The following is a 113,191-nucleotide window of genomic DNA, read 5'->3' as shown; positions in this document are numbered from 1 at the left end:
GACAGCAGTACATCGACGTTCGTCAAGGGCGAGCCATTCGGCCGGCGGGCTCCGCTCGCCAGCCGATGGGGGGGGGATCAGACCCTGACGAGCACGCCCAGGCCGACGAGCGCCTCCACAGACGCGCCGACGATCTCTCTCGCGTCGCCCTCCGGCTCCCCCATCGCATCGACCAGCCTCGACGTCAGCTCGTCGATTCCGATCCAGTCGTCCGCAAGATCCCACATCATCGGTGCTGTACCTCCGACGGCCGAGATCGCGTACTGAGTCGTGCAGAAGGCCATGTACTGTCCGTCGGTGATCACATCGATCATCGCGGCTCGACGGACATCGCCGATCGCCGGCGTACGAGCAGACTCCACGGCACGAGTGTTCGCAGCCTGGGCCCAGGTTCGCTCCACCGGGTGCGCCAGCACCTCGGCGATGAGCTCCGCGATGTCTTCCGGCTTGCGGTAGCGAACCACAACCGCCCCGGGAGCCATCTGAAAGATGCCATCCAGCGCGACGAGTGGCCGCTTGACCGCAGACAGTGAAGGCACAGCGGCCGCCGCCATGGCAATGGCCTCAGGCGTGCTGACCGGATGCCAGGAGGAAGTCTCGTTCACGGCGTGCTCCAGGAAGACCACGGCACGTAACTGCTCCGGTTCATGCTGCGTTCGCAGACCGGCTTGCCCAGGTGCGACCCACCGGGCGGTCTCGACACTGGCGCCACCCATGTTGACGACCCCGGGAATCCCTGTCACCGAGCGGTCGCGGCGATCGATGAGTACGGTGTCGGAGCCGATCAGCGCCGCGGACTCGCTCAGCGCCTGCAGTGCCACCTGACGCGACGGACCGCCGAGCAGCACCACGGCGCCCTCATCCGTGGAAACCGCGCTCGCACGCAACCCGACGACTGCTGGCAACTCGTCAGCCCGCCCCGCGGTGGTGTCGGGTACCTGAGCGGCCATCACCAGGCCATCGACGGCATCCGCGACGCTTCGGACCAGCTGCACCGCCGAGATGCCTCGGGCGAAACCCCCGGCTTCCGGGATCTCGGAGTCGAAGGACATCGACGCCAGGATGCGCTGGTGCGGCTCCCCACCGCTGATGAGATGAGAGAACGCGCTCGTGAGCGCCCTCCTTCCGGCGGCGTCGACCGACTCGTCGCATTCGATCTGGATCAAGTGGCCGGCGGCGTCGATAGTCAAGGGTTCCACGGCAATCACCCTAGTCGGCATCATCAGCGCGCTCCTCTCCGAAGCCGCCATCGACATCGAATGCGCCAACCCGCGTCAGAAAACGCGTCGTAGTTCGTCTCTCCTTCAGAGCCGCAGTTAGACAAGGGGGCGTTGTCGTATGACAAACGAAAGGGACAACATGGGGAAAGAAATTCAGGGTGCGACGGGCGTGAGCCGCCGGACCGTCGTCAAGGGCGCTGCCTGGTCGGTACCGGTGATCGCGCTGAGCACCGCCGCTCCGGCGTTCGCGGCGTCGACACAGAACAACAACCTCAAGGTCGAGACGGTCGACTGCGAGCTCATCACGCTGGGAATCGCGGGGAGCAACTTCCCGGGCTTCCGCTACACCGTGACCGACGGTGTCATCAAGGCAGGGACGCAGATACAGATCACCTTCGGCGGCTTGGCAGCCATCAACGCCGGCAACTTCGAACTCGGCGGAGCCAACGGCATCAGCCTGCTCAACATCGGCGGCAACACCGCCACGTTCGAGCTGACTCAGGATTACGCCGCCAACGACCCGAACCTGCCGAGCGAGTTCACGATCGGCCTCAAGGGCTTCACCGTGAATATCGTGGGCGTGTACACCTCCAGGATCATCACGCCGGACGCTGTGCAGGACGACAACATCGCGATCATGACCGCGGGGGGGGCGTCGGCATCGGCGATCTGCTCGGAGCGTTCATCTGTTTCGACTCCGGCGACGACAACGTCCCGAACGTGACCAAGGTCGACTACGACATCCAGGTCAAGCTGCAGAAGTGCGACTGGCTGACGCTCGGTTCGATTCCCACCTTCCGCATCGGCGTCGTCGGGGGCACCATTCCGCGCGGCACGACGTTCCTGATGTACGGCTCGAGCGTTGCGACGCTCGCACCCGGGTCGTGGAACGTGGACGGCTCCGTCGGGTCCGCACTGGACCTTCTGGGCACGGGATCGAACGCCTGGACCTTCCGCACCACCCGCGACATCACGCCCACAACTCCGCTGGACGTGAAGTTCACCGGCGTCGGCATCTTCGCCGCACAGACCTGGTATCTCGCCTACCTCGGTGAGGACGCAGACTCGGCCAACAACGCCGCGGGCATGCAGATCACCGGTGTCACCCTGGGAATCGCCACGGTGGCGACCTGCCAGCGTCAGACCAGCTGAGAGATCAGCTGACATCGAGGGCGACGGGACCGCTCGCCGCCCTCAGCGCACTGGTCTTCCCGAGTCGGGGGACGAGGGAAGACCAGTGGCGTCCTGGGGAAGACGCCTTGGGGGCTTCGTGGGGAAGCCCCGGGCTTAGATCGTCATTCGGGGGAGTCGACGATGAGCGATTCACTGTACGCTCTGGCACTGACGTGCCTGATCGGGGTGCTTGCGGCGAGCGGGATGCTCAAACTCACCTCACCGGCTGCCACTCGCACCGGCTTCAATGTGGTGGGCATGCCTGCGTCGATGCAACGACCGCTGTTCGTTCTCGGGGTGCCAGTCGCAGAACTGGTGCTGGCCACGGCGCTTGTACTCGCACCCGCACCGGGATCGATCATGGTCTCCGCACTATGCACCACGCTATTCATCGCCTTTCTTGCGGTGGTCCTGCGCGCGCTGCTCCGCGGCGCTGTCGGCGCATGCGGATGCTTCGGAAGGCTCGACCGCTCATCCATCGGACCCGCAACGGTCGTGCGGAACGCGGGCTTGATCGCGCTCTCCGTGCTCGTGCTGACCGAGAGCTCTCGTGGGTCGCTGTTCCAGGCGCTCGGCGCGTTGGGCACACAGGCTCCGATATATCAAACGGGACTGCTGGTCCTCGGCGTCGTTGCCGTGCTCACGACGATGGGGACACTGCAGTCTTCAGCTCTCCCATCCAATGCCTGCGAGCAGCAGGCCGACCGCGACTCCACCACCGGTGCGGAATTGGGCGTTCACATCCTTCACGACCTGTTCGGCGTCGGCCACGATGTGCGCAACTGGTTCGGCGCCGAACGCTCGCTGCTCGTCTTCGTGAGCGCTGGCTGCGCTGCATGCCATGCGCTGGCCGATGACATCGTCGACGCGATCCCTGACCTCGAGTCCAAGGGGATCCGCCTGCGCGTCATTACAGACGTGGAAGCACGCAACGCGATCAGCTCGTTCCCAGCACTCGGGGCGCACATCTATCACGATCGCGAAGGTGCGCTCGGCGCCGAGGCGCTGGTGCGCACCTTTCCGTCCGCCATCTTGGTGGACGGCGGGGAGTCGGCGCGATTCGAGAGCGGACCGGCTGTCGGTGCTGAAGCGATCCACCGCCTGATGCGGCAGGCCCAAGCCAGGTTGACGGCATGACCAGGCGCACGACCGGCCATCTCGCTCCCGACGTCCGCGGAATCAACGACGTCGTACCCAGAATCGCGAAGCTGATCATCGACCAGGGGCCATACGACCTGCGACACTTCTCGGGCGTCGGCCTCGGCGACATAGACATCCTGCGGTGTGACTTCGGCCCCCGAACGCTCGGGCTGCGTCCAGGGGGCCGCCACGACCCGTGGGTCCTGCTCGCGAGGGCCACCGCGGCGGACCTCGACATCTCTACCGCCGACGGCAGCGCCGTGCGCGTGCCGGCGGGTGAGACCTTTCTGCTCCAGCTCTCTCAGGCGTACCGGATCCGCGCGATGGGATCAGGCCAGCTCACAGCCGTGACGGTACCCGCATCCTCACTGTGCGAGCTGCCCGGCTTCGTACAATCCGTGTCGAAGCGGGTGCTCGTGGGCGGCATTCTCAGCGTCCCGACCTGGTCGTTTCTGAACAGTCTCGTCGATCAGCCGCTCCCGTGGGCGCCGATGGCCGCGTACTTCGCCGAGACCCTCATCACCGAGATGCTGTCGTCGGTCGTGCTCACCATCGAAGCGTCGCGAAGCAGATCCACGTCTGAGCGCTCCGTGCTTCGTCGGGCCCGCGCCCATATCGCCGCCTTCGCACGCGATCGCCGGCTCTCGACACAGACCATCGCAGACAGCCTCGGCACATCGGTGCGCAGCCTGCAGCGCGTCTTCGCCGATGCAGGTCAGAGCCTCAGCACAGAGATGCGCCGAGCACGAGTGCAGGCAGCGATCGCACTCCTCAGGTCCGCCGAGGCGAGCTTCATGTCGCTCGACGAGATCGCCCGGAGCGCCGGATATCTGGATGCCGTCGCCATGCGGCGTGCCTTCCATTCGGCCGGTGCCCGGCAGCCTCGGAGGTACCGCCCACGGTCGGCTCAGGCCAGAGAAATACGCGACGAACTTCTGAAAGTCGCGTCACAGAATCCGAGGATCGGAGTCTCATAGATATGACCATCCTCGATGAGCGCCGTGCCGCGCCCTCGCGACCGGTGCAGGCGGAACGAACGGCCCGCCGGAATGCTCTCGATGCGAGCATCGAGCGGGAGCTCCGCAAAGGCGAAGGCACCGGGCACACGCTGCACGCGCGGCACTGGGATCTCCTGAACACCCTCATCGAATACGAACTGCAGCAACCTGCACCCGCGACCGAGGCGACGCTGTTTGCCGCAACGCCGATCTTCGGACCTTTCCGCGGGATGCGCTTTCAACAGCGGCTGACCTGGCTCCTCCGGCTCGGACTCGTGCGGCGCGAACGTTCGTCGCTGCGGCCCACGCTCGCCGGCTTCGGCGCAGCACGGCCCTTCTCCACGCTCCCCGGCTCACTCCGCCCGCCGCAGGCGCTGCTACGCGAGCTGCGCCGCGGTGAGATCGGCTCCCTCTGAAGTTCCCTGCTCGAAGCGGCGCAGCGGCACGATGTGCGCCTGCACCACGCCTCCACCGTTGAGGCGTGCGGCGACCTTCACCCGATGACCCGCAGCGGTTCAGCGGCGGCACCCCCTACGACCCGTCGTCGCCGTACGACGCCGGCAAAGGTCGATGAGGATCCGGTAGAGGCTCGATAGGCTGGCCAGGCTGGGGCGAGATGGAGAGTCGAATGTCGTCAGATGACGGGCACGCCAAACGCCTGATCGTTCCCGATGTTCTGCGCGGAGTCGCGATCCTGGCGATGCTCATCGCGCACGCCGCGCCGTTCCTGCCCGACCTGCCGTGGGCCGCACGTTTCCTCAGCGGAAACATCAACGACCTGGCATCGCCGCTCTTCGCCTTGGTGATGGGGATGTCGGCGCAACTGCTCTGGAATCGCAGCCGAAGCACCCCGGTGACCCTGATGCAGCAGATCGTCCGTGGGATCATCCTGGTCCTGCTCGGACTGTGGATGGCGAGCTGGGGATCCTGGGTCGCGATCGTGCTGCAGCCGCTGGGCGTGCTGCTCGTCGTCGGCGTGCCGCTTCTGCTGCTCGGAACGAGAATGCTGTGGGCGGTCGCCCTTTTCGTCCTGGTGATCAGCCAGCCGGTCGTCTCCGCCGCACGCGAAGGCGCCTGGTGGTTCTTCGCTCAGGGTCAGGCCGCCTCCTCGCTCGCCGATTGGACGCTCAACGGCAACCACTATCGCGTGATGAACCTTCTGCCGTTCTTCCTGCTGGGCGCGCTGCTCATCAGGCGAGGGCTGAAGCGCGACGGCTTCCTGTGGACGATGGCGGTGTTGGCGCCGGTCATGTACCTGCCGGCGACGGCTATCAAGGCCCTCGATCTCGTACCCGTCACGACCGGCGACTACTTCGACACGTTGCACGACGCCGGGCTGGTCTTCGCGGTGTACGTGCTGATCGTGCTCATCGTCACCGCGAAGGCGAGCCCGCGTAACCTGCGTGTTCGCGACGCGGTAGTCACGCCCGTGCGCGCCTGGGGGCAGCTGGCGCTCAGCCTCTATCTGCTTCATGTCGCGGTGATCGCCGCGTGGAACAACGGGCTGGGGCGGCCGGATCACAACATACCCGTGGGTTGGCTGCTCATCGTGCCGGGGATGGGCCTGATCGCCTGGCTCTGGTGGAGGTATGTGGGCACCGGGCCCGTGGAATGGCTGATGGGATTCGTGACGCGGCGACCGAAGCCGTTGCGGCAGCCCCGGCCCCACCGTCGCGATGAGGCCGAGCGCCGAGCCTGACGCGTTCGCGACGCGGTCTCTGCGCAGCCTCCGAACCGTCGGCGCCCTGGCCTATTGGTTCGTCGGAGCATCCACGGGTCGGCGGCCTGACGGCCGCCTGGCGAATCCCGCCCCGACCACCAGCGCGAGGGCCACCAGTACCGACAGTGCGAGCACCAGCGCCCACCAGGCGAACCCGGGGATCTCGGGCGAGTTCCCCGCGTTCTGCAGGTCCGTGATCGGCGTGGGAGTCACGCGTTCGCCCGTGACCAGGTACCGGTGCGTGTTGATGCCGAGTGGCGTACAGGTGACCAAGGTCATCAGATCTTCACCGGCAACGGCGCGCAGTGTGTCGGTGTCCTCCGGCTCAACCGTCTTGGTGTCGATCACTTGATAGGTGAGGACCTCACCGAACACCTCCACCACGAACCGGTCACCGACCTCCAGCCTGTTGAGGTCGTTGAACAGAGTCGCCTCGGGCAGACCACGGTGTGCCGTGAGAACCGAGTGCTGCGATCTGCCGCCCACCGGCAGCGAGGTTCCCTCCAGGTGGCCGACGCCCTTTGCGAGCGTTGCATCGGAGGTGCCGTGATAGATCGGCAGATCCACATCGATCGCCGGAATGCGCAACCTGCCCATCACCCCCGTCGATGTCGCGCGCAGCAGTGAGTCGTACTCGAATGCGCCCACTCCTCCGGCATCGGAGGTCGGCTTGTTAGCATTCGGCTCGAGCAGAGCACCGCTCTCCAGAAGATCGTTGTACTCATGCGCGCTCTGGAGCTGATCGTCCAGCTCGGGCGACGGCTCTTGCTGCAGTTCGGACGACACGTCGACGATCAGCTGCGACTGGTGATACTGCGATATCCAGCCGGCCGCGATCGGATACTCCAGCAGCCCCACGCCGACGAGCATCACGATCGCAACAGCCAGCATGCCCCAGGGCATCCGCCACTTCCGCCGCGACGGCACCGGGGCCTCCGGCGGCGTCTGCGACTCCTCGATCGTCATCACCATCGCGTCTCCTCCCGGCCCACGTATCCGTGGTCATGCCCGGGGCGGGAAGGATGCTCCTTCCCGCCCCGGGTTCATGCGATCAGCACCACGTGATCATCCGTGGCTGCGTGACCGCCGCATCATCAGCAGGCCGCCGGCGGCGATGACGATCAGCGCGATTCCGCCGACCGTGAACCACAGGGTGCCGTTGCTTCCCGTCAGCGGCAGCATCGGTCCGTTCACCGGGGTGTTCAGCACCGCGTCGGCGCTGTACTCGCCCTGAGCGACGGCGCCCGGGTGCACCGTCACCAGGAACGCCGCGGTAGCCGCCGTGTAACCGGCGGGCGCCTTGGTCTCCTTCACGCAGTAGTCGTGCGAGTTCGCGCCCGCCTGACCGACGTACAGGCCAGCGACCTCGACGACGCCATTCGCGTCCGAGACGAACGTCGACGCCGTGGTCGTGCCGTCGTCGACGCTGATCGCCGCGCCGAGGTCACCCACGCAGGTGCCCTGGCCGTTCACGTCGAACACCTGGAACTCCGCGCCGGCAAGGCCGGTGGTCTGAGCGGTGGCATCGACCTTCAGCAGTCGCATCGCGCCCCAGACCGTCGTCGCACTGCCGACCTCCTGGTTTCCGGTACCGGGGTTCTCGAACGCCTTGTTCTCCAGAGCGCCGATGCCGGTCACCTCGGTGGTCAGCTGCCACCTGAAGTAGGTACCGGTCGGGAGGCTGTTGACATAGGCGGGGTCGAACGTCACCGTGACGGTGCCACCCGCTGCTGCCGACGCCGTCGGGATCGTCGCCATGCCGGACGGAACAGGTGTCTCCACGCCGCCGGGAGCGACGCTCACCAGCGAGGTCGTCTCCTCGTATCGCAGGTGGTCGTTGAGGTCATCGACCAGCGCGTACGCCGTCAGCGCCTGACCGTTGTTGAGCGAGCCGAGCGGGTTGCTCTTGATCGTCCACGGGACGAGAGAGCCGAGACCGTGGGTGCCCGGGTCCGCGACCGTCTTGCTGCTCGTCGGCGTGATCGTGTTCTTCGGGTAGGTGTGCACCGTCCACAACCAGTTGCTGGTGGCGGGCGTGACTGTCGTGTCCTTCGACGGGAACGGCAGAGCCACCAGGAAGTCCAGTGAACCCGTCGCGCCGGCGGGAACCGTCGTCTCCACGACCTTGTACAGACCGATCGGCAGGTGCTCGAAGGTCGCACTGCCGTCAGCGATCGTCGTCATCGTCGCACTGCCTGCGGTGGCTTGCGTGCAGGTGTAGTCATCGACCTCGAGTGCGGCGACGGCTTCCCAATCTGCCGACGTGCTCAGCTCGCCCACCTTGCAGACGGTGAAGCCGGCGCCGGCGAGCGGCAGGCGATCGACCGTCTGCTGGGTGCCGTTGTTGGGGTTGGTGGTGGTCGTGCCCACGTGCTTGTGCACGACGAGCGTGCCCACCGAACCCGCGGGTGCGTTGCCCGGCGCGGTGCCGTCGACCGGCACTTCCGTCGCGCTGGCCATACCGGCCCCGCCGATCGCTCCTGCCAGGACCAGCGCAAGCACTCCCCCAGTGCTGGCCAGCCGCCGAAGCGTGCTCTTCTTGGTTTCCATGTGTCCTTCTTCTTTCGGTTTCTCTCCGTCGCCCCAGTCGACGAGGGAGTGGGAATGGATGAATGAGTTGTCGATACGTGAGTCGGCTGCCGTGTGTCAGTCCGTCATCGCGCCCCCGAGAGCGGATGCTGCGCGCCTGCGCAGCCACACCCGGCGCACCATCAGCAGCGCGAAAGCGAGCAGCAGCACGCCGAGGCCGAGCAGGGAGTAGAAGTCGCTGCTGAGCCCGCCGGTCAGCGGCAGAGTCGGCGGCGTGCCTGCGGCGTTCGTGATCGGCGCGAGCTCCGCAGTGAGCGCGGCGCCGCTGATCGTGAACAGGTGCGGTGCGGCGTCGAGTACGTATCCCAGCGGCGCGGAGGTCTCGGTGAGCGTGTAGTCACCCCAGAGCAGACCCTCGATGCGGAAGCCGCCCGCGGCGGGATCCTTGTCCAGGCCGGTGCAGTCCGCAGAATTCGTCTCGAGGCAGTCCTCGACCGTCGCACCGCCGGGTGCCAGCCCCGGGCCGGCGAGCTTCCAGACCGAGCCGGCGAGCAAGGTCGTCGATGCGTCCTGATCGACCTTGACCCAGGTCACGGCACCTGGCTTCGGCGTGTTCGTGTACGTGCACGTCACGTCAAGTCCGGCCGCCAGCGTGACGGATGCCGCGGTGACGACGCCATCCTGCACCGTGCCGCGAGCGACCTCGTTCTGGTTCCCGTCAAGGCAGACCACACTCGTCCAGCGGTATCCGTCGCCGGACGACGGTGTCCCCGAGAACTGCTCCGTGAGCGCGTAGGTTCCCGCGGGGACGGTCTGCGACGTGACCGCCGGAGTACTCGAGGTGCCTGTCACGACGGTGCCCTGCGCCTTGCCCGAACCGGTCGCGGTCAGGGTCCAGACCTCGGGCCCTGCGTAACCCGTTCCCGCGGCGGGGCTGTCGACGACCTTCACCAGGGTGAGAGTCGGACGCGTCTGCTTGTTGACGATCTCGCAGTTCACCGAAGAGCCAGCCGGAACGTCCTCGAGCTTGCTGCCGGCTTCGTCAGCCAGAGCGACCACGGTCGTGGACCCATCGCTGCGGGTCACCGCGCAGGTGCCCTCGACGAACTGGTAACCGCTCTGCTGGGTCTCGGAGATCACGATGTCGGCGGTGGTGTTCGCCTTGCTGTACTGCAGTTTCCAAGCCGCGGAACCGTTCTGGCCCGTCGACTTCGTCAGCGTGCCGCTGGGTGTGACGGTGCCGTTCTGGGCTCCGCTGACGGCAGCGCCGACGGTCCAGCCGACCCCGGGCTGCGGGTTACCGCTCTCGCTGTCCTGCACCCGCTTGCTGACGGTGACATCCGTCACCAGCGGCGCATTCGTGAACGTGCAGACGATGCTGTCGCCGGATGCCGGGATGGTGACAGTGCCCGTCGTACCGGAGCCAGAGGTGCCCAGCGGCTCGCCGTCGACGGTGCAGACGTAGCTGGTCGCGTACTTGCTGAGGTCCGTGGTGCCCGCCGCAGCCTCCGTGAAGGAGAGCGTCACGTTGCGCACAGTCGCCTGCGGGCCCACCTGCTGAGGCTGGATGCCGTTGACTGTGCCCGTCGTCGTGGCCGTGCCGAGCTCGGTGGCCCCCTGCTTGAGCGTGAGCTTGAACTGATCACTCGCGGCATTGCGCCCCTGCACATTCTTGCGCAGCGTGATGGTCGCCGGCGAGCCGCACGAAGCAAGGTCCTTGCTGTCGCTCATGCTGCTCGTCGGCGCGCTCTCGTACGCCCAGTTCGGCATGGCGTATCGGCGCATCTCGCTGCCGGCACCGAGGAACGCTTTGCCGTTGGCGTCGAAGGCGACACCGTTGACGCTCGTCATCGTGGTCTTGTCGGCCGACGGCGAAGACGTGATCCTGCCGTTGGGCGCGGGGGACGCGAGATCTTCGGGCTGGACGCTGTACACGGTCGTCGACGTGCCACTGCCACGAACGATGAACAGGTTGCCGCTGTTGTCGAACGCGATATCGCCGTTCTGGCCGCTCGAACTGGAGTTGGTCTCGATGTATCCGAGGTACTGGAAGGTGCTGGACGAGCCGGGGTTGTACTGCCAGAGCTTGAACCGAGAGCCGTCGTCAGTGAATCCGCCGAACACGTACTTGCCGGTGGAGAGGTTCACGGCGCCGGCGACCAGCGAGTTGCCCAGATCGGTGTCGTAGAAGTCGCCTGTGTACTCCCACCTGCCTTGCGCGTTCACCTTGTAGATCGATGCTGTCTCTGAAGTGGAACGGTCGTAGGCGTACACCGGTGAGCCACCGTAGCCGATACCCAGGCCGTTGAAGTCCGGGTTGCTCACTCCGGCGGCAGCGGGGATGACATTCGTGATCGCCCCGGACGGAGCGATCTGTCCGACCGATCCGTTTCCGGAGATCTGATAGATGTATCCGGGCGTGCACTGGATCAGACTGCTGGCCTTGGTCACCTTGAACGGGCTGAAGGTGTAGACCTGATTCGACCAGCCCGACGGCGTGTCGCGCGTGCCCGGAATCTCGGCCCACGCGTTGCCAGGGGCGGTGAAGAAGTACCCCGTCGGCGCTGTCTGCTGGCGGACGCGATAGCGATTGCTGTCGGATACTCGATGAGAGCCGATCTCGATGACCAGGAACTCACCGGGATCCGGATCCTGATCCACCAGGCCGGTGCAGGGAGCGGAGGTGCAGTCGGTCACCGTGGCGGCGCCGTTCCACGACACGTCGTACTCGCCCCAGAGCCAGAAGTACGAAGACGTACGCGGGCCCTGAACCTGGAATGTCGCACCGCCGCGCAGGGCATTGCTCTGGTCGCGCACTTCCCAGTAGAGGTACGGCTTCGTCGCGCCGGCCTCGGGGCCCGCGGCCAGTGGCGAGATGACCGCATCCGGCAGCGCGGCGGCAGCTTTGCTCTGCGCGGCCAGCGGGATCAGCTCGACGTCCGTCGTCTCGTGCGTCGTCTCCGTCGACGCCGCCAGAACGGTCCACTCGGTGGCGTCGCCCACCGTGTACCCCGTCGCCTGGGCGGTGCGGACGCGGTAGTCGGCGTCCGGCTGAACAGCGGTTGCGACGGCCTTCGGGTCGTCCTCGTCGGCGAACTGCTCCACCTGGAACGCACCGGGCGTCGGGTCGAGATCGACGCCGGAGTAATCGCTCTGGCCGGTGTTGTCCTCGACGGCGGTCTCTGCGGCGTCCGCCCACTGCTCGTCGTCGCCCTGATCGGCGATCGTCTCGTCGCGAGCACCCTGCAGCGTGACGATCGCCCCGGCGACGAGATCTCCATCGCGATCGACCATCTCCCACCGAAGAGCTGCTGCCGCGGCCGGCGACGGGGCGCTCGACGGCGTCTTCTGCTGAGGATCCGAATCCGGCATCTGCTCGGGCTGAGCCGCCTTCTGCTGCTGATGCTGCGATGTCTGCTCGTTCCGGCCCGGCTTCTGCGGCGTCTGCTGCGGCTTGCCCTCCGACTCCCCAAGCTGGCCCTGCGCCGGCTGCTGCGGCTCAGACGACGGCGGCGTCTGCTCAGGCTGCTCAGTCGCGTCGAGCTGCTTCACCGGTTCGGGCTGAGCCGGCGAGTCCGCGCCCGCATCAGGCGTGCCGTCGGTCTGCTGGTCGCTGACCGCCGGCTGATCCGCCGGCGGCGAATCCTCGCCGAGCGCGACACTCGCCCCCGCGAACATCAGCGCACCGCTGATCAGACCGACAACGACTGTCTGGCCGGCGCGCACGGCAAACCGACCCGATGACTTCCCCATTTTGAGTCCCCAGACCCTCTGTGCCGGATGTCTCCCATGACGCTTGCCCCAGTTGCTTGCGTCGACTCCGGATCACTCTGCGACCGCCGATCGGAACGGCAGAAGCAGGCGACGGCCACACTATCCCCGAACATCGCAGGCAGCAAGCGCCGCGCGGAACCAATCGTCCCCGTTACCCAGTCGTTACCGAAGAGGTTCGCGTGCGAGGAGGCCGGACATCAGTCCTGCGCGACCACCCGTCGCCGGATGAGCACCTCGACGAGCACGGTCGCGATGAGGCCGAGCGCGGCGCCTGAGACGTTCGCGATGATGTCGTACACGCTGGGGGTGCGGGCGGCCAGCAGCACCGCCTGCATCGACTCGATGGTCAGTGAGGCGAGCAGTGCCGCGGGCAGCACCAGATAGCGCAGAGTGGGCAGCAGCATCGCGAGCCCGATCCCGAACGGCACGAACAGCACGATGTTCGCCCCGAACTCGATCCGGTCGTACGTGAGCAGCGGGAAGTGCGCGGTGATCCAGCCCAGCACCCGGCCGGCCCCGGAATCGACCGGTTGAGGCCAGAAGGCGATCAGTGCGAGCACCACGCCGTAGACGATGACCCAGGTCGACACGCGACCCCACAAGGGCGCCGGCGGCCTCGACGCTTCGCGAGGCGGAATGCGAAGCGGCGGCGGCGCGCCGAGAGGATCGAACCGTGGTCCGTCCATCTGTCCCCCCTGCATCGTCACCCCTACGACGACGAGCGTATGCGGCGGCCCTGAGAGCCGCCGCACAGCGTCACAACGCCAGGTGCGTGCGCACGACCGCCGCGAGCGACTCGGCATGCGCGTTGGCGGACTCGGCATCCGCCGCCTCGACCATGACCCGCACGAGCGGCTCCGTGCCCGACTTGCGCAGCAGCACGCGACCCGAAGAGCCCAGTTCGGCCTCGACGGCCTTCACCGCCTCCTGCACGCCGGTGTGAGCCGAGACGGCGTCCTTGTCGACGTCCTTCACGTTGATCATCACCTGCGGGTACACGGTCATCACCGACGCCAGCTCGGCGAGCGACTTCCTCGTGCGCGCCATCTCGGCGACCAGGTGCAGACCGGTGAGCAGGCCATCACCGGTGGTCGCGAAAGCGCTCATGATCACGTGGCCCGACTGCTCTCCGCCCAGCGAGTAGCCGCCGGCGTTCATGTCCTCGAGCACGTAGCGGTCTCCGACGGCCGTCTGCCGCACCGTGATGCCTTGCTCGCGCATGGCCACGTGCAGCCCGAGGTTGCTCATGACCGTGGCCACCAGGGTGTCGTCGGCGAGCTTTCCGCGGCTCTTCATCGCCACGGCGAGGATCGCCATGATCTGGTCGCCGTCGACGACATTGCCGTCGGCGTCGACCGCGAGGCAGCGGTCCGCGTCGCCGTCGTGGGCGATGCCCACATCGGCGCCGACGCGCACGACCTCCGCGGCCAGCTTGTCGAGGTGCGTCGAGCCCACGCCGTCGTTGATGTTGAGCCCGTCGGGGTCGGCCCCGATGACCGTCACCTTGGCGCCGGCGTTGCGGAACACCTCGGGGGATGCGCCGGATGCCGCGCCGTTGGCGCAGTCGAGCACCACGTGGATGCCGTCGAGCCGGTGCGGCAGCGAGGCCAGCAGGTGCATGATGTAGCGGTCCTCAGCATCCGAGAACCGCTGCACGCGACCCACGTCCGCGCCGGTGGGCTGCAGCTTGGTGCCGGCCGCCATCGTCGACTCGATGCGCTGCTCCACCAGGTCGGGCAGCTTCACGCCGCCGCGGGCGAAGATCTTGATGCCGTTGTCCGGCGCAGGGTTGTGCGACGCCGAGATCATCACGCCGAAGTCGGCGTCGATGTCGGAGATCAGGAAGGCCGCGGCAGGTGTCGGCAGCGTGCCGGCATCCAGCACGTCCACACCCGACGAGGCCAGCCCGGCCTCGACCGCGGCGCTGAGGAACTGACCCGAGATCCGCGGGTCACGGGCGACCACGGCCGTGAGTCGCTTGCCGACTGCGCGACGCGCGTCGGCGATACGCCCCTGGCCCAGAACGACGGCAGTCGCCTGGGCCAGGGAGAGCGCAAGTTCGGCGGTGAGGGGGCCGTTGGCCAGCCCCCGCACGCCGTCGGTACCGAACAGTGCCATCGAAGGAGCTGAGCGGATCAGCGCTTCGAGTACTGAGGAGCCTTGCGGGCCTTCTTGAGACCGGCCTTCTTGCGCTCGATGACGCGAGCGTCGCGCGAGAGGAAGCCGGCCTTCTTGAGGGTCGGACGGTTGTTCTCGGCGTCGATGTTGTTCAGCGCGCGGGCGATGCCCAGGCGCAGAGCACCGGCCTGACCCGAGTCGCCGCCACCCGAGATGCGGGCGATGACGTCGTACGCACCGGCGAGGTTCAGCGCCGTGAACGGGTCGTTGATCAGCTGCTGGTGCAGCTTGTTCGGGAAGTAGTCCTCGAGGGTACGACCGTTGATCGTGATGGTGCCCGAGCCGGGGATCAGGCGCACGCGGGCGATGGCCTGCTTGCGACGGCCCACGGCAGCGCCGGGAACCGAGAGGACCGGACGGGGAGCCGACTCCACCACCTCGGCCTCAGGGCTCGAGGTGGAGAAGTTCTGCGGGAATTCGTTGGTGTCCTGGATTTCAGCCACGAGTATGTCCTTTGAAATCTGAGAGGCGCTTACTGGGCGACCTGGTCGAGGGTGTACGGCGTGGGCTGCTGAGCGGCGTGCGGGTGCTCGGCACCGGCGTACACCTTCAGCTTCGAGAGCTGCTGACGGCCCAGGGTGTTCTTCGGGAGCATGCCGCGGACGGCCTTCTCCACGGCGCGAACCGGGTGCTTCTCGAGGAGCTCGGCGTACGAGGTGGCCGTCAGGCCGCCCGGGTAGCCCGAGTGGCGGTAGGCCATCTTCTTCTGGAGCTTCTGACCCGTGAGGGCGACCTTCTCGGCGTTGACGATGATGACGAAGTCACCGGTGTCGACGTGGGGAGCGAAGGTCGGCTTGTGCTTGCCGCGCAGGATTGCTGCTGCGTGCGAAGCCAGGCGGCCGAGAACGACGTCGGTGGCGTCGATGACGATCCAGTCACGCTGGACCTGCCCGGCCTTCGGGGTGTAAGTGCGCGTCACGATAGTGCTGCTTTCTTGATTCGAACGGAGAGGTTCGTGAATCCCACTCCGGGGTGGTTTTGTTCTCGCGACCTCACCCGTTGTTGAGCGAGCGAAGCGAGACGAAACACGCCAGTGGAGGGCTCACGTTCGTCGTACCCGCTTCTGCAGCAAGCCGCAGGGCAGGCACCAAAGAGTCAGCTTACAGCATCCGTCGCCACTGACCCAACTCAGGCGGCGGACCCGACTCAGGGCGCGGGGAACATCGACGAGCACGAGTCGTCGATCGTCACCGGAGTCTGCGTGACCGTCGGCGAGTAGCGCACCTCCAGCGGCGCGGTCGCGTCCTTCGGCACCGTGGACGTGAACGAAACCTTCTTCGTCTCGTCCTTCGCGAGGGTGACGAACAGGCTCTTCGCCTGCCGGCCGTTGTACGTTCCGGTGCGATCCCACCCGTCGCGCTCCCCCGCCTTCGGGGCGGTGCCGGCCAGCTCGCCACCGGGCAGGGCCATGCCGATCACGTCGAGGAACATCGTCGTCCGCGGATAGCCCCAGCTGCTGTTGCGCTGGCCGAGCGTGTACGAGCTGAGATCGGCACCGGGGATCGAGTTGTGCATCTCGATCGTCGTCGTCATCGTGCGCTTCTCGGCCGAACAGGTCACCGACAGCTTCGTGGTGAGGTAGTACTCGAGCTTGGAGTGCGAGGCGTCGTTCAGGAAGATGCCGGTCTGCGTCACCCCCTTGTTGTCGGCGGTGACTTCTCCGTCGATGCCCAGCTCGGCCGCCATCGCCGCCTGACCCTCATCGGCGAACCAGGCGTAGACGCGCTGCTCGTCGGCCGCCTTCTGCATCTGTTCGAGCATCTTCACCGGGTCCCACCCACCGCTCATGATCTTCGAGAACACCGCGGCGGAGACCTTCGCGAAGTAGGCATCCGCGAGCCTGCCGTCGCTGCCGAAGCGCTCGTACGTGTCGCTGAGCAGCAGCTTGACCGCGTTGTCGGCCGTGACGGGTGTGCTCTCGCCGGCGACGCTGACCGAACCGGCGACCTCGAGCATGTACGACAGCGCGACGGGATCGACCGAGATGATCCCGTCGAGGCGCCCGCCCGCGGTGCGGGACCACAGCCCGCTCATCATGTGTGCCGTGTCGGCGAAGTCGGGCGTGCGCGTGTAGTTCTGCGAGTACTTCCACGTGTCGGTCTCGAAGATGGTCATCTTCGAGGCATCCGGAAGCGACTGCGGATGCCAGCCCCGCGGCCCCTCGGTGACGAACCTCAGCGCCGCCGCGTCGGTGCGCATCCGCACCTTCCCGTTCTCGACGTGCAGCACGGCACCGGCGCCGGGGTTGCCGCCGGTCGCCCGGATCTCGGCGTTGTTCTGGAACAGGAGCGCGTAGTTGCGCGGCCCGTCATCGCCGAGCACGGCCAAGAGCATCGGGAGGTTCTTCTCGGCGAACGCGATCGCCGGCGTCGCCTGGTCGACGACGTCGACCAACTGACCGATGTTCTCCTTGACGAAGGGATGGATCGCGTCGAGGTCGATGCGGTCGATGTGCGATTTCGCCTCGTCGAACACGCCCCGCAGCGCCGGCAGCTGAGGCTGGGCGACGCGGAACGGCTCGAGGTTGATGCCCCCGCCCTCGACCTTGAAGTTGTCGGGGTCGGCGAGAGGGATGAGCTCGAGCGCGAGCGGGAGCGCATCGCGCACGAGCACGTGGGTGGCCTGGGTCGTCTCGCTGACCGCCGTGACGTTCGCCCCGACCCACGGGATGGCACTCGCGAACTGCCAGAGCGGGCTGCCGACCGTCTCATCCGCCGACGAGGTGTACTTCAGCACGTCTTTCGAGAGAGCCTCGACGGCGTCGGCGTCGCCCTCTTTCATGAGCGGGACGACCTTCGAGATCCTGCTCTTGGCCGCCTGAAGGTCGTCCTTCACCTGCAGCGCCTGGATGAGGAAGATCCCCGCGAAGACCGCCGCGGCCACCAGCAGCAGGAAGATCGCCAGCACCACCCAGGGCCAGCGGCGTCGACGGCGCGGCTCATCCGCGTCGTCGTCGGAGGGCGCGAGATCGGGGTCGAGGTCGGCCAGTGTGCCGTCGTAGCGCCGTTCCCGGCGCGTGCGCGGTGCATTCGAGTCGGTGATGGCCAGCCCCTTCGATCCCCGAGACATATGCCGCCCGGTCCGATACGTGCCCTCAGGATACCGAGCGACCCTGAGGCTCGCCCGCGCGCGGTCCCTTCGCGCCCCTCCCCTCCTGTCCCATATGTCCCTCCTCCCCTATGTGCCCTCTACCCCTCGCTGTCACCATCCCCCGCCGATGTGGCGCAACACGCGGCATCCCACATTCCGAAAGCACCATCTGCGCCACATCCACGCTGCCCGAGCATCCGCCCCGCGCGCGCCGGCCAGCCCCCGGCCGCCGATGTGGCGCAACACGCGGCATCCCACGCGCCGAGGCGACCACTTGCGCCACATCCACGCTGCCGAGCATCCGCCCCCGCCCGCGCCGGCCAGCCCCCGCTCGCCCCCGCCCCCGGATGTGGCGCAACACGCGGCGTCCCACGCGCCGAGGAGACCACCTGCGCCACATCCACGTTGGCCGAGCATCCGCCCCGGCCCGCGCCTGCCAGCGCCCGCCCACCGATGTGGCGCAACACGCGGCATCCCACACTCCGAAAGCGCCATCTGCGCCACATCCGGGCGCCTTGACACTCCCCCTGCACAGACAGAGACTCCCTCGAGTTGTGCACACATCGTGGGTATCGCGCGGTCGTGGGTCCAGCTGACCGCACAGAGTGAGGGGATGCCGAAGAAACCCGCACCACTGCCTGCGAGCCTCGGCGCGTGCTTCAGCACCACCACGGCTCTGCGCTCGGGCCTGACCCATGGTCGCCTGCGGGCGAAGGATCTCACTTCTCCCTTTCACGGCGCCCGGCGCACACGCAGGGACATCGAGCAGGAGGAGAGTGCGGTCCGACAGGACACGGAACCTCTCGCCGCCAGCCGGTCGATCGCGCGTCGGGTCCGCGCGAAGGCGCTGGCCTACCTGCCGGTCATGCCCGAAGGTGCATTCGTGTGCGGCAGGAGCGCCGCGGCCCTGCGCGGGTACCCCATCACGCCGGATGAGCAGCTCGACATCGGCACGACCGCGCCTCGGCGAGCGCCGCGCGGTCGCGGTGTGCGGGGTCGGAAGACACAGTCGCATCTCGTCACCGTGGAGGTGATCGATGGCATCCCCGTGTCATCTCCGGCGACGACGTGGGCGATGCTCGCGAGAGAACTCAGCGTGCGCCGGCTGGTGATCCTCGCCGATGCCATCCTGCAGATCCCTCGCGATTCCCACGGCAGACCGCGGCCGGAGTGGGCCGGCGCGACGCGCGATGAGCTTCAGGCGGCGATCGACGCCGGAAACCGAGCCGGCGTGAGCAAGCTCCGAGAAGCGCTGTCACGTGCACGGGCCGGGAGTGCGTCGCCCCTGGAGACCGAGTACCGGCTGGACGCGGAGATCGACGGACTGCCCGAACCGGAGCTCGACGTCGAGATCCGGGATGCGCGAGGACGTCTGCTCGGGATCTCGGAGATCGTCTATCGAGGGTTCAAGACCATCGTCGAGATCGAGGGCGATCACCACCGCACATCACGACGCCAGTGGAATCGCGACCTGCAGAAGTATCGCGACTATGCCGCCGAGGGCTGGGAGGTCGTACGCCTCACCTCCGAAGACATCCGCGTGCGACGCACGGCCACGCGGATCGTCCGGGCGGTGCTGGCTCGTCGCCGTCCCGTGTGACGCGCCCTGCTCAGTTTCCCCTCACGCGAGAATGTGGCGCAACACGCCGCATCCCCCAGCGCGAAGCGACCACGCGCGCCACATCCACGCAACCCGAGCATCCCCCGGCTCGAGAAAGTGGCGCAACACGCCGCATCCTCCAGCGCGAAGCGACCACATGCGCCACATCCACGCAACCCGAGCATCCCCCGGCTCGAGAAAGTGGCGCAACACGCCGCATCCTCCAGCGCGAAGCGACCACGCGCGCCACATCCACGCAACCCGAGCACCCTCCCCCCGACCCGGATGTGGCGCAACACGCGGCATCCCCCCGCCCGAAGCCACCACATGCGCCACATCGGCCGCCCGGGAAAGGCCGGGACAAGAAGAAACCGACCCCGCAGGTTACGTCGCCTCGGCGGTGACGAGGATCGGGCGGTGATCGCTCGTGCCCTGGGGCAGGGTGGTGATGCGTGAGATGTCGAAGCCGGACGACGTGGCGAAGTCGTAGTGCCCGCGAAACACCCGGTACCGCGTGTACGTGCGGTCGTCGCTGAGCGTCAAGCGGTAACCGTGGTCGCGCACGGTCTGGCCGAGGTTCTCCTTGAAGACCGGGTAGTTGTAGTCGCCGACCATCAGCACCGGCAACTCGGGGCCGAGCTCGTGCAGGGCGTCGAGCGCAGCGCGGATCTGATTGCGGCGCAGCGAGTTCAGCGCGGTGAGCGGAGCGGCATGGAAGGATGCCACGATCAGCCCTCGCCCGCTGTCGATGTCGAGCAGTCGCGCCCCGAGCACGCGCTCGTGCGCCGGCTTGAGCAGGCGGTCGTGCAGCGACTTCTTCAGGCCGATGGTGCGCACCTGCTCGACGCGGAACTGGTTGCTCCGCAGGTACATCGCCAGGCCCAGCCGGTTGCCGCTTGTCGCTCTCACCAGCGAGAGCCCTCCGATCGTGTCCGGAAGGTCGGCCGTGTCGCATTCCTGCAGGCACAGGATGTCGGGATCGTGCTCGGCCACCAGCTTCACCAGCTCCGTCGCGGCCCGGTGCTTGCGCAGGTTGTACGAGATCACTCTCATGACGGCCACGCTACCGCCGCCGCCTGTGCGCTCGCGAAGGGTTGCGCCGCGGGCCGCTCTGTGGTCAGTCGCCGTCGCGGCGGGCGCGCGTCTGCTGCGCCCGGGATGCCAGCAGCTCATCAGCCGGATAGCCGACCTCCGCGAGCGTCAACCCGCGCGCCGGCAGCACTTTGAACGCGCTCGTGCGGGTGAGCTCATCGCGCAGCCGCACGACATCCGCCACGGCGAGCTTGCCCTCGCCGACCGCGGCGCATGCCCCGACGAGCGCCCGCACCATGCTGTGGCAGAAGGCGTCGGCCTTCACCTCGGCCACGAGCACACCTTCGTCATCCCGCGCCCACCGGTAGTCGAGCAGGGTGCGGATCGTCGTCGCCTCCTCGCGCGGCTTGCAGTAGGCGGCGAAGTCATGCAGACCGATGAGCGTGCGCGCCGCGGCATCCATCGCCTCACCGTCGAGTCGGGCACGGAGGGTGGTGGTGTCGTTGCGGCGCATGGGGTCGTAGCCCACGCTCGCGTCGGCGAGCCGGTAGCGGTAGCGGCGCCACACGGCCGAGAACCGGGCGTCGAATCCGTCCGGAGCAAGGCTCGTGCGGGTGACGGTCACGTCGGGGTAGTTTCCCAGCACACCCCGGATGCGACGGGCGAGCGAACCGGCGGGGTCCGCCGCGGCCCGACCGTGTCGCGCCTCGACCCGCGCCCACTGCGCCGCATCCAGGTCGACGTGGGCCACCTGGTCGGCGGCGTGCACCCCGGCATCCGTCCGCCCGGCGACGACGAGCTGCGCCTCGGATCCGACGATCCGCGCCAGCGCTCCCTCGAGCACGCCCTGCACCGTGCGCAGACCGGGCTGCTTCGCCCAGCCGCGGAAGTGTGTGCCGTCGTAGGCGATGTCCAAGCGAATTCGCACCTGGCAAGCCTATGCTGGAGGGCCTCTCCCCTCCCGTTCTCGGATCCTGAAACGCGCCTTCTTCGTCTTGATGTCTCCGTCTTCTCCTCACATCCCGCGGTACGCGGGGCTCGACGGACTCCGGGCGATCGCGGTCGGGCTGGTGCTGATCTACCACCTCTTCCCCGAGGCGGGTCTGACGAGCGGGTTCGTCGGCGTGGACGTGTTCTTCGTGGTGAGCGGCTTTCTCATCACCTCGCTGATGCTGCGTCCCACGCGGCACACGCTGCGCCATCGGCTGGTGGACTTCTGGCGTCGCCGGGCTCGTCGCCTGCTGCCCGCGCTGGCCGTGATGCTCACGGTCTGCTCGACGGCTGCCTGGGCCATCGGCGGCGACGTGCTGGTCGGCGTCGGACGACAGCTGGTGGGGGCGGCGACGTTCAGCTACAACTGGGTCGCCCTGGCCGGAGGGTCGGACTACTTCACGGCGGCGGAGCCCGAACTGTTCCGGAACGTGTGGTCGCTGGCCGTCGAGGAGCAGTTCTACCTGCTCTGGCCGCTGCTGCTTCCCGTGCTCCTGATGCTGCTGCGCGCCCGCTGGGTGCTCGTGGCGTTCGCTGTGGTGGCGGCCGGCGCATCGGCGTGGTGGATGTCGGCGCTGGTCGGCGCGGATGCCGTGACGCGCGCGTACTTCGGCACGGATTCTCACGCGTTCGGCCTGCTGCTCGGTATCGCGCTGGCGTTCGCCGTGCGGAATATGCCGGATCGGGAATGGATGCATCGGCCGGGCGTGCGGATGGCGGGTGTCGGCGTCGGGATGCTCGGACTCGCCCTGATCGTCGTCGCGGCCGTGCTGCCGGACCGGCCCGCCGGCTCCGGCTTCCCGTGGACGTTGCTGGCAGCATCCGCCGGCGCACTCCTGGCCGTGTTCGCGGGTCTTCTGCCGGGGTCGTGGTTCGGCCGGACGATCGACGTGCGTCCGCTGCGGTGGATCGGCGATCGGTCCTATGGGATCTACCTGTGGCACTGGCCTTTGCTCGTGTTGGTGCTCGCGGCGAGCGGGCAGGGCGCCGGCACAGCGGGCGTGCCGGTGGCGGCCGGCGCGCTCACGCTGGTGCTGTCGATCGCGGTCGCCGCCACGTCGTATTCCCTTGTGGAGACGCCGCTGCGCCGCCTCGGCTTCCGCCGCGCGCTGCGCGCTGTGCGCGCGCGGCTGGCCCGAGGTCCGGTCAACCGGATGGCGATGATCGGTGGCCTTCTCGCCGGCCTGCTCGCGCTGGGCGGCACCACGGCCGCCGTCGCCAGCGCACCCGCGATGACGACGTCCGAGATGACCATCCGCGCCGGCGAGCAGGCGCTGAAGGATGCGGCGCGGCAGAAGCCCCGCCCGGCGCCGACCCCGGAGGCCGTCGTCGGCGACGAGATCACGGCCGTCGGCGACTCGGTGATGCTGGCATCCGCCCCTGCACTGTACGAGAAGTTCCCGGGCATCTATGTCGATGCCGCCGTGTCTCGATCGATCTGGGCCGGACCCGATATCGTCGATGCGCTCGAGGCTGCCGGGCGTCTGCGGCCCCACGTCGTGGTGGCACTGGGAACGAACGGGTCCGTCGATCGGAGCATGCTGCAGAAGATCTCCGACACCGTCGGCCGCGACCGTGACCTGGTGCTCGTGAACGCCTACGCGCCGCGCGACTGGATCTCCGGTGTGAACCGCGACCTGCGGCAGTTCGCCGATGCGCGCAGCGGCGTGGTCGTCGCCGACTGGTCGGGCGCGATCGCCCCGCATGAGGATCTGCTCGCCGGGGACCGCATCCATCCGGGCATGGCCGGCGGACGGGTGTTCGCCGACGTGGTCGAGACTGGCATCCGCGCCGCCCAGGCCGAGCGCCTCGCCCGCCGTGTTCCGGACGACCGCACCCCGCAGCCCGCCGGCTGAACCTCATCAGACGGCCCGCGCCTGTCGCACTGTCGGGCGGGGCGTCCAGATGCCTCGTTCAGCGGCTGAGTACACGGCGAAGCTCGATCAGGACGTCGCCGAGCGGGATCCGTTCCTGCTCGACTCGTCGCACTTCAGCATCGCCCTGCGAGGCCAGCACCGCATAGCAGTCCGCCTCAGCGGTCGTCAGATGATCCAGAACAGTGGCGCACGGCTTGATCGCATTCCCATCCTTATCGTGGTTCACCCCGAGACGCGCGTATCTCGACCACGCCAGCGAATCCATCAGAAGTGAATCCACGGCCTGCCCGCGCTCTTCCAGTTGTCCCCTCAGACGGCTCAGAATCGCGAATCCGTCGCTATCGATGTCCCCCCAATAGATGATTCGCTCGGCCTTCCGTATCCAGCCGACTTTCACGAGCGTCCCCGCAGCCTTGCCTTCTCCTTCGACGACGATCGTGTCCTCGATCTCAGGGAAGTGCAGCCGACAGTCGCGGTTCTCGACGATCACGACGTTCCTGGGCGTATACACCGGGCTGTGTGTATCGCCCTCGGTCCAGGCGTCGTGGCGTCGTCCACCCGCAGCGCGGCTTGCGGGGTCGACGTACGTGAAGTGCACGACCGCGAGCCGGGGCTTCAGCTCTGCCGCCACATCGCGACCGACGAAACTCCGAACCAGACCTTCGTTGTCGTCGAGCCACTTGCTGTCCACGTCGGGGACTGGCAGCTGCCGCGCCGTCCACTGACCGATATCCGGATGGTCACGCAACCACGCCAACGTCGAGAGAAGCTTCACGACGTTGACCTCCTTCAGCTTGCTGACGCGGTTGAGCCGGACCGCATCGACGTGCACCGAGGCGTCCTGCAACCGCTTCGCAAGAGTTCGAAGGCGAGTGATCGCCTCTAGCACACTCTGGTGTCCGTGCTCAGAGAGCAACGAGATGAGGCCGGGCCATGTCTGCACTGACATCGCTACGGGAACTGTTCTCGGCACTCCGCGGACGGTGACAGAACGGGCCGAGACTGTCGCGCCCGTTCGTGCAGCGGTATCGAAGTGACGCCACGACCGGAGCCAGTCGTCCCATCGCTCAGGGCCCAATCGGATCACGTCGGCCGAGCTCAGCGACTTAGGCCGTAGAGGGACCTCAATCTCGTCGAACTGTCGCCCTCTCACTTCGTCGACGATGCGCTTCGTGAGCGAATTCTGGACCGACTTCCGCACAACCTCGACCGCATCGCCCGGGTCGAGCAGCCGCACACCGCGTACGACCATGATCAGCCCGTCGTGTCGGCCACGGCGACCTTGGGCTTCGCCCAGGACCGCCCGCGGGTGTCCTTGAGGATCGTGTACTCCACATCGACGTGCGGCTCGATCGCGCTGTACTTGTCGTTCGGCGCCCCGATCACGAGCTGGAACCCCAGCCCTCGCCAGGCGCCGATCGCGCGCTTGGTGAAGTGGGCGTCGGCCTTGATGAGCGCCTCGTCCATGAACACGGGCGCGTACCTCGGTCGCTCGGCGCCGGCATCACCCAGCTGGTAGCGCAGCGCCGCCCCGACGATGAACGCGACGAGTTCCTGCGACTCGCCGCCGGACTTCTCGCCGATGTGGTCGTAGACGGCGACATGCTCGCCTGTCGCCGCGTGCACACGCTCGGCGGACACGCGCACGTGGTTGCGCACATCGATCAGCTCGGCGAAGTCCGGAGCGGATCGCCGCATCTTGCCGATCAACCGGCTCATCCGTCGGTAGGCGTTGTCGCGCTCCTCGTCGGTGGACGCGGCCTCGATGGCTGCGCGCACACCGCGCAGTTCACGCCGGAAGCGCTTGCGCGCCTCGGACTGGTTCTCGCGCGGGGAGATCTGCAGGCGGTGCTCGTCGTCGTAGAACGGCAGTTCGCGCATGATCGCATTGATCGGTTCGATGCGGTCGCGGATCTCCCGCACCGAACGGCTGAGCGTCGAGTCCAGGCTGGTCAGGTCGTTGCCGGAGAGCCCGAGCAGGCTGTCGCGCCATTCGCTCTCGAGCTCGTGCAGGCCGTTGGTCCGCAGCGCCTCGAGGATGCCCTCGAACTCGTCGACGGACGCGTCGGGATCGGGCAGCAGGTTCAGATTCGGCCAGCGCTCCAGGAACGAGGTCATCAGCTGGCGCATCCGCTCGCGCTGATCGCCATGCGACTCGGATGCCGCCCGACGGTCGCCCGACAGTCTCGACGCCGCCGTCTTCAGCGCGACGTCGAGACGCGCGAGCCGGTCGGTCGCCGTGTCGCCGTCCGTGTCGGAATCCAGGATGAAGCGCTCGTCGAGGAACGCCGCGTGCCCGGCATCCAGCATCATCCCGTCAGCGGCGTCGAGCACGCGCTGGCAGTCGTCGACATCGTCGGTGACCGCACCCCAGCGCTCGGCCGCCTGCTCGCGCTGCGCGGTGAGGGCGCCGATCTCGTCGCGCAGCGCCGACGCTTTCAGCTTGAGGTTCTCGGCCTGATCCTTCAGCTGAGCGATCTCGGGGCTCGCCGCGGTCACCTCCGCCTCGACGGACGCCCAGCGCTCGACCTCCTGCGAGATCGCCTCGACGTCGATCTGCTCCCACGTGACGTCCTGGATCAGCGCGAACGCGGTGAGACGCTTCTCGATGGCGTCCATGGATCGCTCAGCGGCGTCAGCGGTCTCCGTCGCGACCGCGATCTGCGCATCCAGCTGCGCCCGTTCCTTCTCGAGCTCATGCACCCGCCGCTCGTTCGAGAAGCCGAGCACGTTCTGGCGCCCGTGCCCGCCGTGCGCACCGCGGTTGCCCTGCGCCATCTGGCCGGTGATCGTCAGCGCCATGGTGTGCGAGGCCAGCTGCGCCGAGGAATCGACGCACACGAAACCGAAGCGCTCGTCGAGACGCTGCTGCAGCCAGCCCGTGAACGGCGTCGGGCGGTAGTCCAGGCGCCCGGGCAGCGTGCGTCCGTCGGCGTGCCCGGACGAGGCGAGCCCGGTGTGCACGCCCTCGTACCGCAGTCGCACGGGTGTGCGCACCTGGTCGATCGCCGCGCGGAACCGTGACACGTCGGCAGCATCGATGAGCAGCGTCGTCGCGAAGCCGCCGAGCGCGAGGTTGAACGCTTCGCGCCACGGTTCGAACTCCGTGCGCACCTCGACCAGCTCGCCGACGAACGGCAGGTCATCCGCGTCGAGCCCGGCGGCCTGCGCCAGCAGCATCCGCGCCTCATGCAGCGACGAAGGGATGCTGCTGTGCACCCGATCGGCCTGCTCGCGCTCCGCATCGAGCTCGCCGCGTCGGCGCATCAGCGTCCGACGCTCGGTCTCCGCGTCTGCGAATGCCGCGCGTGCGGCCCGGCGCGCCGTCGCCTCCTGTGCGTCGCGGGCCTGAGCGAGGACGGCCGTGAACTGCTCGGCGGTGCCGACCGAAAGACCCAGCTCGCCCAGCGCGGCATCCACCCGGCCGCGCTCGCGCTGCACCTCGGCCAGACGCCGCTCGGCCGACCGCAGCTCCCGCTGCGCGGTCTCGAGGCGGTCACCGCCCGAGTGGCGCAGCACGTCGAGCAGCCCGTCGCGCTCCACGTCCGCCGCGTCGACGAGAGCCTTCTTCTCGCGGATGCCGGCATCGAGCATCCGGGTGCGCGCACCCAGCTCGGTCTCGACCTCCCGCAGCAGATCGAGCCGGCGCTGTGCGCTCCACAGCGCCGCGCGGGACGACGGATCGGTGAACTCGCCGATCTCGTCGATCAGCCGCATCTGCTGCGCGGCGGATGCGACCCGCTCGCGGATGCCCCCGATCGGCTCCAGCGCGTTCACCTGCTGACGCGCGGTGATCATGCTCGTGCGCGTGCTCTCCAGCTCGTCGAAATGCGCGACCACGGCATCCGCCGTCGCCATCGTCTCGGGCTCCTCGAGCACCAGCCGCTTGTACAGGTCGTCGACGGTGGTGATCTGCTGACCGGCCTGGATGCGGGCGAGGAGGCTCATCGCCTTCGCCCCCGAGCCCGCCGCGCCGATGCCGAGGACCGTGTGCAAGCGGGCGGAGAACTCCCGATCGGTGCCCACCGTGTGCAGGCCGAGCTCCTTGAGCGACGAGTCGCTCAGCCGCTGCGACGCCGCCCGCTCCAGGCCCGCGAGGTCGAAGAAGCCGTCGGCTGTGGCGCGCACGCGCACGGTGTCCTCGAGGATGCGTGCCCCGGCCGGGATGTACCAGGCGCGGATCGCCGTGAAGCGCGAATCGTCGTGATCCCGCCAGGTCATGGCGATGGCGGTCCAGGTGTCCTCGCCGTCGCCGCGGAGCACCCGCAGCCGGGTGCCCTCGTCGGTACGCGACTCGTCGATCTTGCCGCGGCCGTAGGAGAGGATGTTGCGCTGCTCGTCGCCCCGCGGGCGCCCGGTGACCCCGCCGTTGGATGCCCCGTTGAAAGGAGTGGTGTGCGGCATCATCAGGGCGATGTAGGCATCCATCAGGGTGGACTTGCCCGAGCCGGAACCTCCGCACAGCAGCGTCGCGTACGGCGAGAACCGCACCCGGTGCGGGCCGCCGTCGTAGCCGCCCCAGTTGACCAGCTGCAGGTCCTCGGCGACCCACTGCTGCCCGCGAGAGCCGGCGGGGATGAGCCCGAAGAGGGTGTCGAGCATGGTCATCGTCCGGCCTCCTTCTCGGCATCCGCCGTGTCAGTCCGGTGGCGCAGCCAGGCGCGCAGCTCCGCCAGCTTCTCGGCGCTCAGCACCACCTCGACGAGGGAGCTGATCCGGTAGCGCCCCGAGCTCTCCTCGTCGATCACGCCCTCGCGATCGAGCCGGTCGAGCGCGGCGCGGATGGCCTTCTGCTGACGGGCCGTGCTGCCGTCGGCATCCGTCAGATAGCTGAGGACGGTCTGCTCGACGTCCTCGACGTCGATGCGCGGCGCCGACTCGCCGGCCGCGGACTCACGCTGGAACACCGTGCGCAGATGCACGAGCACGAGCGTCTCGGTGCGGTTGTAGGGCGAGTCCTTGAGCAGGATCGGCACCTCGAACTCATCCGAGCGCACCTGCTGCTTGTAGGCCAGGCCCCGGCCCTGATCGACCACCAGGCGCAGGTACAGGTCGTGCATCCGCGATTCGATGATCTGCTGATGCTCGAGCAGCAGCCGCCATTCGGCCCGATTGCCGTCGGCGCTGAGAAAGCGGCGCTGCAGCACGTGTACGAGCACGCGACGCACCTCCGGGTCGAGCGTGCCGCGGTCGCCGGGGAACAGCTCGTCCGGGTCGTCCTCCATGGCGACCGGCGCGATGAACGGATCCTCCGCGGCGCCGTGGCCGTCGGCGAACGTCGGATCGGTCGTCGTCTCAGGCATCCTGATCCTCCTTGGTCGCGGTGTGGTCCGATGCGCTCGCCTGCGCGGTCACCGACGCGAAGGCGAAGCGCCGCGTCGTGCCGTCGGGTCTCAGCGTCTCCACGGTCGAGATGCCGTCGCGCTCAGCCATGCCGTTGCGGTGCGCGATCTCCAGCAGGCCCACCAGATCGACCGGCCTGCGGGTGCCGTCCGGCGCGTTCTCGAACGCCTCGCCGAGGTCGAACTCCGCACCGAGGGCGGCGACGTACTCCTCCAGTTCCGCATAGCGCGGGCCGCCCCACGAACGCGAATCCGCTTCGAGGTACTCGACGTCGTCGGCATCCGCCAGCGGCGCCGGCGCACCGGGCGGACGGATGTCGCCGACGGTCTGGCGCAGGCGCCCGAGATCCATCAGCGGCAGGTTGCGGACCGGATCGACGGATGCGGATGCCGGGGCGTGCCGCGACCACTCGTGCAGCCCCGAGATGACGTCGCGCAGCAGCTCGTCGATCTGGCGGTCGCGGAGAGGATCGTGCGTCTTGACCTGACCCGTGATGACGTGGGATGCCCGCCGCTGCGCGGCCAGCACCTCTTCCACCCCGAGCTCCACCCGGCGGCCGATCGCGTCGAACTCGGCGCGCTGCGCGGGATCGAGGAAACGGGCGAACGGCTGGGCCAGCAGTCCGTGCAGCTGCTCGGTGAGCGCGTCGATGCGGTCCGCGTCTCCGATCAGGCGCAGGGCGCCGGCGAAGGCGCGCCCTTCAGGCGTCGACTGCATGACGTCCTTCGCCCGCTGCAGGTACTCGCGCAGCACCTCGCCGGTGGGACGGTCATCGCGGCGCAGGTGCGCGACCACGTCGCGCTGCATCTGCTTGAGGGATTCGGCGACGCGCGTGAAGTCCGCCGGAAGCTCGCGAGCCAGGTGCAGCACGTTCTCGGCCTCTTCGTAGAGCTCCTCGTCGTCGATGGGAGCCGCGCCGTTCGCCTGGATCTGCAGAATCTCGGCGTCGAGGGCATCCCGCTCGGCCGTGAGCCGCGCGATGCGCTTCACCGGATCCGCCTCGGCGTCGTCGGAGAGCCGCTCGACCGCCTCGAGCAGGGTGCGCACGCGGGAGTTCGAGACGCGAGTGCGCCCGCCGCCGGTGCGCCCGGTGATCTCCAGCGCCTCGACGGCGTGAGCGGATAGGCGGTAGACCTCCACGTCGTCGTCGATCTGCTGCACCAGCCAGCCCTGCTTCGCCCAGGTGCGGCACACCTCGCGCCCGGTTCCGGTGGGGATGCGGCGGTCGTCATCGTCGTAGCCGCCGGCGCGCAGCGCGTCGAGCGCCTCGGCCACCTCGGCGTGCGCCTCGGCGATCGGGACGGCCGGCCGGTCGGCGGTGAACAGCATCGACAGCGCTGCGATGACGAACGGCGCCTGCCTGCCGTGCAGCAGCCCGAGAGTCGGGGTTCTGAACGCTGCGAGCGAGCGGGAATATGCCGCCTCGGCACGCGTACCAGTCACACGCCCCAGTTTATCGGCGGGCGCCGACGTCACCGTGCGCGTGCGGAGAGCGTCTTGCCGATCCTGCGCTCGAACAGCTCGGCGCGCGCCGTCTCGACGGCGAGCGCGCGGGCGCCCTTGACGTTCCCGGAACGCCCGAGGGACGACTGCAGTATCTCCGTCGGCCAGGGCACGAGCTCGGCCAGGCGCCCTTCGAGGGCGTCGCGACCGGGTTCGAGCGCGCCGCCGATGCCTCCGGCGAGGACGATCGTGTCGACGTCGACCACCGCGACGAGGCACGCGCAGAGGTCGGCGACCCGGGTGGCCGTCTCGTCGACCACGGACTGTGCGAACTCGTCCCCCTGTGCGGCGGCGTCGAACAGGTCGGGAAGGTGGATCGGCAGGGGGTGGGCGATCTGCGGACGCAGCTCGAGACGCTCGGTCGCCCATGCGGTCATCGCTTCGCTGGCGGGATCCGCGAGACCGCGTCCGTCCTGCTCCAGCCGGAACAGCAGATCGAGCTCACCGGCGCTGCCCCGGCGCCCCCTGAGGACCTTCCCGCCGAGCACCAGCGCCGAGCCGACGCCGGCGCCGACGGAGAGGATCGCGAAGTCGTCCCTGTCGACCCCGACGCCGTAGCGATGCTCCCCGATCGCAGCGACGTTGACGTCGTTCTCGAGCAGGACCCGCAGGCCGAGCCGATCCTCGAGCACGGAGCGCAGAGGGAAGCCCTCCAGCCCGGACACCCCGCCCGCCATCGCGACGCGGTCCGATCCCGGAGGCATGACACCCGGGATCCCCACGCCCACGGCCTGCAGCGACTCGGGGGGAACCCCGGCCCGTTGCGCGGTCCGATCACGCAAGCGGACGATCGCGTCGATCACCTGCTCGATCGTCGGGTCTCGCACCTCTTCGTCGGCTGTGGCCAGCAGCTGGTCGTCGAGGCCGGCCAGCTCCGCCCTGATGAACCGCGTTCCGACATCCACGCCCAGAACCGGGAACGAGCGCCCAGCGGCGCGAAACACGTCCGCACCGTACTTCGTGGGGGCGGGGGCATCCTCCACCCGCTCGGCCAGCCCCACGGCGATGAGGCTGCCGAGCGCGGCGGACACCGTGGGCTTGGTGAGGCCGGTCTGGCGGGCGATCGCCGTTCGGGTGGAGTCGCCGCCCTGGTACAGGCAGTTCAGAACGGTCAGCTCGTTCGAGCGTCGCATGTCCTTCAGGCCCGCCGGACCCGTCGAATTGAGCTGCACCACTACATCTTCGCAGGGTCGAGCATCGCCCGACGGTACCGGGTGCGCTCAGTTCGGGCTCGAGACGGCCACGCCGTCGACGATCCCCTCGCCGTACAGGTGAACGTAGTCGATGCGCATCTCCGCAGGGAATGACGTGGAGGCATCCGGGTCACCGGGCCAGTCTCCACCCACCGCCACGTTGAGAAGGAGGTGCATGTCCTGCTCGAAGACCCAGTCCTGCGTGGACGGCAGATCGTTCGGCGTCAACTCGAAGTAGGGCTCGTCGTCGACGAGCCAGGTGATCTTCTCGGGCTGCTTGATGACGGAGTACACGTGCCACGCGGAGCTCGCCGCGGCGCCGAGGTCGTACGTGCCGCCGATCCCGTTCTCGTTGTAGTAGGTCGGGCCGTGCAAGGTGCCGTAAGCCGTGTTCGGCTCGCCGCCGACGACCTCGACGATGTCGATCTCGCCCTGCGCGGGCCAGATCTGACCGTTGTTGCCGAGCATCCAGATGGCGGGCAGCAGTCCCTGGCCGGTGGGGATCTTGGCGCGGATGTCCGCACGCCCGTATGTCAGGGAGACGTTGCCCTCCGTGGTCAGCCTGGCCGACGTGTACTCGCAGCTGCCCGAGGGATAGCAGGGCAGGTGCTGGCCGGCCGTGGCCTCACGGGCCGAGATGATCAGCTGCCCTGATCCGTTGACGGCGGAGTTCGCCGCATCCGCGGTGTAATACTGCAGCTCGTTGTTCCACCACCCTTCCTGATCACGATTGCCCACCTCGGTGTTCCAGTGGGCGGAGTCCGGTCGTGTGCCGGCCGCGCCATCGAAGTCGTCGGCCCAGAACGGTGAAGAGCTGGCGGATGCCTCGGTCGCGGCGGGCGCGTGAGCGGAGCTCACCGCCGCGACCGCTCCGGATCCGGCGGCGGCCAAGACGGCTGCCGCGGCGGCGCCTGCGATGATCAGGCCCTTCCGACGTCGCGAGCGCGCCGGAACCTCAGCGCCCGACACGGGGGCTGACTCGATCTCGGAGATTCCCATGACCATCCCTTCCGCTACGGCGACCGCCGCCGTCACGACCGAAAGTAGCAACATCGATCAACTCTGTAAAGAGTCTTTTCGCTTTTCGACGGACCCTCACCCTGGGGGCCCCACCTCACGTGCGCAGCACGAAGCTCGCGCCTGACACATCGACGCCACCCTCGTACGAGAAAACCCCCCGGGGATTCCGAGGGGTTCTGACCTGTAGCGGAGGCGGGACTCGAACCCGCGACCTCACGATTATGAGTCGTGCGCTCTCACCATCTGAGCTACTCCGCCGCAATCGCCCACTCCGAAGAATGAACGCTACGAGCCCCGAGTCAGGATTGAACTGACGACCCCTTCCTTACCATGGAAGTGCTCTGCCACTGAGCTATCGGGGCGTGCTGCCCGTGTCAGGGCAACCAGATGAGATTAGCACTTGCGTACCCGTCTCACGAAATCGAGGCGTCAGTACGAGTACCGGCCCGCGTTGTCTCGCATCCACGGCAGCGGGTCGATCGTGCTGCCGTTGACGATGAGCTCGAAGTGCAGGTGCGCGCCGTAGGAACGGCCCGTGTTTCCGACCTTTCCGATGGTGTCGCCGACCTTCACCTTCTGCCCGGCTTTGACGTGCAGCGAGCCGTACTGCATGTGCGAGTAGTGGCTCGTGATGACCTTGCCGTCGATGACGTGATCGACGTATGCGGTCACACCGTAGGCGCCGCCGGACTCGGTCGCGATGCGCACCGTGCCGTCGGCGATCGCCTGGATGGTCGCACCGCTCCCGGGAACGAGGTCGATGCCGGCGTGCAGGCGTCCGTTGCGCATGCCGTACGGCGAGCTCATGGCGACGCCGACCATGAACGGCCACTGGATCGCCGCGTTCGGATCGTTGGAGTACAGGCTGTCCGAGAAGGTGATGTGCTCCTCGGCGGCGACGTCCAGCAGCGACACGGTCGAGAATTCGCCGTCGCGGGCGAGGGCTTCGTCCTCGACGCCGGCCGACGCGACGAAGGCCTGGATCTCGTCGTCGTCGACTTTCTTCGGCGGTGCCGCGTCGGCGGCGATCAGCGAGGCGGCGGGAGCGCTGCGATCACCCTGAACCGCTGCCACGGCACTGGCGGGAACCGTCATCGAGACGGCGATGAGACCCGCGACGCCCATGACGCCGAGGCTGGCGCCGGCGGCCACCAGACGTCGGCCGAGGCGTGGGCGAGGCGCGACGTGGGTGAGTGCCGGCGCGGCCCCGACGACCACGCGCTCCTCGGCGACGGGCACCTCGGACTGCTCGTCGACGGGCGAGAAGCCGAAGGCGTCGGATGCCCGGGCGAACGCGTCTTCGGCGCCTCCGACAGGGGCGTCGACCGAGGAGGCACCGTCGAAGACGGGAACTGCGGGTGCATCATCAGCGACGGGCCCGACAGCCTCTTCGACCACGATCACGGCGGGCGGCTCATCGACCACGACGGCGTCCGGTGCGCCGTCGGAGACGGGCTCGGCAGGTGCGTCGTCCGTCACAGGCGCACTGGCCTGCGCCAGTCGGCGTGCGCGACGGCTCATCGCGACGGGCGAGGCCCCGGGCGTCGCCGACGCGGCCAGCGCGATGGTGGTGAGGGCCACAGGGTCGGAGGTTGCCGGAGTCGCCTGCGTCGCGGACGCGGTGCGGAGACGGTTGGATCGGCGCGTGGGCGCGGATTCAACCTCAGGACGTACGGGCGGCAACTCAGATCTCTCGGGTCGTGTTCAAGCTCGGGGGCGCTTGGTCACCTTCGGATCGCGGGTAACGAAGGTAACGATCGGATAAACACACTACAGGCTCGCGGCTGAGAAATCCATGCATCGGAACAGATCTTTCAGGCATCCGGACCCTCGCCCGTGACCAGTGCTCGCAACCTCTCGTGCACCGTCGCACCCCCGGCTATGAGCATCGGCCGAGCGGTCTCGCGTTCGAGCCGGCTCACCTTTCCGCCCGCCTCCTGCACAAGGATGGCGCCGGCGGCGAAATCCCAGGGGTTCAGTCCGCGCTCGAAGAATCCGTCGAGGCGTCCGGCGGCGACGTATGACAGGTCGATCGCGGCAGACCCCATCCGTCGCAGGTCGCGGGCCATCGTCATCACCCGACGCACCATGGCGAGGTCGCCGTCGTGCGTCGCCGGGTCGTACCCGAAGCCCGTGCCCAGCAGCGCCCCGGCGGGAACCTCCGTGCTGACGGAGAGCCGTGCTCCGTCGAGCCGGGCGCCCTCGCCGCGGACGGCGGTGAACAGCTCTCCGAGTGCCGGAGCGCAGACCGCTGCGGCGACACCGCGCCAGGCTTCCGGGTGCGGCTCGCCCTGCACGACGGCGATGCTCACCGAGTAGGCGGCGATGCCGTGGGCGTAGTTGACGGTGCCGTCGATGGGATCGACCACCCAGGTCAGCCCGCTGCGTCCGCAGTCGGCACCGGTCTCTTCGCCGAGGAATCCGTCATCGGGACGCTCCGCCCGCAGACGATCACGAATCAGCCGCTCGACCTCGCGGTCCGCGTCGGTGACGATGTCGGCCAGCGTCGACTTGGTCGCCGCGAGCGAGACGCCCTCGGATCGTCGGCGCTGAGCGAGCTCGCCCGCCTCGCGGGCGATGTCTGCGGCAAGCGCCCCGAGTTCGAGGTCGCTCACTGCATGGAGCCGGGTGCAGCCGGCGGCGCCGGAGGAGGCGGCGGGAACCCGCCGTAGGAGGGCGGCGTCGCGGGAGCAGGCGGAGTCGACGGGGGCGTCTCCGGTCCAGGCCCGGGAGTCGGCGGCTGCGGTGGCTGGAACGGCGGCGCGGGCTCGTCCGGCGCCGGCGGAACCGCCGGGTCGGGGATGCTCGAAGCCGTGGGGGCGGACGCGAACGCCTGAGCCTGCGGGGCCGCGTGTGCCGCCGGTGTCGCAGGTGCCGCGGGTGCCGCGGGTGCCGCGGCGGGAGCCTCGATCACGGGGAAGCTCTGCGGCGCCGCGTAGGTCGGGTGACCGGTGTAGTAGGCGTTCCAGTCGGGCGTGGCGTCCGGCAGTGCCGGCAGCGGTGTGCGGCCGTCGGCGTAGGTCGGCCATCCGGTCATCGCCGGCGCGGTCTGTGGCGCCTGCGGGGTCTGCGGGGTCTGCGCCTGCGGCTTGCGGGGTGCGAAGAGTGCGTTCAGCAGCGGGATCAGCGTGGATCCGACGGCGACGAGGATCGTCAGCGCGATCACGATGCGCCAGTACAGGTCGCCGTAGTCGAACTCGTCGGGGAAGGTGAGGAAGAACACGAGCATGGCGGCGAGGGCGGCCAGCAGCGCGAAGGTGACCATCATGATGACCCGCGTGAACGTGGTCACGTACCGCTGCGACGCGCGGAGGAAGATCCGTGCGTGCAGGAGGGCCAGCTGAAGGATGCCGATCACCAGGATCAGCTGCCAGAACCTGATCATTCCCCAGCCGCCGTAGTGGTCTTCCTCGGGAAGCCAGATCTTCACGGCACCGACCAGCAGGGCCACGATCCAGGTGATCATGCTCGCCAGCGCCAGCCAGTCGGGACGACGCTCGGCGAGATTCGATTCCATGATCGCGATGCCCGCGAACACCGCGAGCAGCAGGATCGTGAGGAACGCGCGGCCGACGATGCCGTCCTGATCCCCGACCAGCACCCACACCACGCAGACCAGGGCTGCGGCGATCAGGGCGCCGATGGCGATCCAGATCGCCCCGCGCATCAGTTTCGAGGTCATCGTGGTCCGCTCCGACGACGGCGTGACTCCAGTCATGAGGTTCCTCCCGGTCTCGCTCTCATCCTGCCACGACGGGGCCGAAGGCACGGGGCCCTGTGGAAAACGCCGGATCAGCGGGAGGACTTGGCCGAGGCGGCCGCGAAGGCGGCCACGCGCGCTCGGGCATCCGGAGTGTCGAAGGACGCCCCGATCGACTCCGCCTCCTCGTCGAGCTGATCCGCGAAGGCGCGGGACGGCTGGGAGCGCACCAGTCGCTTGGCCTGCCCGTAGGCGCCCGTCGCCCCCGCCAGCCAGAACGCGGCGATCTGCTCGGCCCGCTCGCGCACGGCATCCGCCTCGGCACCGGCACCCGCAGCATCGGCGCCGACCGCCTCGGCGACCAGCCCCCATTCGACCGCCTCGGCTGCGCTCAGCATCCGGTCCTGCAGCACGAGCTGCAGCGCACGTCGCTCGCCGATCGCGCGGGCCAGCTGGGCCGATACCGACAGGTCGGGCGTGAGCCCGATGTTCGCGTACAGACTGCCGATCTTGGAGCTCGCCCCGACGACGGCGTAGTCGCTGCACATCAGGATGCCCAGGCCTCCCCCGGCCGTCGTGCCGTGCGCGGCGGCGACGACCGGGATCGATGATGCGGTGAGCGAGAGGATGCCCTCGTTGATCACGCGCGCGAGCCGCGTGATGTCGGCGCCTCCGCGCATGCCTGCGGCCATCGCCAGCACGTCGCCCCCGGCGCAGAAGGCGCGGCCGCTGCCCTGCAGCAGGATCGCGCGCACATCGTCGCGAGCGACGACGTCGGCGGTGACGTCGCGCCAGGCGACGGCGAGATCGGCGTCGAAGGCGTTCAAGCTGGCGGGGCGGTTGAGTGTGAGACGGGCGAGGCCCGCCTCGACCTCGACGAGGATGGGGTCTGTCATGGCTCTCCTTCGATGCACAGGACGGAGTACCAGACTAACCGGGACTCCGGTTCAGTCAGTCCTCGCCGAGCACGCGCACCACGAAGGCCTCCATGCGGTGCCGGGTGCCGTCGAGCCGCATGTCGGCCTGTCCGGGCGCACGCACCTCGTTCGGAGCGAGCGGATGCGCGAGCCGCACGTTCTCGTGACAGGACAGGTCCGCGCAGATGTACGTGCCGGCGCTGTCGCCGCGACGCCCTTTCGCACCACCGCGGCGCGCGGTCAGCAACGCCACCTGGTTGCCCGGCTGCAGCGTGTGGCAGATGTTGCACATGCCGGAGCGGACCCGGCTGGGATCGGTCGCGCGCAGCACGATCCCCACCGGGTCGCCCTCGTGCTCGACGACCACGACGGCGCGACGGCTGGACTCCGGATCGCGCCAGGCCAGGAAGTCGAGGTAGTCCCAGTCGGTCAGGATGAAGTCGTGCGGCATCCCGATCTCCGCGATCTCATCGGCCTCGGCGTTCTGGATCGCCGCGCGGATCTCGGCCTCGGTGAGTGGACGCATCGATTCAGTCTAGGAAGGATTCCGGCTGCGCGGTCGCCTCACAGCTTCTCCAGAGCGGCACGGGACTCGGCGAGCGCCCGCTCGGCCGCCTCGACGTCCTCGTCGGCTTCGGTCCCCTCGGTTCGTCCGTCGGCGGCATCCGCTCTCGCCTGCTCCTGCTCCGACAGCACCCGCGTGAGCTCTGCCTGCAGCTCTACCGCTCGCGCGGCCAGTCGCTCGGCTCGCTCTTCGGCATCCTGCTGGCGCTCCCGAGCGGCGCTCCGCCTGCGCCTGGCGCGCTCGAGTGCCGACTCGGCGGCGTGCACCGCGCGTTCTGCGTCGCGGCGCCGCCGGCGCTCGGCCACCTCGTCGGTGCTGCGCTGTGCCGGGGCGGGCGCGGCGGCCGCTCCGCCGCCGACCACGGTCGCCAGCTCGACCGCTCCCGTCGGCTCGAGCTCGCGCACCAGCCGCCCGGATGCCACGGCGGCGGCGGCCTGCGGGTCGAAGAACGCCGCCGAGAGCGTCTGCTGGACGGCCTCGAGCGTGGCGGGAGTGACCCGCTCCCCGCGATCACCGGCCAGCCCGGCGGCCTCCCGCGCCAGCTGGTCTGTCAGCGCGCGGCGCTCCCGCCCCAGCTGTGCCAGCATCGCGGCATCCAGGTCGTCCTGCGCCTCTCTCAGCTGCTCTGCGAGCTGCAGCGCCTGACCCAGTCGATCCGCCCGCTCGGCAGCGAAGAGGTTCACCACCCAGGCGGCGATCGACGGCTTGCGCAGCCTCTTGACCTGCGCGGCCAGATCCGGGTTCGCCGCCGCCAGGCGCGTGCGCTCGGCCACGAACTCCCCCGGGGCGGCGGCATAGAGCGCCGCCGCGATCTCCGTCAGGACGTCCGGCATGTGCACGAGCCTATGCCCGCACAGGGCTGTGCGCCGAAGAACGGGCGGCGTACTGTTGCGCCATGGGGAACCTCGAGTACAACAGCTCCCGGCCGCCGATCCAGGTCGACGACGTCACGCTCGCGCACCTGAAGATCGTGATCGGCACCAAGCTGCGCCGACACGAGAGCTTCATGATGACGTGGCTGCCGGATCAGACGACATCGCCCGGCCGACACACGACGTGGATGCATCCCAGCATCCCGCTGGTCTTCACCTTCGACTCTGCGACGATGCCGGCGATCGACCCCAAGCGGATCGAGCACATGATGGAGAACCTGAACGCTCGCGGGGACCTGGTGCTCGACCAGCTGCTGTGATCGGTGTGCTGCCGGTCCGCGGCGCGGCTTGCAGGTTTGCGCAGGCACGTCAAGGGCACCGACAGGCGCGCCCGGGCGACCTACAGTCGACCCGTGTGCTGCCCGGGCACGCGGACAGGGAGTGACGATGAGTGCGCTCGACGAGCATCCGACGGAGGAACTGCTCGACGGCAGATACCGACTCGGAGCCTGCGTCGGACGCGGCGGCACAGCCGATGTCTACCGCGCGGAAGACCTGCTGCTGGGCAGGACGGTGGCGATCAAGCTGCTGCGCGGACCCGACGAGCTGCCTGCGGGGCTGGGCCGGCTGCACAGTGAGACGACCACGCTTGCCGCGTTGAACCATCCCTCGCTCGTCACCCTCTACGACGCGCAGCTGGAACAGGGCAGACCCCGGTACCTGGCGATGGAGTACGTCAGCGGGCCGACCCTCGCATCGCGCCTGAGAGACGGCGCACTGACGGAGGTCGAGACGTCGGAGCTCGCCGTCGACATCGCCGAGGCGCTGCGGACGGTGCACGCCGCGGGCGTGATCCACCGCGATGTGAAGCCCTCCAACGTGCTGCTCGCGCCGCCGGCGCATGCGGGTGCCTCGTGGTCGGCCAAGCTGACCGATTTCGGCATCGCCTTCGCCCGCGATGACGCGAGGCTCACGTCGCCGGGCGTCGTCATCGGCACGGCCGCGTACATGGCACCCGAGCAGGTGCGGCAGGGAACGCTCACCCCCGCGGTGGACATCTACTCGCTGGGTCTCGTGCTCATCGAAGCCCTCACCGGCGAGCCGGCCTTCCCGCCGAGCGGCCGGGTCGAGTCGGCGCTGCACCGCCTCGCCTCCCCGCCAGCGATCCCGGACACGCTGGCCCCTGGCTGGGCCGACCTTCTGGACCGGATGACCAGGACCGAGCCCTCGGATCGTCCGTCGGCCGCGGAGGTGGCGCAGACCGCCCGCGTTCTCGGCGGTGGCCACCCGGGCGCATCGGCCGCCGCCGCGCAGCCTGCCCGGCGAAACGGCGCCCTGGGCGCGGCGACCGGCCCCACGAGAACGTTCACCGCCGTCGACGACGCGTCCGGCTCACCGCGAATCCGGCGGCGCCTGCGACCGCTGCTCGCCGGCTGCGCGGCCGCCGTCGCGATCGTCTCGTTCGCGGGCGCGTGGGCGCTCGTGCCCTCGCCGGATGCCACCGGCGCGCCGCTGACGCGCGTCTCCTCGACGCGGGAGGCGGAGCCGCCGTCGGTGACCGATGCGCCCGCGACGACGCTCACGGTCGCAACGGAGGATGCGGCAAGCACTGCGGGAGCGGGAAGCACTGCGGGAGCGGGAAGCACTGCGGGAGCGGGCGCCCACACCGCAGGTGGCGACAAGAAGGCGAACCCCAACAAGGGACCCGGCAACAATTCCGGCAAGGGCGCCGGCAACAGCGGGCATCCGCCCGGCCACGACAAGAAGCGCTGAATCGCGCATCGCCCGGTGAACGACTGAAGGCCCCCGCATCGCGAGGGCCTTCAGATGATGAGTGGCAAGTGAGGGATTCGAACCCCCGAAGCTTACGCGGCTGATTTACAGTCAGCTCCCTTTGGCCGCTCGGGCAACTTGCCGAAGACACCCCCGCCCGGCTTGTCCAGTCAACCGGGGGCGCGAAGATCAAGCATACCTGCCCGGTGCGCTCGAGAAGAAATCGAGGGCCCGCCTGCGATCAGCTGCCGAAGCCGCCCCGTTCGGCAGCGGTCATCGCCTCGGGCGTGCGCAGCAGGCCGCCTTCCGCGCGGCACGTCGCCGCGGCGATCGCCATGGCGCGATCCAGTACCGCCTGCCACTCGGCATCCGACGCCGGCGCTCCTCCGGCGAGCCCCGCCATGACCGCTGCGAGCGTGGCATCGCCCGCACCGACCGTGTCGACGATCGCGCCGGGCAGCGCGGCGATCGGGGCGATGAAGACACCGTCGGCCGCCTCGAGGACCGCACCCTGCGATCCCGCGGTGGCGAGCACGGCGGACGCGCCCAGATCGCGCAGGCGCGCGCGCAGGGCATCCAGATCCCCGTCGTAGAGCAGGGCCGCGTCGTCGGCCCCGACCTTGATCAGCGACGCCCCGGCGGCGAGCCGCTCGAACCCGCGCACGAACTCGTCGCGGTCGCTGAGCATTCCGGAGCGCGGGTTCGGGTCGATGACCAGCCGCGCACCGCCGAGCGCGTCCGCCAGCGCGTCGACCTCGGCGGGCACGTCGAAGGGAAAGCAGCTCACGCCGACGACGTCGGCCGCAGCGATCGCCGCACGAGCCTCGTCGCCGTACCGGATGCTGCGCCGCTGCGCGGCCTCATTGAACACGTACTCGGGCTCGCCGCTCGACGAGCGGGTCACGATCGCGCGCGACGAGCCGTGCGGGGCCGGGCTCTGCACGAGCCTCACGGCGTGATCCGCGAGATACTCACGGATGTGATCGCCGGGCTCGTCGTCGCCGACCATCGCGATCAGCGTCGTCGACACGCCCAGTCGGCGCATCCCGACGGCGACGTTCAGCGCCGCTCCCCCGACGAGCTCGCGCACGCCGTACCCATCGCGGATCTCGTCGATCAGGGCATCCCCGATCACCACTGCACCCCGGCTCACATCGCTCACCCCGCGAGACTACCGCGGCATCCTCCTCCCCTGCCGCCGCTCGGCTCCCTCCTTGAGAACAGGAGAATCGGCGAATACAGGACGAAAACGCCGCGCTTCGTCCTGTCGCGGCGCATCGTCCGGTTCTCGGTGAAGGATGCTGCCGCGGCGGCGGCCGAAACGACGAAGGCCCCGACTCTCCGAAGAGAGCCGGGGCCTTCGCAGCTGAACCTACTGGACTCAGTTGTAGGTACCGGGCGTGATGTCGTCCGTCGAGAACGCGTCGAAGTCGACGTAACCGAAGTCGCCGTCGGCGTACGCACCGTCGGATGCGAAGATCCGGTTCGGGTAGCGCTCGCTCTTGGCCTCTTCCGTCGCCTCGACCGTGATGTCGCGGTAGCGGCGCAGACCGGTGCCGGCCGGGATGAGCTTACCGATGATGACGTTCTCCTTGAGACCGATCAGCGGGTCGCTCTTGCCCTCCATGGCCGCCTGCGTCAGGACGCGGGTGGTCTCCTGGAAGGATGCGGCCGACAGCCACGACTCCGTCGCGAGCGACGCCTTCGTGATACCCATCAGCTCCGGACGGCCCGATGCGGGGCGCTTGCCCTCGGTCACGGCCTCGCGGTTGATCGACTGGTAGCGCTTCAGGTCGACCATCTCACCGGGCAGCAGGGTCGTGTCGCCGTGGTCGACGACGGTGACCTTGCGCAGCATCTGGCGGACGATGACCTCGATGTGCTTGTCGTGGATCGGCACACCCTGCGAGCGGTACACGCCCTGCACGCCGCCGACGAGGTACTTCTGCACCTCGCGGGCACCCTGCACGCGCATGACCTCCTTGGGGTCGAGCGTTCCCACCTGCAGCGGTTGACCGACCGTGACGTGCTGGCCGTCCTCGACGAGGAGCGTCGCACGCTTCAGCACCGGGTAGACCACCTCTTCGTCGCCGTTGTCGGGCGTGAGGATGACCTTCTTCGCCTTCTCGGTCTCCTCGATCGTGATGCGGCCGTCGGCCTCGGCGATCGGGGAGGCGCCCTTCGGGGTGCGCGCCTCGAAGAGCTCCTGCACACGGGGCAGACCCTGGGTGATGTCGTCGGCCGACGCCGAACCACCGGTGTGGAAGGTGCGCATGGTCAGCTGCGTGCCGGGCTCACCGATCGACTGGGCGGCGATGATGCCGACGGCCTCGCCGATGTCCACGGTCTTGCCGGTCGCGAGCGAACGGCCGTAGCACTGCGCGCAGACGCCGACAGCCGAGTCGCACGTCAGCACCGAGCGGACCTTGATGGTCTCGACACCGGCATCCACCAGCTTGTCGATGAGCACGTCGCCCACGTCGTCACCGGCCGCGGCGAGGACCTCGCCCGACTCGCTCACGACGTCGGCCGCCAGCGTGCGGGCGAACACCGAGTTCTCGACGTTCGCGTCGCGGACCAGCTCGCCCTGCGAGTTCGGAGCGGCGATCGGCAGCTCCAGACCCTTCGACGTGCCGCAGTCCTGCTCGCGGATGATGACGTCCTGCGACACATCCACGAGGCGACGGGTCAGGTAGCCCGAGTCGGCGGTGCGCAGAGCGGTGTCGGCCAGACCCTTGCGGGTACCGTGCGTCGCGATGAAGTACTCCGCCACCGACAGACCCTCGCGGTACGAGGAGATGATCGGACGGGGGATGATCTCACCCTTGGGGTTGTTCACCAGACCGCGCATACCCGCGATGTTGCGGATCTGCAGCCAGTTACCACGAGCACCCGACGACACCATGCGGTTGATGGTGTTGTCCTCCGGGAAGTTCGCCTTCATCGCGGCCTGGACCTCGTCGGTCGCCTCGGTCCAGATCTTGATGAGCTCCTGGCGACGCTCGGCGTCGGTGGTCAGACCCTTGTCGTACTGGGACTGGACCTTCGAGGCCTGCTTCTCGTAGCTGGCGACGATCTCGGCCTTGTTCGGCGGGGTGAGGATGTCGCTCAGCGCGACGGTCACACCGGAACGGGTCGCCCAGTGGAAACCGGCGTCCTTGATGCGGTCCAGCGACGCGGCGGTCTCGACCTTGGGGTACTCCTCGGCGAGCTTGTTGACGATCTGCGACAGTTTGCCCTTGTCGGCGACCTCGCGCACGAACGGGTAGCCCTTCGGCAGAGCGTCGTTGAAGATCGCCTGGCCGAGCGACGCGTCCACGAGACCGTGGCGCTCGTAGCCCTCGGGGGCCTCGCCCTCGAGGAAGGTCAGGCCGGGGATGCGGATGCGGACCTTGGCCTGCAGGTCGAGGGTGCCCTCGTCCTTCGCCAGGATCGCCTCGCCCACCGAGCCGAACGCACGACCCTCACCGGCGGCGCCCTCCTTGACCGTGGTCAGGTGGTGCAGACCGATGATCATGTCCTGCGAGGGCAGGGTGACCGGACGGCCGTCCGACGGCTTGAGGATGTTGTTCGAGGCGAGCATCAGCACGCGCGCCTCAGCCTGAGCCTCGACCGACAGCGGAAGGTGCACGGCCATCTGGTCACCGTCGAAGTCGGCGTTGAACGCCGCGCACACGAGCGGGTGCAGCTGGATCGCCTTGCCCTCGACGAGCTGCGGCTCGAAGGCCTGGATGCCCAGGCGGTGCAGGGTGGGGGCACGGTTCAGCAGCACGGGGCGCTCGCGGATGATCTCCTCGAGCACGTCCCACACCTCGGGACGGGTGCGCTCGACGGCGCGCTTGGCGGCCTTGATGTTCTGCGAGTGACCGAGGTCGATCAGGCGCTTGATCACGAACGGCTTGAACAGCTCCAGCGCCATCTGCTTGGGCAGACCGCACTGGTGCAGCTTGAGCTGCGGACCGACGATGATGACCGAACGGCCCGAGTAGTCCACGCGCTTGCCGAGCAGGTTCTGGCGGAACCGGCCCTGCTTGCCCTTGAGCATGTCGCTGAGGGACTTCAGGGCGCGGTTGCCGGTGCCGGTGACGGGACGACCACGGCGGCCGTTGTCGAACAGCGCGTCGACGGCCTCCTGCAGCATCCGCTTCTCGTTGTTGACGATGATCTCGGGGGCACCGAGGTCGATCAGGCGACGAAGACGGTTGTTGCGGTTGATCACGCGGCGGTACAGGTCGTTCAGGTCGCTGGTCGCGAAGCGGCCACCGTCGAGCTGCACCATCGGGCGCAGCTCCGGCGGGATCACCGGGACGACGTCGAGCACCATGGCGGCCGGGCTCATGCCGGTCTCCAGGAACGAGTTGACGACCTTCAGGCGCTTGATCGCGCGGATCTTGCGCTGGCCCTTGCCCTCGGAGATCTGCAGGTGCAGGCTCTCGGCCTCGGCAGCCAGGTCGAAGGTCTCCAGACGGCGCTTGATCGACTCCGCGCCCATGTGGGCCTCGAAGTACTGACCGAACCGGTCCTGCAGCTCGTGGAACACGTCGTCCTCGGGGCGCAGCGCGCCGACCTCGAGCGTGCGGAAGTCCTCCCACACGCGCTCGAGCTTGGCGATGGCCTCATCGGCGCCCTTACGGGTGAGGGACATCTCCTTCTCGGCGGCGTCCTTCACCTTCTTCTTGGCGTCGGCCTTGGCACCCTCGGCCTCGAGAGCGGCGAGCTCCTCCTCCAGCTTGGCCAGGCGCTCCGCGATCTTCGCGTCGCGGCGGTCGCCGAGCGTCTTCAGCTCGAGGCGGACGTTGTTCTCCTGCGTGGCCAGGTCGCGGTGACGAGCATCCTCGTCGACCGAGATCACCATGTAGGCGGCGAAGTAGATGACCTTCTCGAGGTCCTTCGGCGCCATGTCGAGCAGGTAGCCCAGACGCGATGGGACACCCTTGAAGTACCAGATGTGCGTCACGGGGGCGGCGAGCTCGATGTGGCCCATGCGCTCACGGCGGACGGAGCTCTTGGTGACCTCCACGCCGCAGCGCTCGCAGACGATGCCCTTGAAGCGGACGCGCTTGTACTTGCCACAGGCGCACTCCCAGTCGCGGGAGGGGCCGAAGATCTGCTCGCCGAAGAGGCCGTCCTTCTCGGGCTTCAGCGTGCGGTAGTTGATCGTCTCGGGCTTCTTGACCTCGCCGTAGGACCATCCGCGGATGTCGTCAGCGGTCGCGAGGCCGATTCGAAGCTCATCGAAAGTTGTTGCGTCGAGCACTTGTTCTCCTGTGTAGAAAGATCTGTCGCTTGTCGAAGGGCCGAGATCAGATCTCGTCGATCGATGCGGCTTCGAAACGGCTGGAGATGTTGATGCCGAGCTCCTCCGCTGCGCGGAAGGCCTCGTCATCGGTGTCGCGGAGGTTGACCGCGGTGCCGTCGGCCGAGAGCACCTCGACGTTCAGGCAGAGCGACTGCATCTCCTTCATGAGCACCTTGAACGACTCGGGGATGCCGGGCTCCTGGATGTTCTCGCCCTTGACGATCGCCTCGTACACCTTGACGCGGCCGAGGATGTCGTCGGACTTGATCGTGAGGAGCTCCTGCAGCGCGTACGCGGCACCGTAGGCCTCGAGGGCCCACACCTCCATCTCACCGAAGCGCTGGCCACCGAACTGCGCCTTACCACCGAGCGGCTGCTGGGTGATCATCGAGTACGGGCCCGTCGAGCGCGCGTGGATCTTGTCGTCGACGAGGTGGTGCAGCTTCAGGATGTACATGTAGCCGACCGAGATCGGAGCCGGGAACGGCTCGCCGGAGCGGCCGTCGAACAGCTGCGTCTTGCCCGACGAGTCGATCAGGCGCACGCCGTCGCGGGTCTCGCGGGTCGAGTCGAGCAGACCCGAGATCTCGGCCTCGCTGGCACCGTCGAACACCGGGGTCGCGACCTTGGTGTTCGGCGCGACGTCCCTGGCCTCTTCGGGCAGCTTGACCGCCCACTCCGGGTCGCCCTCGATCTTCCAGCCCTGCTTGGCGATCCAGCCCAGGTGGGTCTCGAGCACCTGGCCGAAGTTCATCCGGCCGGGGATGCCGAGCGGGTTCAGCACCACGTCGACCGGCGTGCCGTCCGAGAGGAACGGCATGTCCTCGACGGGGAGGATCTTCGCGATGACGCCCTTGTTGCCGTGACGGCCGGCGAGCTTGTCACCCTCGGTGATCTTGCGCTTCTGGGCGATGTAGACCACCACGCGGCGGTTGACGCCCGAGCCCAGCTCGTCGTCGCCCTCCTCGGCGTTGAACTCCTTGACGGCGATGATCGTGCCCTGCTCACCGTGCGGAACCTTCAGCGACGTGTCGCGGACCTCGCGGCTCTTCTCGTTGAAGATGGCGCGCAGCAGGCGCTCCTCGGCCGAGAGCTCGGTCTCGCCCTTCGGGGTGACCTTGCCGACGAGGATGTCGCCGGGGCGGACCTCGGCGCCGATGCGGATGATGCCGCGCTCGTCGAGGTCCTTCAGCAGCTCGGGGCTGACGTTGGGGAGGTCACGGGTGATCTCCTCCTTGCCCAGCTTGGTGTCGCGGGCGTCGACCTCGTACTCCTCGATGTGGATCGAGGAGAGGGTGTCGTCCTTCACCAGCTCCTGGCTGAGGATGATCGCGTCCTCGAAGTTGTGGCCCTCCCACGGCATGAACGCGACGAGCAGGTTCTTGCCGAGCGCGAGCTCGCCGTTCTCGGTGGCGGGGCCGTCGGCGATGACCTCGCCGACCTCCACTCGCTCACCGGCCGAGACGATCACGCGCTGGTTGTACGACGTGCCCTGGTTCGAGCGGTCGAACTTGCGCAGGTGGTACTCCTGGGTACCGCCCTCGTCGAGCATGACGACCACGCGGTCCGCGGAGACCTCGCTGACCACACCGGCCTTGGCGGCGGTGACCACGTCACCGGCGTCGATGGCGGTGTAGCCCTCCATGCCGGTGCCGACGAGCGGCGAGTCCGAGCGGAGCAGCGGCACGGCCTGGCGCTGCATGTTGGCGCCCATGAGCGCGCGCTGCGCGTCGTCGTGCTCGAGGAACGGCACGAGCGACGTCGCCACCGAGACCATCTGGCGCGGCGAGACGTCGATGTAGCCGATCTCCTCGGGCAGGAACAGGTCGACCTCGCCCGATCCGCCGCGGGGGCGCGCCAGCACGTGGCTCTCGGTGAAGCTACCGTCCTTCGCGAGCGGCGCGTTCGCCTGCGCGATGTTGAAGTCGACCTCCTCGGCGGCGGTCAGGTAGTCGATCTCCTCGGTGACCTTGCCGTCGACGACGCGGCGGTACGGGGTCTCGATGAAGCCGAACGAGTTGATGCGCGCGAAGGTCGCGAGCGCACCGATCAGACCGATGTTCGGGCCTTCCGGAGTCTCGATCGGGCACATGCGGCCGTAGTGCGAGGGGTGCACGTCACGGACCTCGACGCCGGCGCGGTCGCGGGAGAGACCGCCGGGGCCGAGCGCGGACAGGCGGCGCTTGTTGGTCAGACCCGCGAGCGGGTTGTTCTGGTCCATGAACTGCGACAGCTGCGAGGTGCCGAAGAACTCCTTGATCGCGGCCACGACGGGACGCACGTTGATCAGGGTCTGCGGGGTGATCGCCTCGATGTCCTGCGTGGTCATGCGCTCGCGGACGACGCGCTCCATGCGCGACAGACCGGTGCGGACCTGGTTCTGGATCAGCTCGCCGACGGCGCGGATGCGGCGGTTGCCGAAGTTGTCGATGTCGTCGGTCGCGATGCGGATCTCGGCCTTCTTGCCCGAGCGGATTCCCTCGAAGGTCTCGTCGCCGCGGTGCAGGCGCACCAGGTACTTGATCGTCGCGACGATGTCCTCGACGGTCAGCACCGAGTCGGTCAGCGAGCCCGCGAGACCGAGCTTCTGGTTGATCTTGTAGCGACCCACCTTGGCCAGGTCGTAGCGCTTGGGGTTGAAGTAGAAGTTGTCCAGCAGCGCGCGAGCGGCCTCAGCGGCGACCTGCTCGCCCGGACGCAGCTTGCGGTAGATGTCGCGCAGCGCGTCTTCCTTGGTGAGGATGGTGTCCTTGGCCAGGGTCTCCTCGATGGAGGGGAAGCCGGCGAACTCGGCGAGGATCTCCTCGCTGGTCATGCCCAGTGCCTTGAGGAACACAGTGACGGACTGCTTGCGCTTGCGGTCGATGCGCACGCCCACCTGGTCGCGCTTGTCGATCTCGAACTCGAGCCAGGCGCCGCGGCTGGGGATCACGCGAGCGGTGACGATGTCCTTGTCGCTCGTCTTGTCGGGCGTCTTGTCGAAGTAGACGCCGGGCGAGCGGACCAGCTGCGAGACGACGACGCGCTCGGAGCCGTTGATGATGAACGTTCCCTTGCCGGTCTGCAACGGGAAGTCGCCCATGAAGACCGTCTGGGTCTTGATCTCACCGGTGAGGTGGTTCATGAACTCGGCCTCGACGTACAGCGGCGCGGCGTAGGTCTTGCCCCGCTCCTTGCACTCCTCGATGGAGTACTTCTCCGGCTCGAGGTAGGGGTTCGTGAACGAGAGCTGCATGGTCTCGCCGAGGTCCTCGATCGGGGAGATCTCCTCGAAGATCTCACCGAGACCCGAGATCTCGGAGACGTCGGTGCGGCCGACCTTCTTCGCCTCTGCGACGCGGGCCTTCCAGTCGTCGTTGCCGACGAGCCAGCCGAACGACTCGGTCTGCAGCGCGAGCAGATCCGGAACCGTCAGAGTGTCGGAGATCTTGGCGAACGAGAGGCGGGAGACTCCGCGGCCGTTCTTGTTGGTGGTGGATGTGGATGCGTTGCGAGCAGCAGCCAAGGGAGTAACCTCCGTGAGCCCCGGGCAGGGGCTGGTCGATTCCTAGACGTCGGTGGAGTGCGCGCCCGAGAGCTCAACGAATTGCCGACCACCATATGAGGGCACGGAGAAGCGAGCGCAACTACCGACTATACGCACGATTTGACGACATGGCAAGCCGAGTCCTTGACCATTCCCGGATGCTGCGGTATGAGCGCGCCGGAACACGAGCATCCGCGCGAGCTGCCCACGCACGCGCCTGGGTACGCTCGGAGGATGGGACGATCACGCGGACGCGACGCCGAGAACCCGCGCGCCCGGCTCGACCACGGCGGCACCGCCGAGATCGCCCCGAGCGGGTTCACGACCGGCTTCGAGCTGATCGTCGACGGCACACCGCAGTCCCATGTCGACCTCGACGACCCCGCGCACCTGCACTTCGAGTATGTCGTGCGGATGGGCGCGGTGATCGATCAGCTCGGGTCGACCGCATCCGCTCCGATCAGCGCCGTGCACCTGGGCGCCGGCGCCCTGACCATCCCGCGCTACATCGAGGCGACCCGCCCCGGCTCCAGGCAGCAGGTGATCGAGCTGGAGGCACCGCTGGTGGCACTGGTGCGCGAGCATCTGCCGCTGCCGCGGAGCGCGGCCATCCGCATCCGCATCGGCGATGCCCGCGAGGGCCTGCGCCGCCTGCCGCCCGCACTTCGCGGCCGGTGCGACCTGGTCGTCTCGGACGTCTTCTCCGGCGCGCAGACCCCGGCGCACCTGACGAGCGTCGAGCTCTACCGCGAGATCGCCGACCTGCTGGCGCCCGACGGAGTGCTGCTCGTGAACGTCGCCGACGGCCCCGGGCTCGCCTTCGCGCGCCGCCAGGTCGCGACCGTCGCATCCGTCTACGCCGACGTCGCCGTGCTCGCCGAGGCCCAGGTGCTGAAGGGGCGGCGCTTCGGAAACCTGGTGATCGCCGCCTCCCCCACCGCGCTTCCCGCCGACTGGCTGCCACGCGTGCTCGCTGCGGGGCCGCATCCGGCGAAGTTCGCGCGCGGCGACGAGGTCGCCGCCTTCGCACAGGGGGCGGCGATCGTGACGGATGCGGATGCCGTGGCATCCCCCCGTCCCGGCGCGAGCATCTTCCAGCGCTGACGCCCACGGCTCCGGACGGTCGCGTCGGACGTATCAGGGCGTGCCTCGAACGGTTCCCAGCTCGGCGGGGCAGACTGGGACGACGGTCGCGGAGAGGAGCCATCAGTCGTGAATTTGATCCAGGGTTACGACCCCGAGACCCTTCGTGAACTGGTGGACCCGCGTGAGTGCGCGATGCGCCTCGAGGAGATCGAGAACCAGCGCAGCATCCCGGTGCTGCTGGAGCGGGTGTGGCTGCTCAAGGTGCTCGACCGGCTCGACGAAGCTCTCGACCTCGCTGACGAGACGGTGCGCCAGGCGCGCATGGCCGGCACCCGCAAGGACCTCCTGCGCGCCCGCGTGCTGCACGCCACCGTGCTGCAGAACCGCGGCGCGCACGCCGCCGCCGCGCAGGAGCTCGCGACGTGCGCGAGCGAGGCCGAGGGCCAGGGCTGGGCCGGGATCGCGGCGTTCGCCCATCAGCATCACGGCAAGAACGCCTACGAGGCCCGCGACTTCGAGGAAGCGCGCGAGAGCTTCAAGCGCTCGCTGTTCCTGCGCCGTGAGGCCGGTGCCGACGAGTCGGAGCTGGAGCAGGCGCTGCGCGCCATCGAGGCGGCGGAGCGACGAGGCGCCGAGGCGCCCGGCATCCTGGTCTGAATGTCGGCCGGAGGTCCTACTCTGATCTCATGGCCGATCTGAACCGGGTGCGCGTCTGGGCGCAGGCGCTGATCCGGCTGCACCTCGACGAGTCGTGGACCTTCGACTTCGACCACGCGAAGCGGCGGGCCGGACTGTGCGACTACCGCCGCCGGCGCATCACCGTGTCGCGCTATCTGGCCGCCCGCTTCGACGACGACGAGATCCATCAGACCCTGCTGCACGAGGTGGCCCACGCCGTCGCCGGTCACGCCGCCGCGCACGGCCCGGAGTGGAAGCGCATCGCGCGCGAGCTCGGCTACGTCGGCGGCACGACCCATCAGGGCGAGACCGCCACCGAGCTGGCGCCGTGGATCGGCACGTGCCCGGCCGGACACGTCACCTATCGGCACCGACGGCCCGCGCGGGAGACCTCGTGCGCGAAGTGCTCCCGCCGCTTCGACCGGCGCTACCTGTTCACCTGGACGCGGCGCGAGATCACCGCCGCCGACCGCCTGGCCGCGCAGCTTCCCCGCTGAAACCGGGCCGCGGGATCAGGTCGCTTCGCGCGAGCCGCGGTAACGGCGCACCAGCAGCGCGGCGAGCCGCCAGCCGAGCAGGAAGAGCGCGAGCACCAGCGAGGCGACGACGATGAACGGCATCTCGGCGGTGTCGCCCGTCGCGACGCGCAGCAGCATCCCGCCGGCGACGGTCACCACCCACGCGATGACACCCCAGCCCAGCGACCACGGACGCCGCGGGCGCAGCGGCACGAGGGCGGCGAGCCCGTGACCGACGGCGAGCGCGACGAGGAACGGCCAGGCGGTGAGCAGGAATCCGAGAGCGTCCTCGTCGTGCGAGACGCGACCGATCACGGCGAAGATCAGCACGAGGACGGCATCGACGACGAATGCGGGCAGATACCTCATGCTCCGACTGTAGGCGCCCGGCCGCGACGCGGCACGCGGACGCGCGACGAGTCCTCAGGCGAAGGGCTCGAAGAGCCCGTCGTTCAGGACCGGCACGGCATCGACGGCATCCAGCTCGGCCGCCTCGGCCGTGGTCGCCGGACGGATGCCCGCCTGCGCCATCCGCGCGGTGGACGCCACCCCGTCGACCAGCTCGCGACCCGACCCGCTCGCGCTGAGCAGGTGGCGCAGGGCGCGCCGCAGGGCGCGGAAGGACTCCGCCGCGACGGCGGCCTCCGGTGCCGCGTGATCGATGCCGAGGTCGGTGAGCGCGGCGATCACGGCGCCCGCGCCGAGCTGGTCCTCGACGGCGAAGCGCAGTGCGCCGTCGGAGGCCCGCTCCCCCGCGGCGACGACGGTGACGGAGGTGCGCGCGGAGCGCCGCTCCTGCAGCGACATGATCGCGCGTGCCGTGGCGGCGGCGTTGCGGATGCCGCCGACGAGGACCACCGCGCCGGTCTCTGCGGCCGCGGCCGCCACATCGGCGCCGTTGCTCGACCAGGCCCTCGCGTCCTCGAGCGCAACCGTCTCTCCGGCGGCCGCGACGTCGGCCAGCGTCGACGAGAACCTCAGCACGTCCACGACGACCACGACGTCCGCGGACGCCAGGCGCGTCAGGCCCTCGGTCCCCCACTCGAGACGGACCTGGTACGGCGACTGATCGAACGGGGAGGGCATCCTCCCAGCCTACGGCCCGACCGCCCGGCCCCGTGCCGAGCCGCCGCGCCACCGTGATCGACGGCGCGGCGGCGTGCCGGTCAGTCGGCCGCGAGCGCCTCGACGGGTGCGACCCGCGTCGCCAGGCGCGTGGGCGCGACCGCCGCGATGACGGTGAGCAGCGCGGTCGCCGCCACGATGATCACCACGGGGGCCCATGGCACGGCGGGGTAGACCAGCCCGGCGGGCTCGTAGTCGGGCAGCACGGGAACGGAGCCGAGCAGCGACTGCGCGGCGATCCAGCCGTAGACGATGCCGAGCACGAGACCGGTCAGGGTCGCCGCGACGACGATGTGCACGGCCTCGAGCAGCACCATGCGACGCACCTGCGACCCGGTGAGCCCGATCGAGCGCAGCAGACCGAGCTCCCGGCGCCGCTGCACGACGCCGATGGTCAGCAGGTTCACCAGTCCGACGGCGGCGATGACGGCCGAGACGGCGACGAGCACCATCATGATGCCGGCGAAGGCGTCCATCGGGGCGAAGAAGTCCTCGGCGAACTCGCCCTCGCTCTGGCGCATCATCAGCGTCTTGGCCGATTCCAGGGCGACGGCGAACATCGTCACCAGCGCCACCCCCATGACGACCCCGATCGCCATCCGGCTGGAGCGCTCCGGATGCCGCAGCGCGTTCTCGGCGGCCAGTCGTGCCGTGGCGCCGCTGCCGAACATCCTCCCCACCAGGCGCAGCACCGGCGGCATCACCAGGGCCGCGGCGGTCACGAGGCCCGTGAACGAGAACAGTCCGCCGAAGAAGGCGATCACCACGCCCAGCGGGGTGATGAGCCCGACCACGACGCCGGCCGCGAGCAGGGCGATCCCGACGACGATCAGGGTCAGTGCGGCGACGTGCCTGCCGCGGTGCCCTGCGACCTCGCCGTGCGTGCGCTCGACCGAGCCGCCGAGCGCCTGCAGCGGCGTCACGGTCAGCACTCGGCGGGAGCCGATGCGCGCCGCCAGCCACGTGGTCAGCGCGACGCCGATCACCGGAAGGGCGATGCCCGGCTGCACGAGCGAGAACGTCTCGGGAGTGCGCGCGAGCAGGCGATCGCCGATCAGCATCCCGGCACCCGACGCGGCGAGCCCGACGACGAGCCCGGCCGCCGCCCCGATCAGGCCGACGACGAAGCCCTGGCCGGTCACCTCGGCCCGCTGCGCACGGGCGGATGCTCCGATCAGCCGCATCAGCGCGATGCGGCGGGTGCGACCGGCCACGATGGTCGAGAAGGTGTTGGCGGTGACGATCGCCGCCACGTACATCGCGACCGCCGTCAGCAGCACCGACAGGATCGCCACGACGATCGCGAGCGTCTCGCTGTCGCCGATGAACGGGTCCGACTGCAGCATGGCCCCGATGTAGACGGTGACCTCGACGAGGATCACGCCGAACGCCGCGGCGAGCGCCGCGACCAGGATGCTCGCGCCCATCCCCCGCTCGCGCAGCCACGCGAACCGAGCCGCACGCGGGCGATCGAGCGACGCACCGGCGACGGCGCCCGCGGTCACGGCGGTCACGCCGCCACCTCCGCGGCCAGCATGTAGGCCGAGATCTGCTCGGCGCTCTGACGCGGGTGGTCGGCCGTGATGCGGCCGTCGCCCAGGAACAGCACACGATCGGCGTGGCTCGCCGCGATCGCGTCGTGCGTGACCATCGCGATCGACTGACCGTGGTCGCGGCTCGCGGAGGCGAGCAGCTGCAGCACCTCCCGCCCGCTGCGGGAGTCGAGGTTTCCGGTCGGCTCGTCGGCGAAGACGAGGTCGGGAGCGGTCGCGAGCGCGCGGGCGATCGCGACGCGCTGCTGCTGACCGCCCGACAGCTCGTGCGGTCGGTGGCTCAGGCGGGATGCCAGGCCGAGCCGCTCGATGAGCCCGTCGATGCGCGCGCGCTCGATCGCCGTCGGGCGGCGTCCGTCGAGCTCGAACGGCAGCAGGATGTTGCCGAGCGCGTCGAGAGTGGGGACGAGGTTGAAGGCCTGGAAGATGAAGCCGACGCGGCGCCGGCGCAGGATCGTCATGTCGAGGTCGCCGAGCCCGGTGATCTCGGTGTCGCCGATCCACGCGCGCCCCTCGGTGGGAGCGTCGAGACCGGCCATGATGTGCATGAGCGTGGACTTGCCCGAGCCCGAGGGCCCCATGATGGCGGTGAACTGGCCGCGGCGGATGCCGACGCTGATGTCGTCGAGGGCGCGCACTCCGGCGGCGCCCGCCCCGTACGTCTTGGTGAGGTGCTGGACGCGAGCGGCGAGGCCGAGGTCCGAAGTCGTGATCTCCATGATGACGACGCTATTTCCCGCAGACGTCCGGTCGCATCGCCCGCCGGATGCATCCCGCCTACATCGGAGGGATGATCCGGCGCACACATGTCGGCGGAGACCACGGATGTCGGCGCATCCGGCCCGGTCTCGCCGACATCCGTGGTTCGAGCCGACATCCGTGAGTGCCCCGGCAGCCGACAGCCGTCCAGCGCCGGGCCGGCCGGCCGGCGGACCGCCGGCGGGTCTCAGGCGAGCCCGTGCTCGAAGGCGAAGACGACGAGCTGCACGCGGTCGCGCAGGGCGAGCTTGGTGAGGATGCGGCTGATGTGGGTCTTCACCGTCGCCTCGCTGAGGAACTCGCGCGCCGCGATCTCGGAGTTCGACAGCCCGCGCGCGGCGAGCGCGAAGATCTCCCGTTCGCGATCGGTGAGGTCGGCGAACGAGGCGGGCACCGGCTTGGTCTCGGAGGTGAAGTGCGCGAACAGGTCGCGAGTGGCGGATGCTGCGATCACGCTCGATCCGGAATCGACCGTGCGGATCGCGGCGAGCAGGAACTCGGGATCGGCGTCCTTGAGCAGGAAGCCGCTCGCCCCCTGCTGGATCGCCCGTGCCGCGGCCTCGTCGAGATCGAACGTGGTCAGCATGACGATGCGCGGGGCATCCGGCTGCTTCAGCAGCTCCGCCGTTGCGGTGAGGCCGTCCATGACGGGCATCCGGATGTCCATCAGCACGACGTCCGGCCGGGTGCGTGCGACGACCTCGAGCGCCTCACGTCCGTCGCCGGCCTCGCCCACGACGTCCATGTCGGGCTGCGAGCCCACGAGCATCCGCACCCCCGCGCGGAACAGCGCCTGGTCGTCGACGAGCACGACCTTGATCATGGTGACCCCTCCTGGTCGGGGAACGAACCCCGCATCCATCTTCGCCGGTGCGCGACCCTCCGGCGTCCCCGATTACCGAACCGCGTCGATGGGGAGCGTGGCACGGACGACGAACCACCCCGCCTCGCGCTGCGCGCTGAGCGCGCCACCGACCAGCTGGGCGCGCTCGCGCATGCCCACCAGGCCGTGACCACCGGGTGCGGGGGTCGAGGCGGCGACGCGGTTGGCGACGTGGATCTCGACCCGGTCCGGCCACCACGACAGGCGCACGTCCACGTCGCCGTCGCCATGGCGCAGGGCGTTGGTGAGCGCCTCCTGCAGGATGCGGTACACCGCGAGCTGGATCGCTCCGGGCGGTTCCCCCGACGGCATCGGGTCGATGGTCACCCGCGGCTCGACGCCGGCACCGCGCACCTGTGCGAACAGCGACTCGAGATCGGCGAGCGTCGGCTGCGGCCCGTCGCCCTGGCGGTGGCGCAGCTGAGTGAGCAGCATCCGCACGTCCGAGAGCGCGGCGCGCGCGGTCTGCGCGATCGTCGTGAGTGCCTCCTGGGCGAGCTCGGGCTGCGCGGCCGCCGCGTACCGCGCACCGTCGGACTGTGCGATCACGACCGCGAGGGAGTGCGCGACGATGTCGTGCATGTCGCGGGCGATGCGCACGCGCTCCTGCTCCTCCGCCGCGACCGCCTCGGCCTGCAGCTGCGCCATCCGGGTGGCGCGCCCGTGCAGCACCACGCGCCAGAGCAGCCCGGCGCCCCACGACATCGCGAGCGACAGCAGGACCACGGTGGAGACCAGGGCGCCGAAGGCGACCACCCGGACCGGGTAGGTGTTGTCGACGATGAGGACGTCGCGCTCCAGCAGCGCCACGTACAGACCCGCGATCACACCGCCGCCCAACGCCGAGGCACCGCCCAACCAGAGCAGCCGTCTGCTGCCCCACGCGGCGGTGGCGAAGAGCACGACGAACACGGCGGTGTTCGCCGGCGACGGCCACATGCCGCCCGCCATCTGCACGACGGCCCCCACCCAGGCGACGGCGAGCGCGATCGGCGGCGAGAGCCGGGCGATGGCCGCGGCGCCCCACATGACCACCGCGACGACGATGTGATGCGCGATCTCGAACCGCGCGTCGGCGATCCACGAGCTCGACGTCGACGCGAGCACGCCGACGCTCAGCGGGAGCGTGATCAGCAGGCCGAGCACCGCGCCGACGATGTCGAGCACGAGCCAGGTGCGGGAGATGGGGCGGATCACTCCCCCACGCTATGTGACGCGGCCACAGTCCGGCATCCGCCTGCAGATGTATCCGCCGGGCACGCGGTCAGACGCGGCAGAGGATCTCGCCGTGCGGGACGAGGTACCAGCCGTCGCCGTCGGCGGCCCAGGCGCGCCAGGCGTCGCTGATGCGCTGCAGCTCGCCCTGCGTCGCGAGCCCGTCGCGAGTCAGCTGGCGGGCCAGAGCGGATTCCAGGATGCGGTCGGCCCACATGCCGCCCCACCAGGCCCGCTCCTCTTCGGTCGCGTAGCACCAGGTGGATGCCGTGACCTGGATGCCGGTGAATCCGGCGGCCCTGGCCCATGACAGCAGGCGCCGCCCGGCATCCGGCTCACCGCCGTTCGCCTGCGCGGCCTGCCGGTACAGTCGCAGCCAGTCGTCGAGCTCGGGAAGCAGCGGGAACCAGATGAATCCGGCGTAGTCGGCGTCGCGCGCGGCGACGATCCCTCCGGGCCTGGCGACGCGACGCATCTCGCGCAGCGCCTGCACCGGGTCGGCCACATGCTGGAGCACCTGGTGGGCATGCACGATGTCGAAGCCGTCGTCGGCGAAGCTCAGCGCGTGCACGTCCTCGACGGCGAAGTCGATGTTCCTGACCCCGCGGTCGGCGGCGAGGTTCCGCGAGAGGCTGAGCGCATCCGCGTCGATCTCGGTGGCGGTCACCCGAGCGACGCGGCTCGCGAAGTCGACGGTGATCGTGCCGGGGCCGGCGCCCACGTCGAGCAGGCGCACATCACCGGTGAGATGCTCGGCGAGGTACGCCGCCGAGTTCTCGACGGTGCGGTTGTTGTGCGAGCGCAGCACCGAGTCGTGGTGCCCGTGCGTGTAGACGACCATGGACGCCAGCCTAGGTGGTCGATGTGGCGCATCCGGTCGCTTCCGCCGCATCGAGGCGACCGGATGCGCCACGTCCGCTCACTCGGGTGGCGGCACCTCGTGGATCATGCGGCGCAGCGTCTCGCGGTCGGGCTTGCCGGATGCCAGCATCGGCAGCTCCGGCGAGATCTCCAGCTGCACAGGACGAGCGTGCTTGCCGATCTCGGCGGCGACCCGGTCGCGGGCGTCCTCCAGCATCCGGTCTCCGTAGTGGCCATGGGCCGCGACGAAGATGATCGGCACCTCACCCCACCGCTCGTCGGGCATGCCCAGCACGACGGCCTGCTCCAGCCCGGTCACACCGCGGACGATCCGCTCCACTCGGTCGAGCGAGACGTTGATGCCGCCGGAGACGATCACGTTGTCGAGCCGCCCGTGCACCTCGACGACCCCGTCGTCGATGAGCCCCCGGTCGCCCGTGCGATACCAACGCACCCCCTGCCCGTCCGTCTCGAACACCCGCCCGGTCAGTGCGGCATCGCCCAGGTAGCCGTCGGCGAGCATCGGCCCCGCGATCCGCAGCTCGTCGCCGACCCGACCGACCCGCACTCCGTCCAGCGGAACGCCGTCGTACACGCAGCCGCCGCTGGTCTCGCTCGATCCGTAGGTGTGCACCAGCGGCACCCGCAGATCCATGGCGCGCATGCGGATGCCGTCCGAGAGCGCCTGCCCGCCGACGAGGATCGCCCGGTGGGCGCGCAGCGCCGCCAGCACCGCCGGGTCGCCCGCCGCCTCGAGCAGCGTGGCCAGCTGGACCGGGACGAGAGAGATGAACAGGTGGTCGCCGCCGGCCTGCTGCGTCGCCTCGACGAACGACGGGGCCGTGAAGCGGCCCTCATGCACGATCGGCTCGGTGCCGGCGAGCCGGGAGCGCACGAGCACCTGCAGGCCCGCGACGTAGCCGGCCGGGAGCGCCAGGGTCCACCGGCCCGCGCCGATGCGTGCGGCGGTCGCCTCGGCGCTCGCCCGCAGCGCGGCCGCGCCGAGGACGACGCGCTTGGGCACACCGCTGGACCCCGAGGTGGCGATGACCGCCGCCGTGCCCTCCGGCACCTCATCGTCGTCTGCGGGCCGGAAGCCGAGAGCGATCGGTCGGATGCCGTCGAGCGCCGCGGGCAGGGCATCCTGCACGTCCCGCGGGTCCTCACCCGCGACCGGATGCAGCTTCACGGTCGCTCCCCTCTCGTGCTCGTCGTTCCCGTCGTCCCGGTCGCGATTCGTCCCGGAAACGCCGCGTTTCCTCCGTCCGGGTCGCAGTTGGTCCCGGAATGCGGGCCCGATACCGGGACCAAGTGCGACCTGGGCATCCGACCGGCTCCGCTCAGAAGTGGTACGGGAAGGGCGACCAGTCCGGGTCGCGCTTTTGCAGGAAGGCGTCGCGGCCCTCCAGGGCCTCGTCGGTGCCGTACGCCAGCCGGGTCGCCTCGCCGGCGAACACCTGCTGGCCGACCATCCCGTCGTCGACCGCATTGAAGGCGAACTTCAGCATGCGGATCGCGGTGGGCGACTTCGTCAGGATCGTGCGCGCCATCGCCAGCGCCTCGCGCTCGAGCTCCGCGTGCGGCACGACCCGGTTCACCGCTCCCATCTCGTAGGCGCGCTGTGCGGAGTACTCCTCGGCGAGGAAGAACACCTCCCGGGCGAACTTCTGGCCGGTCTGACGAGCCATGTACGCCGAGCCGTAGCCGGCGTCGAAGCTGCCGACATCGGCATCGGTCTGCTTGAACCGTCCGTGCTCGGCACTCGCGATCGTCAGATCGCAGACCACGTGCAGGGAGTGCCCCCCGCCGGCCGCCCAGCCCGGGACCACGGCGATGACGACCTTCGGCATGAAGCGGATCAGCCGCTGCACCTCGAGGATGTGCAGGCGCCCGGCGCGCGCCGGATCGGCGACCTCGGTCGCGGAGTCGGAGTACTTGTAGCCGTCGCGGCCGCGGATGCGCTGGTCGCCGCCCGAGCAGAAGGCCCAGCCGCCGTCTTTCGGGCTCGGGCCGTTGCCGGTGAGAAGCACGGCCCCGATGCGCGGATCCTCCCGTGCGATGTCGAGCGCACGGTACAGCTCGTCGACCGTGTGCGGCCGGAAGGCGTTGCGCACCTCGGGGCGGTCGAAGGCGATGCGCGCGACTCCTCCGTCGCGGGAGACGTGCGCGGTGATGTCGGTGTATCCCTCGGCGCCGGGCGCCAGGGTCCACTCGGCGGGGTCGAAGATGTCTGAGACGAACTCTGCGGTCACGACACCCAGCCTATTCCGGCACGGGCGCCACCCGTCGGGCCTCGGCGGCATCCGGATGCCGCCGACTCCCGTACGATCGTGGCGTGCGCTCCTCCTTCACCTCTTCGTCTCGTCGTCGTCTCGGTCTGCTGGTCTCGCTCACCGCGGCGGCCGCCCTCGCCCTCGCGGGATGCGCGTCGACTCCGGATGCTCCGCAGGAGACGCTGCCGCAGCCCGGATCGTCCGCCGAGGCATCCGCGGCCTGCACCTACGCCGACGACGGGCGCCCCGCCTCGAAAACCGTGACCGCACCGCCGGCCGAGCCGGCGGAATCGGGAGAGGTGCCCGTGACGATCGCCACGAGCGTGGGCGATCTGGCCGTGACGCTCGATGCCGGCGCCACGCCCTGCACGGTCAACAGCTTCCTGTCCCTCGCCGACCAGGCGTACTTCGACGGCACGAGCTGCCACCGCCTCACGACCGCCGGCATCTTCGTGCTGCAGTGCGGCGACCCGACCGCGACCGGCCGCGGCGGCCCCGGGTACTCGTTCCCGGACGAGCTCGACGGCACGGAGACCTACGAGGCCGGCACGCTCGCGATGGCCAACGCCGGCCCCGACACCAACGGCTCGCAGTTCTTCCTGGTGTACGCCGACACGCAGCTGCCGGCCTCGTACACCGTGTTCGGCCACCTCGATGAGGCGAGCACGAAGATCGTCGCCGGCGTCGCCGCCGAGGGAACCGCGAACGGCGGTGCCGACGGGGAGCCCAAGACCCCCGTCGAGATCACGTCGGTCACGCAGGACTGAGCAGACCCGCACGCAGCGGTCGCTGAGGACCTCTTCAGCCGACGAGGCGTGCGCGCCGTACCTTGAGCCAGCCGTCGACGACGTCGCTGATGGCGATGCCGACGATGACGACCCCTGTCAGCACTGCGAGGACCGCGAGGACGTCGGCACCCACCCCGTTCTCGGTGAAGACGACGTCGACGAACTCCGGATTGAACAGCACTCCCTGAGCGAGCGCGGTGAGCGCGAGCGCCGCGAAGCACACCGCGATCACGGCGTTCGCCACGGCGAGTGCCGGGGTCCAGCGTCGCCGGGTGTACACGGCGATCGCCAGCGCGGCCTCGGCCGCCAGCAGCAGGAACACCGCGCCGATGCCCCAGGGCCACAGCTCGGGATTCAGCAGTGGCAGCGGAGCATCGCCGGGGACGAACCCGCGCAACCGGTCCCACAGGAGCAGGCCGGCGAAGAACGCGACCATGACCAGCGACGCGATGAGATCGGGGCGTCCGGATCGGACCTCCGCGGGCTTCGGCAGCTGGTCGGGGCTCCAGTTCAGGATGGTGTCCCCGGTGGACCCGGTGCGTTCGAGCAGGAAGAACACGAGCGTGGTCCAGAAGCACACGTGCACGATCACACCGAGGAGCACGGCCACGACGCTGCCGATGACCTCGCCGACCGATGCCCCGACGATGAGCCGCCCGAGCACGGTCGCGCCCACGGCGCAGACCGGGACGATGATCAGAAGCAGTCGCAGCAGGCGCAGCCACGCCGCGTAGTAGCGCGGTCCGACGATCCACATCGGGCGGTCGATGAGTGAGGATGCGTAGGCGATCGGCTCGCCGAGCTCGGCGACGACGTGGCGCTCGGCCTCGTCTCGGCTCTCGCCCCCGGCTATGCGCGGCTCGACCTGCTCGGCGAGCGACGCCTCGAGCTCGGCGAGGATCTCGGCCCGCGCGGCTCCCGGCAGGGCACGGGACACCGCCGCGAGATAGCGGTCGGCGTATGCGGTCGTCTCGGTCATGATCAGTTCTCCTCTTCACGGAGTGCGGAGGTCGCGCTCGCGATGGCGGCGACCTCCTGGGTCAAGGTGGTGGCGAGGCGGATGCCGGCCTCGGAGGTGCGGTAGAACTTGCGGGGCCTGGCCTCATCGGTGTTCCACTCGCTCTCGAGATACCCCTGCTTCTCGAGGCGGCGCAGCAGCGGGTACAGCGTGTTGGCATCGGTGGGGAATCCGGCGGATGCCAGCTGCTCCAGCAACCCGTATCCGTACCCCGGCGCCCGCAGCAGCTGCAGGCTGGCCAGCACGACCGTGCCGCGCCGAAGCTCCTGCAGGTGTCCGTCGAACTCGGTCTCGTTCATGAATCACACGTTACTGTGCGTCACACACTATTGTCAATTCACCATTGCCGTTCGAAGCACGGCCGTAGGCTGAAGCGATGCCCTCAGCGATCGAGATCCTGCCCGTCGACCCCTTCGACACCGCCGCGCACGATGCCTGGTGGGGCGCATACGCGGCAGCCCGCCGCACCGACATGGGAGCCGACGCCCTGATCTGGACGCTCGAGGAGAGCCGCGCCGAGATGCAGCAGCGCTCGGCGACGACCGAACGGCGCGCCTTCATCGCGCGACGCGGCGGAGCCGTCGTCGGCTCCGGATCGCTGGCCCTGGGACTCAAGGACAATCTGCACTCCGCGTCGATCGCCGTCACCGTCCCGCCCGAGCATCGCCGGACGGGCGTCGGTTCGGCGCTGCTCGCGCACATCGAGGCCAAGGCCCGCGCCGCCGGGCGACGGACGTTCCGCGCCGAGACCACCTGGCCGGCGTCGGCGCCGGCCGACGGCGGCGGGCAGCCCGGCCGCGAGTTCGCCCGCCGCCACGGCTACGACGTCGCGCTCGGCGATCTGCAGAACCGGCTCGATCTGCCCGTGACCGAAACGGTCGTGGACGCTCTGCTCGCCGAGGCACCTGCGGACGGCTACGAGCTGCACAGCTGGATCGGCCCCGTGCCCGAGCAGTTCGTCGCCGAGTGGGCGGCGCTGGATGCGGCGCTCGACACCGAAGCACCGACCGGCGATCTCGACGTCGAGGCGTACTCGGCCGAGGTCGAGGACCACCGTGCGGACGAGGCGATGCAGGCCGCGCAGAACCGCACCTCTTTCGGCACCATCGCCGTGGCATCCGACGGCCGCGTCGCCGCCTATACGCAGATCGTCGTCTCGGGTGATGACGGCAACGCCTACCAGTGGGGCACGCTCGTGCGGCGCGAGGACCGGGGGCACCGGCTGGGACTGCGGATCAAGCTCGAGAACCTGCGGATGCTGCAGCGACACGCGCCCGAGGTTCCGCGGATCTACACGTACAACGCGGAGTCGAACGAGCACATGCTCGCCGTCAACGTCCGCCTGGGCTTCGCTCCCATCGCCCGCATGGCCGAGCTGCAGAAGAAGCTCGGCTGAGCCGTCGGCGGCCGAACGTGGCCGACGAGGGCATGATGGACGCATGACGCCGACGATCGCCGACCTGCTCGCCACCGCCCGGGTGGTCGCTCTGCCCATGAACACGCGCTTCCGCGGGGTGGTCGCGCGCGAGGCGCTGCTGTTCGAGGGGCCGCAGGGCTGGGCGGAGTTCTCCCCGTTCGTCGAGTACGGCGATGCCGAGGCCGCGACCTGGCTGCGCGCCGCGGTGGATTTCGCCTGGACCGAGCAGCCCGCTGCGCTGCGCGATCGCATCCCGGTGAACGCGACGATCCCCGCGGTCGAGGCGGCTCGCGTGCCCGAGGTGCTGGGGCGGTTCGACGGATGCCGCACCGCCAAGGTCAAGGTGGCCGAGCGCGGCCAGGTGCTGGCCGACGACATCGCCCGCGTGCGCGCCGTGCGCGAGGCCATGGGACCCGAGGGCCGCATCCGGATCGACGCGAACGGCGGCTGGAACGTCGACGAGGCCGAGCACGCGATCCACGCGATGGGCGAGTTCGACCTGGAGTACGCAGAGCAGCCCTGCGCGAGTGTGCCGGAGCTCGCCGAGCTGCGCTACCGGGTCAAGCACAAGGGCATCCCGATCGCCGCCGACGAGAGCGTGCGCAAGGCCGAGGATCCGCTCGCCGTCGCGCGGTCGAAGGCCGCCGACCTCATCGTCATCAAGGCGCAGCCCCTCGGCGGGGTCCACCGCGCCCTCGCCATCGTCGCCGAGGCGGGTCTGCCCGCCGTCGTCTCGAGTGCGCTGGACACGGCGGTCGGCCTGTCGCAGGGCGCGGCCCTGGCGGCATCCCTGCCCGAGCTGGACTACGACTGCGGCCTGGGCACGGCCTCGCTGTTCGCCGACGACGTCGCCGACGCCCGCCCGGTGGGCGGCACGGTGTCCGCCGCGCGAGCGGTGCCGGATGCCGAGGCGCTGGCGCGACTGGAAGCGCCCTCCGACCGTCGGGAGTGGTGGCTGGCCCGTCTGGAGCGCTGCCACCGGATGCTGCCGCAGGCCTGATCGCCGCCACCCGCGGCTCCCGCTCCGGGGCGCACCGCGAGCGCTGTGCTCAGGCCCGCATGAGCTCGACCATGCGCCCGAGCGCCTCGCTGCCGGCCCGCCGCAGCATGCTGGAGTCGTCGCCGTCCATCGCCCCGCGCACCGTCATGCCCTCCCAGACGACCATGAGCAGGCCGGCCGCCTCGGCCGCGCCGATGCGCAGGGAGATCTGGCCGGAGTCGACGATCTCCTGGATCATGGCCGCGATGCCGCCCATCATCTCCCGCTCCTGCGCGAGGTACGCCCGCCCGAAGGCGGGATCGCGCAGCGCGCGGATGCGGATCTCGCTCATCATCATCACGCCGAGCCGGTCATCCGCACCGGAGTCCATGATCTGCTGCACGAGATCGACGGGGTCGCAGTCCTCCAGCGCCCCGTCGCCGACCATCGCCGAGACGCGCTCGCGCACGGCGGCGAGGCGCGCCTCGCCAACGGACGCCGCGAGGGTGAGGAACAGCTCGTCCTTCGACTCGAAGTTCGAGTAGAACGCTCCACGGGTGAAGCCCGCGCGCTCGCAGACCGCCTCGACGGTGGCGCCCTCGAGCCCGACCTCGGCGAAGACCTGCGCGGCGGCCTCGAGCAGGCGCGCGCGCGTGTTCTCGCGGCTGCGGGTCGCAGGTGTCGACATGGCTCCTCCTGAGGCAACTCTTTCACGGGGTCGACGCCAGGTGTTCACATCCCGCGCACAGCATCCGGCCCCGTCGCTGTCTTACGATACATCTACGTATTGAATACGTTCGTGTATCGAGAACCTGCGGAGGCCGCGTGTCCACCCTTCTCTCCTCGCTCGGCCGCTGGTCCTTCCGGCACCCCTGGCGCGTACTCGTCAGCTGGCTGGTCGTGCTCGGAATCGCCGGCGGCGGCGCGCTCGCCCTCGGCGCCGGAACCGACAACACCTTCTCGATCCCCGGTACGGAATCGCAGGCCGGTCTTGAGCAGCTGGAGCGCACCTTCCCGCAGGTGAGCGGCACGAACGCGCAGTTCATCGTCGTCGCCGCACCTGGCGACGACGTGTCCGATGCGGCGTACCGCGACGACATCGAGAACACCGTCGACGAGCTCGCCAAGCTCGACGGCGTGCTGGCGGCCACCTCGCCCTTCGACGAGAACATCGACGGCATGGTCAACGACGAGCGGACGGCCGCGATCGTGCGCCTGCAGTTCGACGGCCAGGCGACCGACGTCTCCGACGAGGCCAAGGAGGGTCTGCAGAGCACCGTCGACGACCTCGCCTCGGCTCTGCCGGACGGCTCGCAGGTGGCGCTCGGCGGCGACCTGTTCGCGACGTCCATCCCCGCGGTCACCATCACCGAGGCGGTCGGACTGGTGATCGCGCTGCTCGTGCTCATCGTGACGTTCCGCTCCTTCGTCGTGGCCGGGCTACCTCTGCTCACCGCGATCCTCGGCGTCGGCATCTCGATGGCCGGCATCTTCGCCGCCACAGCCTTCGCGACCGTGTCGTCGACGACTCCGCTGCTGGCGCTCATGCTCGGGCTCGCCGTCGGCATCGACTACGCGCTGTTCATCGTCGCCCGCCACCAGGATCAGGTGCGGGCCGGCGTCGACCCGGAGGAGTCCGCCTCGCGCGCCGTCGGCACGGCGGGCTCGGCCGTCGTCTTCGCCGGCATCACCGTGCTGATCGCGCTGATCGGGCTGGGCTTCGCCGGCATCCCGTTCCTCACCACCATGGGCATCGCGGCATCGGTCGCCGTCGCGATCGCCGTCGCGATCGCGGTGACGCTGACACCCGCCCTGCTCGGGTTCCTGAAGGGGCGCGTCGCCGGCCGCCCGCGCCGCGAGCGCGCACGGAAGGGCACGGCGGATGCGGCGCCGAAGCCGCGCACGCGCCTCACCTTCTCGGAGCGCTGGGCCGGCGGGGTCACCAAGCGACCTGTCCTCGTCACGATCGCGGTCGTGCTGGGGCTCGGCATCGTCGCCGTCCCTGCTCTGAGCCTGAACCTCGCCCTGCCGAACGCGGGCGTGCTGCCCAAGGACTCCGAGGCGCGGCAGAGCTACGACCTGACGGCCGAGGAGTTCGGCCCCGGGTTCAACGGCCCGCTCATCCTCACCGGCACGATCGTCACCTCCACCGACCCGCTGAACCTCATGGAGGACCTCGGCGCCGAGGTCGAGAAGCTCCCCGGCGTGCGCGAGGTCGCCCTCGCCGTGCCCAACGAGACCGCCGACACCGGCATCGTGCAGATCATCCCCGAGACGGCTCCCGACGACCCGGCGACCTCCGACCTGGTGCGCGAGCTGCGCTCGCACCACGACGAGTGGCAGGACGAGTTCGGCATCGATCTGAAGGTCACCGGCTTCACCGCCGTCGCGATCGACATCTCCGACCAGCTGGGTGCCGCCCTGCTGCCGTTCGGCGTGTTCGTGATCGGCCTGTCGCTCATCCTGCTGGCGATCGTGTTCCGCTCGATCTGGGTGCCCGTCACCGCCGCGATCGGCTACCTGCTCTCCATCGTCGCCGCGTTCGGAGTGGTCGCCGCGGTGTTCGAATGGGGATGGTTCGCCGATGCCCTGCACGTGGCCCGCACGGGCCCGATCATCAGCTTCATGCCGATCGTGCTCATGGGCGTGCTGTTCGGCCTGGCCATGGACTATCAGGTCTTCCTCGTCTCGCGCATGCGGGAGGACTTCGTGCACGACCGCGACCGGCACGACCCGCAGACGCGGCGCGAGGCCGCCATCCGCGCGGTGCGCACCGGCTTCTCGGGCACCGCGCGCGTGGTCACCGCCGCCGCGCTGATCATGTTCGCCGTGTTCGTCGCGTTCGTGCCCGAGGGCGACTCCTCGCTCAAGCCCATCGCGCTCGGGCTCGCAGCCGGAATCGCGATCGACGCGTTCCTCGTGCGCATGACACTCATCCCCGCGGTGATGGCGATCCTCGGCGATCGCGCCTGGCGGATCCCGCGCTGGCTGGAGCGGATCCTTCCGCACGTCGACATCGAGGGCGAGGCCGTGGAGCGCGAGCGGTCGCTGGCCGCGTGGCCCGGAGACGACAGCATCGTCGCCGCCGACGGCCTGACGCTCGATGCTGCGGATGTCGACGGCGCACACCTGCGCCTGCACCCCGGCGGCGCGCTGATCGTCACCGGCGCACCCGCGCAGGCCCTGCGCGCGCTGTCGCTGGCCGTCGCCGGTCGCATGAAACCGGATGCCGGGATGCTGCGCGTGGACGGCCACCTGCTGCCCGGGCGGTCCGCCTGGGTGCGCGCCCGCGTCGGCGTGGCGCTGCTCGGCGAGGCGGATGCGCCGTCACAGGTCGCCGAAGCGCTGCGCGGCCGCAGCGGCCTGGTCGTGCTCGACGGCATCGACCGGCTCACCGCAGCGGAGCGCGACCAGGTCGCCGCACGTCTGCGGGACGCCGGCCGTGAGGTCGCCGTGCTCGCGACCGCCACCGACGCCCGCATCGCGCAGGCTGTGCTGGCGGATGCCGGGCGCGCCACGGCATCCGTCGTCGACCTGCGCGATCCGGCACCCGCAGCCGCCCTCCCCGACACGACCGAGGTGACCGCATGCGATGTACTGAGCGAACGGAATGAGACGAAGTGACCCTCCCCATCGAACGCGCGCGATCGCGCCGCCCGATCACCTGGCTGACCCTGATCGGCGTGCTTCTGCTGCCGGCGATCATCGGCGGCATCCTGGTCGCTGCGCTGCAGAACCCCACTGACCGGCTCGAGTCGATGACCGCCGCCGTCGTGAACCTCGATGAGCCCGTCACCATCGACGACCAGTACACGCCGCTCGGGCGCCAGCTGGCATCCGGTCTGGTCGAGGGGTCCGACGAGGTCGACTCCAACCTCACCTGGGTGATCTCGAACGAGGACGACGCGGCGGAGGGCCTCGGCGACGGCACCTACCAGGCCGTGGTCACGATCCCGAAGTCGTTCTCGGCGGATGCCACCTCGGCCGGAACGGCGCTGAAGGACAGCGACGGAACCGCCGAGCAGGCGAAGATCTCGGTGACCACCCCACCCGACGGCCGCGTCGCCGACGACCTCATCACCAACCAGATCGCCACCGTCGCGGCCTCGACCATGGGCACCATGCTCAGCGAGGCCACGGTCGACAACGTGCTGGTCGGGTTCACCACCATCGGCGATCAGATCGGCGACGCCGCCGATGGCGCCTCGAAGCTGGCAGACGGTGCGCGGTCAGCTGCCGACGGCGCGGCCGCCCTGCCGGACGGCGCCTCGAAGCTCGCCGATGGGGCGGATGGACTGGCGGACGGCGCGTCGAAGCTCGCCGGCGGCCTGAACACCATCTCGACCAAGGCGCGTGAGGCGGGCGGCGGCGCGACACAGCTGGGACAGGGTCTCAACGCGGGCGCCGCGGCCCTCGAGCGCGACGGCCTCGTGCCCGATGCGCTGTTCACCGGCGCGGACGGCGCAGCCGCCGCCACGAGCGGGGTCGCAGAGGGCGTGGACGGCGTCAAGAGCGGCGTGGACGGTCTCGTCGCGCTCTGCGGCACGCGCACCGTCGGCTCGGATTTGCTTCTCGACCAGGTGTGCGCCGGGCTCGAGGACATGCAGAACGGACTGCCGAAGCTGTCCGAGGGCGCCGCAGGCGCGAAGGCCGCAGCCGCTGGGACGGCTCAGGGTCTGCGAGCGTTCGACGACGCCGCACCGAAGAAGATCGCCACGCAGATGCGCACCGCAGGCGGCGCAGCCGTTCAGCTCGGCAACGGCCTCGGGCAGCTCGCCGACGGCGTCGCCCAGTCGGCGTCCGGCGCATCCGCCCTCTCGTCCGGCGCCACGCAACTGGGCGACGGCGCGTCGGCCATGGCCGAGGGCACGGGTGAGCTGGCCGAGGGTCTGGACACCCTGGCATCCGGCACGGGCGAACTCGCAGACGGGTTGAAGACGGCGTCCACGTCGTTGCCGTCGTTCGATGAGCAGCAGTCGACGGAGCTGGCATCCGTGATCGCCGACCCCGTGAAGGCGTCGGCGGAATCGGGTGACATGTTCGGGCCGACGGCCATCCCGCTGCTGTCGGCCGTGGTGCTGTGGTTCGGCGCGCTGGCCTCGTTCATCGCGCTGCGCGCGGTGCCCGGGAACGCTCTCACCTCACGCCGCTCCTCGGCCGCGATGGTGCTGCGCGGGTTCTGGCCGGCCGCGGCGATCGGCGCCGGGCAGGGGCTGCTCATCTCGCTGACCGTGCAGATCGTCGCCGGGTACGACGCGGCCACCTGGTGGGGCTTCGCCGGCTTCGCCGTGCTCGCCGGGATCGCGTTCGCCGCGGTGAACCAGGCGCTGGTCACCGTGCTCGGAGGCATCGGACGCTGGGTCAGCGCCCTCGTGGGCGTGGTGGCCGTGGCGACCGGACTGGTCTCGACCATCCCCGCCTGGCTCGCCGGTCTCGGGGCGGCTCTGCCGACAGCGCCCGCGCTCGGCGGGCTCATCGTCCCGAACGGTGCGGCGTGCGCGGGCCTGGTCGTCTGGGCTGTGCTGTCGCTCGGAGCCGCGACCCTCGCCGTCGCCACCCGGCGCACGACGAGCGCGAAGGCCGTGCTCGCCGCCGCGTAGCATCCGGCGCCCGGCCGTTGACCGGAACAGGACGATCGCCGAGAACCGGAGCTTTCCGGGGCGGATCGTCCTGTTCTCGGCGAATCTCGTGTTCTCGAACACATGTGACGACGCCTCGAGCGCGCCCGCCGGTAAGGCCGCGGGTCAGCTCAGGCCGGAGTACGCGTGCAGGCCCTTGAAGAACACGTTCACGATCGTGAAGTTGAAGATCACGGCGGCGAACCCGGTGATCGACAGCCAGGCTGACGGGGTGCCGCGCCAGCCGCGGGTGGCACGGGCGTGGATGTAGCCCGCATAGAGCACCCAGATGATGAAGGTCCAGGTCTCCTTCACGTCGAAGCCCCAGTACCGGCCCCAGGCGTCCTGGGCCCAGATCGCACCCGCGATGAGCGTGAAGGTCCAGAAGATGAATCCGACGACCGTGAAGCGATAGGCCAGGTTCTCGAGCCGCGACGCCTCGGGAAGAGTGCGCAGGAACCCCGGCCCGGGCCTCTCGGCGCCCTCGGCGATGCGCCGCTCGCGTCGCGCCTGCAGCAGCTGGACGACCGACAGTGCGAACGCCAGAGCCAGGATGCCCACCGACAACGAGGCGACGAAGACGTGGATCACCAGCCACACCGACTTCAGCGGGTCGACCAGCGGGGTCACGATGACATAGAAGTTCGCGGCGCCCGCGCCGAGCAGCACCACTACCAGGCCCGAGATGAACGTGCCGAGATAGCGCAGGTCGATGCGGGTCAGCATGATCAGGTACACGAGCACGATCAGCAGCGTGCCGATCATCGCGAACTCGTAGAGGTTCGCCCAGGGCACACGGCCGGCGGCAACGCCACGCGTCACCGTCGCGGTGAGGTGGAACAGCCAGCCCAGCACCATCAGCGCCGTGCCGATCCGCGCCATCACGAAGGGACCCTTGGCGGCAGCGGCGGCTTCGTAGGGCGAGGCGATGGCGCCGTGGGCATCCGCTCCCCCGGCCGCCACGAGCGCTTTCTCCTCGACGACCGGGGCCGAGGACCGCCGCGCCAGGTCGAACGCGTAGGCGATGAAGGCGCCGGCGTAGATGGCGATGGCCGTCCACAGCGTCAGGATCGAGATGGAATCGAGGTCGGGCATGTCATGCTCCCTTCACGGGGCGCGGCAGCGGAGCCGCGTCGAGCAGCCGCTCGTGGCCGCGGACGAGATCGTCCACGGCGGCGGCGAGAGTGGGGTCCTCGCCGCGCGCGAGGCCGGCGTACTCCAGGTGGACGGTGTCGCCGGATGCCGTGGCCTTGACCCACATCCGGCGACGCGGCACGAACAGGGCGAGCGCGAGGCCCGCCAGGGCGAGCAGCGCGAAGACGAGAACCCAGACGGCCGAGTCGTCGTGATGGATCTGCAGCGACACGTAGCGCTTCACGGACTGGGTGAAGTCCGCGGCTCCCGCCGGAGCCTCGTTCTCGAAGGTGACCGTGCCCAGACCGTTCGGCAGATCGGCGGTCTCGCCGGGCTGCAGCTGGATGGAGTCCTGATCGGTGCCGCGCCCGTTGAGCTTGGTCATCTCCTCGGTGTCGAGCTGGTACACCGACACGGGCGTACCGCCGTCGATGCCCAGGTCGCCTTCGTAGACGTCCAGGGTGAGGAGCGGGATGTTCACGGCCCCGTGCGCCGACGCGAAGGCGCCGGTGTCGAGCTTGACCGCCGTCGGGTAGAAGAAGCCGATCAGGCCGAGCTGCTCGGGCATCCCGTCCGGGATCTTCACCACGCCCAGCGAGCTCATGTTGCTGTCCTGCGGCAGGAACTCGACCGGCTGGCTGAGCACCTTCTCGCCCTGCGCGTTGCGCACGGTGATGGTCGGGGCGTAGCCGTTGCCGAGCAGGTAGATCTTGTCGCCGCCGATGCCCAGCGGGTGGTTGACCTGGACCGCCCCCTCGGTCGTCGAGCCGTCGGGTTCACGCACCGACAGGTTGGCCTTGAAGTTGCCGGCCTGCCCGGCGCCGGGCGTGCCGAAGTCCTCGTAGGTCACGTCGAAGGAGTCCAGCGTCATCGCGTACGCCTCGAGCGAGTCGTCGGCCACGAAGCGCCCGCGGTTGATCGAGTTGTAGTCGATCAGGGCGTTCACGAAGGTCTGCCCCTCGACGATCACCTTCTGCCCGGTGTACGCGAAGCTGCCGCCCACGCCCACCGTGATGAGCACCCCGACGAGCGCGATGTGGAAGACGAGGTTGCCGGTCTCGCGCCAGTACCCGCGCTCGGCCGATACCGACCAGTTGCGCGTACGGCCGGATGCCTGGTCGTAGCGCGCCACCCGGTAGCCGAGCGCCTTCAGCTGCTGCTCCGCGACATCCACGGCCGCGGCGGCATCGTCGTCCGACCCCGCACGCTCGGCCGACCGGTGGTCGTCCAGTCGCGCCAGTCTCACCGGCGTGCGCGGGGGCCGCGCGCGCAGTGCCTTGAGGTGGTGCCTGATGCGCGGGATGATGCAGCCGATCAGCGAGACGAACAGCAGCAGGTAGATCGCCGAGAACCACGGCGACGAGTAGACGTCGAACAGGCTGAGCTTGTCGAGCACCGGGAACAGATCCGGGTTGTCGGTGCGGTACTTGATCACGCCGTTCGGGTCGGCGCTGCGCTGCGGGAAGATCGATCCGGGGATGGCGGCGATCGCCAGGATCAGCAGCAGGATCAGCGCGACCCGCATCGAGGTCAGCTGACGCCACCCCCAGCGCAGCCACCCGATGACGCCGAGCTTCGGCTGAGTGATGTCCTCGGCGGAGGCCGCCGAATCGATGTGGTCGGAGGGACGCAGCGGATCGGATGCTGCTGAGGCGCCGTCCCGATCGGTGCTGGTGTCCTCAGAGGGGGAGGATGACACTGCTCATCACCGCCGTCAGTCTCGACATGATCTGGGTCCATACGCCGGTCACCATCAGCACGCCCAGGACGATCAGCAGCGCGCCGCCGATGATGTTGACGATGCGGATGTGGCGGCGCAGGAACGACGTCGCCGAGGTCGCCCATCCGAAGCCGAGCGCGACCAGAAGGAAGGGGATGCCCAGGCCCAGGGAGTACGCCACGCCCAGCAGACCGGCGCGCCACGGGTCGCCGAGCGACCAGCCCACGCTGATGATCGCACCGAGCGTCGGGCCGGTGCAGGGGGCCCAGCCGATCGCGAGCGTGATGCCCAGCAGCGGGGCGCCGATGAGCCCGGTGGCGGAGCTGACCTGCGGCTTGAACTGGCGCTGCGCGAAGCCGAGGAAGCCCAGGAAGACCAGTCCCATCACGATCACGACGGCGCCGAGGATGCGGGTGATGAGGTCGCCCCACTCCAGGAGGAACACCGATGCCGCACCGCCGATCACGGTGTAGGCGACGAAGATCACGGTGAACCCGGCGATGAACAGCAGCACGCCCAGCAGCATCCGGCGTCGGTCCCGGCGGTCCTGGCGCGCGACGGCGGTGCCGGTGGAGGCGCCCGCCGCTCCCCCGATGAAGCCGAGGTAGCCGGGGACGAGAGGCAGGATGCACGGGGAGAGGAACGAGACCAGCCCGGCCACGAGGGCGAGCGGGACGGCCAGCCACAGTGCGCCGGCGCCGATCACGGCATCCGGGCTCACGCCTTCTCCTCGAGCACGTCCTTGATCAGCGTGGACAGGATGGAGGTGCCGTCGATCGGACCGATGATGCGGGCGGCGACCCGCCCCTGCTTGTCGATCACGAGGGTGGTCGGCGGCGCCTGGATGGGGGTGACCTTCGCGAAGGCGAGCTTGGCCTCGCCGGTGTCGGCGTCCATCAGGCTGGGGTAGGTGATGCCGTACTTCTCGGCGAACGCCTTGGCCGTGTCGGCCTGGTCGTAGATGTTCACGCCGATGAAGGCGACGTCGTCGGGCCGGTGCTTCTGCCACACCGCCTCGAGGTCCTTGGCCTCGATGCGGCACGGACCGCATCCGGCGTACCAGAAGTTCACGACGGCGACTCGTCCGCGGACGGCGTCGCTGGAGAAGGCCTCGCCGTTCTCCGTGGTGCCGCCGAACGCGACCGGCTCTCCGCGCTCGGACGCGGGGATCTCGAGCACCCGGAAGTCGTCGGTCGTGTACGCCTTCTGATCACCGTTCAGATACGCCTCTGTCGCGGGGTCCGGAGCGCACGCGCTCAGGCCCACGGCGAGGGCGCCGGCGAGCGCTGCCGCGCCGATGCGCAGCACGTCGCGACGGGAACGGACGGGCGAGGACACGCTGGGAATCGTACGCGCGTTTCCTATGGGCGCTCTGAAACGGCGGCCTCGCGCGACCACTGCACCTCGAAGGCGTCCGCGACCCCGGAGAGCACGTCGTCGAGAGCGGCGCGGAAGCGCGGGCACCTGGAGATGTCGTGCGCGGAGCATCGCAGCGCATGCTCGGTCATCGCCTTCGACCGCCGCATCTCGGCCATCCGGCGATCGAGATCGTCCAGGTGCGCCTGCAGCACCTGGTGGCGGCCGGCCATGTCGGGCTCGAGCAGGTTCGCGATCTGGGTGAGGCTCATGCCCGCGGCCTTGCTGCGGATCACGACGGCGACTCTGACCACGTCATCCTCCCCGTAGCGTCGCCGCCCCGCACTGTCGCGGGCGGGCTCGAGAAGCCCGACCGACTCCCAGTGACGCAGGACGTTGGTGGGCACGTCGAACCGCTCGGCGACCTCGCCCACGGACCACGGGCGCTGCTGACTTGACTTCATGTCCACATGAAGTCACAGACTGGCCGGGAAAGCAAACTTCGGATGTCCAGGAGGACCGCAATGCGCGACGTGATCATCATCGGAGCAGGCCCCGCCGGCCTGCAGGCAGCCCTCACCCTCGGGCGCATGCACCGGACGGCGCTCCTCGTCGATTCCGGCGAATACCGCAACGGCGCCGTGCTCCACATGCACAACGTCATCGGCAACGACGGCACCTCCCCCGCCGACTTCCGCTCCACCGTCCGCGCAGAGCTCTCGGCATATGCCACCATCGAGGCCACCGCGGGCACGGTCGACAGGGTGGAGGCCCTGGACGGCGGATACCGGGCGACCTTCGCCGACGGTCGCGAGGAGCGGGCGACGCGCCTGCTGCTGGCCACAGGCATGGTCGATGAGCTCCCGCCGGTCGACGGGCTGGACCGACTGTGGGGGCTGCGCGCCTTCAGCTGTCCCTTCTGCGACGGTCACGAGTTCGCCGGACGCACGATCGGCCTGCTCGGCAGCGGCGCGCGCTTCGCACACCTCGTCCGTCTGCTGCGCCCCATCGTCGAGGGCATCGTCGTCTTCGGCGGCGACGAGCTCAGTGGCGAGGAGCGGGACGCGCTGACCTCGCTCGGCGCGACCGTGCACGCGCAGGCCGCATCGGCGGTCGCCGAGCACGGCGACGGCGTGCGCGTCACCGCCGGTGAGTCCGTCGACGTCGCTGGGCTGTTCGTCACGGTGACCGGCAGCCGCCAGCGCGCCGACTTCGCCACGCAGCTGGGTCTCACGATGCTGCCGAGCGGCGCGATCGAGGTCGACGACTTCGGCCGCACGTCGCTCCCCGGCGTCTCGGCTGCCGGCGATCTGGCGCACCGGGCGAGCATGCCCGGCGCCATGGCATCCGTCGTCGCCGCGACGGCCGCCGGGCAGCTCGCCGGCGCATTCATCGTGCAGGAGCTCGCGGTCTGAGGCCTCTCAGACCGCGCCGAGATCGATCCCGGATGCCGCCGGCTCGGCGTAGCCGACCTCGCGCCACACGTCTCCGGAGCGCTCGAAGGAGGTCACGCTCGACAGCGCGCAGCGGCGTGTGCGCGGGTCGTGCCGCAGGGGCAGGCCCGCGATGGCCAGATGAGTGATCCAGATCGGGGCCTGGTGCGACACGAGCACCACGTCCCCGTCGTCGACGGCGTGCCAGCGCTCGTCCATGGCATCGCGCATCCGAGCGACGATCGTCACGTACGGCTCACCCCAGCTCGGCAGCGACGGCCGCCGCAGGTGCCGCCAGTTGCGCGGGTCGCGCAGCGCGCGGCGCATCACCTTGCCCTCGAAGAGGTTCGTCGGCTCGATGATGCGCTCGTCGAGCGCCGGGGTCAGCCCGAGCAGCTCGGCGAAGGGCTCGGCGGACTCCTGCGTGCGCTCGAGAGGTGAGCAGCGCAGGTCCGAGACGGGACGCCCGAGTGCGACCACGTGCTCGGCGGCGGCCCGCGCCATCGCCCGGCCGGACGCGCTGAGGTGGTAGTCGGGGAGGCGCCCGTAGAGGATGCCCTGCGGGTTGTCGACTTCGCCGTGGCGGACGAGATGGAGTCGGGATGCCGTCACGCACCCACCGTACCGCGCGGGATGCGCCCGTGCGGCGCCACGTAGACTGGGGCGGTCCATATTCCCCGATCAGAAGGAATCCTCCGTGCTTCGCACACACACGGCAGGCTCGCTGAACGCCTCCCACATCGGTCAGACCGTCACCCTCTCGGGCTGGGTCGATCGTCGCCGCGATCACGGAGGCGTCGCGTTCATCGATCTCCGGGATGCCTCCGGCATCGCGCAGGTGGTCATCCGGGACGAGGAGATCGCGCATCCGCTGCGCAGCGAGTTCGTCCTGAAGGTGACCGGCGAGGTCTCGCGCCGCCCGGCCGGCAACGAGAACCCGAACCTGCCCACCGGCGAGATCGAGCTGATCGCGGCGGAGGTCGTCGTGCTGAACGAGTCGGCCCCCCTCCCCTTTCAGGTCTCCAGCGGACTGGCCGAGTCCGACCCGATCGGCGAGGAGGTGCGTCTGAAGCACCGCTACCTCGACCTGCGCCGACCCGCGCCCGCTGCTGCGATGCGCCTGCGCTCGGACGTCTACAAGGCGATCCGCGACGAGCTGCACCGCCGGGAGTTCGTCGAGGTCGAGACCCCGACGCTCACGCGCTCGACCCCGGAGGGCGCCCGCGACTTCGTCGTGCCGGCACGCCTGCATCCGGGCAGCTGGTACGCGCTGCCGCAGTCGCCGCAGCTGTTCAAGCAGCTGCTGATGGTGGGAGGCGTGGAGAAGTACTTCCAGATCGCGCGCTGCTACCGCGACGAGGACTTCCGGGCCGACCGGCAGCCGGAGTTCACGCAGCTCGACATCGAGATGAGCTTCGTCGAGCAGGAGGACGTCATCGAGATGATGGAGTCCCTCATCGTCGCGATGTGGAAGACCATCGACGTCGACGTGCAGACCCCGTTGCCGCGGATGACGTACGCGGATGCCATGGCGAAGTACGGCTCGGACAAGCCCGACCTGCGCTTTGGTCTCGAACTGGTCGAGGCGACCGACTACTTCACCGACACCCCGTTCCGCGTGTTCCAGTCGGAGTACGTCGGCGCCGTGCTCATGCCCGGCGGCGCCTCTCAGCCCCGCAAGACGCTGGACGCCTGGCAGGACTGGGCCAAGCAGCGCGGCGCGCGGGGACTCGCGTACGTGCTCTTCAACGAGGACGGCACGCTCGGTGGCCCGGTCGCGAAGAACCTGTCCGAGGCCGAGCAGGCGGGTCTCGCCGAGCTCGTCGGCGCGAAGCCCGGCGACTGTGCCTTCTTCGCCGCCGGCGAGACCAAGGCGAGCCGCGCGCTGCTGGGAGCCGCGCGCGTGGAGATCGCCCGCCGCCTGGAGCTGCTCGACCCGAACGAGTTCGCGTTCACCTGGGTCGTGGACGCCCCGATGTTCGAGCCGGCCGGCGACGCCGTCGCCTCGGGAGACGTCGCCGTCGGATCCGGTGCGTGGACGGCCGTGCACCACGCGTTCACCGGACCCAAGCCCGAGTTCGAGGACACCTTCGACACCGACCCGGCGTCGGCGCTCGCCTACGCGTACGACATCGTCTGCAACGGCTCGGAGCTCGGCGGCGGTTCGATCCGCATCCACCGCGAGGACGTCCAGAAGCGCGTCTTCCAGGTCATGGGCATCAGCGAGGAGCAGGCGCAGGAGAAGTTCGGCTTCCTTCTCGAGGCGTTCGCCTTCGGCGCTCCCCCGCACGGCGGGATCGCCCTGGGCATGGACCGCGTCATGCAGCACCTGACCAAGACCGACTCGATCCGCGAGGTCATCGCGTTCCCGAAGTCCGGTGGCGGATTCGACCCGCTCACGGAAGCGCCCGCGCCGATCTCGCCCGAGCAGCGCGCCGAGGCCGGCGTGGACTTCGTCGCCGGGGATGCCGTGCCCGAGGATGCGCCCGCCGAGGTCTGAGTTCCGCTTCGTCGCCGCCCCTGCTCAGCGTCCCCGCCCCTCCTCATTCACGTGAACGAGCAGGGGCGGGGTAGCTCAGCAGGGGCGGCGACGTGTGTGGCGCGAAGGTTCAGGATGCCAGCGCGGGGGCGATGTTCTCGTTCCACACGTCCACGCCGAGCTTGCCGATCAGCAGCACCACGACCACGAGGAACACCACACGGATGAACGTCGAGCCGCGCGAGATCGCCATGCGCGAGCCCAGGTAGCTGCCGGCGACGTTCGCGACTGCGAGAATGCCGCCGAACAGCCAGAGCACCGACCCGTGCGGGATGAACAGCAGCAGCGCCCCCAGGTTGGTCGCGAGGTTCACGATCTTCGCCTTGGCGCTGGACTGCAGGAAGTCGTAGCCCAGCAGCGCGACGAGCGTGATCACGAGGAACGTGCCCGTGCCCGGGCCGATCAGGCCGTCGTAGAAGCCGATCACCAGTCCGGCCGCGCCGGCTGCGACGTGGTGCCGATGCCCGCTGAACCGCAGTGCGGTGGCTGCGCCGAGCTGCGGCCGGAACGCGGTGAACAGCGCGACGGCGAGCAGTGCGACGACGATGATCGGCTTGAACGCGGCGGCCGGCAGCACCGTCGCCACGGCGGCGCCCCCGAAGGACCCGGCGAGAGCGATCCCCGCCATCGGCAGGGCTGTGCGGATGTCGGGCTTCGCCCGCCGGTAGTACGTCGCACTGCTGGTGGCCGTGCCGAAGACGGATGCCAGCTTGTTCGTCGCCAGCGCCTGCACCGGGGCGATGCCGGGGATGAGCAGCAGTGCGGGCAGCTGCAGCAGTCCGCCGCCGCCCACGACCGCGTCGATCCAGCCGGCCGCGAACGCGGCCACGACGATGATCGCGAGCATTTCCCAGCTGAGCTGTTCGAGGCCCAAGATCGTACCGATATCCATCGCTTTCAGGATGCCAGACGGGCCGGACGCCCGCGCGCGGACTCCGCCGCTCTCGACACCCGGCGTCACCGGCCGGTAACCTCGCGTTCATCGGCCCCGCCCGGCGGGGTAACCGGCGGCGCGTAGCGTCCTGTCGTCCCGACCCCGGCATCCGCCGGAATCCCGAGAGGAAAACCATGGCAATCACCTCCCGCCGCGCGCGCCTGGGCGCCGGCATCGCACTCGCCACCACGGCCGCACTGCTGCTCACCTCCTGCGCCGGCGACAGCGCACCCTCCGGCGACGGCGATGCGGCCGATGCCGCCGCTGCGACGTCGGTGGCGGACTTCGGCACCTTCGCCGACCTCGAAGCTGCGGCGAAGGAGGAGGGCCAGCTCAACGTCATCGCTCTCCCGCGCGACTGGGCCAACTATGGCGAGATCCTCGATCTGTTCGCCAGCACCTACCCCGAGATCACGATCAACGAGCAGTCCCCCGATGTCTCCAGTGCCGAGGAGATCCAGGCGGCCGAGACCAACAAGGGGCTCGACACCGCCCCCGACGTGTTCGATCTCGGCCTGTCGGTCGCGCTGGAGAGCACCGACGTGTTCGCCCCGTACAAGGTGCAGACCTGGGATGACATCCCCGACGCCCTCAAGGAGCCGAGCGGTCTGTTCGTCGGCGACTACGGCGGATACATGTCCATCGGGTACGACTCCTCGAAGTTCGACGAGCCCACGAGCCTCGACGACCTGACGGGCGCCGATTTCAAGGGCGCGGTCGCGATCAACGGCGACCCGACGCAGGCGGGCGCCGCGTTCGCCGCCGTCGGCCTGGCCACGGTGCAGCAGGGCGGCGAGCTCGACGACTTCCAGTCGGGCATCGACTACTTCTCGGAGCTGCAGAAGGCCGGCAACTTCCTCAAGGTCGACCCGACCCCGGCGACCGTCGCGAGCGGCGAGACGCCGGTGGTGTTCGACTGGGACTACCTGAACGCGGCGTACTCGAAGGACGTGAAGGACTGGAAGGTGACCGTCCTGCCGGGCGTCGGCTACGCCGGCTACTACAACCAGGCGATCAACAAGGACGCTCCGAACCCCGCGGCGGCCCGCCTGTGGCAGGAGTTCCTCTACAGCGACGAGGTGCAGAACCTGTACCTCAAGGGCGGCGCGCGCCCGGCCCGCATGGAGGCCATGACCGAGGCCGGCACCATCGACGCCGACCTGGCCGCGGCACTGCCCGAGGTCCCGTCGGAGACGGTCGTGCCGACCGAGAAGCAGAGCGCGGACGCCGGCACGCTGCTCGGCGAGAAGTGGGCGGCGGCGATCCAGTGACGTCTGCCGTCGTCCCGGGGGCGGATGCTGCGGCATCCGCCCCCGTTCCCACCGGGCCGCCGCGAAGCGTCGGCACCCGGCGTTCCGCATCGTGGGCGTGGCTCGGGCTCACGCCCTTCGCGGCGTACGTGGTGCTGTTCCTGGCGCTGCCGACCGTCCTCGCGCTCGGGTCCGGGTTCTTCACCGAGAGCGGCGCGTTCACCTGGAGCAACGTCACCGCCCTCGGCGACCCCGTGGTGCTGAACACCTTCGCCAACTCGGCCTGGGTGTCGCTGCTGACCGCCGTGGTCGGCGCCGTCGCCGGTGCGCTGGTCTGCTATGCGCTGCTCGGCATGAACCCGGAAGGCGGGGTGCGGCAGTCGGTGGACGCGGCGGCGGGAGTGCTCGCGCAGTTCGGCGGCGTCATGCTGGCCTTCGCTTTCATCGCGACCATCGGCATCCAGGGTGTCGTGACGCTCCTGCTGAAGGACTCGTTCGGGGTGGACATCTTCGCCGACGGCAACTGGATCTACGAGGTGCCCGGGTTGATCCTGCCGTACATCTACTTCCAGGTGCCGCTGATGGTCATCACCTTCATGCCCGCCCTGGCTGCTCTCAAACCGCAGTGGGCCGAGGCCAACGCCACGCTGGGCGGCACCCGCGGGAGCTTCTGGGTGCGCATCGGCATCCCGGTGCTGGCGCCCTCGTTCCTGGCCAGCCTGCTGCTGCTGTTCGCGAACGCGTTCTCGTCGTACGCGACCGCGGCCGCTCTCGCCAGCCAGGGCTCGCAGATCGTGCCGCTGCAGATCCGCGCGGCACTGACGAGCGAGACCGTGCTCGGGCGCGAGAACCTCGCCGGCGCCCTGGCGCTCGGCATGATCGTCGTCGTCGGCGTCGTGATGGCGCTGTACTCCCTCATCCAGCGTCGCGCTGCGAGGTGGCAGGCATGAACGCCCTGGCACCCTCCCGCCTGACACGCTGGATCATCGGCATCCTCGTGGGCGCGTTCTTCGCCATCCCCCTCCTGTCGACCTTCCTCTACACGCTCCGCGACTCCGAAGGCGGCATGTCGTTCGCGAACTGGGCGAAGCTGGTCGACCCGGCCTTCTCGGGGACGCTGCGACCGATCTGGACGGGCCTGGGCAACTCGCTCGTACTCGCGATCGTCACCGTCGCGATCGTGCTGCTGCTGCTCGCACCGACCATGATCCTCGTGCACCTACGCTTCCCGAAGCTGCGACCGGCGTTCGAGTTCCTGGCGCTGCTGCCCATCTCCATCCCCGCGATCGTCCTGGTCGTCGGCCTCTCGCCGATCTACCTGCAGATCGCGCGAACCGTGGGCACCGGCACCTGGACCCTCGCGTTCGCCTACGGCATCACGGTGCTGCCCTTCGCCTACCGCGCGATCCAGGCATCCATCGACGCGGCCGATCTGCGCACCCTGTCCGAGGCGGCCCGCACCCTCGGCGCGAGCTGGCCCACGGTCGTCATCAAGGTGCTCGCGCCCAACCTGCGTCAGGGGCTGCTCGCGGCATCCCTGATCTCGGTGGCCGTGGTGCTGGGCGAGTTCACCATCGCCTCGCTGCTGAACCGTCAGGTCTTCCAGACCGCCATGGTCGTCGTCCGCAACCAGGACCCGTACCTGCCCGCGATCTTCACGCTCCTGGCGCTGCTGCTCGTGTTCGTCCTGCTGCTCATCATCGGCCGCGCCGCGCGCGGCACCCGAAAGGCCCGCTCATGACCACGCCCCTTCCCCGCACCCAGGACAACGCGCTGCTCGCCGACGCCGGCGAGGGCACCGCCGTGCAGCTGCAGGGCATCGTGAAGAGCTACGGTGCCAACCGGGTGCTGCACGGCGTCGATCTCGACATCGCCCCGGGCGAGTTCGTCTCGCTGCTCGGTCCCTCCGGATGCGGCAAGACCACGCTGCTGCGCGTGCTCGCCGGCCTCGAGGGCTCCGACGAGGGCGCCGTGCTGCTCGGCGGATCGGACGTCTCGCGCGTGCCCACCAACAAGCGCGACATCGGCATGGTCTTCCAGTCGTACTCGCTGTTCCCGCACCTGCGGGTCACCGAGAACACAGCCTTCGGGCTGCGGCGACGCGGAGCGGGGAAGGCCGAGGCGAACCGGCGTGCCCTCGACGCCCTCGCGCTCGTCGGGCTCGGCGAGCACGCCGAGAAGTTCCCGCATCAGCTCTCCGGCGGTCAGCAGCAGCGCGTCGCGCTGGCACGCGCCCTGGTGACCGAGCCGAAGGTGCTGCTGCTCGACGAGCCGCTCTCGGCCCTGGACGCGAAGGTGCGCGTGCAGCTGCGCGACGAGATCCGGCGCATCCAGCTGAGACTCGGCATCACCACCGTGTTCGTCACGCACGACCAGGAGGAAGCCCTGGCGATCTCCGACCGGATCGCGGTGATGAGCTCGGGGCACATCGAGCAGATCGGCACGCCCGAGGAGCTGTACGGCACGCCCGCGACCGCCTCAGTCGCCTCGTTCGTCGGGCTCTCCAGCGTCGTCGCCGGCGACGCGGAGGGCGATCACGTGACGGTGTGGGGCAGGCGGCTGCCGCTGCAAACCCCCGCCGACGGCGCCGTGGAGGTGTACCTGCGCCCCGAGAACGTCGTGTTCGCCGAGGAGGCGGATGCTGCCGCCACCGGCACCGTCGAGGAGTCCACGTTCCTCGGCAGCATGCGCCGCACGGTCGTGCGCACCGCCTCCGGCGAGCGCGTGACGGTGCAGCACTCCCCCGGTCTCCGGCCCGCCTTCGGCGATGCCGTGGGCCTCGACCTTCTGCCCGAGCCGGTGGCCGCGCGTCCGCGCGGCTGACCGCGCCACCGGGACGCGGACAGGCGCCCCTGCCCACCGCCGGAGCGAGGGCAGGGGCGCCTGGCGTTAAGGGCCGCGTCAGAGCACGCGCGAGAGGAAGTCCTGCGTGCGCGGATGCTGCGGGTTCCCCAGCACCTCACGAGGGTCGCCCTGCTCGACGATGTGGCCGCCATCCATGAAGATCAGGCGCGAGCCGACCTCACGGGCGAAGCCCATCTCGTGCGTCACGACGAGCATCGTCATCCCCTCGTCCGCCAGCTGCCGCATGACCTGCAGCACCTCGCCCACGAGCTCCGGGTCGAGAGCCGACGTGGGCTCATCGAAGAGCATCATGTCGGGGTTCATGCACAGGGCGCGGGCGATCGCCACGCGCTGCTGCTGCCCGCCGGAGAGATGGCTCGGATAGGCGCCCGCCTTCTCGGCGAGTCCGACCCGGGCGAGCATCTCCTGGGCGACCTGCTCGGCCTCGGCCTTGGAGCGCTTCTTCACCCGGCGCTGAGCGATGGTGAGGTTGCCCAGCACGGTCATGTGCGGGAACAGGTTGAAGCTCTGGAACACCATGCCGATGCGCTGACGCACCCGGTCGATGTCGGTCTCCTCGTCGGTGACGTCGATGCCCTCGATGAGGATGTGACCGCCGGTGGGCTCTTCGAGCAGGTTCACCGAGCGCAGCAGGGTGGACTTGCCGGAGCCCGAAGGCCCGATGATGCAGACGACCTCGCCGCCCAGCACCGTCAGGTCGATGCCCTTGAGCACCTCGTTGTCGCCGAAGCTCTTGACCAGGCCCTGGATGTCGATCGCAGGCGCGTGGACGTCGATCAGATCCGTGCTCATCTCTCCCTCGCCATCCGCCGCTCCAGCCACGCCGTGAAGCGGGTGAGCGGAATCGTCACGATCAGGTAAAGCAGTGCCGCCATGATCAGCGGAGTCGCGTTCGCGTACATGGTGTTGGCATCCCGCGCGAAGCTGGTGAGCTCCTTCGACCAGATGAACGTCCCCGCGATGAACAGCAGCGAGGTGTCCTTCAGCAGCAACACGAACTCGTTCGTCAGCGGCGGGATGATGATCCGGAATCCCTGCGGCAGCACGATCCAGAACATCGTCTTCATCGGCGACATGCCCAGTGACCGCGACGCCTCGGTCTGCCCCTTCGGCACGGCCTGGATGCCGGCGCGGATCACCTCGGCCATGTAGGCCGATGCGACGAGGATGAGACCGATCAGACCCGCACCGACCGGACCGCCCGGGGGCTTGATCCCGAACGCGATCGGCAGAATGAACGCCATCGCGAAGATCGTCAGCAGTGCCGGCAGCCCTCGGAAGAGCTCGATCCATGCGGTCGCGAACCATCGGAACGGCGCGATGATGGACAGCTTCATCAGCGCGAAGACGATGCCCAGCAGCAGGCCGCCGGCGAAGGCGATCAGCGTGAACAGCACGGTGTTGCGCAGCGCGACGATGATGATGTCGGGAAACAGCTTGGCTGCGATCTCGAGGTCGAAGAACTGCTTGCCGATCTTCTCCCAGTCGGTGGCGATCGCGATCAGCACGACTGCAACGATGAACAGCCCGTACATCGAGTAGCGGTACAGCCTGCCTCTGGTCCTCCGCTTCAATGCCATCGGAGCGGACCTCCTATCTGCCTGCGCCGCTTACTTCGCCGCGAAATAGGTGTCGTAGATGGTGTCGTAGTCGCCGCTGTCGCGCAGTTCCTTGAGCGCCTTGTTCACGGCCTCGCGCAGCTCGGTCTTCTCACCCTTGGCGAAGGCGAAGCCGTAGGACTCGTCGGTGTTGTACTCCTCGACGATCTTGTAGGTGTCGTCGGCCTTCTCGTGCTCGATGTTCACCGGCTGATCCTGCAGGATCGCGTCGATCTGACCGGCCTTCAGCGCCGGCCAGAGCTCGGCATCGCCGGGGTACTGCACGAGCGTCGCGCCCTTGGCGTTCTCCTTGGCGTAGCTCTCTCCCGTGGTGCCCTGCTGCACTCCGACGTTCTTGCCCTTGAGGTCGCCGATGCTCTTGATGCCGGAATCGACGCTGGTCAGCAGCGACTGCAGCGAGTCGTAGTACGGGTCGGAGAAGTCGATGTTCTTCTTGCGCTCATCCGTGATCGTCATCGCCGAGGCGCCCATGTCGCAGGTGCCGGCGATCAGTGTGGTGCCGGACTGAAGTCCGTCGAAGCTGACGTCCTGCACGTTGACCTTGAGGTCGAGCTTCTTGGCGATCGCGACGGTCAGGTCGATGTCGAAGCCGGTGTAGTCGGTGCCGTTGTCGCCGCCCTCGAACTCGAACGGGACGTATGGCACCTCGGAGCAGATCGTCAGCGTGCCGTCGGTGACCAGGCCGTAGTCGGGACCGGACGGGGCCTTGTCGCCACCGTCGCCGTCGGAGCCCGGGTCGCTGGCGCAGCCGGACAGCGCGAGAACAGCGGCGGCCGTGACAGCGGCGCCGAGAAGAAGGGGACGACGGTTCATGGTCACTCCTGTGTGACGGGGCTTGCGCCCGGGGAACGGGTTTCGGCTTTCATCTTGACATGGCGTCCATCGCATCGGCGAATGGACGGGACTGCTCGGTGATCACGGTTGGGTTGCGACACTGCACACTTCTATCGTGCACTATGGTCAGATCTCATCAACTCTGCCGAGATCTGCTGATCAGATCTCAAAGTCGACCGCGACGCGCGACGCGACCACCGAGCGGATGTACGCGCCGGCCTCCTTGTGCGCCGGATGCACCTGATAGGCCTCCAGCGCCTCCAGCGAGTCGACGTCGGCGACGAGGGTGACGTCCCAGTTCACCTCGGGATGCGCGACGTTCGCGCCTGCTGACACCGCCCGCAGCTCGGGCACGACGCCCATCAGCGCATTCAGCCGCCGTGCGACCTCCGCGGCCTGCTCGGCGCGCACGCCGGCATCCTCGGCGGCGAGCTTCCAGCTCACGACGTGACGGATCATGAGATCGCCTCCTCCAGCGCGGTGCGCAGACGTTCGGGTGAGACGCGCCAGTGCGCGTGCAGTTCGCCGTCGATCAGCAGGACCGGGATCTTCTCCCACCATCGCTCGTACAGGGCCGGATCGTCGGCGATCGAGCGCTCGACGATCTCCAGCCGCTCCGCCGCGGCGTCGGGAAGCTCGGCGACGACCGCGTCGACGACCTCGCTCGCGACATCGCAGAGGTGGCAGTCGGGCTTTCCGATCAGCGTCAGCGTGGTCACTGCTCGACCGGACGCCCCTGCGCGATCCACTCGCGCGTGCCGCCCTCGACGTTGGTCGCGTCGTATCCGCGGGCTTCCAGCGCCTGCACGGCACGGGCCGAGCGACCGCCCAGCTCGCAGATCACGTCGAAGGCCTCGCCGGGCAGTTCGCCGAGGCGATCGCCGAGCTCGGACAGAGGCAGGTTGACCGCACCGGGCACGTGGCCCGCGACGAACTCGTCGTGCTCGCGCACGTCGATCAGCGGTACCCCGTCGCGCGCGGCGAGCTGTGCGATGTCGATCGTCTTCATGGCATCCTCCTGCGGCCGCAGACACAAAGCGCCCGTCCGGAGACAGGCGCTCGGTGTCGTGCCGCTTACTTCTTGTTGCGGCGCTGGTGGCGAGTCTTGCGAAGCAGCTTGCGGTGCTTCTTCTTCGCCATGCGCTTGCGGCGCTTCTTGATGACTGAACCCACGGAAACCTCACTAAGTCAGGGGCTGGATGCCACGAAGCGGGCACCCGGGTACGGGCACGGAAAATGCCTCGGACGATTCTAGCAAACGGTCAGGCGGTGCCCGAATCGGCTGCTCCGATCATCCTACGTCGGCGATGGGGCGGTTGAGCGCGTCGGCGACGGCGGATTCGGGCACACGGTAGCTGCGCCCGAAGCGGATGGCGGGAAGTTCGCCGGCGTGCACGAGCCGGTACACGGTCATCTTGGACACGCGCATGAGCTCGGCGACCTCGGCCACCGTCAGGAATCGAACGTCTTGAACGTCGGGCATCCCCCGTACCCCTTTCTGCTGAGCACAGCATATGGGGTAGGTGCGACGCCTGTAAACCGCTGTGACTCGTGTGAGTGGCGTTATGCGCCGGCGATCTCAGCGCGCGACCGTCAGGACCCGTCACCTCTCGTCCGCGCCGCTCGCTCAAGAGCCTCCTTGCGCACCTGCCGCTCGAGCTTGCGGGCATCCCGCAAAGCCTTCTGCGCCTCGCGCACAGCCTTCTGCGCCTCGCGGTGCTTCTTGTCGCCCTGCAGCGCCGGGTCCTGAGCATCCGGCCAGGACTCCGGCACTGCGTGCGGCTCTCCCTCCTCGAGCGCGGCGACGTAGGCCGCGACGCCGTCGAGGCAGCGCGCAAGGCCGAACCGGAAGGGATCCGCATCGGACAAGAACACCCCGGCGTCGACGGCGGCGCGCAGCGCCGGGAACTCCGCCGCGGAGATCAGCGTGTCGTACAGCGCCGCCTCCTCGGCCGTGACGGATTCCGCACTCTGTCCGTGCTCGCGCATCCGGTCGGCGTAGCCGGCGAGCACCATGCCGCAGAAGCGCGCCTGTCCCGAAACCAGCAAGGACACGGCGACGCGCTCCTCGGGCATGAGGGGCGTCACGGCGAGAGCCTCCAGTGCCGCATCGAGCCATGCGGAGCCGTTGGGCGTGACGGGCGAGCCCTGAATCGGGATCGAGAGCACCCAGGGGTGCGCCATGAACATCGCCACCTGCGCGTCGTACAGCTGAGAGAGGCGAGCGCGCCAGTCGTCTTCTGATCCCTGCTCGGTCTCGGGCGGCAGTCCGATCGCCTGCTCCTGCATGAGCAGCAGCAGGTCGTCCTTGGCGCTGACGTAGCGGTAGAGAGACATGGGCGTGAAGCCGAGACGAGACGCGACCGCCGCCATCGACACGGCGCCGAGGCCCTCGGCGTCGGCGAGATCCACCGCGGCATCGACGATGCGTTCGACGCTCATCTCGCGTTTCGGTCCGCGCTGCGGAGCGGCTGCCACGCCCCAGGCCAGAGCGATGCCGCGAGGCAGGTCGGGATCATCCGCTGTCATGGGACGATCCTAAGCGTTGTGTATGGCGTAAACAGTGTGTTAGCGTCATAAACAGTTTAATGCTTACACGAAAGGATGACCATGACATCGGCCATCGACGTCCGCGGGCTCACCAAGAGCTTCGGAGGACGCCCGGTACTCGCCGGCCTCGATCTCACCGTCGAACGGGGCGAGATCTTCGCGCTGCTCGGCGCGAACGGCGCCGGCAAGACGACGACCATCAGCATCCTCACCACGCTCCTGCGCCCCGATCGGGGCACGGCCAGGGTCGCCGGTCGCGACGTCGCGTCCGAACCCGTCGAGGTGCAGCGACGGATCAGCCTGACCGGGCAGTCCGCCGCCGTCGACGACGTGCTCACCGCGACCGAGAACCTGCGGATGTTCGCCCGGCTCGCGGGACTGACCGGAAGTTCCGCCCGTACGCGTGCCGAGGAGCTGCTCGACGGCTTCGGCCTGCGCGACGCGGCGGGCCGCCGAGTCGGAACCTTCTCGGGCGGCATGCGACGCCGGCTCGATCTGGCGCTCAGCTTCGTCGTCGCACCGGAGGTGCTCTTCCTCGACGAGCCCACCACCGGGCTCGACACCCGCAGCCGCCGCGACCTGTGGGATGTGATCCGCGACGTCGCCGCCTCCGGAACGACCGTCTTCCTCACCACGCAGTACCTCGAGGAGGCGGATCAGCTCGCCGACCGCATCGCCGTGCTCGACGCCGGGCGCATCACCGCCATCGGCACGGCGTCGGAGCTGAAGGAGCGCGTCGGCGGTGAGTCGGTGCAGCTGCACGACGCCGACGGCGCACTCCTGCAGGAGATCGCCACCGACGGCACGGTCCCGGGACTCCGGCGCGCGCTCGATCTGCTCGACGAGTCCGGTGCGCAGGGTGTCGTCACCCTGCGTCGGCCCACGCTCGACGATGTGTTCCTCTCTCTCACCGACGATCCGCGCGCCCTTCGGCGCACCCCCGCACTCATCGAGGAGTCGAAGTGACCACCGCATCCCTCGCCCGCGCCCGCATCGGCGGGATCACCGCCGAGCGCATCTTCGTCGGCCGCAGCCTGCGTCACTCGCTCCGCGACGGGGAGTCCCTGCTCATGGCCGTCATGCTGCCGGTGATACTCATGCTGATGTTCACCTGGGTGTTCGGAGGAGCGATATCCCCCGGTGGCCAGTACGTCGACTACGTCGTTCCCGGGATCATCCTCACCTGCGCCGGCTTCGGGGCATCCTCGACCGCTCTGGCCGTCGCATCCGACATGAAGAACGGCATCGTCGACCGATTCCGCACGATGCCGCTGAGGGCCAGCGCCGTTCTCACCGGGCATGTCATCGGAAGCCTGGTGCGCAACAGCGTCGCCACGACCATCGTCTTCGGCGTGGCCCTGCTGGTGGGTTTCCGGCCTGCGGCCGGCCCGGCGGCGTGGGTCGGCGTCGTCATGCTGCTGCTGCTCTACATCCTCGCGCTGACCTACCTCTTCGCCGCGATCGGCCTCGCCGCCTCAAGCCCCGAGGGCGCCAACGGGTACGGCTTCATCCTGCTGTTCCTGCCCTACCTCTCCAGCGGGTTCGTCCCGGTGGAGAGCATGCCGGGATGGCTGCAGCCCATCGCCGCTCACCAGCCGCTCACGCCGATCATCGACACGCTCCGAGCGCTGCTTCTCGGCGAACCGCTGCAGGGCGAGCAGTGGTGGGCGCTGGGGTGGTGCTCCGCGATCCTGGCGATCGCCATCGTCTGGGGTGCGTGGCTGTACCGGCGCCGGGCTGGACGACGGTAGCGCTCAGGCGCGGCGCTTGAAAGCGCTCGTGACCACGTGCTTCGCCGACGCCGCCGCGCGGCCGACGACCTCGGCCGCGTGCGCGGCGGTGTCGGGGAGCGGCGCATACGGGGTGTCGATCTGCGGCGCCTGGTCCCCGTAGGCATCGACCAAAAACGGGACCAGCCAGTCGTCGACGGTCTCGAGTGGCGCGACCGCGATGCTGTAGAACCGGCGCTGGCCGTCCTCGCGGACGGTGACCAGCTCAGCCTCGCGCAGCACCTTCAGATGCTTCGAGACGGTGGGCTGGCTCACACCCAGCTCGCTGACGATCTCGGTGACGCTCGTGCCGGCTTCTCCGTCGGCGGAGCGGCTCAGCAGCAGCTGGAGGATGTCGCGCCTCGTGCCGTCCGCGATCACGTCGAAGATGTCGGTCATGCCATCAGGGTAGTCGCCGAGCGGCGCGTCTCCTAGCCTGGCGCACGGTGGACGGCACGCACGGAGTACCATGTCGAACGCCCGGCGATCGGCGTCGTGCGCACAGCAGGAGGGGGATCGATGTCGGGCATGATGTCGGCATCCTCCCCCCGGCGCGGGTTCGGAGCCGTCGCCAGACGGGTGAAGCACGTCATCACCTCGTCGCCGTCGCAGTTCGCGATCGCCGTGTTCGCCGCTCTGATCCTGCTGTTCACCGCGCTGCTCTCCCTGCCGATCTCCTCGGCATCGGGCAAGGTGACTCCGTTGAGCGATGCTCTGTTCACCGCGATGTCGACGATCTGCGTCACCGGCCTGTCGACGGTGGACATGAGCAGCCACTGGTCGCCGTTCGGCATCGTCCTGATCTTCCTCGGAGTGAACATCGGCGGGATGGGTGTGCTGACCCTCGCCTCGCTGATGGGCATGGTCATCTCCCGTCGGCTCGGGTTGCGCGCAAAGCTGCTCGCCGCCGGCGACACCAACCCGATGCGCGCGCACGGCGGACCGGTGAACGAGAGCCAGACCGTGCGTCTCGGCGAGGTGGGCCAGCTGTTGACCACCGTGGTGCTGTCGACCCTGGTGATCGAGGGCGTCGTGGCCGTCATCCTCTACCCCGCGTTGCTCTGGGCAGGCGTCGAGCCCGTCGCGGCACTGTGGGAGGCGCCCTTCTACGCGGCGATGTCCTTCACGAACACGGGCTTCACCCCGAACGCCGGCGGGGTCACCGTGTTCGCCGACGATTACCTGGTGCTGATCGTGCTGATGATCAGCGTGTTCCTGGGCAGCATCGGCTTCCCGGTCATCTACACCCTCGCGAAGCACGTCTGGCATGTGAAGCGCTGGTCGCTGCATTCCAAGCTCACGCTGATCACGACGGTTTCCCTCTTCGTGGTCGGCGCCGCGGTGTTCCTCGTGCTCGAGTTCGACAACCCACGCACGTTCGGCTCCATGGATGCGAGCGAGACCACCGTCAACGCCTTGTTCCTCTCCGCGATGACCAGGTCCGGCGGGTTCAGCGTGATCGACATGAGCGACATGAACGGGTCGTCGATGCTGGTCGCCTGCATGCTCATGTTCGTCGGCGGTGGGTCGGCATCCACCGCCGGGGGCATCAAGGTCACCACCCTCGCCGTGCTCGCCATCGCCGTGTGGTCCGAGGCGAAGGGCCGCCAGTCGGTCGAGGCGTTCGGCCGCCGCATCCCCTCGGACGTGCAGCGTGTCGCCCTCTCGGTCGTCGCCTGGGGCGCCACGATCGTGGCGGTGTCGACGGTGATCATCGCCCAGATCACCAAGGCGCCCGTGATCGACGTGCTGTTCGACGTGATCTCCGCCTTCGGCACCGTAGGACTCACCTCCGGCCTCACCGCCGAGCTCCCGGACTCGGCGACCTACGTGCTCGCGGCGACCATCTTCATGGGCCGCGTTGGTACAGTGACTCTCGCCGCGGCGGTCGCCGCGACGTCCCGTTCGCAGCTCTACTCGCTGCCGGTGGAAAGGCCGATCGTTGGTTGAGATGGTTCGCGGCGACGCGCCGGTGCTCGTGATCGGACTGGGCCGCTTCGGCGCGGCCTGCGCGGGTGAGCTCGACCGGCTCGATCGCGAGGTGCTCGCCATCGACGAAGACCTCGGTCTCGTGCAGAAGTGGTCGGAGCGGGTCACGCACACCGTGCAGGCGGATGCCCGCAACATCGACGCGCTGCGTCAGATCGGCGCGCAGGACTTCCAGGTGGCGGTCGTGGCCGTCGGTTCGCTGATCGAGGCATCCGTGCTGATCACCGCCAACCTCGTCGACCTCAAGGTGCCGCAGATCTGGGCCAAGGCCGTTTCGCAGTCGCACGGCAAGATCCTCGCGCGCGTCGGCGCCAACCACGTGATCTACCCTGAGCGCGAGGCGGGCGAGCGCGTCGCGCACCTCGTGAGCGGTCGGATGCTGGATTTCATCCGCTTCGACGACGACTTCGTGCTGGCCAAGATGTATCCCCCGAAGTTCATCCGCGGTGTCGGCCTGAACGAGTCGGGGGTGCGCACCAAGTACAAGGTCACGGTGGTCGGCGTGAAGAGCCCGGGCAAGCCGTTCCGCTATGCTGAGGCGAACACCGTCGTCACCAACCACGACCTCATCATCGTCTCGGGCACGAACAGCGACATCGAGCGCTTCGCCGGCCTCGACCGCTGAGCCGGATCCGGCCTCCGGCGGGACCGTGTCTCAGTACCTGCGGGTCCAGCGCGCTCACACCCTCAGATACTGAGACACGCCGGCGAGCGCGGATCAGTAGGGGCGGGTCCGTCGCATCCGCACCCGCCAGTTCTGCGACATGCGCGCGCGGGCGCGTCCTCAGCCGGCGGCGAGCTCCTTGGCCCGTGCGAGCGCGGCGGCGGTGGCGCGCGCGAACACGTCGTCGAGACGCGCCTCCTGCAGCACGGCGACCGCGCGCTCGGTGGTGCCCTTGGGGCTCGTCACACGGCGGCGCAGCTCGGCGGGGTCGTCACCGGAGGCCTGCAGCAGGGCCGCCGCCCCGATGAAGGTCTGCTCGGCCATCAGCCGGGCGTCGGCGGTCGAGAAACCCATGCCCTTCGCCGCCTTCGTGAGCTCCTCGATGAGCACGTAGACGTACGCGGGTCCCGAGCCGGACACCGTCGAGAGCGGATCGATCTGCGCCTCGGGCACCTCGATCACCGCGCCGACCGTCTCGAAGAGCGCGCGCACCAGAGCCATGTCCTCGGCGGTGGCCGACGCTCCCGCGGCGATCCCCGTGACCGCCCGCCCGACGGTGGCGGGGGTGTTCGGCATCGAGCGCACGGCATGCGCGCCCGCGCCCAGGGCATCCGCGAAGGTGCCGAGTGTCACGCCCGCGGCGAGGCTCACGACGATCGCGTCGTCGCGCAGCGACGGCGCGATCTCGCGGAGCAGGTCGCGGACCATGGCAGGCTTGACGCCGACCAGCACGATGCGCGCGGCACTGGCGGCATCCGTGTTCCCGTCCGGGTTCTCCTCCAGTGCGATGCTCGTCACACCGGGCAGGGATGCCAGGGCATCCGCCTTCGCGCGCGAGCGATTGGTCGCCACGATGCCACCCTCGACGGGGACGCCGGAAGCGACGACCCCCTGCAGGATCGCACCGCCCATCGAACCGGCACCGAGGAACGCGAGCGAGGGAAGGGCGTCGACCATACCGCCATCCTACGAGCGGGGCCAGCCGCAGCCCACCTGCTCCCACGCGGCCATGTGATCCCGTGTGCGCGGGCGGGTGCCGCGTAGACTCGAGCCATGAGCGCATCGGGCGGCAGCAAGGCGATCATCGCGGCATTCCTGGCGAACTTGGGCATCGCCCTCGCCAAGTTCCTCGCCTGGGCGCTCTCCGGGTCGGCGTCCATGCTCGCCGAGGCGATCCACTCGGTGGCGGACTCCGGCAATCAGCTGCTGCTGATGCTCGGTGGCCGCAAGGCCAGGCGCGAGGCCGACCGCGACCACCCGTTCGGCTACGGGCGGGAGCGCTACGTCTCGGCGTTCGTCGTCTCGATCGTGCTCTTCTCGCTGGGCGGCCTCTTTGCGGTCTACGAGGGCGTGGAGAAGCTCATCCATCCGCACGCGGTCGACGCCACCTGGTGGTGGCTGCCGCTGGCGGTGCTGGTCATCTCGATCGTGCTCGAGTCGCTGTCGCTGAGAACGGCGATCAAGGAGAGCAACCGGGTGCGCGAGAAGGGCCAGTCCTGGTTCTCGTTCGTGCGGCGCTCGAAGGCCCCCGAGCTGCCCGTCGTGCTGCTGGAGGACACCGGCGCTCTCACCGGTCTCACGTTCGCGCTGCTCGGCGTCGGCCTGACGCTCATCACGGGCGACCCCCTCTTCGATGCGCTGGGCACGCTGATGATCGGCCTGCTGCTGATCGCGATCGCGCTCATCCTGGGCATGGAGACCAAGAGCCTGCTGGTCGGAGAGGGAGCGAGCCGCGTCGACCACGACCTCATCGTCGACGCGATCTCGGGCGGTCCCGACGTGGAGAAGCTCATCCACATCAAGACGCTCTACCTCGGCCCGGACGAGCTCATGGTCGCCGCGAAGATCGCGCTGAGCGCCGACAAGTCGGTGCGCGATGCCGCCGACGACATCAACGAGATCGAACGCCGCATCCGCGATGCGGTGCCCGCCGCCCGTGTGATCTACCTGGAGCCCGACGTCTACCGTCCGTCGCTCGATCCCGAGCCCTCGACCGATGTGTTCGTCCTGAAGTCCTCCGACTGACGATCACCGGGGCGGGCCGACGCCCCTGGCCCCTTCAGCACCCCGTCGATGTGTCGAAGATGGCCGCATCGCGTGCGCCGAAGCGACCATCTGCGACACATCTGCTCGCCGAGGGCGGGTGGAGCGAGGGCGTGGAACGCGTCAGCGCCGTGACTCAAAGAAGTCGCGCAGCAGCACGGTGGCCTCATCGGCCCGGATGCCGCCGATCACCTCGGCGCGGTACGGCAGGCGGCGATCGCGCAGCAGGTCGTACATCGATCCCGCTGCGCCCGCCTTGTCGTCCCAGGCGGCGAACACCACCCGCCCGACGCGCGCCTGCAGGATGGCGCCCGCGCACATCACGCACGGCTCCAGCGTGACGACCAGGGTGTGATCCTCGAGGTTCCAGCCGCCGTGCACCTCGGCCGCTTCACGCAGGGCGACGATCTCGGCGTGACCGGTCGGATCATGGGTCTGCTCGCGGATGTTGCGTCCCTCGCCGACGATGCGTCCGGCGGGATCGAGGACCACAGCGCCGACCGGGACGTCACCCGCGGCGCCGGCAGCGGCGGCGAGCGCCAGCGCGCGGCCCATCGCCTCGTCGTGCACAGCGGTCATGTGCTCGAGCCTAACCGCGGCATCCGCCCGCCGAGGGATGACGCGATCTCCCCCGCACGGCGGATGTCGGCCCCCGCTCTTCTCCGTAGTGTGGAGGTCATGGACAACAGCCCCGCCCTCGTGATCATGCTCATGACTCTGCCCGCTCTCGTCGCCGGCGTCGTGACCGCTGTCACGGCGAAGAAGACGAACGCCACCTGGCGTGCGCGCCGCGAAGCCCGTTCGGCCGCCGAGCGGGCATCCCAGTAACCTGTATCCATGCGCGTTCATGTGGCCGATCACCCGCTCATCACTCACAAGCTCACGGTGCTGCGGGATGAGAGGACGCCGTCACCGGTCTTCCGTCAGCTGACCGAGGAGCTGGTGACGCTGCTCGCCTACGAGGCGACCCGCGGGGTGAAGGTCGCCCCGATCGAGATCCAGACGCCGGTCACGCGGACCATGGGAGTGAAGATCGCGGAGCCGCGCCCCATCGTCGTGCCGATTCTGCGTGCCGGCCTCGGGATGCTCGAGGGTCTGGTGAAGCTCATCCCCACCGCCGAGGTCGGTTTTCTGGGCATGGTGCGCGACGAGGAGACCTTCGAGCCGACCACGTACGCCGAGCGCCTTCCCGACGACCTCAGCGACCGGCAGTGCTTCGCCATCGACCCGATGCTCGCGACCGGCGGCTCGCTGGGCGCGGCCATCCAGTTCCTCTTCGATCGCGGCGCGAAGGACGTCACCGCGATCTGCCTGCTGGGCACCCCCGAGGGCGTCGCGGCGATCGAGGACCTCGTGGGCGACCGCGACGTCACCCTCGTTCTCGGTGCGCTGGATGAGCGCCTCGACGAGAAGGGCTACATCGTGCCCGGTCTCGGCGACGCCGGCGACCGCCTGTACGGCACCGTCTGAGTTCGACCGCCGCTGTCGGTCCGGCATCCGGTCAGTCGCGGTCGGCCCCGACCAGATGCGCGAAGGCGCTCAGGCGCGCGACGCCCTCCGGCGTCCAGGGCAGGTCGTCGAGCAGAGCCGGCGAGTGCACGAGGTAGGCGACGCTCTTGGCTCGCGAGATCGCGACGTTCAGACGGTTCTGCAGCAGCAGGAACTCCGGCCCGCGCGGGGCGTCCCGGCCACTGGAGGCCGCCAGGGATGTGATCGAGACGACCGCCTCCTTGCCCTGGAAGTTGTCCACCGTGCCGACGGCCACTTCCCCGAAGCCTGCGGCGGCGAGTTCGTCGTGGATGAGCTGCTTCTGGGCGTTGTAGGGCGCCACCACGATGATGTCCGACTGCTCGAGGGGCCGCTGCGCCGCGTCCTCCATCCCGTCCACGTACCCCCGCCCGACGAGGTCGCGCACGATGCTGACCACCTCGGCCGCCTCTTCGGGCGACTGCGTCGCATTGCCGCGGTGCCGCACCGGGACGACGTGCAGCCCCGGCTCTACGCGCTCGACGATGCGCCGCTCGGCCCCGGGAGCCGACGCCAGGCGTCCCGCGTAGGACAGCGCCGAGACGGGGGCTGCCACCTCGGGATGCATGCGCCAGGACTCGGCGAGGAAGTACCCGTACGCCGGATCGATGACCGAGTCCCCGTCCATCACCCAGCCCAGTGCCGATGTGTTCACCGGCTCGGGGTGCGTGCCCTGGCTCACCTGCGGCAGCTGCTGCGGGTCTCCGAGCAGCAGCAGGCGCTTGGCGCCTGCAGCGACCGCGATCGTCGAGGCCAGGGAGAACTGCCCGGCCTCGTCGATCACGAGCAGGTCGAGGCCCTTCCGGTCGACGCGTCGGATGTTGCTGAAGTCCCAGGCCGTGCCGCCGACCACGGCGCCGCCCTGGTCGTGCTCGGCGAGGAACGCGGCCATGCCGTCCTTGCGGATCACGGTGTAGGCCGCCGGGGCCTCCTCGTCCTTGGGCTTCTTCGCCACCTTCGATGGCGGAACCCCGTCGGCCACCACGCGCTGCAGCAGGTTCTCGACGATGGCATGTGACTGCGCGACCACGCCGATGCGATAGTTGTGCTCGTTCACCAGCCGCGCGATCACCTGCGAGCCGGTGTAGGTCTTGCCGGTGCCGGGTGGCCCCTGCACGGCGAGATAGCTGTCGTCGAGATCGAGGATGCCGCGCACGATCGCGTCGATCCGGTCGTCCCCCGCCTTCGGCAGCCCGGTGCCGGACACCGTGCGCGGGGCGATGCGACGCAGGATGTCGGTGGCCGCGTCGGCCGGGAAGCCCGGTGCCGCGTGGTGCACGGACGCCGCCCAGTCCTCGATCGCGCCCTGCTGGGTCGCCGCGTTCGGAGGCGCCGCCGGCGCCAGCGCGAGGGGGAGCTCATCCCAGGTCTGGCCTCCGACCGTGCGCTCGCGCACCAGGTACCCGTCGTCGAGCACTTCGACGACCTCGACCTCGTGCGGCACGTGGATCACTCGCGAGGGCCCCTGCGCGGCGAAGGGCGCTGGTGCGGCGTACAGCGCGAACGGGCGTGCTCCGGCACCGAGGGTGCTGCCCGGTGCGACCTCGCCGCGCAGCCTCAGCAGCCGGGTCTGCACCCGCTGTCCCTCGGCGACGCCCCAGTCCTCGACGGAAGCGCTGGATGCGGCATCCACGCGAAGCACGTCGCGGGTCGACTCCCAGATCGAGACCGGCTCACGCAGGCGCTGGAAATGCCCCTGCCAGAAGCTCTTGGCCTCGCGCGGGTGGTAGTCGATCGCCGCCGCGGCGACTCGGAACTCCTCGCCGCTACGGCCCTCGCGCTCGGCGTGCAGTGCTGCGGCCTGCAGCGCCAGCGAGAGCGGGGCCGGCTCATAGGCACGGGTCTCCGGATCGTCGGGAGGCGCCGGCAGCACGCCCTCCTGCTTCGCCAGCCCGATCAGCCAGTTGCGAAGGCGACGTGTGGAGACGCAGTCGTACCGGTTGTAGTCGGCCAGATCGTCGAGGATGGCCTGCGCCTCGGCATCCTGACCGGCATCCGCCAGTGCCCGCGCCTGTACGTACCGGACGATCGAGTCGTCGCCCTTCTGCACGTCGCTGGTGCGCACCTCATCGCCCATGTACAGCGGTTCGAGCTTCTTGATCGAGTAGGACCGCGAGCCGATCCGCACCGAGCGCAGCACGATGGGATACAGGTCGACGAACACGCCCTCGCGCAGCAGCCGGTCGACGTCGGCCTCGCCGACTCCGTGCCGGGCGGCCATCGCGGCCAGATGGGAGGTCTCGTACGGCGCGTAATGGTAGATGTGCAGATCGGGGTGCGTGTGCCTGCGCAGTCTGACGAACTCCAGGAAGTCGAGCAGCGCCTGCCTCTCGTCGGCGAAGGTGTGCGCCCACAGCGCGGAGTACTGCTCGTCGTTGTCGGTCCAGCCGAACAGGTAGTCGATACCCCACTGCGGCCTGGTGTTCGGCCCGCTCACCGGCTCGGTGTAGAGCGGGTCGCCCTCGAAGTCGAAGAACAGGTCGCCGCGGCTGGGGCGCGGCATCAGGCCGATCGCGTTCGGCGAGATCAGCTCGAACGGCGGGACATCGCCCGGTTCGAGTGCGACCCCGGCCTGCAGCCGCGCCTGAGCGCGGAGCCCGGCGAAGGTGTCGGAGTTCATGCCGTCCGGAGCGCGGGTCGCCGCGGCGAGATCGTCGACGGTCCGGATGCCCGCCGCGCGCAGGCGCTGGCGCTGCACGGGACGCATACGGGCGACCAGGAGCAGGTCCCGGTGCGCGAGGACCTGCTCCTCACAGGTCGCGCACCGGCCGCACGCCGAGATCTGCAGGTCTCCGCGGTCGTCGCCCCAGGCGAGCGGCGTTCCGGCCGCCCCCGCCTCGACGTCGCGGTCGGCGATCAGCGCACGCAGCCGCGCCCGGCGCACGTGGAAGAGCGGGAGCACGTCGGCGACGCGGTGCGTGCTGGTGGTTCCGTCGCCGAGGATCAGATCCACCTCGTCGGATCGCGGTATGCCCAGCCGATCGAGCTGATCGACATATGCCGCCAGCTGCATGAGCGCCGTGGCGCGGGCGGTGCGAGCGAGCTTGGAGTCCTGCACGCGCCAGCCGCCGTCCGCGTCGCGGAAGAGGAAGTCGGCGAAGCCGACGAACTCCGGGGTCGAGAACGCGGCCTGGAACACCACCCCGGCACCGGAGCGCAGGGCCCGCTCGGTCTCGCGCACTGCGCCGCCGAGCTCGTCGGCATCGGCGGAGGAGACCTTGGGCAGCACGACCACGCCGGGCCCGCCGTCGACCGATTCGCCGAGTTCGGCGATGTACCTGTCCAGCACTGCGACCTCGTGCACGTCGCCGAGCTTCGCGGCGCGGGCGAGCGTGGCATCCTCGGGCTCCTCGACCGCGGACACCCGACCGAGCTTGGCGTCCAGCGCGCGCGCCCAGGCGAACTCGCACTCCGCTGCGAGCTTCAGATCGCTCGCGCTCCAGACCACCCGATTCTCCGCCGTGACGACCCGCACGATGCCCCTCTCCCTTGCTCGCCTTCGACACTAACGGCCGGGTGGGACATCGCCTCCCCGCATCCCGCGCCGAACGCGTCCCGGCTCACCCGATGCGCGCAGCGACATCCCTGACGAGCCTCGCCCGCGCGAGCATCGCCTGCGGACGAGGGTCGTCGAGCGCGAAGAGGACCACCCGGTCGTCCCCGACGCTCAACGCCGCCAGGAGGTCCTCATGTGCCGCCGTCCGCTCGCGGACCGCGGGCATCCAGCTCGGCTCGGGTGACGCAGCGTCGCCCCACGACGGTGCGACCAGCAGCGGATCGACGGATGCCCCGATCGGCAGCCATGCCCTCACGGCACCCGTGCGCGCCGCGATGACCACCACCTCCCGCCGGCGAGGGTCGCGCCGCGAACCACCGGCGGCGCGAAGCACCCAGGTCTCGGCATGCACGACGGCACCGTCCACCTCGAAGCGGACACGCCCCCGAGCGGACTCCACGCGCCAGCCGCGCGGCAGCGCGAGCGCCACATCGCGCGCATCCGGCGCACCGTCGGGCTCCCGCACCGCGTCCGGTCTTGCCGCCGCCCACGCGTCGCGCACCGCGGCGACCCGGCGATGCCGCCCCTCCGCTCCGCGATGTCGCACCAGCAGCAGCCCGAGCGCCCCGCCGACGAGCACGACAGCGAGCACGACGATGAGCACCGCCGGGCCGGGAACGAGGGCGGCAGCGAGCGCGGCCGCCAGGATGGAGGCGACTCCGACGATCGGGACGACCCCCGCCGCGCCCGTCCAGGCCCGTCGGGTCAACGCCACCAGGTGTCCTGCGGCGTTACCGGGAGGTGACGCTTGTGCTGCGTGGCGATGTACTTCGACTCGATGAGCCGGGCCACCTCGGCCGGCACCGAGCGGCCCTCGAGGTAGTCGTCGATCTGCTCGTAGGTCAGGCCGAGCTCGTCTTCGTCCGGGCGCCCGGGCACGCCATCGAGCAGGTCGGCCGTCGGCACCTTCAGGTACAGGTGCTCGGGCGCGCCGAGGTGCTTGAGCAGTGTCCGTCCCTGCCGCTTGTCGAGTCCGGACAGCGGGGTCAGATCCGCAGCGCCGTCGCCGAACTTCGTGTAGAAGCCGGTGACCGCTTCGGCTGCGTGATCCGTGCCGATCACCAGCAGGCCGTCGTGGCCGCCGAGCGCGTATTGCGTGACCATCCGCAGGCGCGCCTTGATGTTGCCGCGGTTGAAGTCGCTGATGCTCTCGCCCACGCCCTCCTCGAGATCCTGCTGCAGCCCGTCCACGCCGTGCTGGATGTTGACCGTCAGGGAACGGTCCGCTCCGATGAACGCGATCGCGGCCTCGGCATCCGCGGCATCCGCCTGCACCCGGTACGGCAGCCGCACCGCGACGAACGTCGCCTCTCCCCCGCCTTCGCGCACCCGCTCCACGGCGAGCTGCGCGAGCCGCCCTGCCAGGGTGGAATCCTGCCCACCGGAGATGCCCAGCACGAACCCTCGCGCGCCGGTGGCTCGCAGATAGTCGGTCAGAAAGGCGATTCTCGCCTCGGCTTCGGCGGCGGGGTCGATCTCCGGCTTGACACCGAGCTCTTCGGCGATCTGCTGCTGCATGGTCACGGCGGCCTCCTTCGTCGGGACTACCAGTCTCCACCTGACAGGATGGATGCGTGAAACTTCTCGTCGCCGCCCTGGCCTCCGAGCTGCAGGCGTTCCCCGCAGAGCTCCCCGGCTTCGATCGCCTCGTCACCGGTCCCGGCAAGCTCATGGCGGCCCACGCGCTGACCCGTGCCCTGGATGCGAAGCGCTACGACGAGATCGTCGTCGTAGGCACGGCGGGTGCCGTCAGCGACGACATCGAGTCCGGCATCTACGAGGTGGGCGCCGCCATTCAGCACGATGTGCAGGACCTCGACGGTGTCATCGGCCAGCACGTCGGACTGCCCGCCCTCCTGCAGACCGGACGCGAGGGGGTCACGATCGCGACGGGCGACAGCTTCGTCGACGACGCGGATGCCGTGGCCCGGATCCGGTCGCTCGGCGGTGTGCTCGTCGACATGGAGACGTTCGCCCTCGTGTGGGTCGCGCAGCGGTTCGATGTGCCGATCCGCGTGCTGCGGGTGGTTTCCGACCGTGCGCAGGACGGCGCGACGCAGCTGTGGGACGACGTCGTCGCCGCATGCAGCGCTGAGCTGTGGGAGCACGTGCGGCGCGAGTACGGAGTCTGAGCGCCGCCGAAACGGGGTGAGGACACCGGCGGATCCGGGGCGGGTTCGCGTCAGCTCGCCGGCGCGTCGATGACACTCGGTCCGTCGGGGAGGGCGCGGACGGTCACCTGAGCGGGGATCTGCTCCTGCATGGCCTCGACGTGGCTGATCACCCCGACGGTGCGGCCGCCCTGACGCAGCTCGTCCAGGGTGCGCATGGCGGTCTCGAGCGTGTCGGAGTCGAGCGATCCGAAGCCCTCGTCGATGAAGAGGGTGTCGAGTCGGATGCCGCCGGCGCGCGCCGTGACCACCTCGGCGAGCCCCAGCGCGAGCGCGAGCGAGGACAGGAACGTCTCTCCTCCGGAGAGCGACTTCGCGGGCCGGGTCTGGCCGGTGAAGGCGTCGAAGACCACGATGCCGAGGCCGGATGCTGCCCCGCGTGCCGCCAGCGCGTCGGAGTGCCGCAGCTCGTAGCGCCCGTCGGACATGTCGCGCAGTCGCAGGTTGGCCGCGGCGACGATCTCCTCGAGCTCGGCGGCGAGCACGAAGGTCTCGAGGTTCATCCTGCGGGTGTTGCCCGAGCGCCCCGCCAGGGTGTCGGCGAGGTTGCGCAGCGTCTCGAACTCGGCGGTGTCCTCCGCCGAGGCCGAATGCTCGGATGCAGCGGCATCGACGACGGCGATGAGGCCGGACTGCACGCCGCGCGCACGGCTGTCGTCGTCGACGGCGCGCAGCCAGGAGGCGCGTGCGGTGGCGGCCGCCTCCTGTGCCGGCACGAGGTCGATCGGCTCCTCGGGAAGCGTGCGGAGCTCGAGGTCGAGCAGCAGGGCGCGCTCCTTCTCGCGTGCGATGCGATGTGCGGTGACGCGTTCGTCGAGTGCTTGGATCTCGGCGGCACTGACCAGGGCCTGCTCGGCCGCGGTGACGTCGTCGAACATGGAATCCTCGATGGCCCGGTCACGCTCATCCTGAGCCGCTCGCGCGCGAGCCGCAGCATCCGCATTCGCATCCATCGCATCTGCTGCCGCCGTCGCGGCGGTGATCTGCCGCTGAGCCTCCGAGACGCGGGCAGCGACGGTCTCGTGATCACCGCGGGCGCTGGCGATGAGCTGGTCGGCGTCCGCGATGCGCTGCTCGATGAGGGAGAGCGCGGTGCGGGCAGACTGGAGCGCCTCGGATGCCGCTGTGCGCCGTGCCTCGACATCCGCGGCATCCTGCTGCAGGGAGTCGAGCTCGGCCGTCAGCGCCTCAGCGCGCGCGGCCGCCGCGAGGGCCGCCTCGTGCTCGGTGCGGGTGCGCTCGAGCTCTGTGGCCGCCTGCTCGGCCGTGCGGCCGCCCGCCCGCTCGGTGGCCGCTGCCCGGGCGGCTGTCACGGCCGACAGGGCACGGGTCGCCTCCCTCTCGGCGTTCGCCGCGGCATCGCGGACCTTCTCCGCGGCTGCGATGTCGTCGGCCGTCACCGGATCGACGTGCTCGGCAGGTGAAGGATGCTCGACGGAACCGCACACGGCGCACGGCTCCCCCGCCACCAGAGCCTCGGCGAGCTCACCGGCGTAGCCGTCGAGCCTTCGTCTGCGCAGTGTGGAGAGCTCGGCCTGGGCGCGCGCGTGCGCGTCGCTCGCCTCGGATTCGGCGCGAGCGGCCTCGGCGATGTCAGCGGTGAGCCGCTCCACGTCGAGCACGCCGGCGGCGCGGGTCTCGGCCGCGGTGACGGCCTGTGCGGCTGCCTCGGCGAGAGCGCCCCGCGTGCGGGCCGCGTCACGCTCGACGTTCAGCTGCGCGACGCGCTCGGGAAGCGTCTCGCGCTCGACGTCGATCGCGGCCAAGGCGGCGGTCAGCCCGCTCTCGGTCTCGCGGGCCGTCGCGAGCTCCTTCCTGCGCTGGGGAGCGGATGCCTCGAGTGCGGCAGCCTGCTGCCAGGCACCGATCTCGCGCGTGCGGTCGGATGCCCAGGAACGGTAATGGGTGGTCGGGCCCTCCGCGTCGTCGCGCCGCTCGACGCCCGCATCCGTCGCCGCGTCCACGGCATCCGCCTCGGCCTGCGCCGCCCGCTGCGCGGCCGCCGATGTGCGCGCAGCCGTCGTGATCAGCCCGCGCAGCCCGTCGGCCGCGCGGGCGCGGTCCCGTCGGGTCGCCGCATCGGCGATCTCGTCGGCCTGTGCCTCCAACTCCGCGAGGGCCGCTCGCGCGCGGTCGCGGTCCGCCTGCCCCTGCCGCTGCTCCTTGAGCGCGACGAGCGCCACGTCTGCTTCTCCGAGAGCCTTCTCCGCCGCGGCACGCTCGGTTGCGGAGCGCTCCACCTGATAGTCGGCGCGTGTGATCGCTCGGCGGAGGCGTTCGATCCGAGCATCCGTCGTGCCGGGCGGGGCATCCGCATCCTCACCCCACAGCGCGGCCTCCGAGACCACCCGCTCGGCCTCCTCCAGTCGCGCGTCGACGGTCGCCCTGCGACCGGCGAGAGCCTGCTCGGCGGCACGGCGCCGTTCGTCGAAGCGCGCCTGGTAATCGGAGAACCGCTCGGTGCCGAACAGCCGCCGCAGCAGCGCCTGACGCTCCCGGCTGTCGGCGAGCAGAAAGTCGGCGAACCGATTCTGCGCGAGCAGGATCACCTGAAGGAACTGCTCCTGGCTCAGCTGCAGGATCTCCTCCAGCTCGTGCGCGACATCGACTACGCGCGCCGCGCGCCCGACCCACTCGCCCCCGACGAGCTCCTCCAGCAGTGCCGAGGGCTGCTGAGTCGTCATGCCGCCGCCGCGCTTGGCCGGGCGCTCATAGGCGGGAGAGCGGGTCACCCGATAGCGGCCGGAGACGGTGCTGAACTCGACGAGCGCCTCGGTGACGTCCTCCGGTTCGCAGTGATCGCTGCGCAGCCGCTTCTCGCCGCCGTCGTAGCGCGGCACACCGCCGTAGAGCCCGAAGCAGACGGCGTCCAGGATCGACGACTTGCCGGCGCCGGTTCGCCCGGCGATCAGGAAGATGCCGTCATCGGCGAAGGCGTCGAACTCGACCACCTGGCGTGCACGGAACGGGCCGAACCCCTCGACCTCGAGCCGGTGCAGCTGCATCAGACGAGCGCCTCGGCGCGCACCCGATCATCGAGCACCTCGCGGATCAGCTCCGCCTCGCGCTCGGTGGCGCCCTCGCCGCCGCGCACATGCTCGAGGAAGGCCTCGATCCGCTCCGGGTCGGTCACCGCAGTGCGCAGCCGCTGCGCGTAGGAACGGTCCTCAGCGGCATCCGCCCCGGACGGCTGGTGCTGCACCAGCGCGCAGAACGGGAAGCGCTCGCGCAGGCGGCGCATCGGCTCGTGCTGCGGAACCGCATCGGTGTAGACCGCGCACACCCAGTCGCCGACGTGCGCGCCGGCGTTCTCGTCGGAGAGGATCTCGTCGAGCGCGCCGATGAGCGTCACGAGTGCACGCGGCACCGGAAGCGCCAGCCACCGGGTGCTCGCCAGGCCGTCGGCGTCGAGGTCGACGAGCCAGGAACCGCGCTCCTTGTGCTGCTCGCCGAAGCTGTAGTGCAGCGGGGCGCCCGAGTAGCGCACCTGCTCCCCGAGCTGCTGACGGCCGTGGATGTGCCCCAGCGCGACGTAGTCGGGGCCGTCGAAGGATGCCAGCGGCACCACGTCGAGTCCACCCTGACGCACCTCTCGCTCGAGGCCTGCGGTCGGGTCCACGCCCGCGGCGAAGCAGTGCGCGACGGCGACCGAGCGCCCGCCGTTCCGCGCCATGCCCTCTCGGACCAGCCCCATGGCGTGGTGCATCACCTGCGCCTGCGTGCGCAGCACGGCATCCGGCCAGAGGCGGCGCACGATGGCCGGCTCCAGGTAGGGGATGCCGAAGAAATGCACCGGCCCGTGTTCGTCGCGCACGGTGACGGGCGCCGCGATCGCGAGCGGGTCGGTCAGGACATGGATCCCGTCGCGAAGCAGCCGCGAGTGGAAGCCGAGTCGCGCCGCGGAGTCGTGGTTGCCGCTGGTCATGATGACCGTCGCGCCGGTCTCGTGCAGTGCCAGCAGCGTCTCGTCGAGGAGGGTGTACGCGGATGCCGCAGGCGTGGCCGAGTCGAAGACGTCGCCCGCGACGATCACCACGTCGACGTCGTTCTCGCGCACCTGACCGACCAGCGCATCGAGCACCTCGGCCAGCGCCGCGAGCGTGGAGTGCCCGTGGAACGTGCGGCCGATGTGCCAGTCGGAGGTGTGCAGGATTCGCATGTGTCCACGGTAGGCAGACCCTCCGACATCGCGTTCGAGGCGTGCCGTGGTGCGGCCCGGCCCGACTGCTCATGTGGCGCGATCTGCAGCATCCGCCGCGGGGATGGCGCCGATTGCGCCACCTCGGCGCGAGCTCACCGCCGACGCAGCAGGTGCGCCTTGTCGGGATGCGCTTCGAACCAGTCGGCGACGTACCAGCAGACGGCGTCCACCGATCGATCTCCGGCGGCCTCGATGTCGGCGACCGCGCCGGCGACGACCTCGGCCGCGTACCCGTGCCCACGGAAGGCGGGGACCGTGTAGGCCCGGGTCATCGCGACGGTGCGTCCGTCGTCGCGGTAGTCGAGCACGCTCAGCAGCACGCCGTCGCGGGTGAGGGTGTAACGCGACGCGTCCTTCTCGTTGACGATCTCGGGTTCGGGGGCACGAGCTGTTGATGTCACCCCCACAACGTTACGTCGTGTTTCGCGGCGCGGATTGTCACGTTTTGACATAGCGGGTCACGATGGGAAATAATCAGCCCCATGACCACCAACGCACGCCCCTTGTCCGCCCAGGAGGCGAACGGGACTGCCGGGATGATGATGCCCGGTCGCGTTGGCATGTGTTGCCGAATGTGTTGCTAAGGCGCAACCACCCAGCCGACTCCTTCTCGATCTGAGGGGAGAGTCTCTGAGCGCCCACCCTTCGCGCTCATCTCCCACCGGCTCATCCCGGTCATTCGTGCAACGCATTCCGAGCCCGACGGCTCGCCTCCCTCAAGGACCATCATCATGCCGAACACCGCACTTCTCGAGCGTCCCGTCACCGCGCCCGTCCGCATCGTCTCCCCCGCCGACGCCGCCGTCGCCGACCTGCCCTCCATCCGCTCGCCGCGCGGCTTCGCCCTCTATGTCGGCATCGACGAGATCAAGGCCGCCGCCTCGGGCGTGAGCCTTCCGGTGCTGGTCGACGCCCTGCGACGCACTCTGGCCGAACTCGCCCCGAACGCCGAGACGCACGCCACCGTCGCCCTGGCCCCGCAGTCGGCCGGCGGTCGCGACCTCGACGTCGTGCGCCTCGCCCTGCACGAGCCCGGCGCGATCGCCCGCGCCAACGCCGCCGTCGAGGAGGAGCTGGACGAGGAGTCCGGCGTCGTCGTCGACATCTCCCGCAAGCGCGTGCTGCTCGACGGCGAATCCGCCGCCTTCACCTACAAGGAGTTCGAGCTGCTGCAGTACCTGGTGCTGCGCGAGGGCCGCACCATCGAGCGCAGCGAGCTCGTCTCGGCGCTGTGGCAGGCGTCCTCCGACGACGATGCCCCGGGCGAGCGCACGATCGACGTGCACGTGCGCCGCCTGCGGGCCAAGCTCGGCAGACACGAGGACATCGTGCGCACGGTGCGCGGGGTGGGCTACCGCTTCGACCGGCACGCCGACGTCGTCATCCGCTACGGTCACGGCACCCCCTCGCCCGACCGCTTCTGACCTGCCGCGGGCTCGCGAGAGCAGGGGATGTCAGCCGTCGCGCGTAGGGTTTCGGTATGACCTTGACGGATGCTGCGCCGCTCGCGCGCACGGCGGCGCGCGAGTGCGTGTACCGCCCCGCGCATCCGCTGGATCTGATGGCGACCGTGGGCATGCTGCGGCGCGGAGGGACCGACCCCGCGATGGTCATCGAGGGGGGTCGCATCTGGATGGCGTTCCGGACGGATGCCGGGATCGCGACGCTCTGCCTGCGGGCCGGCGGCGGCGGCGTGCGCGCGACGGCGTGGGGACCCGGCGCCGGCGAGGCACTCGACCAGGTGCCCGCACTGTGCGGCGCGGACGACGACCTCAGCGGGTTCGACGTGTCCTCGCATCCGATGCTCGCGGAGGTCGCCCGACGCAACCCGGGCATCCGGATGTCCCGCACGCGCCGCGTTTTCGACGCCCTGGCGTGCGCGATTCTCGAGCAGAAGGTCACCGCCATGCAGGCGTTCGGCGCCTGGCGCCACCTGGTCAGCCGTTACGGCGAGCGTGCTCCGGGGCCCACGCCGCGCCCGATGTCGGCCGCTCCCTCGTCCGAAGGCTGGCGCTCCATCCCGTCCTGGGCCTTCCACCGCGCCGCGGTCGAACCGTCACAGGCGCGGACGATCGCCCGGTCGGCCGTGCGCGGGCCGAGCATCGAGCGGGCCGTGCTGAGGGCATCCGACGGCGAAGCCCGCGATCGCGTGCTCACGAGCCTGCCCGGGATCGGCCCCTGGACCTCGGCTGAGACGCGCATCCGCGCTCTCGGCGATCCGGATGCCGTCAGCGTCGGCGACTTCCATCTCGCCCACGAGGTCGGCTACGCCCTCACGGGCCGCCGGACCGGCGACGAGGGGATGCTGGAGCTGCTCGCGCCGTGGGCCGGGCACCGCCAGCGCATCATCCGCCTGATCTTCGCCTCGGGTGTCGCCGAGCCGCGCCGTGGCCCGCGTCTGGCCCCCGAGGACCACCGGCGTCGCTGAGCGGAGCCCGTCACCGGTGGTAGACGGCGAACCTCCCGCTCGGCCCGTCCACCACGGTCACCGGCGTGCGGAAGACCGCCGTGAGGACGTCGTCGCGGATGATCTCGTCGGGGGTGCCGTGCACGGCGATCCGGCCCTCCTCCATCGCGACGATGTAGTCGCTGTACGCCGCGGCGAAGTTGATGTCGTGCAGCACGATGACGATGGTGCGTCCGAGCTCGTCGGCGGCGCGGCGCAGCTGCTGCATCATCTGCACAGAGTGCTGCGCGTCGAGGTTGTTCAGCGGCTCGTCGAGCAGCAGGTACTCGGTGTCCTGGGCGAGGACCATGGCGACGTAGGCGCGCTGGCGCTGCCCGCCCGAGAGCTGATCGAGGAAGCGCTGCTCGAGATCGGTGAGGTTCAGGAAGTCGATGGCCTCGGAGATCTTGTCCTCATCGTGCTGCGTGAGCCGTCCTCCGCTGTACGGGTAACGGCCGAAGCCCACCAGCTGACGCACGGTCAGGCGGGTGACGAAGTGGTTCTCCTGGCGCAGGATCGACACGGTCGTGGCGACCTGCTTCGACGGCGTGCGGTGCACATCGAGACCGCCGATCTCCACCGTTCCGGCATCGGGTGCGATGAGCCGGCCCATCATGGTGAGCACCGTCGACTTGCCGGCGCCGTTGGGGCCCACGAGCGCGACGATGCCTCCCGCGGGCAGGTCGATCGAGACCGGACCGATCTCGACGTCGCTGCTGTAGCGCTTGACGACGTTGGACAGACGGATCACAGGCGTCCCCTTCTCAGAACGACGATGAGGAAGACGAGGCCGCCGACGAGCTCGACGATGATGGTGACCGTGTCGACCATCGGCAGCACGTGCCTCAGCAGGAAGTAGGCGCCGCCGAGGATGACGAAGCCGAGAAGCCATGCCACCGGCAGGATGCGCCGGTGGCTGTACGTGTCGGTGACGGCGTACGCGAGCGTCGCGACGAGGAAGCCCAGGAAGGTCATCGGGCCGACCAGTGACGTGCTCATCGCCATCAGGATCGTGACGAGCGTGAGGACGAGCATGACCTGGCGCCGGTGGTTCACGCCGAGGTTGGTGCTGATCTCGCTGCCCAGCGCGATCGTGTCCAGCCGCCGCGCCAGCAACCAGATCGCGGATGCCGTCGCGAGACAGACCGGGACGACGAACCACAGGTAGTCGGTGTTCGCGTTGCCGACGTTCCCGAACATGCGCGCGCGCAGCACGTCGAACTCGTTCGGGTCGAGCATCCGCTGCAGGAACGTCGAGAGGGCCCCCAGGCCCGTGCCGATGATGATGCCGACCAGCAGCATGACGTGCAGGTTGCCGAGCCTGCCCGAGAACAGCCAGGAGTAGAGAAGCACGGCGAAGACGATCATGCCCGCCGCCTGGAGCAGGAACTGCGCGAAGCCGTCGATCTCGGCGAGCCCGCTGACGCCGAAGAAGAACACCGCGGCGGTCTGGATCAGGATGTACAGCGATTCGAACCCCATGATCGACGGGGTGATGATGCGGTTGTTCGTGGCCGTCTGGAACGAGACGGTCGCGAAGGAGTGGCAGAGGGTGACCAGGGCGATCACGATGAGCGATTCGGAGCGCATCCGCGCGATGCGCCACCACTTGTCGCTGAAGGCCACCTGCTGGTTGTCCCAGGTGAGCACGAGGGCGATCACGGCCGCGGCTGCGATGATCAGCCCGGTGAGGATGAGCAGGTAGCGCCTGCGGTGAGCCCGGCTCGCGTAGGCGCCCGCGCTGCGTCCGCCGGGGGAAGTGGATGCCCGGGCCGGAGCGGTCGAGACGTCAGACAGCACTGCTTCTCCTCGCGCGCAGCAGCAGGAGGATGAACACGACGGATCCGACGGCGCCGAGCACGAGCGACACCGGGACCTCGAAGGGCATGATCACCACGCGGCCGATGAGGTCGCACACGGTGACGATCCAGATGCCCGTGAGGAACACCCAGGGGATGTTGGTGCGCAGGTTGTCGCCGCGGATCATCGAGACGATGTTCGGCACGATCAGACCCAGGAACGGCAGCGCGCCGATCACGACGGTCACGACGCCCGTGACGATGGAGACCAGACCGACGCCGAGGAGGACCACACGCTCGTAGTTCAGACCGGCGTTGGTGGCGACGTCCTTGCCGAGTCCGGCGACGGTGAAGCGATCGGCGACGACGACGACGATGACGGCGACGACCGCGACGATCCACAGCGGCTCGTACCGCCCCGCCTCGATACCCGTGAAGCGACCGGCGAACCAGGCACCGAGGGTCTGCAGCAGGTCGAACTCGAGAGCGATGAAGGTCGAGACGGCGCTGATGACTGCGCCGAACATGATGCCGACGATCGGGACGATCAGGGAGGAGCGCAGGGTGACCCGGCGCAGGAACAGGAAGAAGATCAGCGTCCCGACGAAGGCGAACACGATCGCGACCGCCATGCGCACCATCACCGAGGGCATCGGCATCGCGATGTAGGTGAGCAGCAGCCCGAGCCCGGCCCACTCGGTCGTGCCGACGGTGGTCGGCTCGACGAACCGGTTCTGCGTCATCAGCTGCATGATGAGCCCGGCCATCGCCATGCTCGCACCGGCCAGCACGAGGGCGATCGTGCGCGGAACGCGCGTGATCCAGGTGAACTCGTGACCGCGACCGGCGGTGTCCGTGATGTCGGCGACGCCGGTGAACACCGAGAGGGTGAGCAGGCCCGCGGTGAGCACGATCGCGATCGTCAGGGGAAGAGCCCTGACCAGGCGCGACCGGTGCCGTGCTGTGCGGGATCGCTTGCTCGCGGAGAGCCCGTCGACGTGTGTGATGCGCGTCGCCACTGCATCGGACGATGCCATCGCCGCTCCTTCCTGTGTCGGGAACGCGCGTAGCCACGATCCGTCGGATCGCGGCTACGCGCGGGAGTCAGTGCGTCATGACTGCGCGGCGAACGCCTCGGTCAGCTCCTTGAGCACGGTGGTGTACGCGACGATGTCCTCGGTGAGATAGAAGTCGTCGGGCATCACGTAGATGGCGTCGTCCTTGACCGCGGGAACGTTCTCCAGCGCCGTCGAGCCAGCGATGAGGTCACGCGCGGGCGAGGACTCGCTGTCGGCGAAGGCCGCCTCACGATCGAGGACCAGGAAGAAGTCCGCATCGGACTCGGCGATCGCCTCGATGGAGATGTCGTCGCCCTTGTCGTTCGCCGAGCCTTCGCTCTCGAGCGCCGGAGTCAGGCCGACCAGGCTGAAGAAGATGCTCGATCCGCGTCCGTCCTCGGGGCTGGAGTAGCGGATCTCGTTGCCGCTCGTGACCAGGCCCATCACGGTCGTCTCCGGGTCGTACGCCTTCTTCGCCGCGTCGACGGCCGCGTGGAAGTCGTCGATGACGGCCTGCGCCTCGTCCTCCTTGTCGAAGATCTCGCCGAGCAGGGTGACACTGTCGACGAGGTACTCGTCGGTGCCGAGCTCGTCGTTGGTCATGTCGACGAAGGCCGCGTCCGGCGCCGCCTTCTGCATGTCCTCGGCGTGACCGCTGTAGCGGTAGCCGTTCACGATCAGGTCGGGGTCGGCTTCGACGACCTTCTCGAAGTCGGGCTCGGCGTGGGTGCCCAGATCGAGGATGCCCTCCTCCGCCTTGAGGGGGTTGTTCGGGCTCATCAGAGCACGGGGTGCGGCCGTGAGCTCGACGCCCCAGTCGGAGACCAGCTGGAACAGGCGGTTGTCGGTGACGACGACGCTGTCAGCGCTCTCGATCGTGACCTCGTTGCCCGCCATGTCGGTCACGGTCACGGGATAGTGGTCCTCGGCGGCGGCAGGCTTCTCCTGACCGTCCGCGGTCGCCGGCGCGCTGCTGCAGCCCGCGAGGGCGAGAAGCGCGACGGCGCCGAGCGCGACAGCTGAGGTGAGTCTGGGCATGGACATGGAGAGTCTCCTGTTCTGCGGTGGTCGGTGCGCCGAGGATGCGCTGATGGGGTTAGGCGAGCCTTACCCGCTGCGAATTAGGTTAGCCTTACTTCATGACCGATGTGAAATCCGCCTTCTCGATCGAACGCCGGGGTCTCGACCTGCGGTTCCGCTCCGTGACGCTCGCGGACCGCGAGTGGCTGGCCCCGAACTACGTGCGCGTGCGCCTGGAGGGCGCCGACCTCGCGGGGTTCGACTCCCCCGGCGCCGACGATCACATGCGGCTGTTCTTCGCCGACGGCCCGGCCGAGTCGGTGGAGGAGCTTCGAGCATCGCCCAGCCGGGAGTACACGCCGCTCGCCTGGGGGCAGGACTGGCTCGACGTCGAGTTCGCCGTGCACGGCGATGCGGGAGTGGGCGCACCGTGGGCGGCATCGGCTCCTCTCGGATCCTTCGTCGGCGTCGGCGGTCCGCGCGGGTCGGCGGTGATCACGGGCGACCCGGGCGCCTGGCTGCTCGTCGGCGACGAGACGGCGATCCCCGCGATCCGCCGCTTCGCGGCATCCATCCCGTCCGGCACACCGGCGCGCATCGCGATCGAGGTCGTCTCCAGCGAACACGAGGTCGCCATCGACGCGCCCGTCGCCGTCGAGTGGCTGCACCGCGGCGACGCACCGGCGGGCTCGGCGCTGATCGCCTTCCTCGACGGTCTCGGCGAGGCGGATGCACCGGGAGAGGACCCGTTCTGCTTCATCGCAGCTGAGCAGGCGATCGTCAAGCCGGGGCGCGCGCTGCTGGAGCGCTGGGGCGTCGACACGGCGAAAGCCGTTGTGAAGGGCTATTGGAAGCGCGGTGAGGCGGAGTATCACGCACCGCACTGACGGGCACCCGTGTGGCGGCACCGG

General features: G+C 69.5%; 102 protein-coding genes, 3 tRNA genes and 1 pseudogene. 36 read left to right on the top strand and 70 right to left on the bottom strand.

Annotated elements, in window-relative coordinates; genetic code table 11:
- Positions 1-77: 77 nt before the first annotated feature.
- Complete coding sequence (locus ACFWHT_RS03315; protein ID WP_378825438.1) at positions 78-1,256, bottom strand: hypothetical protein; 1,179 nt, start codon at positions 1,254-1,256, stop codon at positions 78-80.
- 133 nt (positions 1,257-1,389) lie between these two features.
- Between ACFWHT_RS03315 and ACFWHT_RS03310 the strand changes: the two genes are divergently transcribed.
- The 7 genes and pseudogenes from ACFWHT_RS03310 (at position 1,390) to ACFWHT_RS03280 (ending at position 6,230) form a co-directional block, all read left to right on the top strand.
- Positions 1,390-1,944: a hypothetical protein gene (locus ACFWHT_RS03310; RefSeq protein WP_378825436.1), complete on the top strand. Its 555-nt coding sequence runs from the start codon at positions 1,390-1,392 to the stop codon at positions 1,942-1,944.
- Entirely contained in the window at positions 1,941-2,372 is a 432-nt protein-coding gene (locus tag ACFWHT_RS03305; protein ID WP_378825434.1) for a hypothetical protein, read from the top strand. Before ACFWHT_RS03310 ends, ACFWHT_RS03305 begins: the two co-directional genes overlap by 4 nt.
- 162 nt (positions 2,373-2,534) lie before the next feature.
- Positions 2,535-3,530, top strand: a complete 996-nt coding sequence (locus ACFWHT_RS03300) for a MauE/DoxX family redox-associated membrane protein (RefSeq protein WP_378825433.1) — start codon at positions 2,535-2,537, stop codon at positions 3,528-3,530.
- A complete protein-coding gene (locus ACFWHT_RS03295) occupies positions 3,527-4,510 on the top strand; it encodes a helix-turn-helix domain-containing protein (protein WP_378825431.1) in 984 nt (327 codons plus the stop codon). Before ACFWHT_RS03300 ends, ACFWHT_RS03295 begins: the two co-directional genes overlap by 4 nt.
- Positions 4,511-4,512: 2 nt before the next feature.
- Positions 4,513-4,947 carry a hypothetical protein gene (locus ACFWHT_RS03290; RefSeq protein ID WP_378825429.1) on the top strand — a complete coding sequence of 145 codons (435 nt, stop codon included), beginning with the start codon at positions 4,513-4,515 and terminating at the stop codon, positions 4,945-4,947.
- A 3-nt stretch (positions 4,948-4,950) separates the two neighbouring features.
- Positions 4,951-5,096, top strand: a pseudogene (locus tag ACFWHT_RS03285) (NAD-dependent epimerase/dehydratase family protein); the annotation flags it as partial.
- 63 nt (positions 5,097-5,159) lie between these two features.
- Positions 5,160-6,230 (top strand): acyltransferase family protein, encoded by a 1,071-nt coding sequence (locus ACFWHT_RS03280; protein WP_378825427.1) that lies wholly within the window; start codon positions 5,160-5,162, stop codon positions 6,228-6,230.
- Between the two features lie 51 nt (positions 6,231-6,281).
- Here the strand turns inward: ACFWHT_RS03280 and ACFWHT_RS03275 are convergent, their stop codons facing one another.
- The 8 genes from ACFWHT_RS03275 to ACFWHT_RS03240 all read right to left on the bottom strand — a co-directional run bounded on the left by ACFWHT_RS03275 (position 6,282) and on the right by ACFWHT_RS03240 (position 17,801).
- On the bottom strand, positions 6,282-7,217 hold the full coding sequence (locus ACFWHT_RS03275; RefSeq protein ID WP_378825424.1) for a class C sortase: 936 nt from the start codon (positions 7,215-7,217) through the stop codon (positions 6,282-6,284).
- A 99-nt stretch (positions 7,218-7,316) separates the two neighbouring features.
- Positions 7,317-8,801, bottom strand: coding sequence for a SpaH/EbpB family LPXTG-anchored major pilin (locus ACFWHT_RS03270; protein ID WP_378825422.1), 1,485 nt, complete (start codon positions 8,799-8,801; stop codon positions 7,317-7,319).
- A gap of 96 nt (positions 8,802-8,897) precedes the next feature.
- A complete protein-coding gene (locus ACFWHT_RS03265) occupies positions 8,898-12,506 on the bottom strand; it encodes a SpaA isopeptide-forming pilin-related protein (RefSeq protein ID WP_378825420.1) in 3,609 nt (1,202 codons plus the stop codon).
- Between the two features lie 245 nt (positions 12,507-12,751).
- Positions 12,752-13,144: a VanZ family protein gene (locus tag ACFWHT_RS03260; protein WP_378825417.1), complete on the bottom strand. Its 393-nt coding sequence runs from the start codon at positions 13,142-13,144 to the stop codon at positions 12,752-12,754.
- A 166-nt stretch (positions 13,145-13,310) separates the two neighbouring features.
- Positions 13,311-14,672: a phosphoglucosamine mutase gene (gene glmM / locus ACFWHT_RS03255; protein WP_378825415.1), complete on the bottom strand. Its 1,362-nt coding sequence runs from the start codon at positions 14,670-14,672 to the stop codon at positions 13,311-13,313.
- A 17-nt stretch (positions 14,673-14,689) separates the two neighbouring features.
- On the bottom strand, positions 14,690-15,175 hold the full coding sequence (rpsI, locus tag ACFWHT_RS03250; RefSeq protein ID WP_378825413.1) for a 30S ribosomal protein S9: 486 nt from the start codon (positions 15,173-15,175) through the stop codon (positions 14,690-14,692).
- A 29-nt stretch (positions 15,176-15,204) separates the two neighbouring features.
- Entirely contained in the window at positions 15,205-15,651 is a 447-nt protein-coding gene (gene rplM, locus ACFWHT_RS03245) for a 50S ribosomal protein L13 (protein WP_378825411.1), read from the bottom strand.
- A 227-nt stretch (positions 15,652-15,878) separates the two neighbouring features.
- Positions 15,879-17,801, bottom strand: a complete 1,923-nt coding sequence (locus tag ACFWHT_RS03240) for a DUF4012 domain-containing protein (RefSeq protein WP_378825408.1) — start codon at positions 17,799-17,801, stop codon at positions 15,879-15,881.
- 634 nt (positions 17,802-18,435) lie between these two features.
- Between ACFWHT_RS03240 and ACFWHT_RS03235 the strand changes: the two genes are divergently transcribed.
- A complete protein-coding gene (locus ACFWHT_RS03235; RefSeq protein WP_378825406.1) occupies positions 18,436-19,422 on the top strand; it encodes a hypothetical protein in 987 nt (328 codons plus the stop codon).
- A 384-nt stretch (positions 19,423-19,806) separates the two neighbouring features.
- Here ACFWHT_RS03235 and ACFWHT_RS03230 read toward each other — a convergent pair whose 3' ends face one another.
- Positions 19,807-20,475: an endonuclease/exonuclease/phosphatase family protein gene (locus ACFWHT_RS03230; protein ID WP_378825404.1), complete on the bottom strand. Its 669-nt coding sequence runs from the start codon at positions 20,473-20,475 to the stop codon at positions 19,807-19,809.
- Positions 20,476-20,539: 64 nt separating this feature from the next.
- On the bottom strand, positions 20,540-21,382 hold the full coding sequence (gene truA, locus ACFWHT_RS03225) for a tRNA pseudouridine(38-40) synthase TruA (RefSeq protein ID WP_378825403.1): 843 nt from the start codon (positions 21,380-21,382) through the stop codon (positions 20,540-20,542).
- A 70-nt stretch (positions 21,383-21,452) separates the two neighbouring features.
- On the opposite strand from truA, the gene ACFWHT_RS03220 reads away from it, so the two are divergent.
- Positions 21,453-23,300 (top strand): acyltransferase family protein, encoded by a 1,848-nt coding sequence (locus tag ACFWHT_RS03220; RefSeq protein ID WP_378825401.1) that lies wholly within the window; start codon positions 21,453-21,455, stop codon positions 23,298-23,300.
- Positions 23,301-23,358: 58 nt separating this feature from the next.
- On the opposite strand, the gene ACFWHT_RS03215 is transcribed toward ACFWHT_RS03220, so the two are convergent.
- From ACFWHT_RS03215 to ACFWHT_RS03150, 14 genes are all read right to left on the bottom strand, one after another.
- Positions 23,359-24,573 (bottom strand): Wadjet anti-phage system protein JetD domain-containing protein, encoded by a 1,215-nt coding sequence (locus ACFWHT_RS03215; RefSeq protein ID WP_378825400.1) that lies wholly within the window; start codon positions 24,571-24,573, stop codon positions 23,359-23,361.
- Between the two features lie 2 nt (positions 24,574-24,575).
- Complete coding sequence (locus ACFWHT_RS03210) at positions 24,576-27,929, bottom strand: ATP-binding protein (RefSeq protein ID WP_378825398.1); 3,354 nt, start codon at positions 27,927-27,929, stop codon at positions 24,576-24,578.
- Positions 27,926-28,624 (bottom strand): DUF4194 domain-containing protein, encoded by a 699-nt coding sequence (locus ACFWHT_RS03205; RefSeq protein ID WP_378825395.1) that lies wholly within the window; start codon positions 28,622-28,624, stop codon positions 27,926-27,928. Before ACFWHT_RS03205 ends, ACFWHT_RS03210 begins: the two co-directional genes overlap by 4 nt.
- On the bottom strand, positions 28,617-30,107 hold the full coding sequence (locus tag ACFWHT_RS03200; protein WP_378825393.1) for a DUF3375 domain-containing protein: 1,491 nt from the start codon (positions 30,105-30,107) through the stop codon (positions 28,617-28,619). The genes ACFWHT_RS03205 and ACFWHT_RS03200 overlap by 8 nt, the downstream gene beginning before the upstream one ends.
- A 29-nt stretch (positions 30,108-30,136) precedes the next feature.
- Positions 30,137-31,339 carry an ROK family transcriptional regulator gene (locus ACFWHT_RS03195; RefSeq protein ID WP_378825392.1) on the bottom strand — a complete coding sequence of 401 codons (1,203 nt, stop codon included), beginning with the start codon at positions 31,337-31,339 and terminating at the stop codon, positions 30,137-30,139.
- A 48-nt stretch (positions 31,340-31,387) separates the two neighbouring features.
- Positions 31,388-32,413: a family 16 glycosylhydrolase gene (locus ACFWHT_RS03190; protein WP_378825390.1), complete on the bottom strand. Its 1,026-nt coding sequence runs from the start codon at positions 32,411-32,413 to the stop codon at positions 31,388-31,390.
- Between the two features lie 151 nt (positions 32,414-32,564).
- A tRNA-Met gene (locus tag ACFWHT_RS03185) sits at positions 32,565-32,638 on the bottom strand.
- Positions 32,639-32,670: 32 nt separating this feature from the next.
- A tRNA-Thr gene (locus tag ACFWHT_RS03180) sits at positions 32,671-32,742 on the bottom strand.
- Positions 32,743-32,809: 67 nt separating this feature from the next.
- Positions 32,810-33,961 (bottom strand): peptidoglycan DD-metalloendopeptidase family protein, encoded by a 1,152-nt coding sequence (locus ACFWHT_RS03175; RefSeq protein ID WP_378825388.1) that lies wholly within the window; start codon positions 33,959-33,961, stop codon positions 32,810-32,812.
- 233 nt (positions 33,962-34,194) lie between these two features.
- Positions 34,195-34,995: an inositol monophosphatase family protein gene (locus ACFWHT_RS03170; RefSeq protein WP_378825386.1), complete on the bottom strand. Its 801-nt coding sequence runs from the start codon at positions 34,993-34,995 to the stop codon at positions 34,195-34,197.
- Entirely contained in the window at positions 34,992-36,062 is a 1,071-nt protein-coding gene (locus ACFWHT_RS03165) for a hypothetical protein (RefSeq protein WP_378825384.1), read from the bottom strand. Before ACFWHT_RS03165 ends, ACFWHT_RS03170 begins: the two co-directional genes overlap by 4 nt.
- Before the next feature lie 110 nt (positions 36,063-36,172).
- Positions 36,173-36,976 carry an enoyl-CoA hydratase/isomerase family protein gene (locus ACFWHT_RS03160; protein WP_378825382.1) on the bottom strand — a complete coding sequence of 268 codons (804 nt, stop codon included), beginning with the start codon at positions 36,974-36,976 and terminating at the stop codon, positions 36,173-36,175.
- A gap of 55 nt (positions 36,977-37,031) precedes the next feature.
- Entirely contained in the window at positions 37,032-37,523 is a 492-nt protein-coding gene (locus tag ACFWHT_RS03155; protein WP_378825381.1) for an FBP domain-containing protein, read from the bottom strand.
- 38 nt (positions 37,524-37,561) lie between these two features.
- Positions 37,562-38,395, bottom strand: a complete 834-nt coding sequence (locus ACFWHT_RS03150) for a transposase (protein WP_378825380.1) — start codon at positions 38,393-38,395, stop codon at positions 37,562-37,564.
- Between the two features lie 62 nt (positions 38,396-38,457).
- Between ACFWHT_RS03150 and ACFWHT_RS03145 the strand changes: the two genes are divergently transcribed.
- Together ACFWHT_RS03145 and ACFWHT_RS03140 are read left to right on the top strand one after the other, a co-directional pair.
- Entirely contained in the window at positions 38,458-38,754 is a 297-nt protein-coding gene (locus tag ACFWHT_RS03145; RefSeq protein WP_378825377.1) for a hypothetical protein, read from the top strand.
- A 127-nt stretch (positions 38,755-38,881) separates the two neighbouring features.
- A complete protein-coding gene (locus ACFWHT_RS03140; RefSeq protein WP_378825376.1) occupies positions 38,882-40,207 on the top strand; it encodes a serine/threonine-protein kinase in 1,326 nt (441 codons plus the stop codon).
- A gap of 62 nt (positions 40,208-40,269) precedes the next feature.
- On the opposite strand, the gene ACFWHT_RS03135 is transcribed toward ACFWHT_RS03140, so the two are convergent.
- From ACFWHT_RS03135 to ACFWHT_RS03120, 4 genes are all read right to left on the bottom strand, one after another.
- Positions 40,270-40,350 (bottom strand) — tRNA-Tyr (locus tag ACFWHT_RS03135).
- 98 nt (positions 40,351-40,448) lie between these two features.
- Positions 40,449-41,369, bottom strand: a complete 921-nt coding sequence (locus ACFWHT_RS03130; protein ID WP_378825374.1) for a PfkB family carbohydrate kinase — start codon at positions 41,367-41,369, stop codon at positions 40,449-40,451.
- 219 nt (positions 41,370-41,588) lie between these two features.
- Positions 41,589-45,464, bottom strand: a complete 3,876-nt coding sequence (rpoC, locus tag ACFWHT_RS03125) for a DNA-directed RNA polymerase subunit beta' (protein WP_378825373.1) — start codon at positions 45,462-45,464, stop codon at positions 41,589-41,591.
- 46 nt (positions 45,465-45,510) lie between these two features.
- A complete protein-coding gene (locus ACFWHT_RS03120; RefSeq protein ID WP_378825370.1) occupies positions 45,511-49,011 on the bottom strand; it encodes a DNA-directed RNA polymerase subunit beta in 3,501 nt (1,166 codons plus the stop codon).
- Between the two features lie 255 nt (positions 49,012-49,266).
- On the opposite strand from ACFWHT_RS03120, the gene ACFWHT_RS03115 reads away from it, so the two are divergent.
- The 3 genes from ACFWHT_RS03115 (at position 49,267) to ACFWHT_RS03105 (ending at position 51,293) form a co-directional block, all read left to right on the top strand.
- Positions 49,267-50,136 carry a spermidine synthase gene (locus ACFWHT_RS03115; RefSeq protein ID WP_378825368.1) on the top strand — a complete coding sequence of 290 codons (870 nt, stop codon included), beginning with the start codon at positions 49,267-49,269 and terminating at the stop codon, positions 50,134-50,136.
- A gap of 108 nt (positions 50,137-50,244) precedes the next feature.
- The gene (locus ACFWHT_RS03110) at positions 50,245-50,775 is read left to right on the top strand and encodes a hypothetical protein (protein WP_378825366.1); all 531 of its coding nucleotides are present in this window, start codon (positions 50,245-50,247) and stop codon (positions 50,773-50,775) included.
- Positions 50,776-50,804: 29 nt separating this feature from the next.
- Positions 50,805-51,293 carry a SprT-like domain-containing protein gene (locus tag ACFWHT_RS03105; protein WP_378825364.1) on the top strand — a complete coding sequence of 163 codons (489 nt, stop codon included), beginning with the start codon at positions 50,805-50,807 and terminating at the stop codon, positions 51,291-51,293.
- Positions 51,294-51,308: 15 nt separating this feature from the next.
- Here ACFWHT_RS03105 and ACFWHT_RS03100 read toward each other — a convergent pair whose 3' ends face one another.
- From ACFWHT_RS03100 to ACFWHT_RS03060, 9 genes are all read right to left on the bottom strand, one after another.
- Complete coding sequence (locus ACFWHT_RS03100) at positions 51,309-51,683, bottom strand: DUF3054 domain-containing protein (protein WP_378825361.1); 375 nt, start codon at positions 51,681-51,683, stop codon at positions 51,309-51,311.
- Between the two features lie 54 nt (positions 51,684-51,737).
- Positions 51,738-52,400, bottom strand: a complete 663-nt coding sequence (locus ACFWHT_RS03095) for a 2-phosphosulfolactate phosphatase (protein ID WP_378825360.1) — start codon at positions 52,398-52,400, stop codon at positions 51,738-51,740.
- An 80-nt stretch (positions 52,401-52,480) separates the two neighbouring features.
- Positions 52,481-53,953: an FtsX-like permease family protein gene (locus tag ACFWHT_RS03090; RefSeq protein WP_378825359.1), complete on the bottom strand. Its 1,473-nt coding sequence runs from the start codon at positions 53,951-53,953 to the stop codon at positions 52,481-52,483.
- Complete coding sequence (locus tag ACFWHT_RS03085) at positions 53,950-54,711, bottom strand: ABC transporter ATP-binding protein (protein WP_378825356.1); 762 nt, start codon at positions 54,709-54,711, stop codon at positions 53,950-53,952. The genes ACFWHT_RS03090 and ACFWHT_RS03085 overlap by 4 nt, the downstream gene beginning before the upstream one ends.
- A 227-nt stretch (positions 54,712-54,938) precedes the next feature.
- Positions 54,939-55,574 carry a response regulator gene (locus tag ACFWHT_RS03080; protein ID WP_378825354.1) on the bottom strand — a complete coding sequence of 212 codons (636 nt, stop codon included), beginning with the start codon at positions 55,572-55,574 and terminating at the stop codon, positions 54,939-54,941.
- 72 nt (positions 55,575-55,646) lie between these two features.
- Entirely contained in the window at positions 55,647-56,831 is a 1,185-nt protein-coding gene (locus ACFWHT_RS03075) for a sensor histidine kinase (RefSeq protein WP_378825353.1), read from the bottom strand.
- 67 nt (positions 56,832-56,898) lie between these two features.
- Positions 56,899-57,690: a class I SAM-dependent methyltransferase gene (locus ACFWHT_RS03070; RefSeq protein ID WP_378825352.1), complete on the bottom strand. Its 792-nt coding sequence runs from the start codon at positions 57,688-57,690 to the stop codon at positions 56,899-56,901.
- A gap of 78 nt (positions 57,691-57,768) precedes the next feature.
- The gene (locus tag ACFWHT_RS03065; protein ID WP_378825350.1) at positions 57,769-58,899 is read right to left on the bottom strand and encodes an AMP-binding protein; all 1,131 of its coding nucleotides are present in this window, start codon (positions 58,897-58,899) and stop codon (positions 57,769-57,771) included.
- A 151-nt stretch (positions 58,900-59,050) separates the two neighbouring features.
- Positions 59,051-59,962, bottom strand: a complete 912-nt coding sequence (locus tag ACFWHT_RS03060; protein ID WP_378825348.1) for a 1,4-dihydroxy-2-naphthoyl-CoA synthase — start codon at positions 59,960-59,962, stop codon at positions 59,051-59,053.
- A gap of 83 nt (positions 59,963-60,045) precedes the next feature.
- Between ACFWHT_RS03060 and ACFWHT_RS03055 the strand changes: the two genes are divergently transcribed.
- Complete coding sequence (locus ACFWHT_RS03055; protein WP_378825346.1) at positions 60,046-60,750, top strand: peptidylprolyl isomerase; 705 nt, start codon at positions 60,046-60,048, stop codon at positions 60,748-60,750.
- 34 nt (positions 60,751-60,784) lie between these two features.
- Here ACFWHT_RS03055 and ACFWHT_RS03050 read toward each other — a convergent pair whose 3' ends face one another.
- Together ACFWHT_RS03050 and ACFWHT_RS03045 are read right to left on the bottom strand one after the other, a co-directional pair.
- Positions 60,785-61,750 (bottom strand): permease prefix domain 1-containing protein, encoded by a 966-nt coding sequence (locus ACFWHT_RS03050; protein ID WP_378825345.1) that lies wholly within the window; start codon positions 61,748-61,750, stop codon positions 60,785-60,787.
- A gap of 2 nt (positions 61,751-61,752) precedes the next feature.
- Positions 61,753-62,088: a PadR family transcriptional regulator gene (locus tag ACFWHT_RS03045; protein WP_378825342.1), complete on the bottom strand. Its 336-nt coding sequence runs from the start codon at positions 62,086-62,088 to the stop codon at positions 61,753-61,755.
- A 77-nt stretch (positions 62,089-62,165) separates the two neighbouring features.
- Here ACFWHT_RS03045 and ACFWHT_RS03040 point away from each other — a divergent pair, with 77 nt between their 5' ends.
- Entirely contained in the window at positions 62,166-63,185 is a 1,020-nt protein-coding gene (locus ACFWHT_RS03040; protein WP_378825340.1) for a GNAT family N-acetyltransferase, read from the top strand.
- Positions 63,186-63,228: 43 nt separating this feature from the next.
- A complete protein-coding gene (locus ACFWHT_RS03035; protein WP_378825338.1) occupies positions 63,229-64,206 on the top strand; it encodes an o-succinylbenzoate synthase in 978 nt (325 codons plus the stop codon).
- A gap of 49 nt (positions 64,207-64,255) precedes the next feature.
- Here the strand turns inward: ACFWHT_RS03035 and ACFWHT_RS03030 are convergent, their stop codons facing one another.
- Positions 64,256-64,873, bottom strand: coding sequence for a TetR/AcrR family transcriptional regulator (locus tag ACFWHT_RS03030; protein WP_378825336.1), 618 nt, complete (start codon positions 64,871-64,873; stop codon positions 64,256-64,258).
- A gap of 137 nt (positions 64,874-65,010) precedes the next feature.
- Here ACFWHT_RS03030 and ACFWHT_RS03025 point away from each other — a divergent pair, with 137 nt between their 5' ends.
- Together ACFWHT_RS03025 and ACFWHT_RS03020 are read left to right on the top strand one after the other, a co-directional pair.
- Positions 65,011-67,809, top strand: a complete 2,799-nt coding sequence (locus ACFWHT_RS03025) for an efflux RND transporter permease subunit (RefSeq protein WP_378825334.1) — start codon at positions 65,011-65,013, stop codon at positions 67,807-67,809.
- Positions 67,806-69,785 (top strand): YhgE/Pip domain-containing protein, encoded by a 1,980-nt coding sequence (locus ACFWHT_RS03020; protein ID WP_378825332.1) that lies wholly within the window; start codon positions 67,806-67,808, stop codon positions 69,783-69,785. The genes ACFWHT_RS03025 and ACFWHT_RS03020 overlap by 4 nt, the downstream gene beginning before the upstream one ends.
- Positions 69,786-69,929: 144 nt before the next feature.
- Here the strand turns inward: ACFWHT_RS03020 and ccsB are convergent, their stop codons facing one another.
- The 5 genes from ccsB to ACFWHT_RS02995 are packed head-to-tail and all read right to left on the bottom strand — an operon-like array spanning position 69,930 to position 74,477.
- Positions 69,930-70,898 carry a c-type cytochrome biogenesis protein CcsB gene (ccsB, locus tag ACFWHT_RS03015; RefSeq protein ID WP_378825330.1) on the bottom strand — a complete coding sequence of 323 codons (969 nt, stop codon included), beginning with the start codon at positions 70,896-70,898 and terminating at the stop codon, positions 69,930-69,932.
- Between the two features lies 1 nt (position 70,899).
- Positions 70,900-72,636, bottom strand: coding sequence for a cytochrome c biogenesis protein ResB (locus ACFWHT_RS03010; protein WP_378825327.1), 1,737 nt, complete (start codon positions 72,634-72,636; stop codon positions 70,900-70,902).
- Positions 72,617-73,378, bottom strand: a complete 762-nt coding sequence (locus ACFWHT_RS03005) for a cytochrome c biogenesis CcdA family protein (protein ID WP_378825325.1) — start codon at positions 73,376-73,378, stop codon at positions 72,617-72,619. Before ACFWHT_RS03005 ends, ACFWHT_RS03010 begins: the two co-directional genes overlap by 20 nt.
- Positions 73,375-73,995, bottom strand: a complete 621-nt coding sequence (locus ACFWHT_RS03000; protein ID WP_378825324.1) for a TlpA family protein disulfide reductase — start codon at positions 73,993-73,995, stop codon at positions 73,375-73,377. The genes ACFWHT_RS03005 and ACFWHT_RS03000 overlap by 4 nt, the downstream gene beginning before the upstream one ends.
- 23 nt (positions 73,996-74,018) lie before the next feature.
- On the bottom strand, positions 74,019-74,477 hold the full coding sequence (locus tag ACFWHT_RS02995; protein ID WP_378825322.1) for a MerR family transcriptional regulator: 459 nt from the start codon (positions 74,475-74,477) through the stop codon (positions 74,019-74,021).
- A 60-nt stretch (positions 74,478-74,537) separates the two neighbouring features.
- Between ACFWHT_RS02995 and ACFWHT_RS02990 the strand changes: the two genes are divergently transcribed.
- Positions 74,538-75,428 carry an NAD(P)/FAD-dependent oxidoreductase gene (locus tag ACFWHT_RS02990; RefSeq protein WP_378825320.1) on the top strand — a complete coding sequence of 297 codons (891 nt, stop codon included), beginning with the start codon at positions 74,538-74,540 and terminating at the stop codon, positions 75,426-75,428.
- Between the two features lie 6 nt (positions 75,429-75,434).
- Here ACFWHT_RS02990 and ACFWHT_RS02985 read toward each other — a convergent pair whose 3' ends face one another.
- Complete coding sequence (locus tag ACFWHT_RS02985) at positions 75,435-76,058, bottom strand: histidine phosphatase family protein (protein ID WP_378825319.1); 624 nt, start codon at positions 76,056-76,058, stop codon at positions 75,435-75,437.
- An 85-nt stretch (positions 76,059-76,143) separates the two neighbouring features.
- Here ACFWHT_RS02985 and aspS point away from each other — a divergent pair, with 85 nt between their 5' ends.
- Complete coding sequence (gene aspS, locus ACFWHT_RS02980) at positions 76,144-77,946, top strand: aspartate--tRNA ligase (protein WP_378825317.1); 1,803 nt, start codon at positions 76,144-76,146, stop codon at positions 77,944-77,946.
- Between the two features lie 109 nt (positions 77,947-78,055).
- On the opposite strand, the gene ACFWHT_RS02975 is transcribed toward aspS, so the two are convergent.
- Positions 78,056-78,877 (bottom strand): sulfite exporter TauE/SafE family protein, encoded by an 822-nt coding sequence (locus tag ACFWHT_RS02975; protein WP_378825314.1) that lies wholly within the window; start codon positions 78,875-78,877, stop codon positions 78,056-78,058.
- A 176-nt stretch (positions 78,878-79,053) separates the two neighbouring features.
- Here ACFWHT_RS02975 and ACFWHT_RS02970 point away from each other — a divergent pair, with 176 nt between their 5' ends.
- Genes ACFWHT_RS02970 through ACFWHT_RS02955 form a run of 4 tightly spaced genes read left to right on the top strand, consistent with a single transcriptional unit; the run spans position 79,054 to position 82,992 of the window.
- A complete protein-coding gene (locus tag ACFWHT_RS02970; RefSeq protein WP_378825312.1) occupies positions 79,054-80,190 on the top strand; it encodes an ABC transporter substrate-binding protein in 1,137 nt (378 codons plus the stop codon).
- Positions 80,187-81,119 (top strand): ABC transporter permease, encoded by a 933-nt coding sequence (locus ACFWHT_RS02965; RefSeq protein ID WP_378825310.1) that lies wholly within the window; start codon positions 80,187-80,189, stop codon positions 81,117-81,119. Before ACFWHT_RS02970 ends, ACFWHT_RS02965 begins: the two co-directional genes overlap by 4 nt.
- A complete protein-coding gene (locus ACFWHT_RS02960; RefSeq protein ID WP_378825309.1) occupies positions 81,116-81,910 on the top strand; it encodes an ABC transporter permease in 795 nt (264 codons plus the stop codon). Before ACFWHT_RS02965 ends, ACFWHT_RS02960 begins: the two co-directional genes overlap by 4 nt.
- A complete protein-coding gene (locus ACFWHT_RS02955; protein WP_378825307.1) occupies positions 81,907-82,992 on the top strand; it encodes an ABC transporter ATP-binding protein in 1,086 nt (361 codons plus the stop codon). The genes ACFWHT_RS02960 and ACFWHT_RS02955 overlap by 4 nt, the downstream gene beginning before the upstream one ends.
- A 78-nt stretch (positions 82,993-83,070) precedes the next feature.
- Here the strand turns inward: ACFWHT_RS02955 and ACFWHT_RS02950 are convergent, their stop codons facing one another.
- From ACFWHT_RS02950 to ACFWHT_RS02910, 9 genes are all read right to left on the bottom strand, one after another.
- The gene (locus ACFWHT_RS02950) at positions 83,071-83,826 is read right to left on the bottom strand and encodes an amino acid ABC transporter ATP-binding protein (RefSeq protein WP_378825305.1); all 756 of its coding nucleotides are present in this window, start codon (positions 83,824-83,826) and stop codon (positions 83,071-83,073) included.
- Complete coding sequence (locus ACFWHT_RS02945) at positions 83,823-84,614, bottom strand: amino acid ABC transporter permease (protein ID WP_378825303.1); 792 nt, start codon at positions 84,612-84,614, stop codon at positions 83,823-83,825. Before ACFWHT_RS02945 ends, ACFWHT_RS02950 begins: the two co-directional genes overlap by 4 nt.
- A 30-nt stretch (positions 84,615-84,644) precedes the next feature.
- Positions 84,645-85,466, bottom strand: a complete 822-nt coding sequence (locus tag ACFWHT_RS02940; RefSeq protein ID WP_378825301.1) for a transporter substrate-binding domain-containing protein — start codon at positions 85,464-85,466, stop codon at positions 84,645-84,647.
- A 180-nt stretch (positions 85,467-85,646) separates the two neighbouring features.
- Positions 85,647-85,946, bottom strand: a complete 300-nt coding sequence (locus ACFWHT_RS02935; RefSeq protein ID WP_378825299.1) for a Dabb family protein — start codon at positions 85,944-85,946, stop codon at positions 85,647-85,649.
- Positions 85,943-86,206 (bottom strand): glutaredoxin family protein, encoded by a 264-nt coding sequence (locus ACFWHT_RS02930; RefSeq protein ID WP_378825297.1) that lies wholly within the window; start codon positions 86,204-86,206, stop codon positions 85,943-85,945. Before ACFWHT_RS02930 ends, ACFWHT_RS02935 begins: the two co-directional genes overlap by 4 nt.
- A complete protein-coding gene (locus tag ACFWHT_RS02925; protein WP_378825295.1) occupies positions 86,203-86,496 on the bottom strand; it encodes a rhodanese-like domain-containing protein in 294 nt (97 codons plus the stop codon). Before ACFWHT_RS02925 ends, ACFWHT_RS02930 begins: the two co-directional genes overlap by 4 nt.
- A 65-nt stretch (positions 86,497-86,561) precedes the next feature.
- A complete protein-coding gene (locus tag ACFWHT_RS02920) occupies positions 86,562-86,660 on the bottom strand; it encodes a 30S ribosomal protein bS22 (RefSeq protein WP_003792170.1) in 99 nt (32 codons plus the stop codon).
- 118 nt (positions 86,661-86,778) lie between these two features.
- Positions 86,779-86,970, bottom strand: coding sequence for a helix-turn-helix domain-containing protein (locus ACFWHT_RS02915; protein WP_378825294.1), 192 nt, complete (start codon positions 86,968-86,970; stop codon positions 86,779-86,781).
- A 110-nt stretch (positions 86,971-87,080) separates the two neighbouring features.
- Positions 87,081-88,016 carry a TetR/AcrR family transcriptional regulator C-terminal domain-containing protein gene (locus ACFWHT_RS02910; RefSeq protein WP_378825292.1) on the bottom strand — a complete coding sequence of 312 codons (936 nt, stop codon included), beginning with the start codon at positions 88,014-88,016 and terminating at the stop codon, positions 87,081-87,083.
- Positions 88,017-88,097: 81 nt separating this feature from the next.
- Here ACFWHT_RS02910 and ACFWHT_RS02905 point away from each other — a divergent pair, with 81 nt between their 5' ends.
- Both ACFWHT_RS02905 and ACFWHT_RS02900 read left to right on the top strand, forming a co-directional pair.
- Complete coding sequence (locus ACFWHT_RS02905) at positions 88,098-89,003, top strand: ATP-binding cassette domain-containing protein (RefSeq protein ID WP_378825291.1); 906 nt, start codon at positions 88,098-88,100, stop codon at positions 89,001-89,003.
- A complete protein-coding gene (locus tag ACFWHT_RS02900; protein ID WP_378825289.1) occupies positions 89,000-89,788 on the top strand; it encodes an ABC transporter permease in 789 nt (262 codons plus the stop codon). The genes ACFWHT_RS02905 and ACFWHT_RS02900 overlap by 4 nt, the downstream gene beginning before the upstream one ends.
- Positions 89,789-89,791: 3 nt before the next feature.
- On the opposite strand, the gene ACFWHT_RS02895 is transcribed toward ACFWHT_RS02900, so the two are convergent.
- Complete coding sequence (locus ACFWHT_RS02895; protein WP_378825287.1) at positions 89,792-90,205, bottom strand: ArsR/SmtB family transcription factor; 414 nt, start codon at positions 90,203-90,205, stop codon at positions 89,792-89,794.
- 120 nt (positions 90,206-90,325) lie between these two features.
- Here ACFWHT_RS02895 and ACFWHT_RS02890 point away from each other — a divergent pair, with 120 nt between their 5' ends.
- Together ACFWHT_RS02890 and ACFWHT_RS02885 are read left to right on the top strand one after the other, a co-directional pair.
- On the top strand, positions 90,326-91,756 hold the full coding sequence (locus ACFWHT_RS02890; RefSeq protein ID WP_378825285.1) for a TrkH family potassium uptake protein: 1,431 nt from the start codon (positions 90,326-90,328) through the stop codon (positions 91,754-91,756).
- A 1-nt stretch (position 91,757) separates the two neighbouring features.
- Positions 91,758-92,420 carry a potassium channel family protein gene (locus ACFWHT_RS02885; protein WP_378827870.1) on the top strand — a complete coding sequence of 221 codons (663 nt, stop codon included), beginning with the start codon at positions 91,758-91,760 and terminating at the stop codon, positions 92,418-92,420.
- A gap of 159 nt (positions 92,421-92,579) precedes the next feature.
- Here the strand turns inward: ACFWHT_RS02885 and proC are convergent, their stop codons facing one another.
- A complete protein-coding gene (proC, locus tag ACFWHT_RS02880) occupies positions 92,580-93,416 on the bottom strand; it encodes a pyrroline-5-carboxylate reductase (RefSeq protein ID WP_378825283.1) in 837 nt (278 codons plus the stop codon).
- Between the two features lie 96 nt (positions 93,417-93,512).
- On the opposite strand from proC, the gene ACFWHT_RS02875 reads away from it, so the two are divergent.
- Positions 93,513-94,484, top strand: a complete 972-nt coding sequence (locus tag ACFWHT_RS02875) for a cation diffusion facilitator family transporter (protein ID WP_378825282.1) — start codon at positions 93,513-93,515, stop codon at positions 94,482-94,484.
- A 141-nt stretch (positions 94,485-94,625) separates the two neighbouring features.
- Here the strand turns inward: ACFWHT_RS02875 and ACFWHT_RS02870 are convergent, their stop codons facing one another.
- Complete coding sequence (locus ACFWHT_RS02870) at positions 94,626-95,081, bottom strand: nucleoside deaminase (RefSeq protein ID WP_378825281.1); 456 nt, start codon at positions 95,079-95,081, stop codon at positions 94,626-94,628.
- Positions 95,082-95,180: 99 nt separating this feature from the next.
- Between ACFWHT_RS02870 and ACFWHT_RS02865 the strand changes: the two genes are divergently transcribed.
- Positions 95,181-95,330 (top strand): hypothetical protein, encoded by a 150-nt coding sequence (locus ACFWHT_RS02865; protein WP_378825278.1) that lies wholly within the window; start codon positions 95,181-95,183, stop codon positions 95,328-95,330.
- A 9-nt stretch (positions 95,331-95,339) separates the two neighbouring features.
- Positions 95,340-95,972 (top strand): uracil phosphoribosyltransferase, encoded by a 633-nt coding sequence (upp, locus tag ACFWHT_RS02860; protein ID WP_378825276.1) that lies wholly within the window; start codon positions 95,340-95,342, stop codon positions 95,970-95,972.
- Positions 95,973-96,003: 31 nt separating this feature from the next.
- Here the strand turns inward: upp and ACFWHT_RS02855 are convergent, their stop codons facing one another.
- From ACFWHT_RS02855 to nadE, 3 genes are all read right to left on the bottom strand, one after another.
- The gene (locus ACFWHT_RS02855) at positions 96,004-99,504 is read right to left on the bottom strand and encodes a TM0106 family RecB-like putative nuclease (RefSeq protein WP_378825274.1); all 3,501 of its coding nucleotides are present in this window, start codon (positions 99,502-99,504) and stop codon (positions 96,004-96,006) included.
- 85 nt (positions 99,505-99,589) lie between these two features.
- On the bottom strand, positions 99,590-100,300 hold the full coding sequence (locus ACFWHT_RS02850) for a hypothetical protein (RefSeq protein WP_378825272.1): 711 nt from the start codon (positions 100,298-100,300) through the stop codon (positions 99,590-99,592).
- Positions 100,291-101,103 (bottom strand): ammonia-dependent NAD(+) synthetase, encoded by an 813-nt coding sequence (nadE, locus tag ACFWHT_RS02845; protein ID WP_378827868.1) that lies wholly within the window; start codon positions 101,101-101,103, stop codon positions 100,291-100,293. The genes ACFWHT_RS02850 and nadE overlap by 10 nt, the downstream gene beginning before the upstream one ends.
- A 56-nt stretch (positions 101,104-101,159) precedes the next feature.
- Here nadE and ACFWHT_RS02840 point away from each other — a divergent pair, with 56 nt between their 5' ends.
- Complete coding sequence (locus tag ACFWHT_RS02840) at positions 101,160-101,717, top strand: nucleoside phosphorylase (protein ID WP_378825270.1); 558 nt, start codon at positions 101,160-101,162, stop codon at positions 101,715-101,717.
- A 50-nt stretch (positions 101,718-101,767) separates the two neighbouring features.
- On the opposite strand, the gene ACFWHT_RS02835 is transcribed toward ACFWHT_RS02840, so the two are convergent.
- The 3 genes from ACFWHT_RS02835 to ACFWHT_RS02825 form a co-directional block, all read right to left on the bottom strand.
- Positions 101,768-104,761: an AAA family ATPase gene (locus ACFWHT_RS02835; RefSeq protein ID WP_378825268.1), complete on the bottom strand. Its 2,994-nt coding sequence runs from the start codon at positions 104,759-104,761 to the stop codon at positions 101,768-101,770.
- Positions 104,761-105,915 carry an exonuclease SbcCD subunit D gene (locus ACFWHT_RS02830; RefSeq protein ID WP_378825266.1) on the bottom strand — a complete coding sequence of 385 codons (1,155 nt, stop codon included), beginning with the start codon at positions 105,913-105,915 and terminating at the stop codon, positions 104,761-104,763. Before ACFWHT_RS02830 ends, ACFWHT_RS02835 begins: the two co-directional genes overlap by 1 nt.
- Positions 105,916-106,049: 134 nt before the next feature.
- On the bottom strand, positions 106,050-106,358 hold the full coding sequence (locus ACFWHT_RS02825) for a GNAT family N-acetyltransferase (protein WP_378825265.1): 309 nt from the start codon (positions 106,356-106,358) through the stop codon (positions 106,050-106,052).
- Between the two features lie 330 nt (positions 106,359-106,688).
- On the opposite strand from ACFWHT_RS02825, the gene ACFWHT_RS02820 reads away from it, so the two are divergent.
- Entirely contained in the window at positions 106,689-107,381 is a 693-nt protein-coding gene (locus ACFWHT_RS02820; protein WP_378825264.1) for a winged helix-turn-helix domain-containing protein, read from the top strand.
- 56 nt (positions 107,382-107,437) lie between these two features.
- Complete coding sequence (locus ACFWHT_RS02815) at positions 107,438-108,385, top strand: DNA-3-methyladenine glycosylase family protein (protein WP_378825261.1); 948 nt, start codon at positions 107,438-107,440, stop codon at positions 108,383-108,385.
- Positions 108,386-108,395: 10 nt separating this feature from the next.
- Here ACFWHT_RS02815 and ACFWHT_RS02810 read toward each other — a convergent pair whose 3' ends face one another.
- The 4 genes from ACFWHT_RS02810 to ACFWHT_RS02795 all read right to left on the bottom strand — a co-directional run bounded on the left by ACFWHT_RS02810 (position 108,396) and on the right by ACFWHT_RS02795 (position 112,304).
- On the bottom strand, positions 108,396-109,154 hold the full coding sequence (locus ACFWHT_RS02810) for an ABC transporter ATP-binding protein (protein ID WP_378825259.1): 759 nt from the start codon (positions 109,152-109,154) through the stop codon (positions 108,396-108,398).
- Positions 109,151-110,203: an iron chelate uptake ABC transporter family permease subunit gene (locus tag ACFWHT_RS02805; RefSeq protein ID WP_378825258.1), complete on the bottom strand. Its 1,053-nt coding sequence runs from the start codon at positions 110,201-110,203 to the stop codon at positions 109,151-109,153. Before ACFWHT_RS02805 ends, ACFWHT_RS02810 begins: the two co-directional genes overlap by 4 nt.
- Positions 110,193-111,239, bottom strand: coding sequence for an ABC transporter permease (locus tag ACFWHT_RS02800; RefSeq protein ID WP_378825256.1), 1,047 nt, complete (start codon positions 111,237-111,239; stop codon positions 110,193-110,195). The genes ACFWHT_RS02805 and ACFWHT_RS02800 overlap by 11 nt, the downstream gene beginning before the upstream one ends.
- Before the next feature lie 75 nt (positions 111,240-111,314).
- Positions 111,315-112,304, bottom strand: coding sequence for an ABC transporter substrate-binding protein (locus ACFWHT_RS02795; protein WP_378825254.1), 990 nt, complete (start codon positions 112,302-112,304; stop codon positions 111,315-111,317).
- Positions 112,305-112,399: 95 nt separating this feature from the next.
- On the opposite strand from ACFWHT_RS02795, the gene ACFWHT_RS02790 reads away from it, so the two are divergent.
- Complete coding sequence (locus tag ACFWHT_RS02790) at positions 112,400-113,167, top strand: siderophore-interacting protein (RefSeq protein WP_378825252.1); 768 nt, start codon at positions 112,400-112,402, stop codon at positions 113,165-113,167.
- The last annotated feature ends 24 nt before the right edge of the window (positions 113,168-113,191 follow it).

This window comes from Microbacterium sp. NPDC058342 (assembly GCF_042723935.1).
Taxonomy (GTDB): Bacteria; Actinomycetota; Actinomycetes; order Actinomycetales; family Microbacteriaceae; genus Microbacterium.
Note: the sequence above shows the minus strand (reverse complement) of the source record. Positions and strands in the feature narration are given on the sequence as shown.

What these genes read in the sequence shown, in the direction of transcription:
- ACFWHT_RS03315 (WP_378825438.1), bottom strand. Translation starts at nt 1,256, where the DNA reads ATGTCGATGGCGGCTTCGGAGAGGAGCGCGCTGATGATGCCGACTAGG.
- ACFWHT_RS03300 (WP_378825433.1), top strand. Translation starts at nt 2,535, where the DNA reads ATGAGCGATTCACTGTACGCTCTGGCACTGACGTGCCTGATCGGGGTG.
- ACFWHT_RS03295 (WP_378825431.1), top strand. Translation starts at nt 3,527, where the DNA reads ATGACCAGGCGCACGACCGGCCATCTCGCTCCCGACGTCCGCGGAATC.
- ACFWHT_RS03290 (WP_378825429.1), top strand. Translation starts at nt 4,513, where the DNA reads ATGACCATCCTCGATGAGCGCCGTGCCGCGCCCTCGCGACCGGTGCAG.
- ACFWHT_RS03280 (WP_378825427.1), top strand. Translation starts at nt 5,160, where the DNA reads ATGTCGTCAGATGACGGGCACGCCAAACGCCTGATCGTTCCCGATGTT.
- ACFWHT_RS03275 (WP_378825424.1), bottom strand. Translation starts at nt 7,217, where the DNA reads ATGACGATCGAGGAGTCGCAGACGCCGCCGGAGGCCCCGGTGCCGTCG.
- ACFWHT_RS03270 (WP_378825422.1), bottom strand. Translation starts at nt 8,801, where the DNA reads ATGGAAACCAAGAAGAGCACGCTTCGGCGGCTGGCCAGCACTGGGGGA.
- glmM (WP_378825415.1), bottom strand. Translation starts at nt 14,672, where the DNA reads ATGGCACTGTTCGGTACCGACGGCGTGCGGGGGCTGGCCAACGGCCCC.
- ACFWHT_RS03240 (WP_378825408.1), bottom strand. Translation starts at nt 17,801, where the DNA reads ATGTCTCGGGGATCGAAGGGGCTGGCCATCACCGACTCGAATGCACCG.
- ACFWHT_RS03235 (WP_378825406.1), top strand. Translation starts at nt 18,436, where the DNA reads ATGCCGAAGAAACCCGCACCACTGCCTGCGAGCCTCGGCGCGTGCTTC.
- ACFWHT_RS03230 (WP_378825404.1), bottom strand. Translation starts at nt 20,475, where the DNA reads ATGAGAGTGATCTCGTACAACCTGCGCAAGCACCGGGCCGCGACGGAG.
- ACFWHT_RS03220 (WP_378825401.1), top strand. Translation starts at nt 21,453, where the DNA reads ATGTCTCCGTCTTCTCCTCACATCCCGCGGTACGCGGGGCTCGACGGA.
- ACFWHT_RS03215 (WP_378825400.1), bottom strand. Translation starts at nt 24,573, where the DNA reads ATGGTCGTACGCGGTGTGCGGCTGCTCGACCCGGGCGATGCGGTCGAG.
- ACFWHT_RS03210 (WP_378825398.1), bottom strand. Translation starts at nt 27,929, where the DNA reads ATGACCATGCTCGACACCCTCTTCGGGCTCATCCCCGCCGGCTCTCGC.
- ACFWHT_RS03205 (WP_378825395.1), bottom strand. Translation starts at nt 28,624, where the DNA reads ATGCCTGAGACGACGACCGATCCGACGTTCGCCGACGGCCACGGCGCC.
- ACFWHT_RS03190 (WP_378825390.1), bottom strand. Translation starts at nt 32,413, where the DNA reads ATGTTGCTACTTTCGGTCGTGACGGCGGCGGTCGCCGTAGCGGAAGGG.
- ACFWHT_RS03165 (WP_378825384.1), bottom strand. Translation starts at nt 36,062, where the DNA reads ATGACCTCGAAACTGATGCGCGGGGCGATCTGGATCGCCATCGGCGCC.
- ACFWHT_RS03160 (WP_378825382.1), bottom strand. Translation starts at nt 36,976, where the DNA reads ATGACAGACCCCATCCTCGTCGAGGTCGAGGCGGGCCTCGCCCGTCTC.
- ACFWHT_RS03155 (WP_378825381.1), bottom strand. Translation starts at nt 37,523, where the DNA reads ATGCGTCCACTCACCGAGGCCGAGATCCGCGCGGCGATCCAGAACGCC.
- ACFWHT_RS03150 (WP_378825380.1), bottom strand. Translation starts at nt 38,395, where the DNA reads ATGCCGGACGTCCTGACGGAGATCGCGGCGGCGCTCTATGCCGCCGCC.
- ACFWHT_RS03145 (WP_378825377.1), top strand. Translation starts at nt 38,458, where the DNA reads ATGGGGAACCTCGAGTACAACAGCTCCCGGCCGCCGATCCAGGTCGAC.
- ACFWHT_RS03140 (WP_378825376.1), top strand. Translation starts at nt 38,882, where the DNA reads ATGAGTGCGCTCGACGAGCATCCGACGGAGGAACTGCTCGACGGCAGA.
- ACFWHT_RS03115 (WP_378825368.1), top strand. Translation starts at nt 49,267, where the DNA reads ATGGGACGATCACGCGGACGCGACGCCGAGAACCCGCGCGCCCGGCTC.
- ACFWHT_RS03105 (WP_378825364.1), top strand. Translation starts at nt 50,805, where the DNA reads ATGGCCGATCTGAACCGGGTGCGCGTCTGGGCGCAGGCGCTGATCCGG.
- ACFWHT_RS03100 (WP_378825361.1), bottom strand. Translation starts at nt 51,683, where the DNA reads ATGAGGTATCTGCCCGCATTCGTCGTCGATGCCGTCCTCGTGCTGATC.
- ACFWHT_RS03095 (WP_378825360.1), bottom strand. Translation starts at nt 52,400, where the DNA reads ATGCCCTCCCCGTTCGATCAGTCGCCGTACCAGGTCCGTCTCGAGTGG.
- ACFWHT_RS03085 (WP_378825356.1), bottom strand. Translation starts at nt 54,711, where the DNA reads ATGGAGATCACGACTTCGGACCTCGGCCTCGCCGCTCGCGTCCAGCAC.
- ACFWHT_RS03080 (WP_378825354.1), bottom strand. Translation starts at nt 55,574, where the DNA reads ATGATCAAGGTCGTGCTCGTCGACGACCAGGCGCTGTTCCGCGCGGGG.
- ACFWHT_RS03070 (WP_378825352.1), bottom strand. Translation starts at nt 57,690, where the DNA reads ATGGTCGTCTACACGCACGGGCACCACGACTCGGTGCTGCGCTCGCAC.
- ACFWHT_RS03050 (WP_378825345.1), bottom strand. Translation starts at nt 61,750, where the DNA reads ATGACCGAGACGACCGCATACGCCGACCGCTATCTCGCGGCGGTGTCC.
- ACFWHT_RS03045 (WP_378825342.1), bottom strand. Translation starts at nt 62,088, where the DNA reads ATGAACGAGACCGAGTTCGACGGACACCTGCAGGAGCTTCGGCGCGGC.
- ACFWHT_RS03040 (WP_378825340.1), top strand. Translation starts at nt 62,166, where the DNA reads ATGCCCTCAGCGATCGAGATCCTGCCCGTCGACCCCTTCGACACCGCC.
- ACFWHT_RS03035 (WP_378825338.1), top strand. Translation starts at nt 63,229, where the DNA reads ATGACGCCGACGATCGCCGACCTGCTCGCCACCGCCCGGGTGGTCGCT.
- ACFWHT_RS03030 (WP_378825336.1), bottom strand. Translation starts at nt 64,873, where the DNA reads ATGTCGACACCTGCGACCCGCAGCCGCGAGAACACGCGCGCGCGCCTG.
- ccsB (WP_378825330.1), bottom strand. Translation starts at nt 70,898, where the DNA reads ATGCCCGACCTCGATTCCATCTCGATCCTGACGCTGTGGACGGCCATC.
- ACFWHT_RS02995 (WP_378825322.1), bottom strand. Translation starts at nt 74,477, where the DNA reads ATGAAGTCAAGTCAGCAGCGCCCGTGGTCCGTGGGCGAGGTCGCCGAG.
- ACFWHT_RS02990 (WP_378825320.1), top strand. Translation starts at nt 74,538, where the DNA reads ATGCGCGACGTGATCATCATCGGAGCAGGCCCCGCCGGCCTGCAGGCA.
- ACFWHT_RS02975 (WP_378825314.1), bottom strand. Translation starts at nt 78,877, where the DNA reads ATGGATATCGGTACGATCTTGGGCCTCGAACAGCTCAGCTGGGAAATG.
- ACFWHT_RS02970 (WP_378825312.1), top strand. Translation starts at nt 79,054, where the DNA reads ATGGCAATCACCTCCCGCCGCGCGCGCCTGGGCGCCGGCATCGCACTC.
- ACFWHT_RS02960 (WP_378825309.1), top strand. Translation starts at nt 81,116, where the DNA reads ATGAACGCCCTGGCACCCTCCCGCCTGACACGCTGGATCATCGGCATC.
- ACFWHT_RS02955 (WP_378825307.1), top strand. Translation starts at nt 81,907, where the DNA reads ATGACCACGCCCCTTCCCCGCACCCAGGACAACGCGCTGCTCGCCGAC.
- ACFWHT_RS02950 (WP_378825305.1), bottom strand. Translation starts at nt 83,826, where the DNA reads ATGAGCACGGATCTGATCGACGTCCACGCGCCTGCGATCGACATCCAG.
- ACFWHT_RS02945 (WP_378825303.1), bottom strand. Translation starts at nt 84,614, where the DNA reads ATGGCATTGAAGCGGAGGACCAGAGGCAGGCTGTACCGCTACTCGATG.
- ACFWHT_RS02940 (WP_378825301.1), bottom strand. Translation starts at nt 85,466, where the DNA reads ATGAACCGTCGTCCCCTTCTTCTCGGCGCCGCTGTCACGGCCGCCGCT.
- ACFWHT_RS02935 (WP_378825299.1), bottom strand. Translation starts at nt 85,946, where the DNA reads ATGATCCGTCACGTCGTGAGCTGGAAGCTCGCCGCCGAGGATGCCGGC.
- ACFWHT_RS02925 (WP_378825295.1), bottom strand. Translation starts at nt 86,496, where the DNA reads ATGAAGACGATCGACATCGCACAGCTCGCCGCGCGCGACGGGGTACCG.
- ACFWHT_RS02915 (WP_378825294.1), bottom strand. Translation starts at nt 86,970, where the DNA reads ATGCCCGACGTTCAAGACGTTCGATTCCTGACGGTGGCCGAGGTCGCC.
- ACFWHT_RS02910 (WP_378825292.1), bottom strand. Translation starts at nt 88,016, where the DNA reads ATGACAGCGGATGATCCCGACCTGCCTCGCGGCATCGCTCTGGCCTGG.
- ACFWHT_RS02905 (WP_378825291.1), top strand. Translation starts at nt 88,098, where the DNA reads ATGACATCGGCCATCGACGTCCGCGGGCTCACCAAGAGCTTCGGAGGA.
- ACFWHT_RS02895 (WP_378825287.1), bottom strand. Translation starts at nt 90,205, where the DNA reads ATGACCGACATCTTCGACGTGATCGCGGACGGCACGAGGCGCGACATC.
- ACFWHT_RS02890 (WP_378825285.1), top strand. Translation starts at nt 90,326, where the DNA reads ATGTCGGGCATGATGTCGGCATCCTCCCCCCGGCGCGGGTTCGGAGCC.
- ACFWHT_RS02885 (WP_378827870.1), top strand. Translation starts at nt 91,758, where the DNA reads ATGGTTCGCGGCGACGCGCCGGTGCTCGTGATCGGACTGGGCCGCTTC.
- proC (WP_378825283.1), bottom strand. Translation starts at nt 93,416, where the DNA reads ATGGTCGACGCCCTTCCCTCGCTCGCGTTCCTCGGTGCCGGTTCGATG.
- ACFWHT_RS02875 (WP_378825282.1), top strand. Translation starts at nt 93,513, where the DNA reads ATGAGCGCATCGGGCGGCAGCAAGGCGATCATCGCGGCATTCCTGGCG.
- ACFWHT_RS02870 (WP_378825281.1), bottom strand. Translation starts at nt 95,081, where the DNA reads ATGACCGCTGTGCACGACGAGGCGATGGGCCGCGCGCTGGCGCTCGCC.
- ACFWHT_RS02865 (WP_378825278.1), top strand. Translation starts at nt 95,181, where the DNA reads ATGGACAACAGCCCCGCCCTCGTGATCATGCTCATGACTCTGCCCGCT.
- upp (WP_378825276.1), top strand. Translation starts at nt 95,340, where the DNA reads ATGCGCGTTCATGTGGCCGATCACCCGCTCATCACTCACAAGCTCACG.
- nadE (WP_378827868.1), bottom strand. Translation starts at nt 101,103, where the DNA reads ATGCAGCAGCAGATCGCCGAAGAGCTCGGTGTCAAGCCGGAGATCGAC.
- ACFWHT_RS02835 (WP_378825268.1), bottom strand. Translation starts at nt 104,761, where the DNA reads ATGCAGCTGCACCGGCTCGAGGTCGAGGGGTTCGGCCCGTTCCGTGCA.
- ACFWHT_RS02830 (WP_378825266.1), bottom strand. Translation starts at nt 105,915, where the DNA reads ATGCGAATCCTGCACACCTCCGACTGGCACATCGGCCGCACGTTCCAC.
- ACFWHT_RS02820 (WP_378825264.1), top strand. Translation starts at nt 106,689, where the DNA reads ATGCCGAACACCGCACTTCTCGAGCGTCCCGTCACCGCGCCCGTCCGC.
- ACFWHT_RS02815 (WP_378825261.1), top strand. Translation starts at nt 107,438, where the DNA reads ATGACCTTGACGGATGCTGCGCCGCTCGCGCGCACGGCGGCGCGCGAG.
- ACFWHT_RS02800 (WP_378825256.1), bottom strand. Translation starts at nt 111,239, where the DNA reads ATGGCATCGTCCGATGCAGTGGCGACGCGCATCACACACGTCGACGGG.
- ACFWHT_RS02795 (WP_378825254.1), bottom strand. Translation starts at nt 112,304, where the DNA reads ATGTCCATGCCCAGACTCACCTCAGCTGTCGCGCTCGGCGCCGTCGCG.
- ACFWHT_RS02790 (WP_378825252.1), top strand. Translation starts at nt 112,400, where the DNA reads ATGACCGATGTGAAATCCGCCTTCTCGATCGAACGCCGGGGTCTCGAC.